Here is a 115,343-nt window from a genome sequence, read left to right on the forward strand (position 1 = left end):
TCACCGCGCTGGCGCCGAAGATTGGCTATGACAACGCCGCCAAGATCGCCAAGACCGCGCACAAGAACGGCACTACCCTGCGCGAGGAGGCCGTCGGCGGCGGCTACGTCACCACCGAGGAGTTCGATGCGATCGTCCGTCCCGAGGACATGATCAGCCCGAAATAGTCGCTCCTTCCGTCGACTTGATATCGTTACCAACGAGGCGCATCATGAGCGGGAGATCTGCTCATGGAGCGCCTCGTGAGTTTCTATGTCCGCCATGTGATCCGGCACCTGCCGAACCAAACGAACCAGCCAGGCTCTGTCTGGCGCGCCGTAGCCTGCGGCCCGGCGATGTGGCTTCGCTTCGATGGGCACGGACCTCCCGCCCCGCGAAGGCCCTTTACCCCACCCCTGCCACTCCGCCATTGACCGGCACCTAAGCAAGACCGCATCGAACGGCCCTATCGGGGAGATTGAGCATGACGGCTGACATCATCAACCTGAACCGTTTCCGCAAGGAAAAGGCCCGCGCCGAAAAGGCCGCTGTCGCCGAGGAAAACCGGGTCCGCTTCGGCCGCACCCGCGCCCAGAAGGCGCTCGACCGCATCTCGGCCGAGAAGGCGCGCCACCACGTCGACAGCCATCGCCGCGACGACGAGGAAGATCCTACCCCGGCATGAAGAAACGCTCGGTCTCCATTGCCGGCCACCAGACCTCGATCTCGATCGAGGAACCGTTCTGGCAGGCCCTGCGCGGGATCGCCGCCGAGCGCGGCCAGAGCCTTGCCGGACTGATCGCCGCCATAGACGGCGAGCGTGCGGCCCAGACCAATCTCTCCTCCGCCATCCGCCTCGCCGTGCTCGCCTGGTATCAGGCGCGCGTGGAAGCGCAGGCGCCGAAAGAGACCGTCCCGCTCAATTCGGAATAGACTCCGGCGGCGTCAGCCGCATCGGTGCGCCGGGATCGAGCGGCGGCTGCGGCAAAGGCGGCAGGGCCCGGGTCTGTGGCGTCGGCGGCACCTCGCGCAACAGGGTTTCGATCCCGTCAGTGAAATCGAGCTTCTGCCTTTCGGCCTCCGCCGCGCGGCGCGCCCGCTCCTGGCGCTGCGCCTCCGCCTTGCGAGCGGCATCGGCAGCTTTCCTGGCCGCAGCGGCTTCGGCGGCCGCCTTCTCCGCTGCCAGCTTCGCCGCCGCTTCGGCGGCCTGCCGCGCCTCCTCGGCCTTGCGCGCGGCATCGCCGCGGCGCTGATCGTCCTCGCGCGCCAGGCGCACGAGCCGGTTCAGCTTCTCCTTCTCGAGGATCTCCGCCTGGAGCTTCTCGATCCGCTCCACCTCGCGCTCGAAGGCTCGCACCGACAGGAAGCCGGCGAGCGGCGCGACGTCGATCCGCCGCGTCGGCGCATCGAGCGGCCCGGAAAACACGAGCCCGACCTGCGGGATGGCGCCGCTGACGCGGTCCTCGCCCGGATCGATGGTCAGCGTCCACTGGCTGTCGATCGTATCGGCGTTCAGGTCGATGGTGGCGCCGCCGGCCATCGTCGCGCTCTTGCTGACGACGTTCAGGTTTGGCGCACGCAGCGTCCCTGCGGCGATCGAGAACGCGCCCTCGACGCGGTCGAATGCCAGCGTGCCGGCGTCGAGATAACCTGCGAACAGCTTGCGCAACTCCGCCTCGCTGATCTCGCGGCCGGCGTTCGCGGCGCGGATGACCGCGCCGAACGCCTCCGGATTGACGAAGCGGGCCGAGCCTTCGCCGATGGTGAAGGAGCCCCCGCCCGTGAGCGCCGAGACAACACCCGCGGCCGAGCGGCCGGAGCCCTCGAACTGGCCGGAGAAGTCGAAGCTGCCATCGGCGACCGAGCGCCCGTCGCGCTGCCAGACGACGTCCGTCAGCGCCGCGCCCTTGACCGAGACCTGTCCCGAGACGGTGGCGTCGCCCTGCGGATTGGCGATCGAGAGCGAGCCGGTCGCCTTGCCACCGGCGAAATCGCCATTGGTCAGGCGGATTTCGGTGCGATCGCCGGAGAAGCTGGTCTCGACCGCCGCATTGGTGACGGCGAGGCCGTCGCCGATGGCGAGCCGGTCGGCGGAGAGGCGGAAGGCTACGTCGAAGCCATCGATCGCCGGGCGGCCGAACGTGGTCTTCGACCAGACGCTCTCGGTGTTGGCGAGCAGGTCCGGCGGCAGGCCGAGGCCCAACGCCAGCGCGAAGGTCAGGTCGGCCTCGTCGATGGCGACGTCGCCCTTCAGCCTCCAGCGGCCGGCGTCGCGGCCGAAATCGATCATGCCGCCGGCATAGGCGTCGCCGAGCCTGGCATCGCGGAACGACAGCGTGGCGCTGCCGTCGCGGATATCGAGCGAGCTCGCCGCCTCGAGCGGCAGCTTCTCGCCCTGTCCCGGCAGGGCCAGCCCGACCAAGGTCAGCGCCGGGGTTGCATCGGCACCGCGCGCCGTGATCGTGCCCTGGTAGCTCGGCACGCCGGCCTCGTCGATGCCGAGGCTGCCTTCGGTCGAATAGGAGAGACCCGCGAATTCGCCGTTGATCGTGCCGTTCACGCCTTCGGCCAGCGAGCCGCCGCCACCGGTGGTCTCGACCGCGATCCGGGCGCGACCGGGCTTTTCGAGCGGCGTCGCCTCATAGCCGAGCTGGCGCAGCAGATGGCCGGCGTCGTTGCTGTCGACAGCGGCCGAAACCTTCAGCTCGCCCTCGCGCCAGGCGGCCGGCGTGCCCTTGAAACCGACCGCCATGTCAATGGCAGTACCGCCGGACGTGCCGTTCACGGTCAGGTTGGCATGGGTGACGCCGTCCTGCGCCCGTGCATTGACGACCGTGTCGAGAATGGCGGGGCCGAGCAGCGGCGCCGCCGTCTTGAACCAGCCGGCGATGGCCGAGCCCGGCAGCAGCCGCTCGACCAGCGCAGCGGATCCCGTGAGGTCGGAGGCGTCGACGGAGACCGAGAGCTGGCCGTTCGGCGCGCCGGTCAGGTCCGCGACACGGCCGCTCGCCGAGATCGCCGCGCCCGCGACATTACCGATCGACAGCTTCTTCGCCACCAGCACGCCGTTCGACAGGCTGCCATCGGCGACGACCTTTTCCAGCGTGATATCGTCGATGTCGAGCGCGTCCGTCGCGACCTTGATCTGGAAGTCGTCGGCGAGCGCGCCGGTGTTGCTCAGGCTCCGGCCCGCGAAGAGCTCGGTGAGCGCAACCAACTGGTTGTAGTCGAGCCGGTCGGCGGTCAGGTCCACCGAGAGGTTGCGGCGGCCGCCGGATGCCGCCTGTTGCCAGCGCAGGCCGCCGTTCAGGTCGGAATCCTGCATCTGCGCCGTCATGCCGGATATCGCGACCGAGCCGGGCGCGAGATGCAGCTGGCCATTCATCTCGAAGGCGCGCAACTGCGGCATCGCCGCGATCTTGCCGCCACGCCACCAGGCGGCAAACGTCGTCGGCTGGTCGGAAACGATCCGCACGGCGCCGTCGAAGGTCGCCTTGGGCACGGTCGTGACGACGCCATCGGCCGCAAGCCGAGTGCGCCCCGGCAGATCGGCGCCCAGTTCCTCGATCTTCCAGCCATTGTCGGTCGTGACCGCGTCGAAACGCAGGTTCTGGATCACCGAACCACCGATGACGATGCCGGGAATGTCGAAGCCGATGCGGCCGGGGATCGACGGCACGGGCAGCTCCGCCAAGCCCTTCACGACGGCCGACGAGGCGATCTCGACGCTCGCCGGCTCATTCGGCCCCTTGCCGATCGAACGATCGAGGTCGAGCTGGCGCGCCTTCAGCACCGCATCGAAGCGCATCGCCTTGCCGAGGTCGATCGAGGCGGCGCCTGTCAGGCTGTAGGGCCTGTCTTCCGGCCCCTGCGACAGGGTGAAGTCGGGAAAACGCAGCTGCTCGGGACGCAGATCGAACGTGCCGGAAGCGCGCCATCCCGGCGGCGGTTTCCTGCCCGCCTTGCCGTCGTCGTCCTGGACATGGGTCAGGCCGAAATTGCCGGACCAGCCGAGCCCCTTGTCGTCGAATCCGAGTGGCCCCTCGGCCGAAAGCGCAATCGGCACGGTCGCCGGATTGGCCTCGAGCTTGACGCGGATGGTGTTGTTCGGGTCGCGGCGGCCCGTCGCGACGCGGAACGTCGTCGGCACGCCGTCGGCGACCAGGCCCCCCTCGATCTTCCAGGGACCGAGCAGCGAGCGCGCGTCGACGGCGGCATTGATGTTGGAAAGCGAGACGGCCCTTCCCGTGCGGGCGTCGCGATAATCGATCACGCCGTCGGAGATATCGACCTTCTCCAGCGTCACGGCGTCGGGATCGAGCGACTTCGACGCTTCCGAACGGCGCAGCCAGTCGGGCAGGCCGTCGGCGCCGACGGTGACCTGCAGATGCGGCCGGGTGATCGCCATGTCGACCACCTTGAACGTACCCGAGATGAGCGGGATCAGCTCGATCCGGACCGCGAAGCGGTCCACCGTCATCATCGGCTTGTCCGGCGTTCCGCCGACGCGGACATCGGTGAATACCAACGAGGGCATGGGCAGCAGCGAGGCGTCGGCGGTCCCCGCGACGGTGACCGGCTGGCCGAGGATCTTCTCCGCCTCGCGCTCGAAGGTCGTGCGGAAGGCGTTCCAGTCCACGAACCAGGGGATCACCAGCGCCGAGACCAGCACGGCGATGATGATGCCCCCGATGATCAGATACAGCCTGTTCAGCTTCGCCTCCGCCTTGCCGACCCGCGCGGGAGCGCGCTCACGCGTCGGGCAGGATCTTGCCCGGATTGAGGATTCCGAGCGGATCCAGCGCCCCCTTGATCACTCGCATGATGTCGAGACCGTGGCCATGCTCCTTGACGAGATATTTGCGCTTTCCCTGGCCGACGCCGTGTTCGCCGGTGCAGGTGCCGTCGAGCGCGATCGCCCGCTCGTTCATCCGGCTGATCACGGCTTCCGCCTTGGCAATCTCTTCCGGATTGGTGACGTCGATCAGAAGCTGGGTGTGGAAATTGCCGTCGCCGACATGGCCGACGACCGGTCCGATCAGGCCGTTGGCCGCGATATCGGCGCTGGTCTCGGTGACGCATTCCGCCAGCCGCGAGATCGGCACGCAGACATCGGTCGAGACGCTCTGGATGGTGTCGCCGGGACGAAGCCCCTTCACGGCGAAATAGGAATCGTGGCGCGCCTGCCAGAGCTTGGTGCGATCCTCGGGACGCGTCGCCGAGGCGAACTCGCCGCCATTAAATTCCTGCGCGATCGCGGCGAACTGCTCCGCCTGCTCGGCGACCGAGGCCGGCGAGCCGTGGAATTCGAGGAAGAGATGCGGCGTCTCGGGCAGGCCGAGCTTCGCGAATTCGTTGGTGGCGCGGATCATCATGGCGTCGCCGAGCTCGATGCGGGCAATCGGGATGCCGCTCTGGATCGTCAGGATCGCCGCGTTGCAGGCATCCTCGACGGTCGGGAAGGAGCAGACGCCGGCGGCGACCGATTCCGGCAGGCCGTGCAGGCGAACCGTCACCTCGGTGATGATGCCGAGCGTGCCTTCCGAGCCGACGAGCAGCCGGGTCAGGTCATAGCCGGCCGAGCTCTTCTTGGCGCGGCTGCCGGTGCGGACGATCGAGCCATCGGCCATCACGGCCGTGAGGCGCACGACATTCTCGCGCATCGTGCCGTAGCGAACGGCGTTGGTGCCGGAGGCGCGCGTCGCCGCCATGCCGCCGAGGCTGGCGTCGGCGCCGGGATCGATCGGGAAGAACAGGCCCTGGTCGCGGATGAAATTGTTGAGCTGGATGCGGGTGACGCCGGCCTCGACGGTGCAGTCGAGATCCTCGGCATGCACCGCGACGATCTTGTTCATCTGCGACAGGTCGATCGAGACGCCGCCCTTCGGCGCGTTGACATGGCCTTCCAGCGAGGTGCCGGTGCCGAACGGGATGATCGGCACGCGATGCGCGGCGCAGATCTTCACGATCTCGGAGACTTCCTCGGTGGAAGCCGCGAAAACCACGGCGTCGGCGGGCTCGTTCGGCAGCCAGGTCGTCGTGTTGGCGTGCTGGCGCCGGATCTCGAGCCCACGGGTGAAGCGCGAACCGAAACGCTCCTGCAGAAGATCGAGCGCGGCGCCCAGAGCCACTTCATCACGCGCGCCATCGTTGCGCAGCGCCGAAACTACCATTCCGAGAACCTCCCAAGCGATTTCACGGCTTGCTCGCCATGTCGCCGGCAACCTAGCAAAATCAGGCTGCCACGCCAAAGACTTCCTGCCGTTGACGCGGCCTGCCGGAAGCCGGATTCGACGGTTTCACACGGTGGCGTTGCGGGGCTCCGGATAGCCTACCAGCTGGTTCGTCACAGTGAACCTTCGATGGCGATCTTGCCCGACCGTCCGGGCCGGTCGCTGGCCGCCGCCGCAGCAGCGGCATCGGAAAGTCCGAACCGCTCATCGATCGTCAGGCGGAGCGCGCTCGAGGCCGCGAGCCGCACCAGCTCGCCGATCAGACGCCCCAGTTCGCCACGGTCCGTCGCCGCCATCCGCCGCGCGCCCCAGAAACCCTTCACCGAAACCTGCCGGAAGATGAGGTCCCCCGACGAGATCACCAGCGGCTTGTTCGACATCGCGCCGAACGACATCAGCAGCCCGCCCTCGGCGAGCAGGCTGGCGAGCCTACCGCCCTCCTCGCCGCCGACGCTGTCGACCGCGCGCAGGATCGGCGCCCCGCCGGCGAGCGCCCGGACCCTGTCTTCCCAACCCGGCGCCTCGGTCGAGACGACATCGCCGATACCAAGCGCCGCCAGCTCGGCGATGCCGGCATCGCGGCGCACGAGGCCGATGACGCGGATGCCGCGCGCCTTGGCGAGCATGGCGACGATCTTGCCGACGGCGCCGTTCGCGGCGTTCTGGATCATGCACTGGCCGCTGGCGATCTGCAGGTCTTCAAGCAGCATCAGCGAGCTCAGCGGCATGGCAATCAGCTGGCAGGCCGTATCGTCGTCGATCCCGTCCGGCAACGGCACCGAGGCGGCCGCTGGCGCGAGGAAATAATCCGCCCAGGCGTCGGCGATACCTGCCGCCACCACGCGCTGGCCGATCGCGGGCTCCGTGACGCCCGGGCCCAGCGCATCGACAATGCCGACCGCCTCGCTGCCGCCGACCGCCGGCAGGGCCGGCTTGTGACCATAGGTGCCGCGGATGGTCCAAAGATCGTGGTTATGGATGGGCGACAGCATCATGCGGACGCGGACCTGGCCCGGCCCCGGCTGCGGCGTCGGCCGCTCGCCCGTCTTCAGGACCTCGGACGGAACGCCGAAACGCTCATAAACAGCCGCTCGCATGCGCCGCACTCCTCTTCTGCTGCCGATAAGGTAGCGCGCCGACCCGGTGCCCGCAAACGGCCGAGGCCTCGAAAAGACACGCTCCGCACTTGGACAGCGAGACGCCCTTTCTGTAGGAAAGCTGGCATGGACGGCTGCCGCGGTCCATATTTGTTCTCATGTCCAGCTCTTCGAATCGACCGCCCCTGAGATGACCGCTCCCTTCGACAGTTCCGCCCCCGCCCCGCGCCCCGGCGGCATTGCTGCGCGCGCGCTCGGCCGGGCTGCCGCCCCCACGCCCGATTATGTCGCCCGCCTCAATCCCGAACAGCGGATGGCGGTCGAGACGACGGAAGGGCCGGTGCTCGTCCTCGCCGGCGCCGGCACGGGCAAGACGCGCGTTCTGACGACGCGGATCGCCCATCTGCTCGCCACCCAGAAGGCCTATCCGAGCCAGATCCTCGCCGTCACCTTCACCAACAAGGCGGCGCGCGAGATGCGCCACCGCATCGGCGACCTGATCGGCCCCTCGGTCGAGGGCATGAACTGGCTCGGCACGTTCCACTCGATCGGCGTCAAGATCCTGCGCCGCCACGCCGAACTGGTCGGCCTGCGCTCCGATTTCACCATCCTCGACACCGACGACCAGATCCGGCTGATGAAGCAGGTGATCCAGGCCGAGAACATCGACGAGAAGCGCTGGCCGGCGCGGCAGCTCGCCAACCTGATCGACAGCTGGAAGAACCGCGGCCTGACGCCGGAAGACGTGCCGCCGGGCGATGGCGGCTCCTTCGCCGACGGCCGGGGCGTCAAGCTCTACAAGGCCTACCAGGCCCGCCTGAAGACGCTGAACGCCTGCGATTTCGGCGACCTGCTTCTGGAAAACCTGCGCCTCTTCCGCGAGCACCCCGACGTGCTCAGGGACTATCACCAGCGCTTCCACTACATGCTGGTCGACGAGTATCAGGACACCAACGTCGCGCAGTATCTCTGGCTGCGCCTGCTGGCGCAGGGCCGCAAGAACATCTGCTGCGTCGGCGACGACGACCAGTCGATCTATGGCTGGCGCGGGGCCGAGGTCGACAACATCCTGCGCTTCGAGAAGGATTTCCCGGGCGCCGTCGTCATCAAGCTCGAGCGCAACTACCGCTCGACCTCGCACATCCTCGGCGCCGCCTCGCACCTGATCACCCACAATGAGGGCCGCCTCGGCAAGACGCTGTTCACCGACGCCGTCGACCCCAATGCCGCCCGCGTCCGCGTCGCCTCGGCCTGGGATTCGGAGGAGGAGGCCCGCGCCATCGGCGAGGAGATCGAGGCGCTGCAGCGCAAGGGCCACAGGCTGAACGACATGGCGATCCTCGTGCGCGCCTCGTTCCAGATGCGCTCCTTCGAAGAGCGCTTCGTCTCGATCGGCTTGAACTACCGCGTCATCGGTGGTCCGCGCTTCTACGAGCGGCAGGAAATCCGCGACGCCCTCGCCTATCTGCGCGTCGTCGCGCAACCCGCCGACGACCTCGCCTTCGAACGCATCGTCAACGTGCCGAAGCGCGGCATCGGCGAGACCACCGTCCGCCTGCTGCACGACCATGCGCGGGCGCGCGACATCCCGATCATCGAGGCGACCGACGAACTGATCCAGACCGAAGAGATCAAGTCGACCAAGACGCGCACGGCGCTGCGCGATCTGCTCGCCTCCTTCGGCCGCTGGCGCTCGCGCCTCGACGACATGAAGCACGGCGAACTGGCCGAGATGATCCTCGAGGAAAGCGGCTACACCGACATGTGGCAGCAGGACCGCTCGGCCGACGCTCCGGGCCGGCTCGAAAACCTGAAGGAACTGGTCCGCTCGATGGAGGCGTTCGAATCGCTGGGCGGCTTTCTCGAGCACATCGCACTCGTCATGGACACGGACAACACCGAGAACCAGGACGCGGTGTCGATCATGACACTGCATTCCGCCAAGGGGCTGGAATTCGAGACAGTGTTCCTGCCCGGCTGGGAGGAAGGCCTGTTTCCGCACCAGCGCTCGCTCGACGAGAGCGGCCGCGCCGGACTGGAGGAGGAGCGCCGCCTCGCCTATGTCGGCATCACCCGCGCCAAGCAGCGCGCCATGATCTGGTTCTCCTCGAACCGCCGCATCCACGGCCTCTGGCAATCCAACGTGCCGTCGCGCTTCCTCGATGAACTGCCGGAAAAGCATGTCGAGGTGATCGAGCAGACGTCGAGTTATGGCGGCTACAATGTCGGCGGCGTCGGCAATTACGGCGCCAGCCGTTTCGACCGCGCCGACCCGTTCACCAACACCTATTCGACGCCCGGCTGGCAGCGTGCGCAGGCCAACAAGGGTTCGGCGCAGGCGCATGCCCGCGCCGTCCCCCGGCAGATCGAGGGCGAGCTGGTGGCGAAATCGACCGGCTCGGCTTCGAAGTACAAGCTCGGCGAGCGCGTCTTCCACCAGAAGTTCGGCTATGGCGCGGTCATCGAGATCGAGGGCAACAAGCTGACGGTCGACTTCGAAAAGGCCGGCAGCAAGAAGGTGGTCGACAGCTTCGTGACGAAACACTAGGGCCGCGAAGCAAGTAGCTTTGCGCCACGTCTCACCTCTCCCGCGGGAAGAGGTGAGAGCCGGATTTTGCCACTCCAGTCTGCCTCAGCGGTCGCCTTCCAGCCGCATCAGCCCGGCCTCGGTCGGACGGAAACCGCAGGCGCGGTAGAAGCCGGCGAGATGCGGCTCGTAGTCGACATGCAGCCACGCCGCGCCGCGCGCCGCCGCGAGCTCGGCCGCCCGGCGCACCAGCCGCGTGCCGAGCCCCTTGCGCCCGTGGTCGGGATGCACGGTCGGATCGAGCAGGAAGGCATGGATGCCGCCATCCCAGGCGACATTGACGAAGCCGACCAGAGCGCCTTCGGCATAGGCGCCGAGATGCACGAGGCTGCGCGACAGGATCGCCCGCGGATCGGCCGGCCCTTCCGCCTGCCACGCCGCCCGCCAGAGCCGATCCATCTCGTCACGGCTCGGAAAGGGATCGACGCGGATTTCGGTTTCGGCCATGAAGCGCATTCCCAATTCGGTTCCAAGGCGGATATGAAGTCATCATCCGCCGCCAGACAAGGTTCACGCACTTGACCCTCATCGCTTCCCTCAACCTCGCCAAGGAATCCGACGCGACCCGCCTGATCGAGGCGATCGGCGAGGACGAAGCGCTCGGCTACCCCTCCGCCGCCACCACGGAGCAGGCGGACCAGAGCTGGACCGTTGACGTGTATTTCGAGGAGCAGCCCGACGAGCCGGCGCTCGCCCGCGTCGTCGCCGCGATGCTCGGCCCGGATGCCGGCCGCTTCGTCGTGTCGGAGCTCGCCGACGAGGACTGGGTGGCGAAGTCGCTCGAGGGCCTGAAGCCGGTGCGCGCCGGCCGCTTCCTCGTCCATGGCAGCCATGACCGCGACAAGGTGCAGCCCGGCGACATCGCGATCGAGATCGAGGCGGGCGAGGCGTTCGGCACCGGCCATCACGGCACCACGGCCGGCTGCCTGGAGGAGATCGACCGGCTCGGCAAGCTGCACGACTACAAGAGCATCCTCGACCTCGGCACCGGCACCGGCGTGCTCGCCATCGCCATCGCCAAGGCGTGGGAGAAGCCGGTGCTCGCCACCGACATCGATCCGATCGCCACCCGCGTCACGGCCGAGAACGCGGCGCTGAACGGCGTCGGCGACAAGATCGACGCCGCCACCGCCGAAGGCTTCGGCAATCCGGTGATGGCGGCGCGCGCGCCGTTCGACCTCGTCGTCGCCAACATCCTCGCCGGCCCGCTGATCGCGCTGGCGCCGGAAATCGTGCAGCACCTCGCGCCTCAGGCGACCGTGGTCCTTTCGGGCCTTCTGGTGGCGCAGGGCCCAGCCGTCACCGCCGCCTATGAGGCCGAAGGCCTCAAGCTGACGCGCCAGGGCGAGCAGGAAGGCTGGCTGACCCTCACGCTGGAGCGGTAGGCGCCATTCTTCAGCCTTAGGTGGCCCTACTGACTCTAGATCAACTAGAGGCTGGGCGGCTCAGACTCCAACTGACTTCTGAGCCCCCAGACACCCTGCCCAATTCCGTTTACACTGAAGAATATGTCTCTAGTTCGACGCCAATTGCTCGAGTCAGACGAATTATACTCAAGCTCTTTTCGCACAACCTCCTCGATCGACACTGGAACCGTGTCGCCGAGTTCAGTCCGAACCCGCCTAACCTCCTCGTACAAATCCTTCAGCGAGGCGACTCCGCCAAGATTGCGCAGCGCCGTTTCGACTGATTGCCACCAGAACACCCCAAGTTCCCCCCAAAGAGCCCTTGCTCGACCTTAGCTAGCGTCGAATAGAGCGCAAGAGGGAACAGCGTTGGTCTGTTTCGCCCCCCCTACTCCGCCGCCGGCAGCATCGAGCCGGTCGCTTCCTGGCGCAGGTGCCAGGAATAGGCCTCCGCCAGCAGATGCGGGGTCTGGCCGCCATGATCGCGGACGGCGCGGCGGTAATAGTCGGCCGCCAGCTCGCGATAGCTCGGGTGGGTGCAGTTGGCGATGATCACCTCGGCCCGCTCGCGCGGCGCCAGGCCGCGCAGGTCGGCGAGGCCGTTCTCGGTGACGACGACATCGACGTCGTGCTCGTTGTGGTCGACATGCGGCACCATCGGCACGATGCGCGAGATGGCGCCGTCCTTGGCGAGCGACTTGGTGACGAAGATGCCCATATAGGCGTTGCGGGCGAAATCGCCGGAGCCGCCAATGCCGTTCATCATGTGCGTGCCGCCGACATGCGTCGAGTTCACATTGCCGTAGATGTCGCATTCGAGCGCGGTATTGATGGCGATGACACCGAGGCGGCGCAGCACCTCGGGATGGTTCGAAACTTCCTGAGGCCGCAGCACCAGGCGGCTCTTGTAGTTCCGCAGTTCCGGCATCACACGCGCCTGGCAGGCGGCGGAGAGCGTGATCGACGAACCGGACGCGAAGGCGAGCTTGCCGGCATCGAACAGTTCGAAGGTGCTGTCCTGCAGCACCTCGCTATACATGGTGAGGTCGTGGAACGGGCTGTCGATCAGGCCGTGCAGCACGGCGTTGGCGATCGAGCCGATGCCGGCCTGCAGCGGCGCCAGCTGGTTGGTCAGGCGGCCCTTGCGGACCTCATGGCTCAGGAACTCGATCAGATGGCCAGCGATCGCCTGCGTTTCGGCGTCCGGCGCCGTGGTTTCGGCGGAGCTGTCCTGTCGCTCGGTGACGACGATGGCGGCGATCTTGGCCGGGTCGATCGGGATGAAGGGCAGACCGACGCGGCTGTCCGGCGCAACGACGGGGATCGGCTCGCGATGCGGTCTGCGGGTCGGGATATAGATGTCGTGCAGGCCTTCGAGCTCGGCCGGCTGGCCGATGTTGAGCTCGATGATCACCTTCTCCGCCAATATGGCAAAGGTCGCCGAGTTGCCGACCGAGGTCGTCGGGATGATGCCGCCCTCGCGGGTGATCGCGGTCGCCTCGACGACGGCGACGTCGATCGGCCCCATCTGGCGCGAACGCAGCAGTTCGACCGTCTCGGAGAGATGCTGGTCGATGAACATCACCTCGCCCCGGTTCAGGGCGGCGCGCAACACGCGGTCGGACTGGAAGGGCAGCCGCCGCTTCAGCACATGCGAGCGGGTCAGCACCTCGTCGATGCCGTTGCCGAGCGAGGCGCCGGTGATCAGCGTGATGCCGAACGGCTCGGTCGCGGCGCGCTCGGCCAGCGCCAACGGCACGGCCTTCGCGTCACCGGCGCGGGTGAAGCCGCTCATGCCGACGGTCATGCCGTCCCGGATCAGCAGCGCCGCCTCGGCTGGCGACATCACCTTGTCGAGAAGGGCGGGAAGGCGGATTCGGTCCTGCAGCATGATATCCAGCATGTCGGTGGCGTTGCTGGACCATAGGCCTCGGAAAGCGCGGAAGCATCCCGCAAAAAGCAGAAAATCCGCGACGGGCTGTCGCGGATTTTCAGATCTCAGTCAGACGATCGACGGCGGCCCCGGCGATCCGCCGGCCGCGCCGGATCAGATGAGGGCGCCGACCGCGCTGCGCTCGATGGTCTCGCGGTCATAGCCGAAAGTGGCGAGCGAGGCGTCATCGAGGGAGAGCTGGTAGCCGTTCACGAAACGCGGCATCTGCCGGTCGCGCGTATGGGTCATGCGGGCCACAGCGCGCCGAGCGACGCCATGGCCGCGGCTTCCAGCCGGGGCAACGCCGAACTCGCCAAATGCTGCCGTCAACATGATCAATTCCTTTTTGTGGCGACGCCCTATGCGTCCCTTAAGCAGGCTCTTCATACCCCTAACGCTGACGTGAAGGTACAGCTGTAATCGAATGCCAGACATGCACTTTTCGCAACGCACAAGATGCCGCCACATTTGCGCCGCGCCGCAAACACGGAGTGTGATGGAATTGCAGTCGGCAAGGCGCGCCGATAGGGTCGCGCGAACCGTTTTGTTCCGTGAAGAAGGCCCTCCGCGCATGTTCCAGAATTTTGACGCTCCGAGCCGCGCCCACCCGATCAAGGATCGGCTGGTGGCGCTGCGCGCCCATCTCGACCGCGCGGGATTGCAGGGTTTCATCGTGCCGCACGCTGACGAATACCAAGGCGAATACATTCCCGCCGCCGCCGAGCGACTCGCCTGGCTGACCGGCTTCACCGGCTCGGCCGGGGCCGCCATCGTACTCGGTGAGGAAGCCGCCGTCTTCGTCGACGGTCGCTATACGCTGCAGGTGCGCGACCAGGTCGACGTCGACGATTTCACGCCGGAGGACCTGATCGGCAATCCTCCGCACCAGTGGCTGAAAGACAAGCTAAGCACCGGCCAGCGCATCGGCTATGACCCGCGCCTGTTGACGCTTGCGGAAGCTCGCCGCTTCGAGGCCGCCTGCAAGGCCGCCGGGGCGGAACTCGTCGCGCTGGAGGAGAACCCCATCGACGCGATCTGGACCGACCGGCCGCTGCCGCCGCTGTCGCAGGTCATGCAGCAGCCGGACGAACTCGCCGGCGAAAGCGCCGACGACAAGATCCGGCGTATGCAGGCCGTCCTCGCCGACAAGGGCGTCGACGCGGCCATCCTGGCGCAATCGGATTCGATCGCCTGGCTCTTCAACATCCGCGGCGCCGACGTGCCGCACAATCCCGTCGTGCTCTCCTATGCGCTTCTGAAGCGCGACGAGCGCCCCACCCTCTATGTCGACGGCCGCAAGCTTTCCAACGCCATCCGCGACCAGCTTGCCGAGCGCGCCGACATCAAGGAAGAGCGCGCCTTCCTGACCGATCTCGCCGGGCTCGGCGACGAAGGACGCCGCGTGCTGGTCGACCCACAGACCACCCCTGCCCTGTTCGCCAGGACGCTCACCGACGCCAGGGGCGTGCTCGTCGAGGGCGCCGATCCCGTCGTGCTGCCGAAGGCGCGCAAGAACGCAATCGAACTCGACGGCACGCGCCGCGCCCACAAGCGCGACGGCGCCGCGATGACCCGCTTCCTCGCCTGGCTCGACGCGAATGGCGCCAACGGCACCGAAACGGAGATCAGCGTCGCCAGGAAGCTGGAGGCCTTCCGCGCAGAGGCCGGCGAGGCGGACGGCTCGCCGCTGCTCGAGATCTCCTTCGACACGATCTCCGGCGCCGGCCCGGACGGCGCCATCGTGCATTACCGCGTCAACGAGGCGACCGACCGCAAGCTCGAGGCCAGCACGCTCTACCTCGTCGATTCCGGCGCGCAATATCGCGACGGCACCACCGACATCACCCGCACCATCGCCATCGGTACGCCCTCGGCCGAGATGCGCGACCGTTTCACCCGCGTTCTGAAGGGCCATATCGCGCTTGCGACGGCGCGCTTCCCGCGTGGCACGACCGGCGCGCAGCTCGACACGCTGGCGCGGCACGCGCTCTGGCAGGCCGGCCTCGACTTCGACCACGGCACCGGCCACGGCGTCGGCGTCTTCCTGTCCGTGCACGAGGGGCCGGTCCGCATCTCCAAGGCCGGCAACCTGCCGCCCGAGCCGGGCATGATCCTTTCGAACGAGCCCGGCTATTACAAGACCGGCGCCTATGGCATTCGCATCGAGAACCTGATCGTCGTCACGCCGCCGGCGGCGATCGCCGGCGGCGACCGCGAAATGCTCGGCTTCGAGACGATCACACTGGCGCCGATCGACCGCAAGCTGATCGACGTCGCATTGTTGAGCCCCGCCGAGAAGACCTGGATGGATGCCTACCACGCCCGCGTCCGCGATGCGCTGGCGCCCTCCCTCGAAGGCGCGGATCTCGCCTTCCTGATCGCCGCCACGCAACCGCTGGGCGCATAGGCATCCCCTGACAGTTCCATCACGGATCCTCTCGCCTTGATAGGTTTCGTGATGGAACGTGACCCTGCACGCTCCGTTGTCCGATCGAGCCTCAGCTCAATTGTCTCGATAAAACACGGAGTTACGACCATGAAAACGATCCTTCGGACAACGGCCCTGGTCGCCCTCCTTGCGGCGGGCCCGGCGCTGGCGCAGGACGCGACGACGCCGGCCGACACCACAGCCCCGGCCGCGACCACAACCCAGCCCGCGGCGCCAGCCGGCCGCTTCATCGTGCTGGAGGACGGCAGCACCGACTGGCTCGCCTCCACCCTGATGGGTTCCACCGTCTATAGCGGCACCGACGAGAACCTCGGCAAGATCGTCGATATCCTCGCCACCGACGACGGTGAGGTGAAGGCCGTGGTGATCGGCGTCGGCGGCTTCCTCGGCATCGGCCGCAAGGACGTCGCGGTGTCGCCGAGCACGCTCGAGCGCGTCAAGATCGACAATGGCCAGAAGCTGGTCCTGAAGACGACCAAGGACGAGCTCAACGCCGCGCCGGAGTTCAAGACCGCCGCGCAGCAGGAATCGTCCAGCGTGACCACGACGCCGGCGCCCGACGCGACCGTGCCTGCCGCGGACCCGATGACGCCGCCCGCCGCAACCACGCCGGCGCCCGCCGCGCCCGAAACGGCCCCTGCGACGCCGTAAGACCCAAAAAGCGCAGGATGGAAGGCCCGCCCGCAGGGTGGGCCTTCTTTCCTGCCGGCTCAGTCGGCGCCGACGAGCGTGAACCAGCCATCCTCGTCGATCACCTCGACGCCGTTCTCGGCGGCGGCCTTGAGCTTCGAGCCCGCGCCGGGGCCGGCGACCAGAAGGTCCGTTTTCTTCGATACCGAGCCCGCGACCTTGGCGCCCAACCGCTCCGCCATCGCCTTGGCCTCGTCGCGCGTCATGCGCACCAGCGTGCCGGTGAAGACGACCGTCTTTCCGGCGACGGGGCTGTCCGTCCTGGCGGCTTCGAGCGGCTGCGGGCGCACCTGCTCCAGCAGGCGGGCGAAGGCATCACGGTTGTGCGGTTCGTCGAAGAAATCGACCACCGCCTCGGCGACGACGTCCCCGATCCCCTCGATGCCGATCATCTCGACCCAGGCATCATTGCCCTTGAGCAGTTCCGGTCCGGGCGGCCGCGCCGCCAGCGCCGTATCGCGAAACGCCTCGACCGTGCCGAAATGGCGGGCGAAGCGCTTGGCGTTCGTCTCGCCGACATGGCGGATGCCAAGTGCAAAGATGAAGCGGTTGAGCGCGATGCTGCGGCGGTCGTTGATCGCGGCGAAGAGGTTGCGTGCCGACGTCTCGCCGAAGCCGTCGCGGTTCTTCAGCCGCTGCAACTGGTTGGCGTCGCGCGCCTCCAGCGTGAAGATGTCGGCCGGCTCCTTGATCAGCCCCCACTCATGGAAGGCCTGCACCTGCTTCTCGCCGAGACCCTCGATATCGAAGGCGTTGCGCGAGACGAAGTGGCGGATGCGCTCGACCGCCTGCGCCGCGCAGATCAGGCCGCCCGTGCAGCGGCGGACCGCCTCGTCCTCCTCGCGCACGGCGTGGCTGCCGCAGACCGGGCATAGCGTCGGGAAGCTGTAGGGCACGGAATCGGCCGGCCGCTTGTCGAGCACGACCGAGACGATCTGCGGGATGACGTCGCCGGCGCGCTGAATCACGACCGTGTCGCCGACGCGGATGTCGACGCCATCGCGGATCGGCAGACCATCGCCGCCGATGCCCTTGATGTAGTCCTCGTTGTGCAGCGTCGCATTGGAGACGACGACGCCGCCGACCGTGATCGGCTCCAGCTTCGCGACCGGCGTCAGCGCGCCGGTGCGGCCGACCTGGATGTCGATGCCGTTCAGCACGGTGACGGCCTGCTCGGCGGCGAATTTGTGGGCGATCGCCCAGCGCGGACTGCGCGACACGAAGCCGAGCCGGTTCTGCAGCGCGAGCGAGTTCACCTTGTAGACGACGCCGTCGATATCGTAGCCGAGGCCGGCCCGGTCCATTTCCAGCCCGTGATAGAAGGCGAGCGCCTCCTCGACGGTGGTGCAAAGCGTCATGCGCGGATTGGTCGGCAGCCCCCAGGCGGCGAAGGCCTCGACCATGCCCATCTGCGTCTCGGCCGGCATGGCGCTCATCTCGCCCCAGGCATAGGCGAAGAAGCGCAGCGGCCGCGAGGCGGTGATCTTGGAATCGAGCTGGCGCAGCGAGCCGGCCGCCGCGTTGCGCGGATTGGCGAAGGTCTTGCCGCCGCCGGCCGCCGCCATGCGCGCGTTCAGCGCCTGGAAATCGGCATGCGCCATGTAGCACTCGCCACGGATCTCGACGGTGTCGGGCACGCCGGCGGGAAGCTGGTTGGGGATGTCGGCAATGGTGCGGGCATTGGCGGTGACGTTCTCGCCCTCGAAGCCGTCGCCGCGCGTCGCCGCGGTGACGAGCCGGCCGCCCTCGTAGCGCAGCGACAGCGACAGGCCGTCGATCTTCGGCTCGGCGGTGAAGGGAATGGCGTCCGCGGCGTCGATCTTCAGGAAGCGGCGAGCGCGATCGATGAAGTCGATGACGTCCTGATCGTCAAAGGCGTTGTCGAGCGACAGCATCGGCACGACATGCGGCACCTTGGCGAATTTCGGCGAAGGCGCCGCGCCGACGGACGTGCTCGCCGCCGAGGAGAGATCGGGGAACTGGGCCTCGAGCGCGACGAGCCGGCGGCGCAGCGCATCATAGTCCGCGTCCGAAATCGTCGGCGCGTCTTCCTGATGATAGCGGATGTCGTTTTCCGCGATCTCGGCGCTGAGACGCGCGTGCTCCTGCGCCGCCTCATCCGCCTTCAGCGTCTCGACCGGTGTTTCGCGCAGATGATCCGACGACATGGCAGCACTCCCGTTCAGGGGAGAAGCTATGCCGCGCCGCCGGACCGGTCGCAAGGGCGCGTCGGTCGCCCACCAACAGAAGCGCGCGCCGGCTTCGAAAGTCCGGGCGGATCAAGCCGCCCGGATGGCTGTCAGTGGCCGACATCCATGACGGCGGCCGGATCGGGATGATGCGGCGCGAACAGGCGGCCACGCTCCGTCCAGTAGACGACGATCAGGCTCAGCACGCCGGTCGCAAGGAAGCCGACCGCCAGCGGCAACACGGTGCCATTGAACATCTGGCCGATGACCATGCCGACGATCGTGCCGAGGATCGTCGTGTAGAAGCCGATCATCGAGGACGCGGTGCCGGCGATGTCGCCGAGCGGCTCCATCGCCATCGTGTTGAAGTTCGGCATCGTCAGGCTGAACAGGAACTGGCAGGCGGCGAGGTTGACCGCGAACAGCAGCAGCGGCGGCTTGCCATCGAACCAGATCGCACAGCCGACCATGATCGCCGACATCAGCACATGGCCGCAGACGCCGGCATGCGAGATGCGCCGCATGCCGAGCCGCCGCACGATCCGGACATTGACGAAGGAAGCGATGCCCATCACCGCCGCGATCGAGCCGAAGACGACTGGGAAGATCGCGCCGAGGCCATAGACCTCCGTCTCGAAGATCTGCTGCGACGAGCCGATATAGGCCATCAGGCCGCCGAACATCAGACCGATCGCCGTCGAGTAGCCGACCGTGGCCCGCTCCTGCAGGCAGCGCTTGGCGCCGCCGAGGATGCGCGCGGCGGAGAACGGCATCCGGTATTCGGGATGCAGCGTCTCCGGCATGCGCCGGCCGAACCAGAGCGCGATGCCGACGGCGATCACCAGCATGCTGACGAAGATCGTGTGCCAGGTGCCGAACAGCAGGAAGAGGCTGCCGATGGCGGGAGCGAACACCGGCACGATGATGAAGATCATCATCGTGAAGGACATGACGCGCGCCATCTCGCGGCCCTCATAGCGGTCGCGCACGATCGCCACCGAGAGGATCCGGGTCGCCGCCGCGCCCATGCCCTGGATCAGGCGGGCCACCAGCAGCATCTCGAAATTCGGCGCGAACAGCGCGATCAGGCTGCCGATCGAGAAGATAATCAGGCCGATCATCAGCGTCGGTCGCCGCCCGACGATGTCGGAGACCGGACCGTAGAAGAGCTGCATGACGGCGAAGCCAGCCATGTAGACAGTCAGGATCAGTTGCACCTCATTGGCCGAGGCGAGGCCGAAGTCCTGCTGGATATGGCCGAAGGCGGGCAGCAGATTGTCAATCGACATCGAGCCGAGCGCCATCATGAACGCGATGATGACGACGAACTCGAAGAAAGACGGCTCAGGAGCAAGGCGCGCCGGCGCGCGCTCGGACAGGACGGACATAACGAGTTTCCAAAAGGGGCCTCGGCAGACGAAATGGCCTGCTCGAAGAGCGAGCGGTCGCCAGGGCAGAGCGGATCCGGCCCGAAACGATCGACGCGAAGCTTACTAGTAGACGAAAATATGTGGCGTGGCCGTGACGCAAGTCACGCAGGGCGCAGATCGGGCGCCTCCGGTAGCATGTTCATACTCTAAAGGCAGCCTTATGATCAATGCGGAAACTACCGAATTCGGGTCGAAACGGCCCCGCTGCGGCGCGCGGGTCACATCCCCCGCGTGAAAGACCTCGCGCGCCGGGCGGTGGCCGAACATTGCACGGGGGCGTAATATGGCGCGGGCACTCCCGAAGGCGCGGCGGACGCGACATCAGTGGAGGAAAGCCATGCGTTCCCAGGAAGCTGCCGAACTCTCCGGCAAGATGCGCGGCCCGGTCATCGACCGCGACAGCCTAGACTATGACGAGGCCCGCAAGCTCTATAACGGCATGATCGACAAGAAGCCGCTGATGATCGCGCGCTGCAGCGACGTGGCGGACGTGATCGAGGCGGTCGCTTTCGGCCGCGAGCACAAACTTTTGATCGCCATCCGCGGTGGTGGCCACAACGGTCCGGGCCTCGCGAGCTGCGACGATGGCCTCGTCATCGACCTCTCGCAAATGAAAGGCGTCCGCATCGATCCGGAGGCGGCGACGGTGCGTGTCGGCCCCGGCTGCACCCAGGGCGACGTCGATCACGCGACGCATGCCTTCGGCCTGGCCGTCCCGGCCGGCATCGTCTCGACCACCGGCATCGCGGGACTGACGCTCGGCGGCGGCACAGGCTACCTGACCCGCCAGTACGGCCTGACGATCGACAACCTGCTCGAAGCCGACGTTGTGCTCGCCGACGGCAGTTTCGTCACCGCCAGCAAGTCGGAATGGCCGGACCTGTTCTGGGCGCTGCGCGGCGGCGGCGGCAATTTCGGCGTTGTGACGAGCTTCCTGTTCAAGGCCCATCCGGTCAGCATGGTCTTTGGCGGCCCGATCTTCTGGGACCAGAAGGACGCCGCCGCGGTCATGCGGCGCTATCGCGACGTGCTGCCGAAGGCGCCGGAACGGCTCGGCTGCTTCTTCGGGCTGAAGACGATGCCCTCGGCCGATCCCTTCCCGCGCGAGCATTGGGGCAAGCGCATCTGTGCGCTGATCTCCTGCTACAACGGCCCGCAGGAGGACGGCGAGGAGGCCATGAAGCCCTTCCTCGAAGGCGTGCCGCCACCGCTCGTCAACTGGATGAGCATGATGCCCTTCCCGACCCTGCAGAGCCTGTTCGATCCGCTGATGCCGACCGGCATGCAATGGTACTGGAAAGGCGATTTCGTCAACGAGTTGACCGACGAGGCCATCGACGCGCATCTCCAGCAGGCGGCGGATACGCCGAGCATGCTGTCGCTGATGCACCTCTACCCGATCGACGGCGCCGTGCATCGCGTCGGCAGGGACGAGACGGCCTGGAACACCCGCGATGCCCGCTGGTCGATGGTGATCGCCGGCATCGACCCGAATCCGCAGCAGGCCGGCCCGATCACCCGCTGGACCAAGAGCTACTGGCAGGCCGTGCATCCGCACAACAAGGACGGCGGCTACGTCAACTTCATGATGGACGACGAGGGCGATGCCCGGCTCCGGGCGACCTATGGCGGCAATTTCGAGCGGCTGCTGGCGCTGAAGACGAAATACGACCCGGACAACCTCTTCCGGGTAAACCAGAACATCCGCCCGGCGCATTGAGGCCGAGCGAGGCGGCGCGGAGTGTCTCCCGCGCCGCCGGCCACGATCTCAATCCTCGTGGGTGTCGTGATAGCTGACGAGCCCGCGCTTCCAGTAGCCCGACGCCTTCACCCGCCGCTTCGGCAGACCGAGATCCTCGACCAGGATGGCGCGCAGGCGCTTGGCCGTGTCCGATTCGCACGCGATCCAGGCGAAGCCTTCGCCATCGCCGCGCCGGAATGCCGCGACCGCGTCGTCAAGCAACCTCCCCTCGCCCGGCGCCAGGTCGCCGCGATGCAACCAGGTGATCGAGGTGGACGCGCGGCTCGACAGCGGCATCTCGTCGGCGGGTGTGCCGACCTCGACGATCACGGTCACCTTCGCCTCGGGACGCAGTTCTTCAAGCCGCCGCGCGATCGCCGGCAGCGCGGTGTCGTCGCCGACCAGCAGATACCAGTCGAAATCGTCGGGAACGATCATCGAGCCGCGCGGCCCGGCGACGTGCAGCGTGCTGCCGACGGCGGCGTTGATCGCCCATTCCGTCGCGGGGCCCGCCTCATGCACGGCGAAGTCGAGATCGAGCTCGCCCGTCGTCGCGTCGTGGCGGCGCGGCGTGTAGTCGCGCGCGATCGGCTTCTCCCCCTCGGGGAAGACAGGGCCGTTGGGGCCGAAGGTCGGCAGCGCCGGCTCGTCCTCGCCGGGGCGGGCGAAGAAGAGCTTGACGTGGTCATCATGCGATCGGCTCTCGAAACCTTCGAGATCGGGGCCGGTGACGGTCACGCGGATCATCGTCGGCGTGATCCGGGCGATGCGCGCCACGGTCAGGCGGCGGATCTTCAGCGGATAGCGGACGCGGTAGGTTTCATGCGGCGCGGGCGCCGTGTGGACGATGTGGGTATCGGACATGGAAACTCCTGAAAGGAGAGCTGTCCGGCCCGATGCAACGTTCCCTAGGCAACGCCGCGCGGGCCGAACCTGCTCAGGCAAGCTCGATCAGCGCGTTGTTTGACGTTAACGCCTACGTGCAGGCCTGTGGTGTGCCCGCAAAGCACGCTCGCAAGATGCAGCGCCGGCGCCGGAAGTGCAAGCGCCGATCCGCCCCTGGGGGCCGATCAGCCGTTGCCGTGAATGAGCTGGTGGGCAGCGGCGCGCGCCGCGTCGGTGATGACGCTGCCGGCCAGCATGCGGGCGATTTCCTCGCGCCGCTCCTCGCCGTCGAGCGGCGTCACGCCGGTCGCCACCCGATCCTCGCCGGCGACGCCATCCTTGGCGATGCGCAGGTGATGGCCGGCCCGTGCGGCGACCTGCGGCGCATGGGTGACGGAGAGCACCTGCACCCGCTCCGCCAGACGCGCCAGCCGCCGCCCGATCGCCTCGGCGACCGCGCCGCCGACGCCGGTGTCTATCTCGTCGAAGACGAGCGTCGGCGCCGAGCCGCGATCGGCGAGCGCCACCTTGATCGCGAGCAGGAAGCGCGAGAGTTCGCCGCCCGAGGCGACCTTCATCATCGGCCCGGGCCGCGTGCCCGGATTGGTGCGAACGAAGAAATTGACGATGTCGATGCCGGCGTCGGTGCGCTCCTCGGCATCGGTCTCAATCGAGACGATGAAGGCGGCGCGCTCCAGCTTCAGCGCCGGCAGTTCTTCGGCGACACGCGCCTCGAGTTCCTCGGCGACGGCGCGGCGACGGGCCGAAAGCGCGGCCGCGAGCGCATCAAAACGACGGCAGGCGGCCTCGGCCGCCGCTTCCAGCGCCGCCAGCCGCTCCTCGCCCGAATCGAGCGCCGCGAGATCGGCGACCATCTTGTCGCGCAGCGCGGCGAGGTTCTCGACCGCGACGTCATGCTTGCGGGCGGCGCCGCGCAGCGCGAACAGGCGCTCTTCGGTCCGCTCCAGTTCCTTCGGATCGAACTCGCTTTCGCGGATCGAGCGCGCGAGCAGCGTCTCGGCCTCCTCCAGCGCGTCGATGGCGCTGTCGATCGCCTCGACCACGCCGTCGAGCAGCCCGCCGGCCTGGTCGCGCTTCCGCTCGAGGCGGCGCGCGAGACTGGCGAGATTGGGGATCGGCGAAGTATGGCCGGCAATGGTGTCATGCGCCTCGGACAGATCGACCGCGACCTTCTCCGCCTGCATCATGGTATGGCGGCGCTGCGCCAGTTCGGTCTCTTCGCCCGGCTGCGGGGCGAGCTTCGACAGTTCCTCGACCGAGGCGCGGAGATAGTCTCCCTCGCTGCGCGCCGAAGCGATCCGCCGCCGGAGCGCGGCGACCTCGCTTTCGGCCGAACGCCAGCCGCGGAAAGCCTCAGCGACGGCGAGCGCCTCGGGATCGAGCCCGCCGAACGCATCGAGCAGGCGACGATGGATGGCCGGATCGACCAGAGCCCGATCGTCGTGCTGGCCATGGATCTCGACAAGCGACGCGCCGACATCGCGCAGCAGCGCCACGCTCACCGGCTGGTCGTTGACGAAGGCGCGCGTGCGGCCGTCGCCCGTCTGGACGCGGCGCAGGATGATGTCGCCGTCATGGTCGATGGAATTGTCGCCGAGCAGCGAGCGGGCGGGATGGCCGGCCGGCACATCGAAGACTGCCGTCACCTGTCCCTGGTTGGCGCCCTGGCGCACAAGCGCACCATCGCCGCGCCCGCCAAGGGCGAGCGACAGCGAATCGAGCAGGATCGACTTGCCTGCGCCGGTCTCTCCGGTCAGGACCGTGAGACCGCGCGCGAAGTCGATCTCCAGCCGATCGATGAGGACGATATCGCGGATTGCGAGCGCGGCGAGCATGGCGCGCCCTGTCCCCTTGTTAGCCCGTGATCGAGCGGAAGGTACGGCTGATCCAGGAGCCCTTGTTCTCCGACGGCGACACGCCGCCCGTCTGGAGAAGCGAATAGGCGTCCTTGTACCACTGTGAATCCGGGAAGTTGTGGCCGAGCACTGCCGCGGCGGTCTGCGCTTCCGGAACGATGCCCATGGCGTAATAGGCCGCGGTCAGGCGGTAAAGCGCTTCCTCGACATGGCGGGTGTTGGCGTAGTCGGTCACGACAACCTTGAAGCGGTTGATCGCGGCCGGATATTCCTTGCGCTCGAGATAGTAGCGGCCGACCTGCATCTCCTTGCCGGCCAACTGGTCGCGCGCCACGACGATCGCCTTCTGCGCGTCGTCGACATATTCGGAGTTCGGATACTTGTCGACGACCTCCTGCATGGCGGCGATCGCCTTCTTCGTCGCGTCCTGGTCGCGCGTCACTTCCGGGATCTGCTTGAAGTAGGACTGGCCGATCATGTACTGCGCGTAGCCGGCATCCGGGCTCGAAGGATAGAGCGAGATATAGCGCTTGGCTGAGTTGACCGTCTCGTCATAGTTGCCGAGCCGATAATTGGTGAAGGCGGTCATGATCAGCGCCTTGCGGGCCCATTCCGTATAGGGATGCTGCTGATCGACCTGCTCGAACTGCTTCGCCGCCGACTTCAGCTTGCCGTTCTGCATCAGGGTCAGACCCTGATTATACATCTGGCCGGCCGGGATATCCGGCTCGTCGACCGAATCATCGTCCTTGGTCAGGGAGCAACCCGCCACGGCCACGAGCGCGCAGAGCGCAACGGCGCGCAGGGTAACGGAGCCGAACCGGCCAAAGGCGGCAATGGTCGACGGGCGGATCGAGCTAACTTCGTTCATTCACACATCGAACCGGCACGAGCCGGCATCGCCTCTTTCGATGGGGCAAAGCGGTGCAGCCTCTCTAGCGGAAACAGCACGATGACGCCACCAGCCGTCGCAACCCATTGCCGCAATTTCGTGGCAGAGAAACGCCCGGCCCCGGAAATATCCGGACTGTGCGGAATATGCCGCTTTTTCGGCCTAGGACTTGTCGGGACCGAAGGCGGCTGCCGGCAGCCGGACGGCCATCTGGTCGTGCTGGAAGTCCCGCTTCGACACCGACGCGCCTTCGACGAAGGTCCAGGCGTCCGAATCGGCGAGCAGCGTCTCGACGATCTTGGCGTTCATCATGTGGCCGCCGCGATAGGACCGGTAGGCGCCGAGAATCGGCGCGCCGGCAAGCGCGAGATCGCCGACGGCGTCGAGCGTCTTGTGGCGGACGAACTCGTCCGCGAAGCGCAGGCCCTCGGGATTGATGACCTTGTCGTCGCCGAGCACGACGGTGTTATCGAGCGAGGAGCCGAGCGCGAGGCCGCGGGACCAGTAGAACTCGACATCCTTCAGGAAACCGAACGTCCGGGCGCGTGCGAGATCGCGCCGGAAGACATTGGCGTCGAGGTCGACGACGAAGGCCTGGCGGCCGATCAGCGGCGACTTGAAGTCGATGTCGATCTCGAAACGGCGGGTCTCTGCCGGCAGCAGTTCGGCGAAGCCGCCGGCATGCTCGATGCGGACCGGCTTCAGAACCTTGATGAAACGGCGCGACGCCGAAAGGGTGACAATCTCGGTCTGATCGACCAGGTCGACGAAGGCAGCCGCGCTGCCATCCATCATCGGAACTTCGGCGGCGTCGATCTCGACCACGACATTGTCGATGCCGAGGCCGTTGAAGGTCGCGAGCAGGTGCTCGATGGTCGATACGGAAACACCGTTCAGGGCGACGGTCGTGCAGGAGTCGGTCGCATGCAGGCGATCGATGCGGGCATGGATCGGCTCGCCGCTCGCAGTATCGATCCGGTGGAACACGATGCCCGTGTCGGCTTCGGCCGGGTTGAGGGCCATTGCCACGGGCTTGCCGCTATGCACGCCAATGCCAGAAACCTCGACGCGATCGCGGAGCGTGGTCTGGTGCATGCCCTGTCGTTTAGCCATCAATTCGCCCCGAGAGAGCTGGTCAAAATTCCCGACTGCTCTGTGGTCCGCCCCCGGCTGTCCCGACCCGACTGATCCCTTGAACCAGAAGAACGGCCAACCAGGAATCATCAGATTCGTCAGCATGTTGTGTATGCTAGATAGAGCGTGGACCGGTCGGTCAACAAATCACTCTTTCTAACCTTCTGTAACGTGGTTCACGGACCTCTAACGAAAGAGGCCCGGCGCTGTGACAGGGCCGGGCCTCGATCTTGCTTGGGTACGCCTCAGTTCGCCTGGCGACGGAGGAAGGCCGGGATTTCCAGCTGGTCGTCCTCGTTGCGCGGCATCACGCGGCCGTGCTGGTCAAGCTCGGCCTGGCGCGGGCGATAGTCCTGCTGCTGCTGCGGAGCGCGCGGCGGCTGGGCCTGCTGCGGCTGGCGCGGAGCGGCGGCGTAGCCGGCCTGCGGAGCCTGCGGCTGGCGGATCGGCTGCTGCGGGCTGCCCTGCTGGGGAGCGCGCTGCTGCGGGGCCGGCTGCTGGCGGTTCACCTGCGGGGCGGCTTCCTCCTCACGACGGCCAAGCCCTACATGCGCCAGACGGCGCAGCAGGCTCATCGGACCGCGGTCCTCTTCCTGCTGGGCCTGCGGCTCGGCGCGCTGCGCCTGCATCTCGCGCTGGGCGACGACCGGGAAGTCCTCGACACGCGGCATGCGCGACGCCGTCGGCGCCTCGGCGGCCGGCGGGATGAACGGCTGGGCGACCGGAATGTGATCGTCGCGCACCGGAGCCGGCACCATGTCGAACTCGTGGTCGAGCTCGGCCTCGGCGTAGGAGACGGCCGGCGGCGTCATCGGAGCAATCGTTACTCCAGGATCACGCACCGGAGTTTGAGCCGGCGCGTGCTGCTGCACGGGCGCCTGCTGGGGGACGGCGGGGCGGAAGGCCGGAGCCGGGGCCTGCGGAGCGCGCGACTCGGTCTGGACATTGGCCGGGCGCGGAGCGGGCGCGGTCGGAGCCGCTGCCTGGGCGGCGGCCTTCATGCGGGCAGCCATTTCCTGCGTGCGCAGGTCCGGCGTGACCTCGTCCTTGGCGTCCGACTCGATGCCGGTGGCGACGACCGAAACGCGGATGACGCCCTCGAGGCTTTCCTCGAACGTCGCGCCGAGGATGATGTTGGCGTCGGGATCGACTTCCTCGCGGATACGGGTCGCGGCTTCGTCGACTTCGAACAGCGTCAGGTCACGGCCGCCGGTGATCGAGATCAGCAGGCCGCGGGCGCCGTGCATCGAGGTCTCGTCGAGCAGCGGGTTGGCGATCGCCGCCTCGGCGGCCATGATCGCGCGGCGGTCGCCCGAGGCTTCGCCCGTACCCATCATGGCCTTGCCCATCTCGCGCATCACCGAACGGACGTCGGCGAAGTCGAGGTTGATCAGGCCTTCCTTGACCATCAGGTCGGTGATGCAGGCGACGCCCGAATAGAGCACCTGATCCGCCATCGCGAAGGCGTCGGCGAAGGTGGTCTTCTCGTTGGCGATCCGGAACAGGTTCTGGTTCGGGATCACGATGAGCGTGTCGACGCTCTCCTGCAGTTCCTTGATGCCGGCCTCGGCGACGCGCATGCGGCGGGCGCCTTCGAACTGGAAGGGCTTGGTCACCACACCGACGGTCAGGATACCGTGCGAACGCGCCGTGCGGGCGATGACCGGGGCCGCGCCGGTGCCGGTGCCACCGCCCATGCCGGCGGTGACGAACACCATGTGCGAGCCGGCGAGATGGTCGTTGATCTCGTCAATGACTTCCTCGGCAGCCGCGCGGCCGACATCCGGCATCGAGCCGGCGCCGAGCCCCTCGGTGACGGCGACGCCCATCTGGATCAGTCGCTCGGCGCGGGCCGACATCAGCGCCTGGCTGTCGGTGTTGGCGCAGACGAACTCGACGCCCTCAAGGCCCGAGCGAATCATGTTGTTGACGGCGTTGCCACCCGCACCGCCGACGCCAAAGACCGTGATCTTGGGCTTCAGCTCAGTAATGTCCGGCATTTTCAGGTTGATCGTCATAGTGACCTCGTCGTCTTGACCCCTAAGCCGGTGGCGTGCCCCGACCATATTTTCCATCAAATTGAAGCGCCCCGCCGCGGGCGCCCCATCTGTTGCTTCTTAGAAACTTTCACGAAACCAGTGGCCGAAACGGGAGAAGTAGCCCCCCGTCCCGGTCATGGCCAACCGATGCCCCCGCATCGCGGATACCTGCTCGATCTGCGCGACCTGCGGATAGATCAGGAGACCCACCGCGGCCGAGAAGGCCGGCCCGCGCGCCGCCTCCGGCAGACCCGTTACGCCGAGCGGACGACCGAGCCGGACATTGCGGGCAAGAATCCGCCGCGCCGCCTCGGTAATGCCTGTCAGCTGGCTGGCGCCGCCCGTAAGCACGATGCGCCGGCCTACCATGGTCTGGAATCCGGAGGCGTTGAGCCGGTCACGGACGAGTTCCAGGATTTCCTCGATGCGCGCGCGGATGATGCGCGTCAGCGCCGAGCGCGGAATCTGGTTGGGCAGGTCGCGGTCGTCGTCGCCGATCGGCGGGACCGAAAGGATGTCGCGATCGTCCGACACGCTCGGCAGCGCGCTGCCATGCATGGTCTTCAGACGCTCGGCGTCCTCGATCCGGGTCGACAGGCCGCGGGCGATGTCGGTGGTGACGTGCTGGCCGCCGATGGCGATCGCGTCGGTATGGACGAACTGGCCGTCCATGAAGACGGAGATCGTCGTCGTGCCGCCGCCGAGATCGACGCAGGCGACGCCCAGCTCCGTCTCGTCGTCGACGAGCGCCGAAAGACCCGAGGCATAGGGCGTGGCGACCATGGCCTCGACCGAGAGATGGCAGCGGCCGATGGCGAGTTCGAGATTGCGCAGCGGCGCGGTCTCGCCGGTGACGACATGCATGTCGACGCCGAGGCGCTCGCCCAGCATGCCGCGCGGATCGCGAATGCCGCCATTGCCGTCGATGGCATAGCCGATCGGCAGAGAGTGGATGACCGAACGGTCGTCCGTCACGGAATGCTCGCGTCCGGCTGCCAGAACCCGCTTGATGTCCGCCTCCACCACTTCATGGCCGGCCAGGGCGACGCTCGCGGAGAACGCCTCGCTCGCCAGGCGGCCACAGGAGACGTTCACGATAAGCGATTCGACCGTCACGCCCGCCATGCGTTCCGCGGCGTCGACGGCGAGGCGGATCGCCTGCTCGGCCTTGTCGAGGTCGACGACAACGCCCGACTTGATGCCGCGCGAACGCTGGTGGCCGATGCCGAGCACCTCGACCGCATGGGTGCGGCCGGGCAGCACGTCGCCCACCTCGCGCGGCTTCAGCCGGGCGATCAGGCAGCAGACTTTCGACGAACCGACGTCGAGGATCGAGACGACGGTGCTCTTCTTGGTGGGCAGGGGGCGCATGCGACTGTCGGAGGACACAAAAAGGGACATCAGGTGCTCGCTCCCTTACGCTTGGCGAGCTTCTCGCGTTCCTTGATCTCGGCCGTCCGGCGCGCCGCCGCTTCCGGCGTCAGGCGCACGAACATCCGGTCGGCGAGGCGCAGGTCGACGCTGACGATATCCTTCGACAGCAGCCCGTCCTTGGCGTCGAGCGCCGCGATCACCTGCAGCGCCGCTTCCGGCTTGTCCTGCGGCAGCATCAGCGTGACGCCATTGTCGAGGACAAGATTCCAGCGACGCTCCGAGATCAGTACGGCGGCCCGCAGTCGGTCGCGGATTGCGGAGGCGGCGCCAGCCAGCGCGATGGCCTCGCCGGCGCGCTTGTCGGCGCCCTGCCCCACCACGCGGATCAGATCCTGGTAATGCGTGTCCGACGCGTCGCCGATGACACGGCCCGACTCGTCGATGACCGAGACGGTCTGGTCGCGCTGCCACAGCACATAGGGCTTGCGCTCGTTGATGGTGATCTTGAGCGTCGCCGGATAGATCTTTCGCAGCGTCGCGTTCTCGACCCAGGGCAGCGTCTCGACGCGCTCGCGCGCGGCGGCCAGATCGAAGGTCGCGAGCGAGGCTTCCGGCGCCAGCTCGAGGCGGTTCAGCACCGCGATTTCCGAGGTCTCGGTCTGGCCGGTGATGCGGACGGAATCGATCGCGAGCCCCGAGGCCGAGCTGATCCAGGTCAGCGTCTCGTCGACGCGATCGGCCGAGACCACGCCGGCAATGCCGGTCGCGGCGAACAGAAGGAACGTGCCCTTCAGTCCGGCATGGCGCGGCACCCGCCAGTTGATCCGGGAGAGCGCGCGGATACGCCGATGCAGCCAGGGCGACAGCCTCCGGCCGGAGCCGAGCTCCGTTGCCGGCGCATCGCCCGCCGCTTCCTTGGTCGATCTCGGGCTCATCTGCCGCAAGACGCGTCCTCCACCATCCAACTGACCAGTGCCGGAAAATCAATTCCGGCGTGTCGCGCCATATCCGGGACCAGCGACGTCGCCGTCATGCCCGGCTGGGTGTTCACTTCGAGACAGACGAGTTGCCCCGTTCCGCCGGGGCGATCGTCATATCGGAAGTCCGCCCGGCTGATGCCGCGACACCCGAGAGCCCGATGCGCCCGTACCGCTAGATTCTGTATACTTTGGTAAATATTTGGTGAAAGCGGCGCCGGAATAACGTGGCGCGCGCCGTTGGCGGAATACTTGGAATCATAGTCGTACCAGCCGCCCTCGGCCGTCACGAGTTCAATGATATCAAAGGCTTCGTCACCCCAGACGCCACAGGTGAGCTCGCGGCCGCCGACATAACGCTCCACCATGACCGTGTCCCCGAAGGCCCAGTCATCCGCAAATAATTGCTGAGGCGGGTTAATGGCGTCCTCGCGGACGATCAGGACGCCGAAGCTCGACCCTTCCGCCACCGGCTTGACGACATAGGGCGGCTCCATCGCGTGGGCGCGGGCGGCCTCGAGACGATGCACCAGCAGCGAGTCGGCGACGGGAATGCCGGCCGCCTGCATCACATCCTTGGCGCGCGCCTTGTTCATGGCGAGCGCCGAGGCGAGCACGCCGGAATGCGTATAGGGAATGCCGAGGATCTCGAGGACGCCCTGGATCGAGCCATCCTCGCCATAGGGACCATGCAGGGCGTTGAAGGCGACGTCGGGCTTCAGCTTCGCCAGCACCTCGGCGATGTCGCGCTGGACATCGACGCGGGTGACGCGATAGCCGGCCTGCTCCAGCGCGTCGGCGCAGCCGTTCCCCGAATTGAGCGACACCGGCCGTTCACTGGACCACCCGCCCATCAGGACGGCGACATGCTTCGCCAAAACGCATTCCTTCCAACCGAATCGTATCGGTCGGAATATCTACGAAAAATGGTAAAGAAGCGTTAACCAAGCGAAGGCGTTCACTTTAAAAATGGCGGCCCACCGCGGGGCCGCCATGCCGGCTGAGTCAATCGGTCGCGTCAGAACTTGATCTCGCCGTTGAGCTTCACCGCGTTCGAGGTGACGCCGTCGCCGAACGAGCCGGCATAGGTCAACCCGAGATTGACATTGGCATTCACCGCAACGTCCAGGCCGGCTTCGAGCAGCAGGCTGTCGCGGGCGATCGGCGCGCCGTCGACCGTGAAGCCGGTGCCCGTGCCGGTGAAGGCGAGCGCCGCCTCCGGCACGTCGTCAGCGGCATGACGCCAGCCGACCATGCCGCGCGGCGCGACCTTGACGCCCCCGACCACGACCTCGGTCGAGGCCCGGACGCCGAGCGTCGTGTAGAACGTGTCGAACGAGGCGCCGTCGGAGCGGAGCCCCGTCACCGGCGCGTTGCTCTCGGTGAAGCCGTCGGCATCGACATTTACCCAGCCGAGGCCTGCGAAGGGCTCGATCGTCGCGGCGCCGAACTGCGTCTGGTAGCCGAGCTCGGCGAACAGATTGGCCGTGGTCGCGTCATAGGATGCTTCCGGCCGCTCGACGACATCGCCGATCGTGGTGGTGCGCTTGGTATCGATCGAGCTCCAGGCGATCGAGGCGCCGCCGCGCAGCCGCAGCTTGTCGAAGCCGGCGCCGCCATAGAGGGCGAGCAGGCCGGTGTCGATATCGGCCGACGAGGCGAGATCGTCGGCGTCGGTCGAGCCGCGGCTGTAGCCGCCGGCGACGCCGAGCGTATAGCCCTCGCCGGTCAGGTCGACGCCGACCAGCACGCCGCCCAGATTGGTGTCGACGCCGGCGGCATTGCCGTCGCCATTCGTCGACGTCCAGGAACCGAAGGCCTGCGTCCAGGCGGAATAGCCCATGTCGGCCGGCGCCAGCGCGCTGAAGGCCGAGGTGCCCTTCGCCTTCGGCTCCTCGCCATAGGCGAGCGGGGCGGCGTCCGCCGCCGGCGCCTTGGCGCCGCCGATCCGCGACAGTCGCGACAGGATCGCGAGTTCGGCCTGCATCGACTGCTGGGCCAGCGCGCCGGTGACGTCGGCATGGATCTCGCCGTCGAGCGAGGCGAAGGAGTTCGCCAGCGCGACCGGATCCTCGGCGCCGAACACCCAGCGATAGAGCTCGCCGGTGCCGTTGGCGGCGTCGATCGCGTTGGCGACGGCCCGCTGGTTGTCGGTGTTGGCGACATCCGCGAAGGCGACGTCGTTGCGGTCGAGCGTCACCGAAACCGTGTTGGCGTCGCCGCCCAGCGTCGGATCGATGAACAGGAAGTCGGATGAGGTCGTGACGCTGCTGTAGCGCGTTCCCTCGATACCGCCGGTCGCGTTGATCAGCGTATAGGTGCTGCCGAGCGTGTAGGGGCCGCTCTCGGTCGTCAGCGCGATCGTGCCGCCGTCCAGCGTGGCAACGCCATCGACGTCGAGCTGGCCATGGTCGCCATTGCCGGCGATGGAGGCGTTGAGCGTCTGGAAATTGTCGAGCGAGCCAACCGTCGAGGTGCCGTAGTCGGCCAGCGTCAGCGTATTCGAACCGGCCTGTCCGTCGAGCAATCCGTCGATCGACTGGCCGGCATAGAGCGTGACGATATCGTCACCGCCGCCCATCAGCACGTCGCCGACTATCTCGCCCTTGTTGATCAGCGTGTCGTTCCAGTCGCCCGTCAGCGTGATCGCCTGGCCGATGTCGCTGATGATCTCGCCTTCGTTCATGATGGCGGTGGCGCCGAAGGCGGCGCCGCCCTCGCTGTCGTCGATCAGGATGCCGCGCTGGACGCTGTAGATGACGCCGCCGGCATAGTTGTTGATCGTGCCGCCGCCGGCAGAGATGCCGTCCGAGATGTTCGGGTCGGTCAGCACGCCGTCCTTGTAGCCGCGCGCGCCGAGCGCCTGGATCGTGCCGTAATTCTCGATCGCGACGAGACCGTCGACGTCGACGCCGTCGCCGTCCGTGTCGGTCGAGCTCGTGACCTGCGCCTCACCGGAGATCAGGCCGTAGTTGATCACCGAAACCGGCGCCGCCGTTCCGGACGTGTCGAAATTGATGCCGGAGCCGTTGCGGCCGCGGATGGTCGCGCCGGCCTCGTTGACGACCGTCGCGCCGAGGTCGCCGGTGATGCCGTGCTTCGAGCCCTCGATCAGGCCGCCGGTGAAGTTGTTGACGGCGCCGCCGCCCTTGTCCTGGAAGTCGATGCCGTCGCCGCTGAAGCTGTTGGCATTCGCCGACGACTGGATCTTGCCGTAGTTGTTGATCGTGGCGTTCTCGCCCGGCCGCATCACGTCGGCGCCGGTGGCGGCGCTGATCACGCCGGTGGCGTAGTTGTTGATGGTAATCGTGCCGCCGGTCGCGGCATTGAAATTGATGGCGCGGCTCGCCGTCGAGGTGATCGTGCCGTAGTTCTCGACCAGTACCGTGCCGCCATAGAGCGGGTTGCTGATCTGGAAGGCGTCGTCGCCATTGCTCTCGATCAGGCCGGTGGAACGGTTCGTGACGGTCAGCGAATGGCCGTTGTTGACCGTGCTGTCATTGAGGCGAATGGCGCGGCCGGTGGTCGACTTGATCGTTCCGGCATTGTCGATCGAAAGCGTCGTCGAGGCGCCGTTGATGGTGACGGCGGTGCCGCTCGTCTGGAAGCTGCCACCCGTCTGGACCGTCAGCGTATCCGCGCCGGCCATGTTCAGCGACGTCGTGCGCGGCGTGCCGGCGACGACCGTGGTGTCCGTGCCATAGGCGGCGTTGGACATCGTGGCGAGCGCGCCAGTCGCGGCAAGCGCCACCCAGCTTACGGAAGAGAAATTCCTGATCACGTCAAAGCCCCCGGTATGACAACCGGGGTGCTTTACGGATTCAACATGACAATCGGACAACAGTCCCCGGCAGTGGGAACCGGGGCCGGTCAGGCGAGCGCGGCGAGCGCCTCCAACTCGCCCGGCAGGGCATAGGCCCAGCTGGTGATCGACCCGGCGCCGAGGCAGACGACATAGTCGCCCGGCTTGGCGATCGCGGCGATCTCGGCGGCGAGCGCCTGCGGGCCTTCGAGCGCGCGGGCGTCGCGATGGCCGCGAACCCGCAGGCCGTCGACGAGATGGTCGCTGTCGATGCCCTCGATCGGCGTTTCGCCGGCGGCATAGACGGGCGCCACCAGAACGGTGTCGGCATCGTTGAAGCAGGTGCAGAAGCCGTCGAACAGGTCGCGCAGACGGGTATAGCGATGCGGCTGGACGACGGCGATCACCCGGCCCTTGGTCGAGGCGCGCGCCGCCTTCAGCACGGCGGCGATCTCGACCGGATGGTGGCCGTAATCGTCGAACACCTCGACGCCGTTCCAGGAGCCGGTATGGGTGAAGCGGCGCTTGACGCCGCCGAACGCCGCCAGCCCCTTGCGGATCGCGTCGTTGGAAATGCCCAGGTGATGCGCCACGGCGATGGCGCCGGTCGCGTTCTGCACATTGTGCTCGCCCGGCATCGGCAGCACGAGGTCCACCAGCTCCGCGGTCTCGCCGGTCACGCGGTCGCGGATGCTGGCGGTGAAGATCGACTTGCCGCCCTCGTTGCGCAGATTGCCATAGCGGATGTCGGCCTGCGGGTTGGCGCCATAGGTGATGATGCGCCGATCCTCGATCCTGCCGATCAGCGACTGCACTTCCGGATGGTCGAGGCACATCACGGCGAAGCCGTAGAACGGGATGTTCTCGATGAACTGCTTGTAGGCGTCGCGCGCCTTGTCGAAGGTGCCGTAGTGGTCGAGATGCTCGGGATCGATATTGGTCACGAGCGCGACGTCGGCCGGCAGCTTGACGAAGGTGCCGTCGCTCTCGTCCGCCTCGACGACGACCCAGTCGCTGGCGCCCATGCGGGCATTGGTGCCATAGGCGTTGATGATGCCGCCATTGATGACGGTCGGGTCGAAGCCGCCGGCGTCGAGCAGCGCCGCCACCATGGAGGTGGTGGTGGTCTTGCCATGCGTGCCGGCGATGGCGATGGCGCTCTTCAGGCGCATCAGCTCGGCCAGCATCTCGGCGCGGCGCACGACGGGCAGCAGCCGCTCGCGGGCGGCCTTTAGCTCGGGATTGCTGGCCTTGATGGCCGAGGAGACGACGACGACCCGCGCATCGCCGAGATTGGCGGCGTCATGGCCGACCGCGACGGCAACGCCCTTCGCCTTCAGGCGCTGGACATTGGCGTTCTCGGCCGTGTCCGATCCCTGCACCCGGTATCCGAGATTGACCAGCACCTCGGCGATGCCGCTCATGCCGATGCCGCCGATGCCGACGAAATGGACCGACCCGATGTCGCGGGGCATTTTCATGACTTAAACTCCGGTGGATCCGTCGGGGCGCTTTCCGCCGGCAACGCGCTCGACCAGGTCGGCCAGGCGTTCAACGGCGTCGGGGCGTCCGACGGATCTTGCTGCGGCCGCCGCCTGGGCCAGACGGCCCGGCTCGGCCAGGAAAGCGGTCAATTCGCGCGCCAGGCGGTCGGCTGTCAACTCGGCCTGCGGGACGACCCAGCCGCCGCCCGCCCTGGCGAGGACGAGCGCGTTGGCGCTCTGGTCCTGATCGATGGCGCCGGGAAGCGGCACCATGATGGCAGGCCGGCCGATGACGGCGAGTTCGCACACCGTGGAAGCGCCCGAGCGGGAGACGACGAGATGGCTCGCGGCGATCCGCGCTGGCATGTCCTTGAAGAACGACGCCAGTTCCGCCGTGACGCCGAGCCTGTCATAGGCGGCGCGGACACGGTCCATGTCCTCCGGCCGGCACTGCTGGACGATCGAAAGCCGGGCGCGCGAAGCGGCGTCGAGCTTGGCGAGCGCCTCGGGCAAGAGGTCGGAGAAGAAGCGCGCGCCCTGGCTGCCGCCGAAGACGACGAGCTTCAGCGGGCCGCCTTCCGGCTGGGCCGGATAGGGAAGCTTGCTGGCGTCGATCACCATCTGCCGGACGGGATTGCCGGTCTGCACGACCTTGCCGCTGCCGGCATCGGCATGGCCGACCTCCGGAAAGCTGGTCGCGACCGCGCTGACCCGCGACGCCAGCAGCCGGTTGGCGCGGCCGAGCACGGCATTGGCGTCATGCGCGACGGACGGGATGCGCAGATGCACCGCCGCCAGAAGGGGCGGCACGGTCGGATAGCCGCCGAATCCGACGACGGCGGCGGGCCGCAGCCGCTTCAGCATCGCCTTCGACTGGCGATAGCCCTGCCAGAGGCTCCAGGCCGCCGCCAGCAGCACCTTGGGCGACTTCACCGAAGGGGTCGCGGAGCGGATGATGTGCGTCTCGTCGGCCGGAAAGTTCTGGCCGTAGGTCTCGGCGCGATGATCCGTCGCCAGATGCACGGACCAGCCGCGATCCTTCAGCGCGTAGGCGAGCGCCTCGGCGGGGAACAGATGGCCGCCCGTTCCGCCGGCGCAAAGCAGGATCGTCCTGTTCATCGCGTCAGGCTGCCTTCGGCCGGGTGGTGGCGAAGCGGCTGAAGCCGGCGGTCAGGCGCGCGGGCTCGAAGCGGCGGCGCGTCAGCGCCAGCACGAGGCCCATCTGGAAGGCGAGCGCCAGCATGGACGAACCGCCATAGGAGATGAACGGCAGCGTCATGCCCTTGGCCGGCATCAGGTTCAGGTTCACCGCCATGTTGATGACCGACTGCACGCCGAACAGCACCAGCAGGCCGGCGGAGGCGAGGCGCACGAAGGCATCCTCGTTCTTGAGGCTGTGGCTCAGGCCGCGCACGACGACGAAACCGAACATCAGCACCAGCCCCATGCAGAGGATGATGCCGAATTCCTCGGCCGCGACGGCGAAGATGAAGTCGGTATGGCTATCCGGCAGGATACGCTTGACGACGCCCTCGCCCGGTCCGCGGCCGAGCCAGCCGCCGTGGATCACCGAGTTCAGCGCGGTATCGACCTGGAAGGTGTCGCCGGCGCCGGGATCGAGGAAGCGGTTGATGCGACCGGCGAAGTGCGGAAACACCGTATAGGCGGCGACGATGCCGAGAGCGGCCAGACCGGCGAGGCCGGCGATCCAGAACCAGGAGAGGCCCGCCATGAAGAACACGGCCGACCAGGCGATGACGACCAGCATGGTCTGGCCGAGGTCCGGCTGCGCCACCAACAGCGCGGCGACGATCGCCAGCAGCAGCATGGCGAAGATGTTGCCCGGGATATCGTTGCGGCGCGAATTCTCGGTGAAGAGCCAGGCCGACAGCACCAGGAAGGCCGGCTTGACGAATTCGGACGGCTGCAGCGAGAAGCCGAGGATGTTGATCCAGCGCCGGGCGCCCTTCACTTCCTGGCCGATGAACAGCGTCGCGAACATCAGCACGACCGAGATCGCGAAGACGATCAGCGCCGTGCGGCGGACGTTGCGCGGCGACAGGAAGGAAGTGCCGATCATGATGGCGATCGTCGGCACCATGAACATCACGTGGCGCTTCACGAAGTGGAAGCTGTCGAGACCGATGCGCTCGGCCACGGGCGGGCTGCCGGCGAGCGACAGCACGACGCCGCCGATCATCAGGGCGAGCAACCCGAACAGGAGATACTTGTCGACCGTCCACCACCATTCGGCGAAGACGCTGCGATCGGCCCGGCTGACCATCACTTGACCTCCACGAACGGTTTGGCGCCGTCGAGCGCCAGGACGAGAGAGCGGAAGTGATCGCCGCGCTGCTCGAAATTGGAATATTGATCGTAGGACGCACAGGCTGGCGACAGCAGCACCACAGGCTCCGCCGCGCCGTCCGTCGCCGCGTCGCGGGCCGCATCGGCGACCGCGACATCCATCGTACCTGACATCACCGTCTCGACCTTGCCCGCCAGCGTCGCCGCGAATTCCTCCGCCGCGTCACCGATCAGATAGGCCTTGGCGATCCGGGGAAAATACGAGGCGAGGCTGGTGATGCCGCCGGTCTTCGGCTTGCCGCCGGCAATCCAGTAGATACGGTCATAGCTCGCCAGTGCCTTCTCGGCGGCGTCTGCATTGGTCGCCTTGCTGTCGTTGACGAACAGCGCCCGGCCGATCCGCGCGACACGCTCCATACGATGGGCGAGGCCCGGAAAGCTCTTCAACCCCTCGACGATCTCGGCCTCGGAGATGCTCAGCGCGCGCGCCGCCGCGATCGCTGCGGCAGCGTTCTGCGCATTGTGTGCGCCGCGCAGCGATCCGATGCCGTCGAGATTCGCGACCTCGCGAATGACGGCGTCGTCGGCCTCGACGATGCGTCCCTTGTCGACGAAATAGCCATTGGCGACCGGCCGGCGCACGGAGATCCGCTCGACCGCCACGCCGCGCTTGTCGAGATCCGACGCGATGGTCGAGCACCAGTCGTCGTCGACGCCGACAACCGCCGTCCCGGCGCCGCGCACCAGCCGCGCCTTGATGGCGGCATAGCGCTCCATCGTGTCGTGCCGGTCGAGATGGTCCTCGGTCAGGTTCAGCAGGATGCCGACGGTCGGGTCGATGGTCGGGGCCAGGTCGATCTGGAACGACGAGCACTCAACGATGTGGATACGGTCCTTGGCGGGCGGATCCAGCGAGAGGATCGCCGTGCCGATATTGCCGCCGAGCTGCACGTCCCAGCCGTCGACGCGGAAGAGATGGGCGATCAGGGCCGTCGTCGTAGACTTACCGTTGGTGCCGGTGATGGCAATGAAGGGCGCCGACGGGGCAATCGCCCGCCGCTCGCGGCAGAAGAGCTCGATGTCGCCGATGATCTCGACGCCGGCCGCCTTGGCGAGTTCGACGGTCCAGTGCGGCTTCGGGTGAGTCAGCGGCACGCCCGGCGACAGCACCAGCGCGTCGACGCGGGAGAAATCCAGCCCGCGCAGGTCGACGGTCGGGATGCCGAGCGCGGCCGCTTTGGCGACGGCCTCCGCCTTGTCGTCCCAGGCCGAGACCTCCGCGCCGCCGGCGACGAGCGCCTGCGCGGTGACGAGGCCGCTGCCGCCCAGTCCGAAGACCGCGACCGACTTGCCGGCGAAGGAGGTGATCGGCGTCATGCTGTGGCTACCGGATCTTCAGGCTGGAGAGGCCGATCAGGGCCAGCACGACCGCGATGATCCAGAAGCGGATCACGACCTGCGGCTCGGTCCAGCCAAGCTGTTCGAAATGGTGGTGAATCGGCGCCATCTTGAAGACGCGCTTGCCGGTCAGCTTGAACGACAGCACCTGGATGATGACCGAGGCCGCCTCGAGCACGAACAGGCCGCCGACGATGGCGAGCACGATCTCGTGCTTGGTTGCGACGGCGATGGCGCCGAGCATGCCGCCGAGCGCGAGCGAGCCGGTATCGCCCATGAAGATCGCCGCCGGCGGCGCGTTGAACCAGAGGAAGCCGAGGCCGGCGCCGAGCATCGCGCCGCAGAGCACGGCGAGCTCGCCCGTGCCGGGCACGAAATGAATCTGCAGGTATTCGGCGAAGATGGCGTTGCCGGAGAGATAGGCCATGACGCCGAACGAGGCAGTGGCGACCATGACCGGCACGATGGCGAGGCCGTCGAGGCCGTCGGTCAGGTTCACGGCATTGCCGGCCCCGACGATGACGAAGGCGCCGAACGGAATGAAGAACCAGCCGAGATCGATGACGAAGCCCTTCACGAAGGGAAAGGTCAGCGCGTCGGAGAGCGGCCCGGCCGAGAGGCGCGAGATGGCGATGCAGGCGACAGCGGCGATGGCGAACTCGACGGCGAGGCGCGAACGGCCGGAAAAGCCCTTGTGGCTCTGCTTCGTGACCTTGAGATAATCGTCATAGAAGCCGATCAGGCCGAAGCCGACCGTCACGCCGAGGACCGTCCAGACATAGAAGCTGGAGAGATTGGCCCAGAGCAGCGTCGAGACGATCAATCCGGACAGGATCATCAGGCCGCCCATGGTGGGCGTGCCCTTCTTGGTGACGAGATGGCTCTGCGGCCCGTCCTCGCGGATCGGCTGGCCCTTGCCCTGCTTGAGCTTGAGCCCGCGGATGATGGCGGGGCCGAACAGGAAGACGAAGATCAGCGCCGTCATCGTCGCGCCGCCAACACGGAAGGTGATGTAGCGGAAGACGTTGAGGCCCGAGAATTGCGCGGAGAGATCCCCCAGCAGGTACAGCATCAGACGGGTCCTTCAGTGGCGGGATCGCTCTCGACGGGGGCCGGGGTAAATCGGGTCTTCAATGTCTCGACGATGGGAGCCATGCGGCTGCCATTCGAGCCCTTGACCATCACGACATCGCCGGCGCCGAGCTCGTCGAGGAGAATCGCCTCTAGCTCATTTGCCGTTTCGGCATAATGGCCGCGCATGGCGTCGGGCAAGGCCTCCCAGAGGGCTCGCATCGACGGGCCCGCCAGATAGGCGCGGTCGATACCGGCCGCGACGAGCGGCTCGGCCAGTTCTGCGTGCAGCTTCAGCGTGTCGTCGCCGAGTTCCAGCATGTCGCCGAGCACGGCGATGCGACGGCCGGCTCCGGCCGTCCGCGCCTGCGCCAGGACGGTGATCGCCGCGCGCATGGAGGTCGGGCTGGCGTTGTAGCTCTCATCGATCAGCGTCGCATCGCCCTGGCCGATCGCGAGGCGGTGGCGGGCGCCGCGCCCCTTCGGCGCGGAAAGCCCGCCAAGCGCGGCCGCCGCCTCGGCGACATCGCCGCCAAGCTTCGATACCGCCAACAGCACCGCGAGCGAATTCTGGACGAGATGGCGACCCGGCGCGCCGATGGTGAATTCGACCAGCTGGTCGAGGATGCGGGCGCTGACGCGCGAGTGGTCCGCCTGCATGTCGAGGGCTTCGAGCCGCGCGTCGGCGTCGCGGCCCGTGCCGAACGACAGGACATTGTCGATGCCGGCGTCCATGGCGAGCAGCGCCAGCCGCTCGAACTGCGGGCTGTCGCCATTCAGGATGGCGGCCCCGCCCGGCTCGACACCGGAGAATATCTCCGCCTTGGCGCGGGCGATGCCGTCGACGCCGTCGGGGAAGAATTCGAGGTGCACGGCCTCGATGTTGGTGATGATGGCGACATGCGGCCGAACCTGCGCCACCAGCGGGGTGATCTCGCCGGCATGGTTCATGCCGATCTCGAACACGGCGAAGCGGGCATCGGCCGGCATCCGCGACAGGGTCAGCGGAACGCCCCAGTGATTGTTGAACGACGCCGGCGAGAAGTGGGTCGGCCCCTGCGCGGCAAGCACATGGCCAAGCATCTCCTTGGTCGAGGTCTTGCCGACGCTACCGGTCACCGCGGCGATGCGGGCGGTCGAGCGGGCGCGCGACGCGCGGGCAAGATCCTGCAGCCCTTCCAGCACGTCTTGCACGACGACCAGCGGAATCGTCATCCGGCCGAGGCCGGCGAGTTGGTCTGCCGCCACCACCGCGACGGTCGCGCCGTGGCCGGCCGCGGCGCCGACGAAGCGGTGGCCATCGAAGCGATCGCCGCGAATGGCGAAGAAGGCGTCGCCGGCCTGCACGGTGCGGCTGTCGATCGAAATGCCGGAAACAGCCGGGCCAACGGCGGTCGGACGCCCCTTCATGCCGGCGACGAAATCATCGAACGTCCAGAGCTTGTCGGTCATGTGCGCGCCTCCGCGGCGAGCGCCGCGGCGACCACCTCATGGTCCGAGAAAGGCAGCACGACGCCGTTGACGATCTGCCCGGTCTCGTGGCCCTTGCCGGCGACGCAGAGCACGTCGCCCTCGCCCAGCATGGAGACGGCCTCCAGGATGGCGGTGCGGCGATCGGGGATGACGATCGAATCGGGCGCGCCGGCCAGGATCTCGGCGCGGATGCGGGCCGGATCCTCCGAGCGGGGATTGTCGTCGGTGATGATCACCACGTCGGCATTGCGCCGGGCCGCCTCGGCCATCAGCGGGCGCTTGCCGGCGTCGCGGTCGCCACCGGCGCCGAAAACGACGAAGAGCCGCTTGCGGGTCATCGGCCGCAGCGCGCCGAGCGCATGGTCGAGGGCGTCGGGCTTGTGGGCGTAGTCGATGAAGACGAGCGCGCCCTTGTCGGTGACGCCGACCCGCTCCAGCCGTCCCGGCGCGCCGACGAGCGAGCCGAGCGCCTCGATGGCGATGCGCGGCTCGATGCCCGCGCCGATGGCGAGGCCGGCGGCGACGAGGGCGTTCGAAACCTGGAAACCGCCGGCGAGCGGCAGGCGGACATGCATCGGCGTGCCGAAGACGTCGAGCTCGAGCGACTGGCTATAGAGATCGGGCTCGTCCTTGACGAGGCGAATCGACCGCCCTGCCCGGCCTACATCGATCAGGCGCTGCCCGCGGCGGCGCGCCACGTCCATGACCGCCTTCGCATAGGGACCGTCCGCGTCGACGACGGCGGTGCGGCCTTCCGGCAGGAGATTGCCGAACAGCTTGAGCTTGGCCTCGAGATAGTGCTCGACCGTCGGATGATAATCCATGTGATCGCGGCCGAGATTGGTGAAGGCCGCCGCCGTCAGGCGAACGCCGTCGAGCCGATGCTGATCGAGGCCGTGGCTCGACGCCTCGAGCGCCGCGTGGGTGACGCCCTGGCGAGCCAGCCGGTCGAGGATCCGGTGAAGCTGGATCGGATCGGGCGTGGTCAGGCTGCCATAGTCGGAACCGTCGGGCGAGACGACGCCGATGGTGCCGATCGAGGCGGACTTCCTGCCGGCGATCTCGAAGATCTGGCGGACAAAGGCGGCGACCGAGGTCTTGCCGCTGGTGCCGGTGACGGCGACCAGGTTTTCCGGCTGCAGGGGATAGAAGCGGGCGGCGAGATGCGCCAGCGCGATGCGCGGATCGGCGGCGCGCAGCACCGGCACGCCGAGATCGTCGGGAAGGACCGAGTCGGGACCGCAGACAATGGCCGCAGCGCCCCGCTTCACCGCATCCGGCGCGAAGCGGGCGCCATCCGCCGCCACGCCCTTCAGCGCCGCGAACAGAATGCCCGGCTCGACAGCGCGGCTGTCCGCCGTAAGGCCGGAAATCTCGATCTCCGCCTGATCGGCGGAAAGCGAGAAGTCGTTCGAAGCTAGATCACCGAGCCGCATTCTGGGGTCGAACCCTCCCGATCGTTCCTGTTTCGCGCCAGGTATGGGGCGCGCAGGCCCTTCCAAAGGCCCGCTCTTCGAACCTCAATACGACACAAGCATGGCGTCGGGGTGGCTTTCGTTCTCGCTGCGCGGCTGGACGCCCAGAATTGCGGCGGCACGACGGATGACGTTGGAGCTGACATTCGCGGCGTTCCAGGCCGCGAGCGCCGGCAGGCCGGGCTTCTCCGGCTTCGGATCGTCGATCGAGATCAGCATGACATATTCCGGATCGTCCATCGGGAAGGCCGACAGGAACGAGTTCAGGTAATGGCCCTCGACATAGCGCCCGTTGGCGATCTTCTCGGCCGTGCCGGTCTTGCCGCCGACGACATAGCCGGGGACGTCGGCATTGCGGCCGGAGCCCTTGACGGCGTTGAAGCGGAACAACCAGCGCATCTCGTCGCTCGTCTTCTTCGACACCATTTGCGTGGAGTCGGCCATCGCCTCTTCCTGCGTGCGCGGGAAGAAGGTCGGCGTCAGAAGGTGGCCGCCATTGACCAGCGCCGCATCGGCGACGGCCGCCTGCATTGGCGTGATGGCGATGCCGTGGCCGAAGGAGACGGTCAGCTGCGTCGCCTGGCTCCAGCGCTTCGGCACCTGCGGCGTCGCGACTTCGGGAAGGTCGGTCTTCAGCCGGGTCGAGAGGCCGAACTTCTTCAGATAGGCCTGCTGCTCCTCCTGGCCGACGGCGAGCGCCATCTTGGCCGTACCGATGTTGGACGAATACTGGAAGATCTCCGGCACCGTCAGGAAGCGCGCCTTGGCGTGGAAGTCGCGGATGACGTTGCGGCCGACATGGATCGGGAAGCGCGCGTCGATGCTGTCCGTCATCTTCACGCGTCCGGAATCAAGCGCCATCGCGAAGGTGAAGCTCTTGAACACCGAGCCGAGCTCGAAGGTGCCGGCGGTCAGGCGGTTCAGCCGGTCCGGCTTGTTGGCGTCGGTCGGCGTGTTCGGGTCGAAATCGGGCAGTGACGCCATCGCCATGACCTCGCCGGTCTTGGCGTTGAGGATGACGCCCATGGCGGCGACCGACTGGTAGCGCTGCATCGCGCCGACGAGCTCGTCGCGCAGGATGTGCTGGACGCGCATGTCGATCGACAGCTTCACCGGCTGCATGTCGGCGCCCTTCATGGCGAAGCCCGCGCCATGCAGATCGCCAAGGCCGCGCTCGTCGATCGCCTTCTCGATGCCGGCAATGCCCTGATTGTCGATGTTGACGAGGCCAACGATATGGGCCGCGGCCGGGCCGCCCGGATAGAAGCGGCGGTTCTCGGTCAGGAAGCCGACGCCGGGAATGCCGAGATTGTGGATCTCGGACTGCTGCTTCGGCGTGATCTCGCGCTTGACCCAGACAAAGCCGGCCTGCGTCGACAGCTTCTTGCGCAGCTGCGCCGCGTCGAGGTCCGGCAGGACGCTGGTGATCAGTTCGGTCGCCTCGTCGGGGTCGACGATCTTGTTCGGCTCGGCGAAGAGCGAGGCGGTCTTGATGTCGGTGGCGAGGATCTCGCCATTGCGGTCGACGATGTTGGGACGCGCGGTCGCGACCGCCTGGGCCGCGCTGCCGCGGGCGGCGGAGCCGGCCTGGTCGCTCATGCCGAGCATGACGAGACGGCCGCCGATGACGCCATAGACGAGCATGAAGGCGACCATGGTCAGCGCGATGCGGCTGCGGGTCTGGTCGTGGCGCGCCTTGCTCGCTCCCTTCAGCGCGACATGACGCCCGCCATTGGCGGGGCTGAACATGCCGGGACGGTCGGTCAGCGTCATCGTCATGGGTTCGCTCCCGTTTGAGCCACGATGTCACGGGGACGGGGCTTGGCGACGCTTGCCTGCGCCGTGGTGGGCTTGGCGACGATCGGCTTCGCGGCGCCCGACTTGGCGACGCCGCTGGTGATCATGCGGTCGAGCGAGGCGCCCGGAACCTCGATCGGCTTGTCGGGCACGTCCTCGATGCTGGCGAGCTGGCGCACGTCGAGCGGCGCGAGGTGCAGATAGGAGCCATAGCGCTGGACGAGGTCCTGCAGACGGGACGGCTGATCGAGCACGCTCCACTCCGCCTGCAGGATGTTCATCATGTCCTTCTCGCGCACGATCTCGCGGCGAAGCTCCATGACGTGATCGGCGGCGCGGCCGGCGCGATCCTTCATGGCATAGGTGACGACGGCGCCGGCCACCATCAAAGCAACCCAGATGACGTTGAGTGCCCGGAGCATTACGACCTCGCCACTTTGAATTCAGGTAGTGCCGGAACGCCGGCCGCCTCGGCGTCGAACGGCCGCGCTGGCGCCTCGGTGCGGATGCCTGCGCGCAGCTTGGCCGAGCGAGCCCGCGGATTGCGCGCCGTCTCGGTGTCGCCCGCGACGACCGCGCCCTTGATCGCCAGCGTGAAGGTCGGCGCCGCGAGAACGCGCTCGGGCATGTGCCGCGAGCCGCCCGCCCGGACCTCGCTGCGTTCGGCCAGGAAGCGCTTGACGATGCGGTCTTCCAGCGAATGGAACGACACGATGACCAGGCGGCCGCCCGGCTTCAGCACGCGCTCGGCGGCGGCCAGCGCCCGGCCGAGCTCGTCGAGCTCCTGGTTGACGTAGATGCGCAGCGCCTGGAACGTGCGGGTCGCCGGATGGATCGGATCCGTCGGCTTCTTGCCGACGACGCGCTCGACCAGGCCGGCAAGCTCGCTGGTGCGCAGATAGGGCTTGGCGACGCGATCCTGCGTGATGGCGCGCGCGACGGCGGCGGCCCGGCGCTCCTCGCCGAGCACCGAGATGATGCGGGCGAGGTCGCGCGCTTCCATCGTGTTGACGACGTCGGCGGCGCTCGGCCCTTCCTGGCTCATGCGCATGTCGAGGGGGCCGTCGAAGCGGAAGGAAAAGCCACGCTCGGCTTCGTCCAATTGCATCGAGGAAACGCCGATATCGAGCACGACGCCGTCGACCTTCTCGTGCCCCTGCCCTGCCGCGATCGCGTCGAGATCGCCGAAGCGGCCATGCACGAGGTGCAGCCGGCCCTGATATTCGGCGACGAGCGCCTGGCCGTCGGCGATCGCGTTCGGATCGCGGTCGATGCCGATCACCGAAGCGCCGGCGTCGAGGATGGCGCGGCTGTAGCCGCCGAGGCCGAAGGTGCCGTCGATGACGACGCCGCCGGCCACGGGCGCGAGATGCTCGATCACCTCGGCGAGCAACACGGGAACGTGGCGGTCGGATCCGCCGGCGATGCCGCCCTTCGAGCCGTCACCGGTCGTCATGATTCCGCGCCTCCGGAGGAACGCGGACCCGCGCCAAGCCGGCGGCGCAATTCGCGCACGCGGTTCTTGGCCTCGTCCCGATAGGCGACGAAACGCTCCGGTTCCCAGATCTGAAACTTGTAGCCCTGACCGACGAAGGTCACGGTGTCGCCGATACCGGCATGGGCCTTGATCACCTCGGACAGCGCCACGCGCCCCTCCGGGTCGATCCTCAGCACCTCGCTCTCGCCGATCAGCGTCGTCGAGAGGAATTCGTGGTCCTCGGAGAAGGGCTCGAACAGCGTCAGGCTGGCGCGGATCTGGCTGACGAGGCGATTGCCGCCCGCATCCACCGCGTTCTGGTCCAGCGTCGGACAGCAATAGAGCCCCTCGAAGCCGTCGCGCGCCAGCACGGAGCGGAACGATGCCGGGATCGACACCCGCCCCTTCGAGTCCAGCCTGTTGGTGAAGGTCGAAACGAATTCCTCCATCACCTTTCGCGCCGGCGCTCCCCTTGAAAATGCCCATTGAAAGCCCGCCCGCGCAGCGAGCCGGGAACACACTCAATGGACGCGGACTGGAAACAACATCCCGGCATGCCATGCGGCGCCACAGATCGACCGGAGTTTGCCGACCGCAGTGCCCTCGAACCGGGATGATTTGGGATACCATGGGTGAATATGGGCGTCAATGGAATCGGCCCCCACGACAGGCAGGCGCCACCGCCCGTATCACACCGGGTTAAGCTTAATTTTCCGTAGCTTTTGACGGCGCGGGCATAAGGAATCCGTATGATTTCGGCCGTTCGGGCACGGCACTTTTCCAAGGCCTAATTTTGCGGGGCGATGGGAATGGCCGGCATCCGGCGGCGACGAGGCGATCGCGGCGGGGATCGGGAGCCGCGGTGGGAGGCGCTCCCATCCGGCGGGCGGCCCTTGCGGGCGGGGCGCGGCCGGCAAGGGCGCGCTCGGGACGGCATCGCGGCGGGGCCGGCGATGCGGATCGACGATCAGGGGAAGAAAGAATGCCAGTCGGCCTGTAAGCCGGGTTCTGTAGGGCGGCGGCGAACCGCCGCGTGACGACCATTCATCTTGGACGTCCGTTGCCGGACGCCTCGTGCGACCAACCCGGGTGACCGGCCTGGAAACAGGCTGGGCTCGCGCCCGCGTCACCCCTATTCGGTCTTGCTCCCGGTGGGGTTTACCGTGCCGTTCCCATTGCTGGGACCGCGGTGGGCTCTTACCCCACCCTTTCACCCTTACCCGTGACGCGAACGCTCGGGCGGTTTGCTTTCTGTGGCACTTTCCCTGGGGTCGCCCCCGCCGGGCGTTACCCGGCACCGTGTTTCCATGGAGCCCGGACTTTCCTCCCCTGCGACCTTTCGATCCTGCAGCAGCGGTCGTCCGGCCGACTGGCAATGCGGGGCTTAGGGGGGCGACGGGTGCGGGTCAAGCCCATCAAGGGGGAAGTCGTTCCCCGCACCCGACATTGAAGGCGGTCAGGAGGCCTGTCGGCCCGCAACTGATTCAGGCGGCACCCGCGAAGGCGGGCGACATCGAGCCTGGCAGTCTTGCGTCCTCCCCGTACGCGCCCGCACTAGCGAACGCTGCAACACGAGAGGCTTCGGCCGAGACCGCCCCGACCACGTCCGAACTTAGTTCGAAGCCATGATCTGCTGGACCTTGCCGCAATAGCGCAGCGGGCCCTTGGTCATGCGGGTGGCGCCATGGCCGCCATTGTACTTCAGGATGGTGCCGCAAAGATCGCCGCCGGCGAGCTTGCGGGCCTGGCCGAGATACATCATGCCGTAGCGGATGTTGGTGGCCGGGTCGTAGAGGGCCTTGGCCGAGCCCTTGTAGCCCATGCCGCGAGCCGTCTGCAGGCGGACCTGCATCAGGCCGATCTCGCCGACGCTGCCCGTCATGTTGGGCTTGTAGTTGCTCTCGACGGTGATGACGGCGTGGGCGAGCGACAGGGGAACGTTGTTCGCCGCGGCGTGGGTGCGGATCAGATCATCGAAGCTGCTGCGGTCGGCTGAGGCGATACGCGTTTCGTTCGACTTGAGCAGTCGGCCAGACTTGGCCGACGCCGGAGCAATGGCGAGACCGCTGGTGGCGACGAGGGCGGTCAGGGCGAGTACGCAAAACTTCTTCATACCTGGGGGTAACTCACATCGTTGACGATGGCGGCACCTTTCGTTGCCCAAGAGTCCCGAATTGGGGCACCCGAACTGAAATCAGGTTACAGGCTTTAACATTTCGTGATCGCCCGAACGGCCGGGCAAAATGATTTGCCGGCTGAACAGTTTCGAACTGCCGCTGGGGAACTCAGGCCTTGTCGGACAACGCCCGAGCGAGACGGTGCAGCGTCACAATCGTCGAAGAATCGGCAATTCCATCAACCCTTTCGGGCCGGAAGTGGCGCTGGAACGCGGTGACGACCTGTTCCGTCTCCTGATCGTAAGTTCCAGAGATCTGAATGGGATAGCCGTACAGCGCCAGCATCGCCTGCAGCGCCTCGATCGGCGCGCCACTTTCACCGATGCTAAAAAAACGACCGCCCCGAATCGGTTCCGGCTCGACGAAATGACCGAGCCCGGCAGAAGCCAGGCGGCCCCATGGGAACTTCTCGCCTGGGTCGCGCTTCCGCGCGGGCGCAACATCGGAGTGAGCAAGGATTCGTTCCGGACGAATGCCGTGTCGAGCGCAAATGTCGCAGGCAAGTGCGATCACCGCATCGATCTGTTCGTCGGGAAAATCGGGGTAACCATGGTCATGGCCCAGGTTGGCGATCTCGATTCCGACAGACCGGGAGTTGATATCGGTCGCGCCATGCCACGAAGAGACGCCGGCATGCCAGGCGCGATCCGCCTCGGCGACCAGTTGCGTGATGGTTCCGTCCTCGCCGACGACATAGTGGCAGGAGACGTTGGAGGCCGGGTCGCTCAACAGGCCGATCGCCGCCTCGGCCGTCTTCATGTCCGTATAGTGCAGGATCAGGATGTCGACAGGCGCGCCGCCGACGCGCGGTCCGAAATTGGGCGAAGGCCGCCACGCCACACCCGGCAGCTTGGCATCCGGCAGGGCTGCGTCAGGCACGTCTCTCTCCATGGTCATGCGAAGGCCCGCTCGCGGCGGATGCGGTCATACGCGCCGTTCAGCGCGGCGAGCTTGGCGGTGGCGATCGCGAGAAATTCGGCCGGCACGCCGCGCGCGATCAGCCGGTCCGGATGGGTCTCGGCGACAATGCGGCGATAGTGCCGCTTCACGTCGTCATTCGAGGCGGCGCGGTCGATGCCCAGGATGAGGTAGGGGTCGCCCTCCTCCGGCACGATGTGGCGACTGCTGATGCGCGCGAACGCCGCCTCGCCGATGCCGAAGATCGACGCGACATGGTCGAGGAACGCCAGTTCGTCCTGATGCACCATGCCGTCGGCCTTGGCGATGTGGAACAGGCCATCGACGATGTCCTCGAACACGGGCGAGCCCGGCTCGAACAGGCCGGCGAGCTTGCGCGCATAGGCGTCGAAGCCGGCGACGTCCTGCTTGGCGAGGTTGAACAGCCGCGCCACGTTCTGGTGCTCGGCCGCCGGGATATCGAACAATTGCTCGAAGGCGGTGACTTCGTCCCGCGTCACGACGCCGTCCGCCTTGGCCATCTTGGCCGAGAGCGCGATCATCGAGACGGAGAACGCCACCTGCCGCCGATCCTCCGGCGAGCCGGACAGCATCGTGCGGACGGTTTCGATCAAATCGTCCAGCGCCCGCCCGAGGGTGCAGGAGCCGGGAAGCGAGCATATGAGGTCGCCGAGTCGTTGCCAGATTGTCATGGCGGAATCATAGGCATCCGCGGCGTCGAGTGCGAGAGTCCAGGGTGTCGCGCAGTCGCCAATTCACGTAGGACGGGTCGCAGCCCCTCGGCCAGGGCGATCTTCCGGCCATTGCGGATTGACGGAAGCCGGCCGAACCGTACTCATGCGGCCGGACCGGCAGGATACGGGGAGCATGACGATGACGCAGTGGGACTTCTGGATCGATCGCGGCGGCACCTTCACCGATATCGTCGCGCGCGACCCGGAAGGCCGTATCCGCGCCCACAAGCTGCTCTCGGAAAATCCCGGCGCCTATCGCGACGCCGCCGTGCAGGGCATCCGCGAACTGATGGGCGTTCCGGCCGGTGCGCCGATCCCGCCGGGCGCCATCGACACGGTGAAGATGGGCACGACCGTCGCCACCAACGCCCTACTGGAGCGCAAGGGCGACCGCACGCTCCTCCTCATCACCCGGGGTTTTCGCGACGCGCTGGCGATCGGCTACCAGGCGCGCCCGGACATTTTCGCCAAGAAGATCGTCAAGCCGGAACTGCTCTATGAGCGCGTCGTCGAGGTTGCCGAGCGCGTGCGGGTCGACGGCACGGTCGAGGTCGAACCCGATCCGGCCGAGGTCGAGGCCGCCCTTCGCGACGCCCATGCCAGCGGCATCCGCTCGGTCGCCATCGTCTTCATGCATGCCTGGAAATATCCCGGGCACGAGGCGCGGGTCGCCGACATCGCTCGCTCCGTCGGCTTCCCGCAGATCTCGGTCAGCCACGAGATCTCGCCGCTGATGAAGCTGGTCGGGCGCGGCGACACCACCGTGGTCGACGCCTATCTCTCGCCGATCCTCAACCGCTATGTCGAACAGGTCTCCGCCGAGCTGGGCGGAACGGAGGGCGCCTCGCCCCGCCTGATGTTCATGATGTCGTCCGGCGGGCTGACGGCGGCGGAGCTGTTCCGCGGCAAGGATGCCATCCTCTCCGGCCCGGCCGGCGGCGTCGTGGCGGCGGTCGAGACGGCGCGGCAGGCGGGCTTCGGCCAGGTCATCGGCTTCGACATGGGCGGCACCTCGACCGACGTGTCGCATTATGACGGCGTCTATGAGCGATCGTTCGAAACCGAGGTCGCGGGCGTGCGCATGCGCGCACCGATGATGCGCATCCACACGGTCGCCGCCGGCGGCGGCTCGATCCTGCACTACGAGGCCGGCCGCTTCCGCGTCGGCCCGGATTCGGCCGGCGCCGACCCCGGCCCCGCCAGCTACCGGCGCGGCGGCCCGCTCGCCGTCACCGACGCCAATGTCATGACCGGCAAATTGCGGCCGGAGCATTTTCCAAAGATTTTCGGCGCGGGCCGCGACCAGCCGCTCGATGCCGCGATCGTGCGCGAGCGCTTCGAGGCGCTCGCCGCCGAAATCGGCGACGGCCGCACGCCCGAGGACATCGCCGACGGTTTCCTGCGCATCGCCGTCGAGAACATGGCGAACGCCATCAAGAAGATCTCCGTCCAGCGCGGCTATGACGTCACCGACTATGCGCTGAACTGCTTCGGCGGCGCCGGCGGCCAGCACGCCTGCATGGTCGCCGATGCGCTCGGCATGACGACTGTGCTGGTGCATCCCTTCTCCGGCATCCTCTCCGCCTATGGCATGGGCCTCGCCGACATCCGCGCCGGCCGCAGCAAGGCGGTGGTCCAGAAGCTGGCGCCGGAAGCGCTGCCCGAGCTTCTGGATCTCGCCTCGACGCTCACGGACGAGGTCCATGCCGAACTGGCGCAACAGGGCGTCGAGGCCACCGAGACCTTCGTCCGCGCGCATCTCCGCTATGACGGCACCGACACGGCGATGCCGGTCGAGGTTCTGGCGGCGGGCGCGGACTGGCTACCGCTGGATGAAATCCTCGCGGCGTTCGAGGCGGCGCACCGGAAGCAGTTCGGCTTCGTCTTCGAGGGCAAGGCGATCGTCGTCGAGAGCCTGGAGGTCGAGGCGGTCGGCGGCGGCGCCGCGATTGAGGAACCGGCGCTCGACGCCCCCGAGAGCCGGCCCAAGCCCTCCGAAACCGTCTCGATCTTTTCCGACGGCGCGGCCCATCCCGCCGGCATATTTCGCCGCGAAAGCCTCGCGCGCGGCGCCATCGTCGCCGGGCCGGCGCTGATCATCGAGCCGCACCAGACCATCGTCGTCGAGCCGGGCTGGCAGGCTGAAATCTCGGCCCGCGACCATGTCGTGCTGACGCGGGTCGAGGCGCTCGACCGTCGCCATGCCATCGGCACCGACGCCGATCCCGTGATGCTGGAGGTGTTCAACAACCTCTTCATGTCGATCGCCGAGCAGATGGGCGTGACGCTGCAGAACACCGCCTATTCCGTGAACATCAAGGAGCGGCTCGATTTCTCCTGCGCCGTCTTCGACGCGACCGGCGCGCTCGTCGCCAACGCGCCGCACATGCCGGTGCATCTGGGCTCGATGGACCGCTCGGTCGAGACGATCATCGAGCTGAACCGGAGGGCGATGCGGCCGGGCGACGTCTATGCGCTCAATGCGCCCTATAATGGCGGCACGCATCTCCCCGACATCACCGTCGTCTCGCCCGTCTTCGACGATGCGGGCCACGAAATCCTGTTCTTCGTCGCCAGCCGCGGCCACCACGCCGATATCGGCGGCACGGCGCCGGGCTCGATGACGCCGCGCGCCACCACCGTCGACGAGGAAGGGGTTCTCATCGACAATTTCGTCCTCGTCGAGCAGGGCCGCTTTCGCGAGGCCGAACTGGTCGAACTGCTGACCGACCATCCCTACCCTGTCCGCAACATCACGCAGAACGTCGCCGACCTGAAGGCGCAGATCGCCGCCAACGAGAAGGGCGTCCAGGAACTGCGCCGGATCGTCGAGCATTTCGGGCTCGATGTCGTCACCGCCTATATGGGCCACGTGCAGGACAATGCGGCCGAGAGCGTGCGCCGGGTGCTCGGGAGCCTCAAGGATTCCGAATTCGCCGTCGAAACCGACCAGGGCGCGGTGATCCGCGTGAAGATCCGCGTCGACCGCGAGAAGCGCGAGGCGACGGTGGACTTCACCGGCACCAGCCCGCAGCAGAATACCAATTTCAACGCGCCGGAACCGGTGACGCGGGCTGCGGTCCTCTATGCCTTCCGCGTCATGGTCGAGGGCGACATCCCGATGAATGCCGGCTGCCTGCGGCCGATCCGCATCGTCATTCCCGAGGGTTCGATGCTGGCGCCGCGCTATCCGGCCGCCGTCGTCGCCGGCAATGTCGAGACGAGCCAGCAGGTGACCAACGCGCTGTTCGGCGCGCTGGGCGCGCTTTCCTCGTCCCAGGGCTCGATGAACAACCTCACCTTCGGCAACCAGACCTACCAGTATTACGAGACGCTCTGCTCCGGCGCCCCGGCAGGCGTCTTCAACGACGGCACCGGCTTCGACGGCGTCGACGCCGTGCACGTCCACATGACCAATTCGCGCCTGACCGATCCGGAAGTGCTGGAGTTCCGCTTCCCCGTCCTGCTCGAGGATTTCCATATCCGCGAGGGCTCCGGCGGGCGCGGAAGATGGTCGGCCGGCGGCGGCACCAGGCGGACGATCCGATTCCTGGAGGCGATGGAATGCGCCATCCTCGCCTCGCACAGGACGGTCGCGCCGCACGGGCTCGACGGCGGCGATCCCGGCGCCCTCGGCAAGACCGAGGTGCGCCGCAACGACGGCCGGGTCGAGGTGCTGGAAGGCTGCGACCAGACCGTGCTCGCCGCCGGCGAGGCCGTCATCGTCACGACGCCCACCGGCGGGGGATTTGGCAGGGCATAGGCCGGACTGGAATGAAGCCCTCACATCTCCCAGAGGGAGAGGTGTAAAAGAGCCCCTACCAGCCCTCGACCACCGTCTTGCCGATCGAGCGACCGCTTTCGACCAGTGCATGGACCTCGCGCAGCGTCGCGGCGTTGATCGGGCCGACCCGGTTGGTCAGCGTCGAGCGGATCTTGCCCGCCTCCACCAGCCCCGCGACCTCGTTCAGCAGCTTGTGCTGCTCGACCAGGTCGGGGGTCCGGTGGATCGGCCGGGTGAACATCGATTCCCAGTGAACGCCGACCGCCTTGCCCTTGAACGGCACGATGTCGAGCGTGGGCATGTCGTCGATGACGCCGACATGGCCCTGCGGCGCGACCAGATTCTGGATCGCCGGCCAGTGATGCGGCGTCTGGGTCAGCGCCAGCACGATGTCGACGGCCGGAATGCCGATCCGCGCCACTTCCTCGTCGAGCGGCTTGGTGTGGTCGATGACGTGATGCGCGCCGAGGCCCTCGACCCAGGCGACGGTGTCCGGCCGCGAGGCGGTGGCGATCACCGTCAGCCCGGTCAGCGCCCGCGCCAGCTGGATCGCCATCGAGCCGACGCCGCCGGCGCCGCCGACGACGAGCAGCGTCCGCCTGTCGGCGCCCTCGCCCTTGCGCACGCCGATGCGGTCGAACAGCAGTTCATAGGCGGTGATGGTGGTAAGCGGCAGTGCCGCCGCTTCCGCGCCGTCCAGCGTCGCCGGCTTGCGGCCGACGATGCGCTCGTCGACGAGGTGATATTCGGCATTGGTGCCGGGCCGGTTGATCGTGCCGGCATAGTAGACGGCGTCGCCGGGCTTGAAGAGCGTCACCTCGGCGCCGACGGCGTCGACGATGCCGGCCGCGTCATAGCCGAGCACGCGCGGCGTGTCGGATCCTGCGTTGCGCCGGACCTTGGTGTCGACCGGGTTGACCGACACGGCCTCGACCTTGACGCGGAGATCGCGCGGGCCGGGCTCGGGAACGTCGAGCGTGATGTCGGAGAGGGCGTTGGCATCGCTGGCGGGAAGCGACTTGGTGAAGGCGATCGCACGCATGAGCGGGCTCCATTTCCTTGGCGCCGCGGGAAGCGGCGGACACAGAGCCATTTCGTGCATATTGACCGTTCCCGCAAGAATGCACAATTTTGGCCTATACTGACCGAATGGATACTAATGGAGATCAGCCATGGGCGCGGAGCACGAGAAATGCGATGTCGAGACGACGCTGGAGCTGATCGACGGCAAGTGGAAGGGCGTGGCGCTGTTCCACCTGCTCGACAACACGCTGCGCTTCAACGAACTGCATCGCCGCACGCCGGCTGTGACGCAGCGCGTGCTGACCAAGCAATTGCGCGAGCTGGAACGCGACGGGCTGGTGATCCGCACCGTCTATGCCGAGGTGCCGCCGCGCGTCGAATACCGTCTGTCGCCACTCGGCGAGACGCTTCGGCCGATCATCCTCGCGCTCCGGGCCTGGGGCATCGCCTACAAGGAGCGCCAGCTCGGCGAAAGCGCGGCGGCGTAGAGGAGCGACTCAAGAGGCGTCACCTCTCCCTCAGCGCCGACGATATTTTGCCAACCTCTCCCATGGGGAGAGGTCGACGGCCGAGGGCCGGCGGGTGAGGGGTTCAGCGCTCGCCGGAGAGATCGCCTCCCCTCACCCGGAGCTTCGCTCCGACCTCTCCCTCAGGGAGAGGTAAAGAAGAATGCCGCTCGCCTCCCCTACGCCGCCTGGGCCAGCGCCTGTTCCAGTGCCTGCCAGTCGGCGTGCGTCAGTACCGGCTTGACGCCCATGTCGACCACCGCCGCGAAGACCGGCACCGGCATGGCGGCCTTCATCCCGCCCAGCATGCCGAGCCGCTCGGCCGGGTTCATCGCCGGAATCATGATGCGGATGAACTCCATCATCATGTCGGGATCGACGGAGCCGACAATGCGGCCCTCGATCGCCGCGAGCTCGCCATCCGTGAAGTGCCTGTGCAGCAGCGACAACGTCTCGGTCTCTTCCTCGATCATGTGCTCGTAGTCATGCGCCAGGAATTCCGTGTAGCGGAGATAGAGCGCCCGCAGCATCGGCGAGCGTCGGGACGCCGGGGCCGCCTCGATCTGCCGCAGCCGCGTTTCCAGCTCGTCGAAATCGCGCTCGTGGTGATCGTGGTCGTCGGCCAGCCGCTCGGTGGCGCCGGTCCGGCGCTGCTCGATCTCGGTATGAATGAAGACGTTCTCGTGATGGAGATGCTTGCGCCCCATCGTCACCATCAGGCGCATGTCGCGGATCAGGCCGGCGACATCGGTGTCGTTCAGCGGATCGATGGCGCCGAGGCGCATCATCAGCTGGGCCTGGGCGCGGCGAAGGCCCTTGTGGATGGACGCATAGAGATTGTAGCGCGTTTCGTCGACATAGACGGCGGCAAAACTGGTCATTCCGTAACTCCTCAAACCCCTAGTGGGACGGCGAAGTACAGCATGACGCTAGGGCAGGATGTGACGTTCGTCACTGACATTTCCGGCCACGGGCCGGGCGAGCCTTACTGCGTGTAGGAGAGGGGAATGCTGGCCGGCGGCGTATAGGGGCCGGAGGGCGGCACGGATGGCGTCTGGCCGTTCAGGATCTGGTCGCCCGGATAGGGCGCCTCGGCATCGGGCGCGCCGAGATTGTCGTCGAAGCGATAGGTGAAGGCGCGCTGCTCCATGTTCGCCGGCGCGGCCGGCGGCGGCGTCTGCAGCAGCGTCGCCATCGGGATGCCGGCATTGGGGTCGAGCGGCGTCGGGCCCGGCCTGTCGAGCTTCGGCCGGCAATAGCGCGAGGTACCGCTGGCATTGTGGCGCGCGAGGTCGATGTGGATGTGGTCCTCGTGCAGGCGGTTCGAGCCCGGCCCCAGCACGGTGGTGAAATAGCCGCAGGCCGAGATCAGCGCCTCGCGCAGGAAGGCCTGGCTGGCCGGATCGCCGCGACGCCAGTCGGTGCGGACGCGGATGGTGCGGCCGTCCGCCAGGCGGAAGCCGGCGACGTCGAAGGCATTGGCGAAGGCGTGTTCGGAGAGCTTGTCGCCGTGGCGGTTGTTGCGCGGACGGCAGGCATAGGTGCCCATGGTCAGGACTTCGGTGACCGGCATGCCGAAGCGCGCCTGCGCCGCCGGCTGCACCGCCTCGCGGACCCAGCGTTCCATGGCGTTGGTCATCATGCAGCCGAGCAGCACGTCGCCGCCCGTCACCGCCACCACGCCGCGCTGGAAGGCATTCACCTTCAGCGGCTGCTCGATGCCGCACGCGCCCTTGCCGTCAACCTCGCGCGCCGGGCGCTGGAAGTAGGAAGGGACGACGAGCTTCTGCGCGTAACAGGCTCGCTCCGTCGCGTCCCGCCAGCCTTCCCTTTGCTCCGAAAGGAAGTTCAGGGCGCAGCCGGAGAGCGAAACGAGAGCGAGCACCGACGCGATACGCAACGCTACGCAACTGTACATGCCCCGTAGAATGCGCCCGAAGCTCTTAAAGAATGGTCAACCATACCCGCAACCGGAGCGGGCGGTCGCGCCGAAACTCTACCCGCCCATCGTCTCGATCGAGGCGAAGCCCTCGACAGGGCCCGCCGCCTCGAAGGGCGTCGTCACCTCGACGAAGCGGTCGGGATAGAAGCCGTTGAAATGCGTCCGGAGCGACAGCGAATAGGCGCCGATATGGCCGATCTCGATCCAGTCTCCGACGCCGATGCTTTCCGGCAGGTAGAAGGGCCGCGACAGGATATCGACGGAATCGCAGGTGGCGCCGCAGACGCGGAACGGCACGACCGTATCGCCATCGACCGCGCGGGGACGGCGGGCCGGATCCGGCAGATGGCGCGCCGGCAGCGTGATCTTGCCGGTCCAGGAATCAGACAGCGACGACCAGATGCCGTCATTGATGTAGAGCCGCCTGCCCTTCTTCAGCAGCACGCGGACGACGACCGACAGGCAGCGCGCGACGATCACCCGCCCGGGCTCGGCCACCAGCGGCAGATCGCCAAATCCCCATTCCTCCGCTTCGCGCACGATGTCGGCGATCAGCACGACGGTTTCCGGCCGCACGACCTGCTTGCGCCTGGGGTCACTGCCATAGGCGGCCGGAAAGCCGCCGCCGATGTCGAGCGCGGCGAGATCGACGCCGGCGCGCGAGCGCACCCAGGCGGCCGAGGCGAGCGCCCGCTCATAGGTGCCGGTATCCTCGACCTGGCTGCCGACATGGAAACAGAGCCCGACCTTGAAGCCGAGTTTCGCGATCCGCTCGACGAGCTCGACCGCATGCCCCGGCGCGGCGCCGAACTTCTTCGACAATTCGTAGGCGGCATGTCCCCGCGTCGCCAGGCGGACGAACAGGGTGATCTCCTCCGGCGCGAGATCGCGCGCCCGCACGATGCGGAGGATCTTGGCGATCTCGTCCTCATGGTCGATGGCGATGACGCGGATGCCATAGGTCTCGAGCGCGAGGCGGATATCCGACTGCGCCTTGACCGGATGCATGTAGAGCAACTCGGCCTGGGGCGACACGGCGCGCGCGGCGGCGAACTCGGCCGGCGAGGCCACGTCGAAGCAGTCGATCCCGGCTTCCGCCAACGTCCTGAGCACCAGCGGCTCGCCATTCGTCTTGACGGCATAGGCCATGCGGCCGGGAAAGGCGGATTTGAACGCCAGCGCGTCGGCCCTGAGCACACTCGGGCGGAAACAGTAGAGCGGCTGGTCCGGACGGAGCTTGTAGGCAGCGTCTCGGGCGGTCTCGAAGCGATCCATCCTTCGCGATCCCGTGTGGCCGTGGCCCGGCAACGCTAGCAGCGCGCAGCCGGCACGGGAACCCCGTTCGGCCAGCGCGGGCCTTTCGAGCGGAGTGGATACCGATTCGCGTGAAGAAGACGCGACAGCGCGGAGCGCGCGACGCGATCGGCGTTCCGGCTAGACCGCCGGCGCCGAGGAGCCGATCTCGATGCCGTGGCGGGCACGCAGGAAGCGCAGCGTGCTGGCGACATCGTCCGGGCCAAGGATTTCATAGGCCCGCACCAGCGCGTCGACGGCGGCCGGCGAATGGCCGTGGCGTCGGCCGCGGATCGCCGCGATCGAAGCGAAGGTTTCGACGCTGACCCCGGCAGCCTTGCAGAGCACGGCGAGCGGCATCGTGTCCGGCCGCGCGATCATACGGCTGACCAGATCGACGGGCAGGCCGGCGAATTCGGCGAGCAGGCCCGCCACTTCCAGCATGCGATCGCCGGAGGCCACCGTCGCGATCACCTCGGCGATGGCATTCGACGAAGGCGTGGCGTCCGCAGCATCGGCGGCAGGCTGTCGCGTCCGCTGCGGCAACGGAATGACGACGCCCATCTCCCGGGGCCTTGCGAAGACCCGGCGCGAGCGATCGAGCGCGGGCGCCGAACGGATGTCGAAAACCTGCCCGCGCGTTTCGGGCGTCTCGCTCAGCGCGGCGGCGGCCTGCCGCTGCGCCAGAGTCAGCTCGGCCTCGTCGACGAGGATGGCCAGTCCGCCCTGCGAGAATCGCGCGCCGGGATTCTTCGCCAGCAGCCGCAGCACCGTCCGGTCGCCGCGCGCGAGCAGCGCATCCGACACCGTCTCGGAGACATGCGTACGCGCGGCGATGGCGCAGAGGCGATCCTGCGGCAGATGCTCGGCAAGAGCGGCGAGATGCGTGTCGGCAAAGGCGATCGAGCGGCGCAGCACCGGCTCGGCCGTGCCGATGTCGCGGAGCGACAGGAAATGCAGCAGCGTGGCCGGCGCATTCGTGAGCCCGGCGATGCGATCGACCAGCACGGCACGGTCTTCCGCCGCCATCGCGTCGAAGACGCCGGTGACGATCTCGCAGTAGAGGGCGGCGGTCGACGGCGACACCGCCGCGCCGGCGTTGCCGAACAGATCGGTGATCGACGCCAGCAATTGCGCCCTGCGCGCAGGCGAAGTCGTGGCTTCTGCCTCCGTCCGGCGATCATCCATGCTGGTTTTCCGGCCCTGTTGTCATGGAAGCGGACGGTCGCAGCGAAACCATAAGAAACGATTGAGAGGTGCAGTTTCCGGGATCTTACCGCCAAGGCTTGTATTCGACCGATCGCCGCGTGCGCCCGGAAGATCTCGCCCGTCCTTGACGATTTCGGCGCCGCCGAGGCGGAACAAACCCACTGCCTCGCCGTTTTTCCCCAAAGGGATTTGGGAGATTATTCCACGGCTTACCCGATTTGCGGCAGGATTGCGCCGCCTTCGCGGCAAAACCGGCAAACAGGGCTCTTGCTAGAAAGGCCGATCCCGTTAATATTTACGTTGGAAGTTGGGCGTGAAAGAGAGACCCGGGAGATGTCCATGAGCCTCGCTAAACCGTTCCATCTGCTGGCCGTGAGTGCCGCATTTCTGTTTGTCGCGGCGATTGTACTGGGAGCCATCTAGCGTCCCGCACGGCGACTTGTAACATCGACAGAGTCCTTGGCGATCAGGGCCGGATGTTTTCTTGACAGCCCGGGTTCTATTGTCGGCCTTCGCCTGAAGGCGGCGCCGATGGCGATGTCTGTGCGCTGTCGTGCCCTGCCCGCGAGGCGGGACGGCGACGCGAGGGGCTAGCCGAACACGGCCCGGCTCGCCGCGACCACCGCCATGCCGGCGAACGCCGCCAGGATGTCGCTCCGCCGCCAGAAATAGACGATGGCCGTCGCGACGAAGGCGACATATTCGGCGGGTCCGCCATGGGCGGCGATCGGGCCGAGAATGGAGCCCATGATGGCGAGCGGCAGGGCGCGCAGCCACGCCTCGACCCGCGGCGTCACCACCACGAAGCGCATCAGGAAGAAGCCGCCGATCCGGGTCAGATAGGCCGCGACCGCCATGGCGGCGACGATGATGGCGAAGCCGGACGTGGTGTTCGGATCGATCGACATCTAGGCGCCCCCCTGCTTCGGGGCCGTCGCACCGGCTTTCTGCGGTTTCGTCAGGAAGGCGGCGGCCAGGCTTCCGGCAAGCCCGCCGGCCAGCACATGCCAGGATCCGCCGACGAAGCGATCGAAGAGGATCGCGACGCCGCCGCCGATCAGAAGCGGCAGCAGGTCCGCCCTGCCCTTCCAGAAGCCGCAGGCGAGCGACAGGAAGAATGCGGGCAGGAAGAAATCGAGGCCAAGCCTGTAGGTATCGCCGAGCAACTGGCCGAAACCGGTGCCGGCGATCGTGCCGGCCAGCCAGCCGACCCCGCACCCGAGCCCCATGCCGGCGAACACCGCGACATCGCGCCGTCCGGCATCGCGCTCCTGCATCGCCGTCGCCCAGTTGGCATCGACCATCAGGAACATCGACGGATAGGCGATCCAGGGCGACAGGCCGCGCATCCAGGGCTGCATGGCGGCGCCGAACAGGACATAGCGCGAATTCATCGCGATGACGGCGACGACGGCGGCGACCAGAACGTCCGGCGCGCCCCAGGCGTGCAGCGCCAGCAATTGCGCCGTGCCGGCATAGACGAAGACGCTCATCGAGGCGGCGCCGAGGATCGAGATCCCGACCTGCCCGGCCAGCACGCCGAATATGATGCCGAAGGCGATCATGCCCGGGAGAAGCGCGAGGCCCTCGAGAAAGCCGCGGCGAAATCCGGCAGCGGTGAATGTGGCGGACATCGGAATGTTTCTGAAAGCGAAGACCGGGGAGCCGCCAGCATGCGGCGGTCGCGGAAAGACCCGCGACCCAGCAGAGCGTTAGAACATTCCGCCGCCCCGTTCCAGAGGCCCGCGCGGCGGATGTCCCATGCCGTCGCCGGGACGGCATGCGGAGCGGTGACTACTCCGCCGCCTCGACCCGGATCGGATCATAGTTGAGCACGGGCGCCAGCCAGCGCTCGGCCTCGCGGACGTCCCAGCCCTTGCGGGCGGCATAATCGGCGACCTGGTCCGCCTCGATGCGGCCGACGCCGAAATAATAGCTTTCGGGATGGCCGATATAGAGCCCGGAGACCGAAGAGCCCGGCCACATGGCGAAGCTCTCGGTCAGCTTGATGCCGGCCTGCTTCTCCGCGTCGAGCAGCTCGAACAGGGTCTGCTTCTCGGTGTGGTCGGGCTGGGCCGGGTAGCCGGGCGCGGGACGTATGCCGGCATAGCTCTCGCGGATCAGTTCCTCGTTCGAGAACGCCTCGTCGCTGGCATAGCCCCAGAATTCGCGCCGCACCCGCTCGTGCATGCGCTCAGCGAAGGCCTCGGCGAGACGGTCGGTCAGGGCCTGGCTCAGGATCTTGGAATAGTCGTCGTTCGAGCGGGCGAAGCGCTCGGCCATGACTTCCTCGCCGATGCCGGTGGTGACGGCGAAGCCGCCGACATAGTCGCCGATCCCGGTCTCCTTCGGCGCGACGAAATCCGACAGCGCGACGTGGCGGCGCTTGTCGGTCGAGCGGGCGATCTGCTGGCGCAACGTGTAGAAGGTCGCCTTCTCCGCCTCGCGCGCCTCGTTCTCGTAGAGCGCGATGTCGTCGCCGACCGCGTTCGCCGGCCAGAAGCCGATCACGGCATTGGCCGAGACCCACTTCTCCTCGACCATCTGCTTCAGCATGGCCTGCGCGTCGCGGAACAGCGACCGGGCCACCTCGCCGACCTTCTCGTCCTCGAGCAGCAGCGGATAGGTGCCCTTGATCTCCCAGGTCGCGAAGAAGGGCGTCCAGTCGATATAGGGCACCAGTTCGGCGATCGGATAATCGGTGAACACGCGCGTGCCGAGGAAGCTCGGCCGCGTCGGCCGATAGCCCGACCAGTCGAGCTTGAGGCCGTCGGCGCGCGCGTCGGCGATCGAGATCCGGCGCTTGTTCTCCTGCGCGCGGGCATGCGCATCGGCGATCTTGACGTAGTCCGCCTGGACGTCGGCGACATAGTTCGCCTTGTCGCGGCCAAGCAGGCTGGAGGCAACGCCGACGGCTCGGCTGGCGTCGAGCACGTAGACCGCCTGCCCCTTGGCGTAGTTTGGATGGATCTTGACGGCGGTATGCACCTTCGAGGTGGTGGCGCCGCCGATCAGCAGCGGCACGTCGAACCCTTCGCGCTCCATCTCGGCCGCGACATGGCACATCTCGTCGAGCGACGGCGTGATCAGGCCGGAAAGGCCGATGATGTCGACATTCTCCGCCTTGGCGGTGGCGAGGATCTTCGCCGCCGGCACCATGACGCCGAGGTCGATCACCTCGAAATTGTTGCACTGGAGCACGACGCCGACGATGTTCTTGCCGATGTCGTGCACGTCGCCCTTCACCGTCGCGAGCAGGATCTTGCCGGCCGAGGACGAGCCGGTCGTCCCGAGCAGGCGCTTCTCCTCCTCCATGAACGGCATCAGATAGGCGACCGCCTGCTTCATCACGCGGGCCGACTTCACCACCTGCGGCAGGAACATCTTGCCGGCGCCGAACAGGTCGCCGACGACGTTCATGCCGGCCATCAGCGGCCCCTCGATGACGTCGAGCGGCCGCGTCGCCTTGGCGCGCGCCTCCTCGGTGTCCGCCTCGATGTAGTCGGTCAGGCCCGAGACCAGCGCATGCTCCAGCCGCTTTTCGACCGGCCATTCGCGCCAGGCGAGATCGACCTCCTTCTTGGCGGTGGCGCCGCCCTTGAAGCGCTCGGCGATCTCGAGCAGGCGCTCGGTGCCGTCGGCGCGGCGGTTGAGGATGACGTCCTCGCAGAGCTCGCGCAATTCGGGATCGATCTCGTCATAGACCGGCAGCGCGCCGGCATTGACGATGCCCATATCCATGCCGACGGCGATGGCATGATAGAGGAACACCGAATGCATCGCCGCGCGCACCGTCTCGTTGCCGCGGAACGAGAACGACAGGTTGGAAATGCCGCCCGAGATATGCGCATGCGGCAGGTTCTGGCGGATCCAGCGCGTCGCCTCGATGAAGTCGACGCCGTAATTGTTGTGTTCCTCGATGCCGGTCGCGATCGCGAAGACGTTCGGATCGAAGATGATGTCTTCCGGCGGATAGCCGATCTCGTCGACGAGGATGTGATAGGCCCGCGCGCAGATCTCGATCTTGCGCTCGAAGGTGTCGGCCTGCCCCTTCTCGTCGAAGGCCATGACCACGACGGCGGCGCCGTAGCGGCGCAGCTTCTTCGCCTGTTCGCGGAACGGGTCCTCGCCTTCCTTCATCGAGATCGAATTGACGATCGGCTTGCCCTGGACGCATTTCAGGCCCGCCTCGATCACCGACCATTTCGACGAGTCTATCATCACCGGCACGCGGGCGATGTCGGGCTCGGCCGCCAGCAGGTTGAGGAAGGTGACCATCGCCGCCTCGGAATCGAGCAGGCCCTCGTCCATGTTGACGTCGAGGATCTGCGCACCATTGGCGACCTGCTCGCGTGCGACGTCGAGCGCCGCCGCATAGTCGCCGGCGGTGATCAGCTTGCGAAACTTGGCCGAGCCGGTGACGTTGGTGCGTTCACCGATATTGACGAAGACGGCGGTGGCGTTGGTCATGAGGCGAGTTCAAACGGTTCGAGGCCGGAAAGGCGCAGCTTGGGAGCGACGGTCGGCAGGGCGCGCGGCGCGAGCCCCTGGACCGCTTCGGCGATGGCGTTGATGTGCGCCGGCGTGGTGCCGCAGCAGCCGCCGACGACATTGACGAGGCCGGAACGGGCGAACTCGCCGACCAGCACGGCCATGGCGGCCGGGCTCTCGTCATATTCGCCGAACTCGTTCGGCAGGCCGGCGTTCGGATAGGCGCAGACCAGCGTATCGGCGACGCGCGAGATCTCGTCGATATGGGCGCGCATCTCGCGCGCGCCGAGCGCGCAATTGAGGCCGATCGAGAACGGCCGCGCATGGCGCAGCGAATACCAGAACGCCGTCGGCGTCTGGCCGGAAAGCGTGCGGCCGGAGAGGTCGGTGATCGTGCCGGAGATCATCACCGGCAGCTCGATCCCCTTCTCGTCGAACACGTCCTCGACGGCGGCGACCGCCGCCTTGGCGTTCAGCGTGTCGAAGATCGTCTCGATCAGGATGAGGTCGGCGCCGCCATCGATCAGGCCGCGCGTCGCCTCGGCATAGGCGTCGCGAAGCTCGTCGAAGGTGACGGCGCGAAAACCCGGATTGTTGACGTCGGGCGAGATCGAGGCCGTGCGGTTGGTCGGGCCGATGGCGCCGGCGACGAAGCGCGGCCGTCCCGTCTCGGCCGCCACCGTGTCGGCGGCGCGCTTGGCGACGCGCGCGCCCTCGAGATTGAGTTCGTAGGCGAGTTCCTCCATGCCGTAATCGGCCTGGGCGATGGTCGTCGACGAGAAGGTATTGGTCTCGACGATGTCGGCGCCGGCCTCGAAATACTGGCGATGGATCTTCTCGATCGCGTCGGGCTGGGTGATGACCAGGAGGTCGTTGTTGCCCTTCAGGTCGCGCGGCCAGTCCTTGAAGCGCTCGCCGCGGAAATCGGCTTCCGAGAGCTTCAATTGCTGGATCATCGTGCCCATGGCGCCGTCGAGCACGAGAATGCGCTCGGAAGCAGCGCGCTTCAGGTCGGCAGTGGACGTCGAACTACTCATGGTCTTCTCTCCGCGTTCACTGCATTGCCGCCTCTCCCACAGGGAGAGGTCGGGGTGAGAGCCTTGGGGCTCCCTCGCCGCACGAACGATTCCGTCAACACGCCTTCGATATCACCCAACCCGCTCCCGGGGGGAGAGGGCCGAGAGCGCTTCAACCCCATCCGCCTTCGCCGGCCGCATGCCGAGCAGGTGGCAGATGGCGTAGACGAGGTCGGCGCGGTTCATCGTGTAGAAATGGAACTCGTTGACGCCGCGGTCCACCAGATCGAACACCTGTTCGGCGCAGACGGCCGCCGCCACCAGCTGGCGGGTCGAAGCGTCGTCCTCCAGCCCTTCGAAACGGGCGGCGAACCAGGCCGGCACGCTGGCGCCCGCCTTTTCGGCGAACTTCGCCGTCTGGGTGAAATTGATCACCGGCACGATGCCCGGCACGATCGGAATGTTGATGCCCGCCGCCGCGGCGCGGTCGAGGAAGGCGGAATAGAGGTCGTTGTCGAAGAAGAACTGCGTGATGGCGCGCGTCGCGCCGGCGTCGACCTTGCGCTTCAGGTTGTCGAGTTCCGTCTGCCAGTCGCGGCTTTCGGGATGGCGCTCGGCATAGGCGGAGACGGAAACCTCGATTTCCGGATGGCGGCGGCGGATGGCCGTGACGAGGTCGGACGCCTGGGCATAGCCGTCCGGATGCGGCTGGTACACCGTGCCGAGGCCGGTGATCGGGTCGCCGCGCAGCGCCACGATGTGGCGCACGCCGGTTTCGGCGTAGCCGTCGACGACGGCGTCGATCTCGGCCTTGCTGGCGCCGACGCAGGTCAGGTGCGCCGCCGGCTTCAGCGACGTCTCCTGCAGGATGCGCGCCACGGTGGCGTGGGTGCGCTCGCGGGTCGAGCCGCCGGCGCCATAGGTCACCGAGACGAAGGACGGCGACAGCGGCGCGAGCCGCTCGATCGACGCCCACAGGGTCTCTTCCATCGCTTCCGTCTTGGGCGGGAAGAACTCGAACGAGACCTTCAGCCCCGATGCGCCGACGCCATTGCGGCTCGCCCGATCGATCGTCTCACGCATCACGCCGTCTCCAACCCCTTCGAGGCCCCGGCCACCACGAAGCGCGGATCCCGCGCCAGCCAGAGCGTTACTGTCAATTGTTCGGTCGCGGAGTTCGCCGCGAGATCGGTGGCGCCATCGAGCACGAGGCCGGCCTGCTCGATCCAGCCGCGCATCACCTCATGCGAGAAGCCGAGCCGGCGATGCGCATGGCGCTCGCGCAGGAATTCGAGCCCGTGCGGGGCGAAATCGACCACCAGCAGCCGGCCGCTCGGGCGCAGCACGCGCGCGGCTTCCTTCAGCGCCACGGCCGGATCGTCGAGATAATGCAGGACCTGATGGATCGCCACGAGGTCGAAGCTGTCGCGCGGCATGGGCAGCTTCATGATGTCGCCATGGCGGATCTGCGCGTGGGCGACGCCGGCCTTGTCCAGATTGGCGCGGGCGACGGACAGCATCGCCGTCGAGGCATCGATGCCGACGCCCTTGCGATAGAGCGGCGCGAACAGTTCCAGCATCCGGCCGGTGCCGGTGCCAATGTCGAGGAAGCTGTCGATCGGCTTCGCCCCGAGCAGGTCGCGCATCGCCGCCTCGACGGCGGTGTCCGGCACATGCAGCGAGCGGATCGTGTCCCAGTCGGCGGCGTTCTCGGTGAAATAGCGCTCGGCGTTCTGCGCGTGCTCGCGCTTGACGCCGGCGAGCCAGTCGCGATCGCGCGCCAGCGCCGTGTCGGCGGGATCGGCGAGGCCGACGAGATCCTGCACCAGCCGCCGCTCGGCGCCGGATTCGGAGATGCGGTAATAGACCCAGGCGCCCTCGGGATTGCGCTCGATCAGGCCGGCCTCGGTCAGGAGCTTCAGATGGCGCGAGATGCGCGGCTGCGACTGGCCGAGAATGGCGGTCAGGTCCTTGACGGTGAGTTCGCCGGACGAGAGCAGCGCCAGGATGCGATAGCGCGTCGCCTCGCCGGCCGCCTTCAGCGCCGTGATGATCGCGTCTGTCGAAAGAGCCGCCTGGCCCGCCATGGTTCTACGCTCCGCCCGCCCGAGACCCGGCCACAAGGCCGCTTCGAGTTGACGGAAGATATAAACATATCTTTATATCTGTAAAGGGACTTGTCAGACGATCTCCACGCTTTGCGCCGCCCGATCGGCGATCGCGACGCGGATCCGCGCGGCCGAGAAGCGTCCGGCGAGATCGACGAGATCGTCGATCGCCGCCTCCAGCGCGCCCTCCCCGTTCGCCTGCAGAGTGACGACGGCGCGGCGTGTTTCCGGCGTCACCAGCGAGCGCGCGTCCTGCCGCCAGTTCCAGCGCCGGCAGAGCACCTTCTCGGCGTCGGCATAGACGACCTCGCCCTCCTTCGGCGGATCTTCCGCCGACGCGCCGGCCCCGTCCTCGCCCGCCGCCATGTCGAAGAAGCTGTCGCCGGGACGGGCGAAGCGGAAGGCGAGATCGCCGGAGATCCGGTCAATGTCGTCGGCGCCGAGCGGCAGGACATGGGTGAGCGACACGGCGTTGTAGGCGTCGACGAAACTGTTGATCGCCGGCAGCGGCCGATCGGCCAGCACGTTCTTGACGAGGCGCTCGACCGAGGAACGGTAGCTCGTCTTCTTGATGCCGAAGGCGCGATAGGCACGGCGCCAGGCGGCGACGCCCGGGATCTCGGAAAGCTCGGTCGCGCCCCAGCGACGGCGCGTCTCCGCCTCGCGCTCGGCGATCAGCGCCGCGAGCTCCGCCTGCCGCTCCGGCCGGATCTCCAAATCGTCGGCGACGACCAGGGCGACGCGGAAATCGGGAAACGCGGTGACGAGTTCGGAGATATCGAGGCGCATGATCCATCCCTTCGGAGCGACGCCCGTGTTTGCCCTGACGGCGGCGGCTTGCAAAGGTCCGCCGTTCCGGAAACGCCGGGCCGAAACGAAAAAAGGCGGCGCTTTCGGCGCCGCCTTTCGCGAGGACGTTCCAGGCCCTACTCGGCCGCGGCGGCGAGGCCTTCCGTCGGCAGGCCCAGCTTCTTGGCGACGCCGATGCCATATTCCGGATCGGCGCGGTAGAAGTGCACCAGCTGGCGATTGACGATCTCGACCGGCACGCCCTGCATGGCGGCGGCGAGGTTGCTGAACAGACGGTCCTTCTGCTCGGCGTTGAACAGGCGGAACAGGTCGCCCGGCTGCTTGTAGTCGTCATTGCCGATGCGGTGGTTGAAGCGGTCCGCATCGCCCTTGAGCTTCAGCGGCGGCTCGGCGACCGACGGATCCTGCTTCGGGCCATTGAAGGAATTCGGCTCGTAATAGGCGTCGTTGTTGGTCGCCGGCGGGAAGAAGCGCATGGCTCCGTCCTTGTGGTAGTTGTGCACCGGCACCTTCGGCGCGTTGACCGGCAGCGCCTCGTAATGGGTGCCGAGGCGGTAGCGATGCGCATCCGCATAGGAGAAGATGCGCGCCTGCAGCATCTTGTCCGGCGAGAAGCCGATGCCCGGGACGATGTTCGACGGCGAGAAGGCGACCTGCTCGATCTCGGCGAAGTAGTTTTCCGGGTTGCGGTTCAGCTCGAGGATGCCGATGTCGATCGGCGGATACTCGGCATGCGGCCACACCTTGGTGAGGTCGAACGGGTTGTACGAGGTCTTGTCGGCGTCGGTCTCCGGCATGACCTGGACCTGCACCTTCCACTTCGGGAACTCGTTCCGCTCGATGGCGCCGAACAGGTCTTCCTGCGTCGATTCGCGGGTCTTGCCGACGACATCGGCCGCCTCGGCATTGGTCCAGTGCTCATGACCCTGCAGGGTCTTGAAGTGGAACTTGACCCAGAAGCGCTCGTTCTGCGCGTTGATGAACGAATAGGTGTGCGAGCCGTAGCCGTTCATCTTGCGCACGGAGGTCGGCAGGCCGCGATCCGAGAACAGGATCGTCACCTGGTGCAGGCTCTCCGGCGACAGCGACCAGAAATCCCACATCGCCGTCGGCGAGCGCAGGTTGGTCTTCGGATGGCGCTTCTGCGTGTGGATGAAGTCCGGGAACTTCAGCGGATCGCGAACGAAGAACACCGGCGTGTTGTTGCCGACCAGGTCCCAGTTGCCGTCTTCCGTATAGAACTTGAGCGCGAAGCCGCGCACATCGCGCTCGGCGTCGGCCGCGCCGAGCTCGCCGGCGACGGTCGAGAAGCGGGCGATCATCGGCGTCTTGGCGCCGGGCTGCAGCGCCTTCGCCTTGGTGTATTTCGAGATGTCGCCGGTGACGGTCAGCGTGCCATACGCGCCCCAGCCCTTGGCGTGCACGACGCGCTCGGGAATGCGCTCGCGATTCTGATGGGCGAGCTTCTCGACCAGTTGCCAGTCCTGCAGCAGCACGGGGCCGCGCTCGCCGGCGGTCAGGGAATTCTGGTTGTCCGCGACCGGCGCGCCGGCCGTCGTCGTCAATTTGTCCGTCATGACGCCCTCCAACTTGTGTGGCGACAATTCGAGCCGCCTTCGGGATGGCCGTAAGATGCCACGCGATTAGACCGGTTCCAAATCATATTGAATGCGAGTTGCGATAAGAATAACTTATCGAACATGTCCCAGACCCATTCCCGGCGAACCCGACCGTGATCACGCTCCGCCAGCTCCGCTATTTCGAAGCGGTCACCCGCCATCTGCATTTCGGCAAGGCGGCGGCCGAATGCGCTGTCACCCAGCCGGCGCTGTCGCAGCAGATCTCCGAAATGGAGGCGACGCTCGGCGTGCCACTGCTCGAGCGCGGTGCGCGCCGCATCGCGGTGACGCCGAAGGGCGAGGAGATCGCGCGCCGCGCCGTGCGCATCCTCGGCGAGATTCGCGACCTGACCGATTTCGCACGCCATGGCGGCGGCGTGCTGTCCGGCCCGCTCCGCATCGGCGTCATCCCCTCGATCGCGCCCTATCTGCTGCCGAAGGCGCTGCCGCTGGTGCAGCGCACCTATCCGTCGCTGGAGCTGCAATTGCGCGAGACGCAGACCGGGGCGCTCGTCGACGAACTGGCGCAGGGCAAGCTCGACGTGGTGCTGATGGCCCTGCCGGTGCGCGACCCCGCCTTCGACAGCCTGCCGCTCTTCGTCGACCGCTTCCTGCTGGCGTCGCAGGCGGGATCGACCGCCTCGGTCGCCGGCTTCGCCAGCCCGGAGATGATTCCGCCCGACCGACTCCTGCTGCTGGAGGAAGGCCATTGCCTGCGCGACCAGGCGCTGACCTATTGCCGGATCCCGCGCTCGGAGAAGGTCAGCGGCTTCGGTGCGGCGAGCCTCTCGACGATCATGCAGATGGTGGCGAACGGCTATGGCGTGACGCTGCTGCCGGAAATGTGCGTCGCCGTCGAGGCGCGCGACGCCCGCATCGTGCTCTCCCGCTTCGGCGAGCCGGAGCCGCAGCGCGAGATTGGCCTGGTCTGGCGGCGCTCGTCGCCGCGCCGCGGCGATTTCGAGGCGCTCGGCCGCCTGCTGGTGGCGGCGGCCCGGCCAGCGCTGGACGATGATTCGCCCCTCGATGCCGGAGCAACACCGGCGATCGCACCCGAACTTGCCAGGGCCTGAGAGGTCCCCCGCGACTGGCACCGCCGGTCGCCATGCTCTAGCTTGGCCGTCGATCTCGACATCAGGGGTAGAACGATGCGATACGCACTGCTCGCCACCGCCGGCCTCGTCTCCGCCCTCTGCATGGGCAGCGAGGCGCAGGCCAAGATCCCGCTCGTCAACGCCACCTGCCCGAAGAACATCGAGGTCCATGCCGACGAAGGCGGGCCGATCTACATTAATGGCAAGGAAGCCGAGCTGAAGAAGTTCAACGACAGCTACTTCGAGGCGAAGGGGAGCGGCGTGACGATCTCGCTGTCGATCAATCCGGATGGCTCCGCGAGCGTTTCCTACACCGGGAAGCACGGCGCCAACGGCGTCTGCACCGTCAGGTAGACGGATCCCAATTCGGCCGGGTACAGCGCCACACGCCACCCGGCCCGACAGGTCCCGCTCCCGCGCCTACCGCTTCACCGCAATGAGGAACAGCCGCGGGAATCGCAGCAGCACGCGGCCATCCGACATCGGCGGATAGCAGGCGGCGACACGTTCCAGATAGGCTTCGAGGAACGCCTCGCGGAGATCCGGCTCGATCGGCTCCAGATAGGGCCGAAGGCCGGTTCCCTTCACCCATTCGACGATCGCGGCGGCGTCGGCGAGCGGGTGGTTGTAGATCGTGTGCCAGACGTCGAGGCGGCTCGACTTGTCGCCCAGCGCCTCGAAATAGACGGAGGGCGACGGCAGCATCGGCCGCCGGATCGTCCGGTCGGCGAAGGCGCCGGCCCAGGGGCTGGAATGGGCCACCTCCTCCATCAGCATGTGGGTCGGCTCGCCCAGATTGTCCGGCATCTGCACGGCGAGCACGCCGCCCGGCCGCAGGCTGTCCATCAGCCGCACCAGCACGGCGAGATGATCCGGGATCCACTGGAACAGCGCGTTGGCGAACAAGAGGTCGACCGGCTCGGCCGGCGCCCAGTTGGCGATGTCGGCCTCGGCGAAGGTGAGCGCCGGCAGCCGCTTGCGCGCGGCGACCAGCATGTCGGGGGCGGAATCAACCCCGACGATCGCGGCGGAGGGGAAGCGTTCGGCCAGAAGCTCGGTCGAATTGCCGGGGCCGCAGCCGAGATCGACGACGGAGCGCGCCTCCGCCAGCGGCACCTGCGCCAGCAGGTCGCGCGCCGGGCGCGTGCGCTCGTCCTCGAACTTCACATATTGGCTCGCCGACCATGCCAGCTGATCCATCTTGGCCCCCTGTCTCATTCCAATCCGTCCAACCTGCACGGCTTCGCCTGCAGAACATAGAAGCCGCGCGACCCGAACCTAGCCCCGTTCGGGGACATTTGCGTGAATGCGGGCCGCGCCTGCACGCGCATGCAATGCGCGGCCTGTCGGATTCGTTCAATGACCCGCCGCTCCTGGCGGACCCTTGACGGCGCATAGCAGCCCCGGCGGGCCGCGCCCCATGCCGCCGCACCGTCCCGATTGTACGCTCGACACAGCGACCGCGATCCTTGTGACGCGGATCACAGACAGGGACCGGGGTGCGTGAGAAGCTGCAATCAAGATGGCGCTCCGGAAGACGAGCCGCCCAACATGACAACTGGGAAGACGCACTCCTCCCAACGGCCGGTCCCTGCGACCGGCGCGGCCCGAGCCCGGCGCTGACCTCCGCCCTTCGAGCCGACCGACTTCCCGTGGCGCGACGGCGCGGCGGAACCGAGACCCTTGGCTCCCCCGAAACGGGGCCGAGGAAGGGCGAACGGCCTTGCCCCTGCCCCCCTAGACCCAGGCAGGGCCGTTCGCTGAACTCTTCGCCCGACACGGGCAAACCGCCATACCGGCAGGGCCGGTGGGGCGGCGGACGGTTCCCAGGCCCGCTGCGCCGCAGAGCGCGGGCCAGGGGCCGTCCGCTGTTTTTTGGGCTCCGATTCCGTCTTTTCCCATGCCGCGGACGCGGCCTTCGGCACCGCAGCAACACAATTCGTCGACATTGCCGCGAAAATCGCTACGACCGTTGCGATGAATGATCGATGCCCGCCCCTGCCGACGGCCCTGCTGGATTACCTCGCCTCCGTCGAGCCGGGGAGAACCGTCCTCCATCGCCATGGCGACCAGGAGAGCGGACAGGAGAGCGGACAGGACGGCGCCGCTTCCGGCAGCTGTTCGGCGAGCCCCGCCGCCGCCAAGATCGCCTATTTCCACGATCCCGCGACGGCGAGCGTCTACGAGATTCATTTCGACCAGCACTCCAGCTCGACCATCCGCATCGACCTGAACCGGCTCGAGGTGCACAAGAAGCTTGCCCGCTTCATCGAGCACGGCATCGAGGAGCGCGAGATCCGCTGGCTGACGGCGCTCGAATCAAGCGGGCTGGTGCCGCGCCTGATCGGGCACAGCCCCGGGCTGCTTCGGATGAACTATGTCGGCGAGCCGGTGCGGCGCTACAACCTGCCGGCCGACTGGCGCGACCAGGCCGAGGCGATTCTCGCGGCGCTCGCTTCAGCCCGCTGCTGCCACAACGACATCAAGTGCGACAACCTGATGGTGCGCGACGGCCGGATCACGCTGGTCGATTTCGGCTGGGCGACCGCAGACGGCGATCCGATCCCTTCGCACTGGCCGCAGGGCATCGGTCGCCAGCACCGGCTCGGCGTCCACCGCTTCGACGACCGCCACGCCATCCACGCGGCGCTCGCCTCGGCCGAGCGCGACGAGGTCGACCGCTCGATCATCCTGCCGGCCTAGGTCGCGGGCCCCTGAACTCGAACCAAGCCCCTCACCCCAACCCTCTCCCGCCAGCGGGAGAGGGAGCGCCAACGATCAGCCGGCGTGTCCCGTCAAAGATGCGGCGGAATAGCCCTCGCCCGCCTGCGGGAGAGGGTTGGGTGAGGGTCTTGCCTGGCTTCGCCGCAGAGATAGGGACGCCAGAACAGGTCAACGCTCAGCCTTCCAGCGCCCGCTCCACCGCCGCTTCCGCGTGGATCGTCGTCGTGTCGTAGAGCGGGACGAAGCTGTCCTCCGGGCGCACCAGCAGCATGATCTCGGTGCAGCCGAGGATGATCGCCTCGGCGCCGCGTTCGACCAGCCGCGCCATCACGGCGCGATAGATCTCGCGCGACGACGGCTCGACGCGGCCCTGCACCAGTTCGTCATAGATGATCCGATGCACGTCGGCGCGGTCCGCCGCGTCGGGCACCAGCACTTCGAGGCCATGTTCGCCGGAAAGCCGGCCCTTGTAGAAATCCTGCTCCATGGTGAAGGCGGTGCCGAGCAGGCCGACGCGGGAGAGTCCGGCGGCCCGGATCCGCGCGGCGGTCGGATCGGCGATGTGCATCAGCGGGATGCCGATCGCCGCCTGCACGTCGGCCGCCATGCGGTGCATGGTGTTGGAGGCGATCAGCACGAAATCGGCGCCGCCGCGTTCGAGCCGCCGGGCCGCGTCGATCATCAGGGAAGTCGCCTCGTCCCAGCGCCCGCTCGCCTGCAGCGCCTCGATCTCGGCGAAATCGAACGACCACATCAGCACGCGGGCCGAGGCGAGGCCGCCGAGCCGCGCCCGCACCGCCTCGTTAAGGATGCGGTAGTACTCGGCCGAGCTTTCCCAGCTCAGCCCGCCGATCACGCCGATCACCTTCTGGGTCATGCCCGCCTCCCCCTGGCCATCTCGGGCCTGCCGAAAAAGAAACGGGCGAACCCGCCTATCCCTTGGAATAGACCGATCCGCCCGCGGAACCGAAAAGCCGAAGCGCCTTAGCGGGTCAGCTTCTTGTACTTGATACGGTGCGGCATCACCGCGTCATTGCCGAGGCGACGCTTCTTGTCTTCCTCGTAGTCGGCGAAGTTGCCCTCGAACCACTCGACATGGCTGTCGCCCTCGAAGGCGAGGATGTGGGTCGCCAGACGATCGAGGAACATACGATCGTGGCTGATGATGACGGCGCAGCCGGCGAAATCCTCCAGCGCCTCTTCCAGCGCCGCCAGAGTCTCGGTGTCGAGGTCGTTGGTCGGTTCGTCGAGGAGGATGACGTTGTTGGCGTCCTTCAGCAGCTTGGCGAGGTGAACGCGGTTGCGCTGGCCGCCCGAAAGCGTGCCGACCTTCTGCTGCTGGTCGCCGCCCTTGAAGTTGAAGGCGCCGGCATAGGCGCGCGTGTTCACTTCCTTCTTGCCGAGATAGAAGACTTCGGCGCCGCCGGAGATTTCCTCCCAGACGGTCTTGTTGGAAGCGAGGTCGTCGCGGCCCTGATTGACGTAGCCGAGCTGGACGGTGTCGCCGAGGGTGATCGAGCCGGAATCCGGCTTCTCCTCGCCGGTGATCATCTTGAACAGCGTCGACTTGCCGGCGCCGTTCGGGCCGATGACGCCGACAATGCCGCCCGGCGGCAGCTTGAACGAGAGATTGTCGATCAGCAGGCGGTCGCCATAGCTCTTCGACAGGCCCTCGACCTCGATGACCTTGTCGCCGAGGCGTTCGCCGACCGGGATGACGATCTGCGCCGTCTGCAGCGTCTTGCCCTCGGCGCGCTCGACCAGCTCGTCATAGGCCTTGATACGGGCCTTCGACTTGGACTGGCGGGCCTTCGGCGACTGGGCGATCCACTGGCGCTCGCGCTCGATCGCCTTCATGTGGGTCATGTCCTCGCGACCCTCCTGCTCCATGCGCTTGGCCTTCTTCTCCAGATAGACGGAGTAGTTGCCCTCGTACGGGATGGAGCGGCCGCGATCGAGTTCGAGGATCCAGCCGGTGACGTTGTCGAGGAAGTAGCGATCGTGGGTGACGATCAGGATCGCGCCCGGATAGTCGCGCAGATGCCCTTCCAGCCAGTTGATCGATTCGGCGTCGAGATGGTTGGTGGGTTCGTCGAGGAGCAGCAGGTCGGGCTGCTCGAGCAGCAGGCGGCAAAGCGCGATGCGGCGCTTCTCACCACCGGAAAGGTTCTCGACCGAGGCGTCGCTGGGCGGGCAGCGCAGCGCGTCCATGGCCATCTCGACCTGGCTCTCCAGATCCCAGAGGTTCTGGCTGTCGATGATGTCCTGGAGCTTGGCGCCCTCCTCCGCGGTCTCGTCGGAGTAGTTCATCATCAGTTCGTTGTAGCGGTCGACGATCGCCTTCTTCTTGGCGACGCCTTCCATCACGTTCTCGAAGACGTTCTTGGTCGGGTCGATCTTCGGCTCCTGCGCGAGGTAGCCGACGGTCGCGCCCTGCGCCACCCAGGCCTCGCCGGTGAAGTCCTTGTCGAGGCCGGCCATGATCTTGAGCAGCGTCGACTTACCCGAGCCGTTGGGGCCGAGCACGCCGATCTTGGCGTCGGGGTAGAAGGAGAGATGGACGTTCTCCAGCACCTTCTTGCCGCCGACATAGGTCTTGGTCAGACCCTGCATGAAATAGATGAACTGACGCGCCATGAATTCGCTCCGAAGGCCCTCTTCGCCAAAAGGGCAGGATGTAGGGATGAGGTTGCGGTTCTTCTAGTCGAAGCGCCGCCAAGGGGCAACGCGGCGTGACGCCGGAGGGCGCCCGGCGGGCAGGATTTCGCCGCCCCGCCGTCCGCGCCGCCGGTTTCGGCCTGCCTAGAGCGCCGGCAGGGCGGCGGCCGCCTCGCCGCCATTGCGGCCGAGCCGCGCCGGGGCGAAGGTCGCCCCGTCCACGGCCGGGGCCGTGGGCACGCCCATCAGCGCCAGCAGGCGCGTCGCGAACTCCGCCTCCGAGGTGGGGCGGTAGCGCGCCGCGATCTCTGCGCGCAGCGACGACAGCCATTCATCATCCGTCGCCGCCCGCTCGATCGCGGCGGTCCAGCCGTCGAGGTCGTCGGCGGGAATGACCGGCATCAGGCCCTGCGTCGCCTCGGCAAGCGCCGGCGCGTCGGAGACCAGCACCGGCAGGCCGAAATCGAGGCATTCGGCGGCGCCGAGCCCCCAGCCTTCGGCCAGCGACGGGAACAGGCCGAAGCGCGCATTCTTGTAGAGCCAGGCGAGCTGCGGATCGCTTATGCCGGAGAGGAACGACACCTTGGCCGCGAGCTCCGGGTGGTCGGCGAGGAACTTCTCGACCTCCTCGACCATCCAGCCCCAGCGGCCGCACAGCACGAGCGTCGGCAGCCGGTCGCCGAGCAGCGGCATCAGGCGCTGCCAGGCGCGCAGCAGCGTGATGTGATTCTTGCGGATCTCGATGGTCGAGCAATAGACGGCAAAGGAGCTGCCGACGAGCGAGGCGACCGGCTCGGCCGGCCGGTCCAGCCCCTCGCGCAGGAAGGAGCCGAGCGGATTGACGGCGATCTCGGGCTGGTGGCCGCTGCCGGCCTCGGCATCGAGGCTCCGGCTGGCCGTCCGCGCCGAATAATCCGACACGCAGACGAGAAGGTCGCACCATTCCTGCATCCACTTGAAGTCGCGCGCGAATGAGACGGCATGGCCCTTGTGGACGAGATGCGGCATGTCGAGCGGGATCGTGTCGTGCAGGATCGCCGTGATGTTGGCCGGGACGTCGGCCGAGCGATGCCTGGCGACCGCGTGCGAGCCGATATTCGACAGGAAGCAATGCGCCGTTGGTTCGGCAAGCGGATCAAAACTGCTGTCGCCCTTGTCGGCGCCGATGCCGAGGAAGAGCTTGCAGATCCGGATGCCGAGCTTGGCAAGGCCGAAATGCAGGCCGTTGCGTTCGGCGCGGCCGGCCAGGTAGCCGGCGGCGACGCGATCGAGCTCGCGCCCGGCCGAGCCGCCGCTCGCCTGCAGCACGCGGAAGACGGTCTGGACGCGCGTCCAATAGGACGAATTGCCGAAGCCCTCGATATAGGGAATGCGGCGCTCGACCAGCGCCTCGAGATAGCGCAGCTCGGTCGCGGTCAGAATCCGGCCCTTGCCGTTCTCGATCCGGAAGAAGACGACGTTCAGGTCCTTCCGGCGCAGCACCTGCCGGATCAGGGCGCTCTCGACGCGCGGAATGCCCACCGGGGGATGGGGTCCCCAGCGCAGGGGCTGGGTCGCGTCGAAATACAGCTTGCTCATAGATACGCTTTCCGGGGGCGGACGAACCAGGGTGACGAGAATCAGCCTCGCCCACAATTCGGTCGATAGTTTGATCGCCGCGAGTTGCCCGCATCGCGCCCCCTCTTGTCAACGGCCGGCCGGACAGGGTCCCGCCGCGCCGCCCGGATCGATCCACCGCAAAATTCCAGAATGGGTTCTCGACAAGTCATGTCGCTGGCCATATATGTAGGCAACTACAGTGTACGAGGCGACCATTATGGCAAGCTATGAAAATCGACCCAAGACCTTTCTGGGGCGGCTATCCCAGGCAAGCCGCGCCATGCGCACCTGTTTCGACGCCGAGCTGAAGACGCTCGACCTGACGCTGGCGCGCGGCCGCCTGATGCTGCACCTCGTCTCGGCCTCGCATGTCGTGACCCAGGCGGAACTCACCGATGTGCTGGAAGTCGAGCATCCGACGATCGTGCGGCTGCTCGACGGTCTGGAGCAGTCCGGCCATGTCCAGCGCCAGCCCATGCCCGGCGACCGGCGCGCCAAATCCGTCGTGCTGACGGAGGAAGGCCGGGCCGTCGGCGAGCGCGTCCTGCGCATGACCGACATGCTGAGCGACCGGCTGCTCGAGGGCATTCCTCCCGAGGATGTCGACGTCGCCGAACGGGTGCTGATGGCGCTTTCGGACAATCTCGGCCGGGCGCTCGCCAAGCAGGCGGAGCTGGAACCCGCATCATGAGCCATTCGATCGCCGTGGCGCCACGGCCCGAGGCCCTTGCCCCGGAGCCGCCACAACCGCAACCGCTTCCCACGCCCGTCCCGGCCCCGGCCCCGGCCGCCGTCGCGCCCGCCGCGCCGGCGGCTCCCGCCTTCGTCCCGATGCCGCCGCTGCGCGCCGCCATCTATGCCGGCGCCTCGGTGCTGCTCGGCCTGACCCAGGGCCTCGGCCTCAACCTCGTCAGCGCCAACCTGACGGGCCTGCAGGGCGCGCTGCACGCGACCCAGGTCGAGATCAACTGGCTGACCGCCGCCTACATGGCGACCAACATCACCGGCACGCTGTTCCTCTACAAGGTGCGCACCCAGTTCGGCCTGCGCCGCTTCGCCGAGATCGGCCTCATCATCTATGCGCTGGTGACGATCGCGCATCTGTTCACCAACGACCTGCGCTCGGCAATCGCGGTGCGCGCCGTCATGGGCATCGCCGCGGCGCCGCTGTCGACGCTCGCCTTCTACTACATGCTCGAATGGCTGCCGCCGGCCCGCAAGCTGACGATCGGCATCGCCTTCGGCGTGCTCGGCGGCCAGCTCGCCACGCCGCTTGCCCGCGTCATCTCGCCTGACCTGCTGCAGATCGGCGACTGGCACGGCCTCTATCTGCTCGAGGCGGGCCTGGCGATGATGAGCCTCGCCGTCATCTTCATGCTGCCCATCACCCACCCGCCCCGCGTGAAGATCTTCGACCGCGAGGATTTCATCAGCTTCCCGCTGATCGCCTTCGGCTTCGGCTCGATCGCCGTCATCCTCTCCGTCGGCCGGCTCTACTGGTGGATGGACGCGGAATGGATCGGCTGGCTCAGCGTCGCCGGCATCGCCGCCGTCACGCTGCTCGTCATCATCGAGCTGCATCGCGCCCGGCCGATCATCAACCTGCGCTGGATGTTCTCCTACGACATGCTGACGATCACCGGCTCGCTGCTGCTGTTCCGCTTCCTGCTCTCCGAGCAGACGCTCGGCGCGGTCGGCTTCTTCAACATGCTCGGCCTGCAGAACGATCAGCTGATCCCGCTGTTCACGCTGATCCTCGCCGTCACCCTCGTCGGCTATGTCTTCACCGCGCTGGTGATGACGCCGAAGAACGGCCCGGTCCTGCACTTCGTCGCGCTCGTCCTGATCGCGGCCGGCGCCTGGATGGACTCGCACGTCACCAACCTGACCCGGCCCGAGCAGTTCTATGTCAGCCAGGCGATGATCGCCTTCGCCGGCGCCCTGTTCCTGCCGCCGGCGCTGATGTCGGGCTTTGCCAGGGCGATCGCCGGCGGGCCGGCCTACATCCTGAGCTTCCTCGTCGTGTTCCTGGGAACGCAGAGCATGGGCGGCGTGCTTGCCTCCGCCATCCTCGGCACCTTCCAGACGATCCGCGAGAAATTCCATTCGAGCGTCATCGCCGAGCACCTGTCGCTGCAGGATCCGCTCGTCGCCCAGCGCATCAAGACCTATGGCGCGGCCTTCTCGAAGGTGCTGCCCGACACCGCGCTCCAGAACGCGGAGGGCGTCGTCCAGCTCGGCAAGGCCGCCACCCAGGAGGCGAACATCCTCGCCTACCAGGATGTCTTCCTCCTGATCTTCTACAGCACCCTCGCCTGCCTCGTGCTGCTGGGGCTGCACACCCTCTACCTGCCGAAGCGCGCCAGCCGTCTGGCTGCCGCCGCCAAAGCCTGAACGATCCGAGACGCAACATCATGCAGATCAAACAGTTCTTCAAATCCGGAATCACCCTCGCCGCCCTCGCCGTCGGCATCCTCGGCGTGCTCATCGTCCTCTATGCCTGGCAGCTGCCGCCCTTCCGCTCGTCGGTCGAGACGACCAACAACGCCTATGTCAAAGGCCAGGTGACGCTGCTCAGCCCGCAGATCGCCGGCTACGTCGTCGACGTGCCGGTCCAGGACTACATGAAGGTCAGGAAGGGCGACCTGCTGGTCCAGATCGACGACCGCATCTACCAGCAGCAGCTCGCCCAGGCGCAGGCCACCCTGCAGCAGCAGCAGGCCTCGCTCGACAATTTCGCCGAGAACCGCGCCGCCAAGCAGGCGAGCCTCGATCTCGCCAAGGCGCAGCTGCAGAGCGCCCAGGCCGGCCTCGAAAAGGCCGAACTGGACGACAAGCGCACCGGCACCCTGGTCGATCGCGGCTTCTCCACCCAGTCCTCCGGCGACCAGGCCCGCGTCGCCCGGCTGCAGGCGCAATCGACCGTCGCGCAGGCCGAGGCCTCGGTGAAGATCGCCGAGCAGAACCTGGCGCTCACCGACGCCGGCAAGAGCTCGCTCGAAGCCGCCGTCGCCAGCGCCGAAGCCGCCGTCCGGCTGGCGGAGATCAATCTCGGCAACACCCGCATCGTCGCACCGGTCGATGGCCGGCTCGGCGAAGTCGCAGCCCGCATCGGCCAATATGCCTCGGCCGGCACGCAGCTGACCTCGATCACGCCCGACACCACCTGGGTCATCGCCAACTTCAAGGAGACCCAGCTCACCAATGTCGCGGTCGGCCTGCCGGTCACCTTCACGGTCGATGCCCTCGGCGGCGCAGAGCTGACCGGCCGCGTCGCCCGCATCGCGCCCGCCGCCGGCTCGGAGTTCAGCGTGCTGAAGGCAGACAACGCCACCGGCAACTTCACCAAGGTGGCCCAGCGCATCCCGCTCCGCATCGAGATCGACGGCGGCCAGAGCGCCGCGGTCGACCTGCGGCCCGGCATGTCGGTCATCGTCAAGATCGACACCGCCGACAAGCCGCTGCCGGCGCTCGCATCGGCGGAGTAACGGAAACGGGCGGCCCGCAAGGACCGCCCGTTTTTTCATTCCGATCTTTCGCGACGGCGGCGAGCGCCGTCTCAGCCCGCCGCGAGCACCAGCTTCTTCAGATCGACGCCCTCGTCGGCCGCGACCTGTTTGTCGAGCTGGAAGCCGGAGCCAAGCATGCGACGGCCCAGCATGTGGTCGGCGGCGCGATTGACCGAGTCGATCGCGACCAGCCGGTCGCCCTGGTAGTGGAACACCGAGAAGCTGCCATCGTCCGGCCTGCCGCGCAGGACGCTCGAATCCGCGTCGTTGGAAAGGCCGACCATCTGCAGCTTGGCGTCGCCCTGATCCGACCAGAACCACGGCACGGCGCGATAGGGCTCGACCTTGCCGAGCAGCGCCGCGACGCCGGTCTTGGCCTGGTCGACGGCGTTCTGCACGCTTTCGAGCCGCACCGGGCGGCCGAGCGCCCAGTGATGGAACGACACCGCGTCGCCGGCCGCGACGATGCGGGGATCGGAGGTGCGCATCGCCTCGTCGACGACGATGCCGTTGGCGACATGCAGGCCGGCCGCCTCGGCCAGCTCGACATTCGGCACCACGCCGACGCCGACGATCACCGTATCGGCCGGGATCCGCTCGCCGGTCAGCGTCTCGACGGCGACGGCATGGCCGTTCTCGCCGAGAATGCCGTGAACCGGCGTCTCCAGCCGGATCGTCGTGCCCATGGCGCGGTGCAAATCGAGGAAATAGCTGGAGATCGCGGGCGCGACGACGCGGCCCATCAGGCGCGGCGCCGCTTCCAGCACCGTGACCGTCTTGCCGAGCAGGCGCGCCGTCGCGGCCAGCTCCAGGCCGATGAAGCCGCCGCCGACCACGACGACGTCCTTCGCCAGCGCGAAGCGCTCCTTCAGCCGGCGCGCATCCTCGGCCGTGCGCAGCAGGAAGATGTTTTCGAGCTCGATGCCGGGAACCGGCGGCACGCGGACGCGAGCGCCCGTCGCCAGAACGAGGCCATCGAACGGCAGGCTGTCCGCGCCGAGACGGACCAGCCCGGCATCGCGGTCGATGGCGGTGACTTCCGAACCCAGCACCAGATCGACGGCGTTCTTCTCGTAGAAGGCGGCCGGGCGCAGCTCCTGCAGTTCGTCACCCTCGGCCTTGATGAAGCCCTTCGAGAGCGGCGGACGATGATAGGGAATCTCGCGTTCGGCCGAGACGAGCGTCACCTTGCCGTCAAATCCGTCCGAGCGGAGGCTCGCCGCGGCCTGCGCCCCGGCATGGCCGCCGCCGATGATTACGATGTTCTTGGTCATGTCACCCGCCAGTCCGATTCCGCGCGACACTCGCACCGGCGGCCGGTCGGGTGCAAGGGGCGCGCGGCGAAGACGCCCGGCCATGCGCCGGAAATCAGAGCGCCCGGCCGTCCCGATCGAAGCGGTGGATGTGCTGGGAATCCGCCTCCAACCCCACCGTCGAGCCGACCTCGAAATCGGCCTGGCCGACGATACGGACCGTGACCATGTCGGCGCCTTCCATGGCGACATAGAGGAAGGTGTCGGAGCCGAGCTTTTCGAGATGGCTGACCTTGCCGGACCATTCGCCGCCGGCCGGCACGACGCGGATGTGCTCGGGGCGGATGCCGATCGTCGCCGCGCCGAGCTTCTCCGCCGCCGCGCCGGTGAGAAAGTTCATCTTCGGCGAGCCGATGAAGCCGGCGACGAAGAGATTGGCCGGCTTGTTGTAGAGATCGATCGGGCGGCCGACCTGCTCGATCCTGCCGGCGCTCAGCACGACGATCTTGTCGGCGAGCGTCATCGCCTCGACCTGGTCGTGCGTGACATAGATCATCGTCGCGCCGAGCAGGCGGTGCAGGTTGGCGATCTCGATGCGCGTGTTCACGCGCAGGGCCGCGTCGAGGTTGGAGAGTGGCTCGTCGAACAGGAACAGCTTCGGCTGGCGCACGATGGCGCGGCCGATGGCGACGCGCTGGCGCTGGCCGCCGGAGAGTTCGGACGGCCGCCGGTCGAGCAGCGCCTCCAGGTGCAGCATCCTGGCCGCCGCCGCGATGCGCCGCTCGATCTCGCCCTTCTCGACGCCTTCCTGCTTCAGCGCCAGGCCCATGTTCCCCTTCACCGTCAGGTGCGGATAGAGCGCATAGGACTGGAACACCATGGCGATGCCGCGCTTCGCCGGCGGCGTCACGTCGACATTCTTTCCGCCGATCGTCACATGACCGGAGGTCTGGTCCTCGAGGCCGGCGATGATGCGGAGCAGCGTCGACTTTCCGCAGCCGGACGGGCCGACGAAGACGACGAACTCGCCCTCGGCGACGTCGAGATCGACGCCGCGGATGACGTCGGTCGATCCGAAGCGCTTGGTGATGTTCTGAAGGGTCAGTGCGCTCACGGGCTTATCCTTCGTGATCGTTGGCTGAGCGGCGGCCCAGGAAAACTTTGTCGATGCGCCGGGTCACAGCTTCACCACCCTGCCCTCGCGCATGCTGACCTCGGCGGCGAGCGCGATTTCGAGCGAGGTGATGGCGTCCTGCATGTGGCGGGTGAGGTCGACGTCCTCCCGGATCGCTTTCAGGAGATAGGCCTGCTCGCGGTCGCAGAGCGCCTGGTGGCCGGGCTCGTCCTCGGTCGAGAACCATTCGTCGGCCCGCCCGAACGAACCGTCCGCCTTCAGTTCCGCATGATGGACGCGGATGCGCGCGGTCTTGGTGTGGGTGTCGACATCGTCCGACTTGGCGCCTTCGTCCATGACGATCGAGACGGAGCCCTTCGGGCTCATCACGTCCTTCACGAAGAAGGCGGTCTCGGAAATCATCGGGCCCCAGCCGGCCTCGTACCAACCGACCGAGCCATCCTCGAAGATCACCTGCAGATGGCCGTAATTGACCTGGGTCGGCGCGATCTCGTCGGAGAGGCGCACGCCCATACCGCGCACCTCGACCGGCCTGGCGTCGGTGATCTGGCACATGACGTCGACATAGTGGACGCCGCAATCGACCAGCGGCGACGTCGTCTGCATCAGTTGCTTGTGGATGTGCCAGCTCGGTCCGGAGGACTGCTGGTTCAGGTTCATGCGCATGACGTAGGGCGGGCCGAGCTCGCGCGCCTTGGCGATGAAGCCGATCCAGGACGGATGGTGGCGCAGGATATAGCCGATGACGAGCTTCTTCCCCGTCCGCTTCGCCGCCTCGACGACGGAGCGGGCAGCCTCGGCATTGGCGGCGAGCGGCTTCTCGACAAAGACATGCGCGCCGGCCTCCATCGCCGCGATGGCGAAGGGCGCGTGGCTGTCGGTGTAGGTATTGATCGAGACGACGTCCGGCTTCAGCGCCAGCCCGGCCTCGAAGCTCTCGACGCGCGGATAGGCCTTGAGCTCGTCCGGCAGGTCGACCTCGGAGCGGTTGTACATCCCGACGATCTCGAAGCCGGGATTGGCGTGGTAGGCCAGCGCATGGCTGCGCCCCATCTGGCCAAGGCCGGCGACGAAGACGCGGAGGGGAGCATCGGTCATGTCAGGAACCTGCAATCGGAGAGGACGGGCGAAGCTTCGCGCGAAAAGTCACTTCACGGCGCCGGCGGTGATGCCGCGGATGAGCTGGCGCGAGAAGATCAGGTAGAGGATCAGCACCGGCAGGATCGCCAGCGACAGCGTCGAGAGCACCGCGTTCCAGTTGGTGACGTACTGGCCGATGAACATCTGCGCGCCCAGCGTCACCGTCTTGGTCGCCTCGCTCGGCGCCAGGATCAGCGGGAACCAGAGGTCGTTCCAGATCGGGATCATGGTGAAGACGGCGACCGTCGCCATGGCCGGACGCACCAGCGGCAGCACGAGGCGGAAGAAGATCGTGTATTCGCTGAGCCCGTCGACGCGGCCGGCATTCTTCAGATCGTCGGAGACGTTGCGCATGAACTCCGACAGGATGAACACGGCGAGCGGCAGGCCCTGCGCGGTATAGACGAGGATCAGCGCCGTCAGCGTGTTGACGAGGCCGGTCGCCACCATGCCCTGCAGGATCGCCACCGTGCCGAGGCGGATCGGGATCATGATGCCGAGCGCCAGGTAGAGGCCCATCAGCAGGTTGCCTCGGAAGCGGTATTCCGACAGCGCGAAGGCGGCCAGGGCGCCGAACAGCAGCACCAGGAAGATCGAGACGACGGTGACGATGAGGCTGTTCTGGAAATAGCCGAGGAAATCGCCCTGCTTCAGCACCGTCTGGTAGCCGATCCAGCTGAAGGTCGCGGGGCCCGGCAGTTGCAGCGGCGCGGAGAAGATGCCGGCGCGCGTCTTGAACGAATTGGAGATGACCAGGAAGATCGGGAACAGCGCCAGCAGCGTGTAGCCGCCGAGCGCGAGATGGACGAGGCCGGAGCGGGTAACCGAAGAACGGGCTTTCGACATGGCCGGCCTCAGAACTGGTAGCGGCGAATGCGCCGCTGGATGACGAAGAGATAGAGGCTGACGCCGGCGAGGATGATCAGGAACATCACGGTCGCGATGGTGGCGCCCATCGAGCGGTCGCCGACCTGCAGCTGGAAGCCGAAGAAGGTGCGGTAGAGGAAGGTGCCGAGAATGTCGGTCGATCCATCCGGCCCGGCGAGCGCCCCCTGCATGGTGTAGACGAGGTCGAAGGCGTTGAAATTGCCGACGAAGGTCAGGATCGAGACGATGCCGATCGTCGGCAGGATCAGGGGCAGCTTGATCTTGAAGAACTGCGCCCAGCCGGTGACGCCGTCGCATTCCGCCGCCTCGATCACCTCGTCCGGGATCGACAGCAGCGCCGCGTAGATCAGCATCATCGGGATGCCGATGTTCTGCCAGACCGAGACCAGCGAGACGGTGATGAGGGCGCTGCCGGGCTTGCCGAGCCACGGCCCGAAGAAGGGCTTCAGCCAGACCAGGTCCATCAGGAACGGCGCAACGCCCCAGATCGGCGACAGGATCAGCTTCCAGATGAAGCCGACGATCACGAAGGAGAGGATGGTCGGCAGGAAGATCGCCGTCCGGTAGAAGCCACGCAGCCGCAGGACCGGCAGCGACAGGAGCGCCGCCAGCGCGATGCCGATCGGGTTCTGGACCAGCATGTGGATCAGGAAGAAGACGAGATTGTTCCGGAGCGCGTTCCAGAACGAGACCGACCAGCGCTCGTCGCCGAACAGCACCTTGAAATTGTCGAAGCCGACGAAGACAGGCTGGTTGTCGACGACGTTGAACAGCGACAGCCGCAGCGTCTCGATCAGCGGCAGGATCATCACCGCCGTATAGACCAGCACGGCCGGGGCAAGGAAAACCGCGATATGCCAGCGCACGGGGCGCTTGGCGACGGCGTCGGTTGCGTCGATCGTGGTCATCCGGCCCATCTCTTTCGCGGCTTGGAAATCGTCCCGGGATCCGCCACGGAGCCCGGAACGTCGATCTCGGAGAAGAAGGCCCTCACCCCACCCTCTCCCGCAGGCGGGCGATGGCTTTCTTTCGGCGTCTCGCCTCAGCACGGAGGCTGATCGTGGCGCTCCCTCTCCCGTTCACGGGAGAGGGCCGGGGCGAGGGTCTTGCTAGCCTTTACTTGGCGGCCGGCCTGAACCAGGAGTCGAGGCCCTTCTGGAGCTTCTCGGCGGCCTGCTGCGGCGTATCGGTGCCGTTGATCACGTTGGCCGATTCCGTCCAGGTCTCGTTCTCGAGGTTCGGCGTGCCGCGCGACAGGATCTGGTAGGTCGAGCGGATCGTCGGCTTGCACTTCTGGCGCCAGGAGACGAATTCCTCGGCCAGCGGGTCCTGCATCTTCACCGGCGTCGAGGACAGGCTGAAGAAGCCCGGCAGCGCATTGGCGTAGATCTCGGCGAACTCGGGCGAAGCCACCCATTCCAGGAACTTCTTCGCTTCGGCCGGATGCGCCGACTTGGCGTTCAGGCCAATGGCAAGGTCGGTGTGGTCGGAGATGTAGCACTCGTCGCCGGCCTTCTTCACCGGCGGTGGGAACGCGCCCATCTTGAACTGGGCCTGCTGGTTGAAGCCCGCGATCTCCCACGAGCCGGCCGGGTAGATGGCGGCGCGGCCGAGCGTGAACAGGTTCTGGCTGTCCGGATAAGTCTGGGCCTCGAAGCCGTCGCCCATATAGGGCGCCCACTTGGCGAGCGTCGCGAAGGGCTCGACCCACTGCGGATCGGTCAGCTTCTGCTTGCCGGCGATCAGCGCCAGACGGCCTTCCTCGCCCTTCCAGTAGTTCGGACCGATGTTCTGGTAGCCCATGGTCGCGGCTTCCCAGAGATCCTTGGTGCCCATGGCGAGCGGGATGTAGGTACCGTCGGCCTTGATCTTCTCGAGCGCCGCGAAGAACTCGTCCTCGGTCTGCGGCACGGAGATGCCGAGCTTGTCGAAAGCTTCCTTGTTGTAGATGAAGCCGTGGATGACGGCGGCGACGGGCACGCAGAACGTGTCCTTGCCGTCGTCGGTGATCCAGGCCGACTTGGCGACGGACGAGAACTTGTCGATGCCCGGCAGGTCGTTCAGCGAGGCGAGCTGGCCCTTCTGGAACAGCGCGAGCGACTTGTCGAACGGACGGCAGGTGATGATGTCGCCGGCCGAGCCCGCGTCGAGCTTGGCGCCGAGGGCGGCGTCATACTCGGTCGGAGCCGAGGGCGCGAAGTTCAGCTTGATGCCCGGGTTCTTGGCCTCGAAGGCCGGGATCAGCTTCTCCTGCCAGATCGGCAGATCGTCGTTGCGCCAGCTTTCGATCGTCAGCGTGACGTCCTCGGCGAAGGCCGGCGCGGCGAAACCCGTGCCGATCGCCGCGACCGTCGTCGCCAGCAGAATCTTCTTCAGATGGTTCATTGACCCACTCCCTTCTGGTCCGTGCGCCGCGTTGGTGCGGCCATCGGGTTATGCAGTTTCGCGTCAGCCCAGCGCGGCGAGCGCCGCACGGAGATTGCCCTGGTGGACAGCCAGCCTGGCGCCGGCATCCGCCGCATCCCGGGCGCCGGCGGCGATCAGGATGGCGGGCTTCACTTCGCCTTCGGCGGCGTCGAGCGCGCGGACGGCGTCCGCCTCGCCGACCCCGGCGATCCTGGAAACGATGCGCGCGGCGCGACCGCGCAGCTTGGCGTTGTCGGCGCGGACATTGATCATCTGCCCGTCGACGACATGACCGAGGCGGATGGCGATCATGGTCGAAAGCATGTTGAAGGCGGCCTTCTGCGCCGTGCCGGCCGCCATGCGCGTCGAGCCGGCCAGAACTTCCGGCCCGGAATCGAGGAACACGGCGATATCGGCATGGGCGAACAGCGGCGCCGAGGCGTTGCAGGCGATCGCCACGGTGGCGGCGCCGGTCTTGCGCGCCGCCTCGAGCCCGGCGAGCGTATAGGGTGTCGAGCCGCTGGCCGAGGCCGCGACGACGCAGTCATCCGGGCCGAGTTTCGCGCCCTCGATGTCGGCGACGCCGAGTTCGGCGACATCCTCCGGCCCGCCGGTCAGCGTCTCGGTCATCGCCATGCCGCCGGCCATCAGCACGAGGATCTGGCTCTGCGGCACGCTGAAGGTCTGCGGGATCTCCAGGGCGTCGACCAGGGCGAGCAGGCCCGACGAACCGGCGCCGAAATAGACGAGGCGCCCGCCGCGAGCGAGACAGGCGGCAGCCTGTTCGGCGGCGGCGGCAAGCGCGGGAATGGCGGCGCGGACGGACATGGCGCCGCGAATCTGCCCTTCGGCCAAGGCGGCGAGCGCATCGGCGGTCGGCCAGAGATCGATGCCCTCGAAGCGGTCTTCCACCACTTCCGTACGCGGCATTGCCATGGATCCAACTTCCCCCAAAAACTTCCTCACCAAAACGATACCAACAAAGTACCATTGCGTCCAGACATCCGACCTGCGGATAAGACGACTTTTCTACAAGAGCCAAAACAATCCATGAAAATCTAGCTTAATCATATACTTACGATGAATCTCTCCATTTCCTCCCCCAGGAAGTGAAAAGTCCACTGGTCTCATGTGGTATTGTCGCTTCCCAACTGGATTCAATTTGGTATTATCGATAGCGACTGCCGGATCGGGCCCTCCGGCGGCCGCAACCCACGCATTTCGGCTCGAAGCGGGTGATATGTCCGGATCGATCGCAGCAAGGACTGGCCAGCCGATTCTGGTGGGTGTCGACGGCGGCGGCACGCGATGCCGGGCCCGCGCCCGCTGGCGCGACGGCACGCCGATCGGCGAATGCATCACCGGCACGGCCAACATCCTGGCCGGCGTCGAGGCGGCGCGCGACAACATCGTCGCCGCCGTCGAGGGCGCGCTGGTCGAGGGCGGCCTCGGCCACGCCGATCTCGGCCGTTGCCTCGTCGGCCTCGGCCTCGCCGGCGCCAACATCCCAGACCTGTCGGAACGCTTCCTCGCCGCCGACCTCCCCTTCGCCCGCACCGCGCTGGAAATGGACGCGTGGATCGCCTGCCGCGGCGCCCATCCGGACGGCAACGGCGCCATCGCCATCCTCGGCACCGGCACCGCCTATGTCGTGCAAACGGGCGGCGTCTTCGTCACGGTCGGAGGCTGGGGCTTCCATGTCGGCGACCAGGGCAGCGGCGCCTGGCTCGGCCACATGGCGCTCCGCCAGGCAGCGCTCGCGCATGACGCGCTGGTCGAGCCGACCGGGCTGACCGACGCGCTGCTGGCGCAGTTCGACGGCAAGCCCGACCGTATCGTCACCTTCTGCAAGACGGCGTTGCCGCGCGACTATGGCAGCTTCGCGCCGCTGGTGTTCGAGCGCGCCGCCGCCGGCGACGCCATCGCCGACGGGATCCTCGCCGAAGCGACCCGCGACATCGAGCTGGCGCTGAACCGGCTGGTCGCGCTCGGCGCGGCGCGCATCAGCCTGCTCGGCGGCCTCGCGCCGCTCTATGCCGAGCGGCTGTCGCCTGAGATTTCGGCCCATATCGCCCCGCCGGCCGGCGACGCGCTCGACGGCGCATTGATCCTGGCCGCGACGCTCCTTCCGGCGGAGGCGCCCGCATGAGCGAATTCGTGCTCGCGCCCGAACAGTTGACCGACGAGGAAGGCGGCCCGCTCTATGTCCGCCTGCAGACGCTGATCCGCGACGCGATCCGCGACGGCCGCCTGCCGACCAATGCCGCCCTGCCGCCGGAGCGCGACATGGCGGCCTCGCTCGGCATCTCGCGCGTCACCGTGCGCAAGGCGATCCAGGGCCTCGTCGCCGAGGGCGTGCTGCGCCAGCGCCACGGCTCCGGCACCTTCGTCTCGCGCACGGGCGGCCGCGTCGAACAGCCGCTTTCGCGCCTCTCCTCCTTCACCGAGGACATGAAGAGCCGCGGCCTGGTGCCGACGGCGAGCTGGCTCGAGCGCTCCGTCGGCATGCCGACCTCGGCCGAGGCGATGATCCTCGGCCTCGCGCCGACCGAGCGGGTCGCGCGCTTCCACCGGCTCCGCCTCGCCGACAACGAGCCGATGGCGATCGAGCGGGCCGTGGTGCCGCTGCGCATCCTGCCGGACCCTTCGATCGTCGCCAATTCGCTCTATGACGCGCTCGATTCCGTCGGCATGCGCCCGGTGCGCGCCGTTCAGCGTCTGAACGCCGAAAGCGTCGGCAGCGCCGACGCCGCGCTGCTCGGCATTGCGGCCGGATCCGCCGCGCTCGCCATCGAGCGCATCTCCTATCTGCCCGATGGCCGCGTGGTCGAGTTCACGCGCTCCCACTATCGCGGCGATGCCTATGATTTCGTAGCCGAATTGAACCTGACCGATGCGTCTCCCCGCTGACGTCGGCATGAGGAATGACACGATGACCACGACCCTGATGCGCGCCGAGATCGACGAAGCCCCGGCCGCCGTCCGACGCCTGCTGGACCAGTCCGGCGACGCCATCCGCGAAGCCGGCGCCCGCCTCCGCGCGCTCGATCCACGCGTCATCGTCACGGTGGCGCGCGGATCGTCGGATCACGCCAGCGCCTTCTTCAAATATGTCTGCGAGATCACCACCGGCGTGCCGGTCGCCTCGCTCGGCCCCTCGATCGCCTCGATCTACAACACGCCGCTGCATCTGCCCGGCGCGGCCGTGATCGCGACGTCGCAGTCGGGCAAGAGCCCCGACCTGCTCGCCATGGTCGAGGCCGCCAAGAAGGGCGGCGCCGCCAGCATCGCCCTCGTCAATGTCGAGGATGCGCCGCTCGCCTCGCTCGCCGACATCTTCGTGCCGCTGCGCGCCGGCCCGGAGAAGAGCGTCGCCTCGACCAAGTCCTACATCACCTCGATCGTCGCCGGCCTCGCCATCCTCGCCGAATGGCGCCAGGACGACGGCCTGCGGGCCGCCATCGCCGCCCTGCCCGACAAGCTCGACGCCGCGCTCGAATGCGACTGGAGCGAGGCGCGCGACACCGTCGTCAATGCCTCGTCGCTCTATACACTCGGCCGTGGCCCGGGCTTCGCCGTAGCGCAGGAAGCGGCGCTGAAGCTCAAGGAAACCTCGATCCTGCACGCCGAAGCCTATTCGGGCGCCGAGCTGCAGCACGGTCCGGTGTCGCTGGTCGACGAGAACTTCCCGCTGATCGCCTTCATTCCGGACGACGCCGCCGCGCCCAGCATGGTCGCGACCGTCTCGGCGCTTCATGCGCGCGGCGCCAAGGTGTTCACCGCGACCGCCGCCGCCATTCCCGGCCCGCGCCTGCCGATCGCGCCGACCGGCCACGCGCTGACGGACCCCGTCTCGATCGCGCTTTCCTTCTACCGCTTCGCCGAAACGGTGGCGGTGGCGCGCGGCTACAATCCCGACAAGCCGCGCGGCCTCAACAAGGTGACGGAAACGATCTAGCCGGGATTGCGCCCACGCCACCTCTCCCTGTGGGAGAGGTGAACAAAGTGGCCGGGTCCCCGCGTTCCCGGCCGTGCCATCCACTCCGCCAACACGGATTCTCAGGAAGAGCCCCATGCCGAACCTGACCGCCTTCTTGGGCGCAGAACTGTTCGACGGCGCCACTCGCCGCCGCGATGTCGCCGTGCTTGTCGACGGCGACCAGGTCGTCGGCATCGTCGGGCCGGGCGGCCTGCCGGAAGGCGCCGAGACCGTCGATCTCGCCGGCGGCCTACTGGCGCCGGGCTTCGTCGACGCGCAGGTGAATGGCGGCGGCGGCGCGCTGCTGAACAGCGCCGCGACCGTCGACGGCATCCGCACCATCTGCACCGCGCACGCCCGCTACGGCACGACGGCGCTGCTGCCGACGCTGATCACCGACACCCCCGCCGTCACCGAGGCTGTGATCACGGCGACGCGCGACGCCATCGCCGCCGGCATTCCCGGCTGCCTCGGCCTGCATATCGAGGGGCCGCACCTGTCGATCGCCCGCAAGGGCGCGCACAACCCCGCCTTTATCCGTCCGATGGACGAGGTCGATCTCGAGCGCCTCGCCTCGACGGGGCTCGACCATGTGCTGACCACGGTCGCCGCCGAAACCGTGCCGCCAGAGCAGATCGCGCGGCTGACGGCGGCCGGCGTGCATGTCGCCATCGGCCACTCCGACGCCTCCTATGAAACCGCGATGGCCGCCTTCAATGCCGGCGCGCGCGGCATCACCCATCTCTTCAACGCCATGAGCCAGCTCGGCCACCGCTCGCCCGGCGTCGTCGGCGCGGCGCTCGACAGCCCCGACGCCTGGTGCGGCATCATCCCCGACGGCCTGCATGTCCATCCGGCCGCGATCGCCAACGCGCTCCGCGCCAAGCGGGCGCCCGGCCGCATCTTCATCGTCACCGACGCCATGTCGACGATCGGCACGACGATGACCGAGTTCGAGCTGAACGGCCGCACCATCACGCGCGAGAACGGCAAGCTGACGCTGGATGACGGCACGCTGGCCGGCTCCGACCTCGACATGGTCGGCGCCATCCGCTTCATGACCGGCACGGTCGGCATCGGCCTGGACGAGACGTTGCGCATGGCCTCGCTCTATCCGGCGCAGTTCCTCGGCATCGACCGCACCCATGGCCGGATCGCGCCGGGCTCTCGCGCCGACTTCGTCCACCTGAACGGCGACCTCTCCGTCGCTGGCGTGTTCATCGGCGGCGAACGCCAGCATTTTGAACCGCTCGCCTGAGCCGGACGGCAAGATGACCGTCACCGCAGCCTTCGACATCGGTGGTTCGAAGATCGAATATGCGCGCGTCGGCCGCGACGGGACGGTCTCGCATCGCGCGACCCTGCCCACCCCACACACGGGCTGGACCGATTTTCGCGACGCCGTCGCCGCGCTCGTCGCCGCCGATGGCAGCCAGGCGACGCGGATTGGCATCTCGATCGCCGGCACCACCGACAGCGCTACCGGCATCGCCGCTGCGGCGAACGTGCCGGCGGTCAACGGCCACCATCTGGAGAACGAGCTCTCCACCGCGCTCGGCATACCGGTCCGGGTCGGCAACGACGCCGATTGCTTCGCGCTCGCCGAAGCGACGGTCGGCGCCGGCCGCGGCATGCCGATCGTCTTCGGCGCCATTCTCGGCACCGGCGTCGGCGGCGGGCTGGTCATCGGTGGGCGCATGGTGCGCGGCGCGCATGGCGTCACCGGCGAATGGGGCCACGGCCCCATCGTCGCCGAGGCGGTCGCGGCGCGCGGCATCCCGGTGATCCGCTGCGGCTGCGGCCAGACCGGCTGCCTCGACAGCTATGGCTCGGCCCGCGGCATGGAGCGCATCCACGTGGCGCTTTCCGGCGAAACCCGCACCAGCCACGCCATCACCGAAGCCTGGCACGCAGGCGACGCCGCCGCGACGCGGACCATCGAGACCTTCGTGGAGCTGATCGCGGGCCCGCTTTCGGTGATCGTCAACACGATCGGGCCTTCGGTCATTCCCGTCGGAGGCGGCTTGTCCTCGGATGCGGCGCTGCTGAGCCTGATCGACAGCGCCGTGCGCGACCGCGTGCTCGGCCGCTACACCGAGACGCTGGTCGTCCCCGGACGAACGCGCGGCGCCAGCGGACTGATCGGCGCCGCCATGCTGGCGGAAGAACTCCCGGCGTGATCAAATCGGACCCATGAAGATCCAGCTCGAAATCTGCGTCGACACGCCGGACGGCCTCGCCGCCGCCATCAAGGGCGGCGCCGACCGCATCGAACTCTGCAGCGCGCTCTCGATCGGCGGGCTCACGCCCTCCCCCGGCCTGATGCGGATCGCCGCCCGGGCCGGCGTGCCGACCTATGCGATGATCCGGCCGCGCGAGGGCGATTTCGTCTTCTCGCCCGGCGAGCTGGACCAGATGCGCCGCGACATCGACGCCGTCCGCGCCGCCGGCCTCGCCGGCGTCGTGCTGGGCGCTTCCGAGCCGCGCGGAAAGCTCGATGCCGAGGCGCTGTTCCACCTGCGCAGCCATGCTGAAGGCATGGGCGCGACGCTGCATCGAGCCTTCGACCTCGTTCCGGAGCCGTTCGAGGCGCTGGAACTCGCGATCGCGCTCGGCTTCGAGCGCATCCTGACCTCGGGCCGCGAGCGCAAGGCCATGGACGGCGTGCCACTGCTCGCCGAGCTGGTGCAGCGCGCCGGCGAGCGGCTGGCGATCATGCCGGGCTCGGGCGTCCGCCCGGAGAACGTCGCCCATATCCTCGACCGGACCGGCGCGCGCGAGATCCACGCGTCCTGCCGGACCGGCAGCCAGACGGTGGCGCCGGAAGCGGTGGCGCTCGGTTTCGCCAACACGCCGCGGATCGACGTCACCGCCGAGGAGAGCGTCGCCAAGATGGTCGAGATCCTGCGCGTGTTCGAGATTCCGCCCTCCGGATAGCTTCAACCGAACATGCCGAATAAGGCACCGAAACGGTTGAAATTGCAGCACTCCCCGGCTTTGACAGCCGGTCCCCGGGCATGGCAGGCTCCCCCTCCGACATGAGGGAATGGCAATGGCCGAGATCGTTTTTGAGCGGGTCACCAAGCGCTATGACGACGGCCAGCTCGCCGTCAACGCGCTCGACCTGAAGATCGCCGATGGCGAGTTTCTCGTGCTGGTCGGCCCGTCCGGCTGCGGCAAGTCGACGGCGCTCCGGATGATCGCGGGGCTCGAGGAGATCTCCGACGGCTCGCTCGTCATCGACGGCGCCATCGCCAACGAACTGTCGCCGCGCGACCGCAACATCGCCATGGTGTTCCAGTCCTACGCGCTTTATCCGCATCTTTCCGTGGCCGAGAACATCGGCTTCGGCCTGAAGGTGCGCGGCTCCGACAAGTCGGAGATCCGCGCCAAGGTCGAGGCGACCGCGAAGCTCTTGGAGCTCTCCGAGCTGCTCGACCGCAAGCCCGGCCGCCTTTCCGGCGGCCAGCGCCAGCGCGTCGCCATGGGCCGCGCCCTGGTGCGCTCGCCAAAGGCCTTCCTGATGGACGAGCCGCTCTCCAATCTCGATGCGCGGCTGCGCGGCCAGATGCGGGCCGAGATCGCCCATCTGCAGAAGATGACCGGCGTCACGACCGTCTATGTCACGCATGACCAGGTCGAAGCGATGACGATGGGCGACCGCGTCGCCGTGATGAACAAGGGCGTGCTGCAGCAGCTCGCCGCCCCCCGCGTGCTCTATGATTCGCCCGCCAATCTCTTCGTCGCCGGCTTCATCGGCTCTCCGCCTATGAACCTGCTTCCGGGCAAGATCGTAGCCACCGAGGCCGGCTATGCGCTGGAGCTCGGCGAACTGACGATCGCCCTCGACGACGCCGCTCTGGACGCGCGGCCCGGCATTCCGCGCTTCGCCGGGCAGCCGATCATCGCCGGCATCCGGCCCGAGGCGCTGCGGCTGCTCGGCTCGGTGACGCCCGGCCCCAGCCGCTTCTCCGGCACGGTGGCCTTCGTCGAGGATCTCGGCGCCAGCCTGCTCGTCCATCTCGATCTCGCCGGCGCCTCGGTTGTCGCGGCCGGCGTGTCGGAGGATGGCGAGGAACTGAGCTCGGCGCGGACGCGGCTTCGCGCCGTCGTCGACGGCGCGCTGCCCGTCGGCAAGGGCGACCCGATCTGCCTCACGGTCGATCCCGCCCGCATCCATCTCTTCGATGCGAAGACGGAACAGGCGATCGGCGCCTGAACGGTAGCAAACCGGCGGAAATGCAACGCGGCGGCGGTCGATTGATGTCGATCAAGGCGGATCGCCGCAGCGGAACCGATACTGGCCTCGTCAGCAAACGGAGGCCACCATGTCCATTCTCGCTCTCAGCGCCATCATCCTCGCCTTCCTCGTCTTCATGGCCGCCGTTGCCTGGGCCGACCGCCAGACCCGCAATCTGAGCTCGGGCCTCCAGCCTGCGCAGGCGAAGGCTTCGATCCAGGCGGCGCGCCCGGCGCGCGGCTGATCCGCCCTATTCCAACTGGCGCAAAGGGCGAGGCTCGGTAGGGGAGCCGACATCGCCGCCGCGCCCTCGCACCGCGCAACAAGCTGAGGGGGCCAGCCGCGCGGTGCGTTGCTCTTTTGGGTCACCGGCCGACCTCCCGTGCGGCGGCCCATCGCCAATCGCCCGGCGAAGATCGCGCCGCGCGGACCCGCCGAGAGGAGCACCCGCCGGGGTTCGCAACGAAAAGTTATCCAGATTGATGCCGTCGGCACCGCGCTATCCGCCATAATTTCGGGCGGACGCAAAGCGTGCAACCGCCGAGGCAAAAGCCATGAAAACTTGTGGTGACAATACCTTAGCTTGCCAGGAGCCCACCGCGCATTCCAGCCGCAGGCGCTACCTTCTGGGATCCGCCATGCTGTTCGGCGCCCTCGCATGGATGGGATCCCCGCCCGTCGCCGAGGCGCAGGCACCGGCGCAGCGGCCCAACATCGTCATGCTAATGACGGATGACACGGGCTGGAACGACTTCGGTCCCTATTCCGGCGGCGGCGCCGGCCTCGGCCATCCGACCCCGAATGTCGATCGCCTCGCCAAGGAGGGCTCGACCTTCACCAACTGGTACGGCCAGGCGAGTTGCACCGCCGGCCGCGCCTCGTTCATCACCGGCCGGATCCCGATCCGCTCGGCGCTGTCGATCGTGGTGGCGCCCGGCGACGAGAACGCGCTCCGCAAGGAGACGCCGACCATCGCCGAGTTCTTCAAGAAAAACGGCTACAAGACCTATTTCTCCGGCAAATGGCATCTCGGCGACAAGCCTGAAGCCTATCCGACCGAGCACGGCTTCGACGAAATGAAGGAGTTCGCCGCCTATTACGCCGGCGTCTATGCCTACAACAACACGTCGAACTGGTTCCATCCCTGGTTCCCGTCCTTCAACGCCGCGTTCAGCCAGGCCTATGACAGCGTCGTCAATCTCGGCGAGTGGGAAGGAACGGCGGGCAAGCCGGCGACCCGCGTCGGCACCATCGACTATGACAGCCTCGCAACCCTCGACATCCGCCAGACGGATTCGGCGATCGACTACATCAAGAAGAACGCCAGGGGCGGCACGCCCTTCTTCATGGACGTCAACTTCATCAAGATGCACAACCCGACCAATGCCGCGCCGGAGTTCCGCGGCCGCTCGCATCTCGGCGACTATTCCGATTCGCTGATGGAGCTCGATACCGACATCGGCCGGATCATGGACACGATCCGCGCCGAGGCGCCCAACACGATCGTCATCCTGACCGCCGACAACGGCGCCTGGCTCGACGCCTATCCGGATGCCGGAACGACGCCGTTCCGCGGCGAGAAGGGCACGGCGTTCGAGGGCGGCTGGCGCGTGCCGGGCATCATGTGGTGGCCGGGCCAGATCCCCGCCGGCGTGCAGAAGAACGAGATGATGTCGCATATCGACGCCTGGGCGACGCTGGCGACGATGGCCGGCCTGACGCCGCCGCCGCATGACTGGGTCGGCAATGACGGCAAGCCGATCTATTTCGACTCGATCGACAACAGCCAGTACATCCTCGGCAAGTCCGACCACTCCGCGCGCAATTCATGGGTCTATATCGACGGCGAGAACTTCCTCGGCGCCCGCATAGACATCGGCGGCGACCCGAAGGAGCCCAGGCTCAACATCGCGTGGAAATACCTCTACACCGCCAAGGATTCCTGGCTCGGCTCGGAGGCCAATCTCGGCTCCATCGGCGCGGTCTACAACCTGACCATGGACCCCTACGAGAAATACGACATGACCTTCAACGGAGCGGCGCCGACCCGCGTGCTGCCGAGCTCGCCGGGCCGCTTTGCCGGCCAGGACAATGGCTGGATCCTCGCCCTGATCGAGCCGGTGATCCTCGATTTCGACAAGTCGATCCTCAAGTACCCGAACATCAAGCGCTATGTCGGCGGCGCCTCGAACGACCTGATCCCCAACCTCCAGCGGCCCGACGATCCGCTGCCGCTGCTGAAGGGCTCGAATCCGCAGGCGAAGGGCAGCGGCGGCTAGCGCCTGCCGTCCTTCCGCCCGGCATCGGGAAGAAGGGGCGCCGGAACCGGCGTCCCTCTTTTTGGTCCGGGAAAGCTCCCCCCCGCCTCAGTGGACGCCCTTGGTGAGACCCTGCACGAAATAGCGGTTCAGGAACAGCGCCATCAGCACGATCGGGATGGTGGAGAAATGCGCCAGCGCGCCGAGCGTGCCCCAGGTGATGTCCTTGGTGCCGAAGGCGGAGAGCAACGCCACCGACAGCGGCTTGGTGTCGGAGTTGGTCAGGAACATCGGTGTCAGGAAGTCGTTCCACGAGAACATGATGCAGAACAGCGCGCTGGCGATGATGCCGGGGACCACGGTCGGCAGGGCGACGCGGTAGAACGCGCCCCAGAGCGTGCAGCCGTCGGTCAGCGCCGCCTCCTCCATGTCGCGCGGCAAGGCGCGGAAATAGGAGAACATCATCCAGGTGACGAAGGCGCAGTTCAGCGTCGTGTTGAGCAGCACCACCGCCCACCAGGTGCCGAGCAGGCCGATGTCGCGCATCATCAGATAGAACGGGATCAGCGTCGCGATGATCGGCACGGTGCGGATCGCCAGGAAGAAATAGGCGACGGCGATGGCATAGCGCCACTTCGCCCGCGCCAGCGCGTAGCCGGCCGGCACGCCGAGCAGCAGCGACAGCACCGTGGTGCCGAGGCTCATCACGATGCTCGACTTCAGCAATTGCCAGACATCGAACAGTTGGAAGATGCGCTCGAAATTCACCAGCGTCGGCGAGAAGGTGAAGCTCGGCGGTGACGAGAAGATCTCGCGCGGCGGCTTGTAGGCGGTCGAGACCAGCCAGAGCACCGGGATCAGGTAGAGGACGAGGATGACGACGAGCGTGGTGCGCTCGAGGGCGATCTGGCGGGCGCGGGCTTTCATCTCTCGTTGGCCCTCACATCGGCCCGGCGGATCAGCAGGGTGAACACGGCACAGAGGACGGCGATGCACAGGATGGCGACGTTGCCGATCGCCGAGGCGAAGCCGATATTGAAGAACTGGAGGCCCTGCTTCACGCCGAAGACCATCAGCGAATTGGTGGCGTCGCCGGGACCGCCGCCGGTGGTGACGAAGATGATGTCGAAGACGCGGAACGCGTCCATCACGCGCAGCACCAGCGCCAGGAACACGGTCGGCAGCAGAAGCGGCAGCACGATCATGCGGAAGCGCTGCAACGCCGTCGCGCCATCCGCCGAGGCCGCCTCGAGAATGTCGCCCGGCAGCGACTTGAGGCCGGCGAGCAGGATCAGCGCCACCAGCGGCGTCCACTCCCAGACGTCGATCAGGATCACGACCGGCAGCGCCGCCGTCGTCGAGGCGAGGAAGCCGCGCGGGCCGGAAATGCCCCATTCGGCCAGGTAATAGCCGAAGAAGCCGTAATCGACGGCGAGCAGCGCCCGGAAGATCAGGCCGACGACGACCGGCGTGATGGTGACCGGGATCAGCAGGAAGGCGAGGCAGATGCGGTTGAAGCGACCGTCGCGCCAGAGCAGCAGCGCCAGTCCGAGCCCGATGGCGAATTCGAGCGCCACCGCGGCGAAGGTGAAGACGAAGGTGTTGATCAGCGCCCGCCGCGCCGTCGAATCCGTGAGCAGCTCCGCATAGTTGGCGAGACCGACGAAGGTCCGCCGGCCGCCGCCGCGCAGAAGATTGTAGTCGAAGAACGAGTACCAGATGCCCTGCGCCAGCGGCCACAGCGCAACCAGCACGACATAGACCACGGCAGGAATGGTGAGGGCGAGGAGGAAGAGCCTGCGCCGATCCTGGAAGCGCAGGCCGGTTGCCTTGCGCTGGGGGAAATCAATGGAGCCGACGGACGTCGTGGCCAATGCGGAACACCCTAGCTGGATCTGTATCGTCAAAGCGGAAGCATCGGTACGCTTCCTTACCCCTCCGCGGGGGAGAGGCAAAGGCCGGGTTCCACCCGGGCAATCCGACCCCAGATCTCACCCGTCCGATATCGAGAGCGTATCGCCCCAAGCAGAGCCATCAGGGCAACAGCTCCCTGCGCCACGGACAGGGAAGAATCCGAGCGAGAGCGCGACGCCCTCGCCCGGATCACAATCGGCTCAGAACAGCTTCTCAGCCTTTTCCTGCACTTCGTCGAGCGCCGCCTTCGGGTCGGTGCCGCCGACCAGAACCGCGTTCACGGCGGTGCCGAGCAGGTCCTGGATCTCCGGATACTGCGGAATGCGCGGACGATAGTCGCCGTCGGCATTCTCGAACGACTTGGCGATCACCGGCAGGTAGGGGAACTTCTTGTTCAGGTCCGGGTCGGCCAGTGTCGACTTGCGGATGTAGCTGCCGGCGCCTTCCAGGTTGAATTCCTTCTGGATTTCCGGGCTGGTCAGCCACTTGATGAACTTCCAGGCGGCTTCCTGCTGAGCAGGGTCGATGTCGGCGTTGATGCCCATGCCCCAGCCGCCGAGGCCGTACTTGACCGGCAGGCCCTTGGCGACCGGCGTCGTCGTAATGGCGACGTTGTCGACGATCTTCGACATCGACGGGTCATAATAGCCGGGCGCGCCGACCGACCACGTCTCCATCATGGCGACCAGGCCCTGGCGGAAGCTCTCCTCGCGGCCGCCCCAGTCATAGTCGACGGCGCCGGGAGGGGCCGCCTTGTCGAACAGCTCCTTGTAGACCTTGAGGCTGTTGATATTGGCTTCCGAATTGATCGCCGGCTTGCCGTCCGGGCCGAGCACCGAGCCGCCGAGCTGGGCGTTGTACTGCAGCCAGTCCTGAGCCACCGCCGGCCCCTTCTGGCCATTGGCGACGAAGCCATACTGCTTCTTGGCCGGGTCGGTCAGCTTGTAGGCCGCCTCGACGAACTCTTCGGCCGTTTCCGGCACCTTCAGGCCGGCCGCCTCCAGCAGATCCTTGCGATAGGCGAGCACCGCGGCGTAACCCGCGAACGGGAAGGCCACCTGCTTGCCGTCATACTGGCCGATATACTTGATGGTCGACGGGTAGATGTCGTCGAGCTTCATCTCCTCGGCGTCGCGCTTGATCCAGTCGGTGAGGTCGACGGTGTATTTATTGTCAGCATACTGGCCAGCCCAGACGATATCCATCGTCACCAGGTCGTAATTCTTGGTATGGCCGACGAAATCCGCCTGGGTCTTGGTGAGGAGAGAGCCGTAGTCGAGAATGTCGACCTTGACCGTGGCGCCCGTCGCTTCCTCGAACTTCGGGGCCAGCTTGGCGATCACCGGTGCGAACTGGTCGTTCTGCGAGGCGAGGTTCAGGGTGATACCGGCCAGCGGCTTGTCTGCGGCGTGGGCCGCGCCCGCGATTCCCACGTAAACAAGCCCGGCGACTCCGAGCTTCAACAGCGATGCGGTGCTCATTCCTATGACTCTCTTTCATTGCGACAAGGGTCACGGCGGAGCTTACATCAAACAATACCGCACTCAAGAATTACCTTCTATTTCGCGTGCGGCGGCCTTGAGCAGATTTCATCAAGGTGATTTATTAAATTGGCAGCCTGCCTAACTTGAAGTCAGCTTGCAGAGCGATGTTTCCGATAGAACAATCTCAATGTTCGTTTGTAAACCTTTGGCCCGCATATTACCGCGAATTCGCGCTTCGCTGCAAAAGTGAAGGCAATCCAGCGATTGCCTATTTTTACATCGCGCGCAGAGAAGCGGCAATAAGCTACGATGCAATCCTTCCCGAATGAGGGTGCTCCGCATGACCGTTTGTCCACAACTCGCCGAACTGGAACGGAAAATCGCCGCCGACCTGACCTGGATCGAGGCGGCGCCGAAGGCCTGGATTCCGGCGCGCGGCGGACCGGAGGGCGCGCCCGTGCAGGATGTCGTCGTCATCGGCGCCGGCCTTTCCGGCCTCTCGATCGGCTTCGGGTTGAAGCGGCAGGGTGTCGTCAACGTGCTGCTGCTCGATTCCCGCGCCGAGGGCGAGGAAGGCCCCTGGCTGACCTGCGCGCGCATGGACACGCTGCGCTCGCCCAAGCACCTCGCCGGCCCCGACCTCGGCGTGCCGAGCCTCACCTACCGCGCCTGGCACGAGGCGATCCACGGCGCCGAGGCTTGGGAAAGCGTCGGCAAGATCAGCCGGGAAGACTGGATGGAATATCTGCGCTGGTATCGCCGCGTCACCGGCCTCGCCGTCCGCAACGAGACGACGCTGATCGCCATGGAGCCCTATCCGGACGGCCTGGCGCTTTCCGTCGAGGGGCCGAACGGCCCCGAGCGGATCTATACGCGCAAGGTCGTGCTCGCCACCGGCATCGAGGGCGCGGGCGGCCATTCCGTGCCGGCGATCGTCTCAGAAAGCCTGCCGCGCGACGCCTGGACCCATAGCGGCGAGCGGATCGACGTGACGCGCCTCGCCGGCCGCGACGTCGGCATCCTCGGCTCGTCCTCCTCCGCCTTCGACTGGGCGACGGCGGCGCTCCGCGCCGGCGCGCGCTCGGCGACGCTCTTCGGCCGCGCCACCGAGTTCTCCCGGACGGAAGTGCTGGCCTGGACCAATTTCCCAGGCTTCCTCGGCCATTTCGCCGATCTCGACGACCTGCGCCGCTGGCGCTTCATGCGCCGCTTCTTCGATTTCAAGACGCCGCCGACGACGGAGATGTTCAACGCCGCGCGCGCCTTCCCGAATTTCCGCCTCGAGCTCGGCTGCCCGCCCGAGCGGCTCGGCATCGAGGATGGCCGCATCCGTCTCGACACGCCGCGCGGCCGGTTCGATTTCGACCATTTGCTGCTCGGCACCGGCTATGACATCGACTTGAGCCGCCGGCCGGAGCTCGCCAATCTCGTCGACGACATCGCGCTCTGGTCGGACCGCTTCGTGGCGCCGGAGGGCGAGGCGGATGCGAGCCTCGGCCGCTATCCCTATCTCGGCCGCGCCTTCGAATTCACCGAGAAGGTGCCGGGCAGCGCCCCCCACCTCGCCAACATCCATGTCTTCAACAATGGCGCCGTGCCCAGCCTCGGCCCGATCTGCAACGGCATCACCGGCCTCAAATACGGCGTGCCGAGGATGGTCGCGGCGCTGACAAAGGGTCTTTTCCTCGACGACGCGGACCGGCACTATGCGGAGTTGATGGCCTATGACGAAGTTCACTTCCGCGCTGATAACTTAAAAAAGTAATTCCGAGGAAACCCATGGCCCTTTCTCCGCGCACCGAGCCTGACACGGTCGACGAGCTGCTCGTCGAGGTCCGGTTGTTCAGCGCCGAGTTCCCCGTGCTGCTGGCAAACCATCTGCCCATGATCATCGTGGCGCTCGATCGGCTGGGCGCGTCGAGCGAGCGGCTGCGCGAGTATTTCGAGACCTATCGCACCACCAACGGGCTGGTGCCGACGCCGCCGCCCGTGGCGCCGATCCAGCGCGACCGCTGGACCGACGCGCTCGGCGACCGCACGCGCGAATACGACTATCGAGCCTTCTTCGAAGCGGAAGTGCGCCGGATCGGCATCGATTCCGCGATCCAGACCTACCTGCCGACCTTGATCCCCGGCATCGGCGCGAGCGCCACCCACGGCATGATGCGGACCGCCTACGGCCTGATGCGGATGGACCCGACCGAGGTCGGGACGGCGCTCGGCTACTGGTCCACGACGTATCTCTCCATGCCGCGCGCCACCGGCGCCACGCCGACCACCGACGATCCCGGCCAGGTCCTGGCGCGAGCCTGCGGGCTGGCGGACCTGCACCAGATCGAGGCGGAAACCGACCTGCTCTGGCACAACATCCGCGCCGCCGGCGAGAAGCCGGATTTCGCGCCGGTCGTCGACTGGCTGGAAATCGGGCCCGACACGGGCCGCCGCCTCGCCGCGACCTCGCTGGCGCTCTTCGCCGCGACGATGGACTTTTCCGCCCTGCACGCGCTGACCGGCTCGCACTGGATCCGCCTTATCGGCCCGCATCTCGACGAGGCCGACCGGCCGGCGCTGCAACGCTATTTCTGGCAGATCATCGCCTCGCTGGTGCCGAAGATCGGCTTCCCGAGCCTGCCCAGCGCCGAGCAGCTCGACGAATGGCGCCATTTGCCGGCGCCCGGCTGGCCCGAAATCGCCGCCGTCGCCACCCAGTCCGACGACGAGCACGACATCAGCCTGGTCTTCTCCGCCCGCGAGGAGGAAGCCGTGTATGGCGACCGCCTCTACCGCGTCGTCGCCGCCCGCCGGATGGGACTGATCGCCTGATGCCATCGCTGCAACCGACCCTGGTGGTCGCCGGCGCGCGCGCCGTCGACGGCCGCCCGATCGACATCCTGATCGCCGGGGAGACCATCGCCGCCATCGTGCCCGCCGGCGAGGCGCCGGCCGATCGCGACCGCATCGACGCCGGCGGCCGGCTGGCGACGCCTTCCTTCGTCGAAGGCCACATCCATCTCGACAAGACGCTGCTCGGCCTGCCCTTCATTCCGCATATCCCCGGCGATACCGTCGCGCTGCGGATCGCCGCCGAGAAGGAACTTCGCCGCACCGTGGCGCTGCCCGTCGAGGAACGCGGCGGCCGGCTGATCGAGCAGATCGCCGCCTTCGGCACCGGCAGCCTCCGCAGCCATGTCGACATCGACACCGAGGTCGGGCTGAAGGGCCTGCACGCGCTGCTGCGACTCAAGGAGCGCTACTGGGACCTGGTCGACATCCAGATCGTCGCCTTCCCGCAGAGCGGTATCCGGATCGATCCCGGCGTCGCCGACCTGCTCGACGCGGCGATCCGCGAGGGCGCCGACCTCGTCGGCGGGCTCGACCCGGCCGGCATAGACCAAGACGTCACCGGTCATCTCGACGCCGTCTTCGCCGTCGCCGGGAAGCACGGTGTCGGCGTCGACATCCATTTGCACGATTCCGGCCCGCTCGGCGCCTTCGAGCTGCGCCAGATCGCCGCCCGCACCGTGGCGCTCGGGCTCGAGGGCAAGGTCGCCGTCAGCCACGCCTTCGCGCTCGGCCAGATCGACGATTTCGAATTTTTCCGCACCGCCGAGGCGCTGGCAAACGCCCGCGTCTCCATCATGACCAACGGCCCCGGCCCCGTCGCCATGCCGCCGGTCAAGCGGCTGAAGGCCGCCGGCGTCACCGTCTTCGCCGGCTCCGACAACATCCGCGACGCCTGGTCGCCCTATGGCGATGGCGACCTGCTGCGCCGCGCCCAGATCATCGGCTACCGGCAGGAATTCCTGGCCGATCCCGACCTGGAACACGCCTTCTCGATGGTCACCGAGATCCCGGCAAGCGTGCTCGGCATAGGCCATTACGGTCTAGCGCCGGGCAACCGCGCCGACATCGTCCTGCTCGACGCGGCCTCGGTGCCGGAGGCGGTAGCCGGCTCGCCGCGCGGCCGCACTGTGATCAAGCGCGGAAGGCTGGTAGCGCTGGAGGGCGTGCTGACGTCGCGGGACTGACGGGACGGCCCTCGCGAACGTGAACGGTGTTAATCCTTAGGGATGATTGGATTGGCAGGCAAAAGCTGCCATCTGTTGCCAATCGCCCCTGAATTTCGGAACGGCCCGACGTCGCGCTCGCGAACGCCCGCCACCACAACAAGAGCCCGTCTCATGCGTTTGCCAGATCCATCCGGCGTCGGCCCCGCGCCGGCGCCCGCGACGATTTCCGCGCCCTTGACCTTCCTGATGGCCGCCGCCTGCGGCGCCATCGTCGCCAACCTCTACTACGCCCAGCCGCTGATCGCCCTGATCGGCCCGGATGTCGGGCTGCCGCCGAAGCTCGCCAGCCTCGTCGTGACGCTGACCCAGATCGGCTACGGCCTCGGCCTGATGCTGATGGTGCCGCTCGGCGACATCATCGAGAACAAGAAGCTGGTGCTGATCGCCGTCGGCGTCACCGCCTTCGCGCTGCTGCTCGCGGCCGTCGCGCCGAGCGCCCTGCCCTTCCTGGGCGCGGTTCTGTTCATCGGCATCTGCTCCAGCATCGCGCAGGTGCTGGTGCCGATGGCGGCCCATATGGCGAGCGACGCCGAGCGCGGCCGCACGGTCGGCAACGTCATGGGCGGGCTGATGGTCGGCATCCTGTTCGCCAGGCCGCTCGCCGGCGTGCTGGCCGATTTGATCGGCTGGCGCGGCGTCTTCTTCGCCTCCGCCGCGCTGATGATCGGCCTGGCGCTGCTGCTGCTCCGCCACCTGCCGCAGCGCCATCCGCATTCCGGCCATACCTACGCGCAGCTGATCGGCTCGCTCTGGTCGATCTTCCGCGATACGCCGATCCTGCGCCGCCGCGCCTTCTACCAGTTTGCCCTGTTCGCCGATTTCAGCCTGTTCTGGACCAGCGCGCCGCTCGAGCTGGCGGGCGAGCCCTTCCACCTGACGCAGACGCAGATCGCCGTCTTCGCGCTCGCCGGCGCCGCCGGCGCGATCTCGGCGCCGTTTGCCGGCCGCCTCGCCGATCGCGGCTTCGGCCGGATCGGCACCGGCCTCGCCATCGCTGGCGTGCTGATCGCCTTCGCGCTGTCCGGCCTCGTCTCGGTCGGCTCGATCGCGGCGCTGGTGATCGCGGCGATCCTGCTCGATTTCTGCGTCCAGGCGAACATGGTGTTCGGCCAGCGCTCGCTCTTCATGCTGGCGCCGGCGATCCGCAGCCGCCTGAGCGGCATCTATGTCGCCACCATCTTCATGGGCGGCGCCGTCGGCTCGGCCATCGCCAGCCCGCTCTACGAGACCTTCGGCTGGGCCGGCATCCTGACGGCGGGCATCGCTTTCCCGCTCGCCGCCTTCCTGTTCTACCTGACCGAACTCTTCGGCAGCCGCGCCGTCGCGCGCTAGTCCCGAAACGACGAAAGCCCGGATCGGTTCTCCGATCCGGGCTTTCGAATATCTTCAGCGCCGCCGGGCAAGGCCCGGCGACCTTCCGGTCGATCAGTCCATGCGGACGCCGCCGGTGACGTTGATGCCCTGGCCGGTCATGAAGCGGGCCGCGTCGGAGGCGAGGAAGACGACGACGTCGGCGACATCCTCCGGCTCCTCGATGCGGCCGAGCGGGGTCAGCGAAACATATTCGGCGCGCACCGCTTCCGGCGTCATGCCGCGGAGTTCCGCTTCCCAGATGATCTCGCGCTCCTGCATGGCGGTCTTGACGAAGCCCGGGCAGACGCAGTTGACGCGGATGTTCTTCGGCGCCATTTCACGCGCCAGCGCCTGCGTCCAGCCGAACACGGCGAACTTCGAGGCGGAGTAATGCGCGAGCAATGGCGCGCCGACCTTGGCGGCCAGCGAAGCTGTGTTGACGATCACGCCCTTGGTGTTGCTGGCCAGGAAATGCCGGCAGGCGATCTGATTGGCGAGGAAGACGCCGCGCGCGTTGACGTCGAAATTGAAGTCCCATTCCTCGTCGGTGATGTCGACCGCCGGCCGCATGGTCGAGACGCCGGCATTGGCGCAGAGCAGGTCGAAGCCGCCCAGCGCGTCGATTGCCTTCTGCATCGCCGCGTCGACCGAGGCGCGCTTGGTGACGTCGACCTCGACGGCGAAGCCGCCATTCTCCAGGCCTGCCACGACGGCCTGTGCCGCCATCACGTCGAGATCGGCGATCGCCACCGTCGCGCCCGCCTTGTCGAGGGCCCGCGCGATCGCCGCGCCGATGCCCTTCGATCCACCGGTGACGATTGCCTTGCGCCCTGAGAGATCGAAAATGCCGGCCATGTCGTATGTTTCCTTGCTCGAAATGCCGCCCCAACAAAACGCAATTGCGAACACTTTACAACGGCCCGGCGCGAATTAATGTTTGCAAATGTTCGTTCATGTTGCAGTTTAAACACCCGGGAAGGAGACTGCGATGCCAGCCGACGCCATGACGGGCTCCGCGACGGGCCATGAACTCGAGCAACCCGAACTCGCGGGCAGCGACTATGGCCGCATGCCGGCCGGCGCGCGCCAGTCCCTCATCCTCGACCTGATCGAGCTGCACGGCTTCGTCTCCGTGTCGAAGATTGCCAGCAATCTCAGTGTCTCCGAGATGACGATCCGGCGCGACCTGGTGTCGCTGGAGGAACGCGGCCTGCTCGCCCGCACGCATGGCGGCGCGGTTTCCTCCGCCTCCGACCCGCGCGAGGTGTTCGATCTCGAGGAGCCGGCCTTCAAGCGCCGGCGCCACCGCAACGCCCGGGGCAAGAGCGCGATCGCCACCGCCGCCGCCGGCCTGATCGGGCCGGGCGAGACCATCGGCATCGATGTCGGCACCTCGACGCTGACGCTCGCCGAGGCGGTGGTGAATCGCGCCGATCTCCGCGTCTTCACCAACAGCCTGCGCGCCGCCATGACGCTCTCCGCCTCGAAAAGCCCGGTCTATGTGCTGGGCGGCGAGGTGCGCGATCCCGAACAATCCGTGGTCGGCTCGCGCGCGGTCGGCGAACTGCAGAACTACAACATCGATCGCGTCTTCATCGGCGTTTCCGGCCTGATCGAGGCCGGCTTCTTCGACTATTCGGTCGAGGACACCGAGGTGAAACGCGCCTTCATCGCGCGCGCCGACCAGGTGGTCATCCTGTGCGATTCGTCCAAATTCGATCACCGCTCGCTGGCGCGGGTGTGCGAACTCTCCGGCGTCGACATCCTGGTGACCGACGCCGCCCCGCCCGCCCATCTCGCCAGGGCGCTCGAAGCCGCCGGCGTCGAAGTCCTCGTCGCCGGAGCCGAGCCCGAAACCCAAACCGACTGATCACCGCGCCATCCGCCGCCGGCCGCGCGTACCCCTTCAACAGACTGGAACGTCCTGGATGCCCGCCCAAAAGACCACCGTCATCGGCCTCGATATTGGCACGACCTCGACCATCTCGATCGCCGTGCGCGTGCCCGACCAGATCCTGCACATGGCGTCGCGCCCGGTGACTCTGTCCTCGCCCTCGCCGAGCTGGGCCGAGGAGGATCCGGCCGAATGGTGGTCGAATACCTGCGAGGTGCTGCGCGAGACGATCGCCGCCCTCCCCGACGGCCCGGATTCGCTCGCCGGCCTCTGCGTCACCGGCATGCTGCCGGCGGTGGTGCTGCTCGACGCCAGCGGCCGCGTGCTGCGGCCCAGCATCCAGCAGAGCGACGGCCGCTGCGGCGAGGAAGTCGAGGGGCTGAAGCGCGAGATCGACGAGGCGGCCTTCCTGAAGCGCACCGGCAACGGCGTCAACCAGCAGCTCGTGGCGGCGAAGCTGCGCTGGATCGCCCGGCACGAGCCGGACGTCTTCTCGCGCATCGCCACCGTGTTCGGCTCCTACGACTACATCAACTGGCGCCTGACCGGCCGCCGCGCCGTCGAGCAGAACTGGGCGCTGGAAGCCGGCTTCACCGACGTCGCGACCGACCGCATCGCCGACGACCTCGTGGCGCTCGCCGGCATTCCGCGCAGCGCCGTGCCGGATCGCACCGTCACGCATGAGCAGATGGGCACGGTCTCGGCCGAGGCGGCCCGCGAGACGGGCCTGCCGGAGGGCCTGCCGATCTTCGGTGGCGCCGCCGACCACATTGCCTCGGCGCTCGCCGCCGGCATCGCCTCGAACGGCGACGTGCTGCTGAAGTTCGGCGGCGCCGGCGACATCGTCGTCGCGGCCGACAAGGCCAAGCCGGATGCCCGCCTCTATCTCGACTACCACCTCGTTCCCGGCCTCTATGCGCCGAATGGCTGCATGGCCTCGTCCGGCTCGGCCCTGAACTGGATGGCCCGCCTGCTGGCGGACGGCGACGGCGAGGAGCGGCCGCATGTCGTGCTCGACCGGCTCGCCGGCGCGGTTCCCGCCGGCAGCGACGGCGTGCTCTGCCTGCCCTATTTCCTCGGCGAGAAGACGCCGATCCACGATCCGCTGGCGCGCGGCACCTATATCGGCCTCAGCCTCGGCAACGGCAAAGGCCATCTCTGGCGGGCGCTGCTCGAAGGCGTCGCCTATGGCTTCCGCCACCATGTCGACGTTCTGGCCGACATGGGCCACGCGCCGAGCCGCTTCTTCGCCTCGGATGGCGGCACCAAGAGCCGGGTCTGGATGCAGATCATGGCCGACGTGCTCGGGGCGCCGGTGCAGCTTCTCGACAATCCCTACGGATCGTCGGTCGGCGCGGCCTGGGTCGCGGCCATCGGCACCGGCCTCGCCACCGACTGGAGCGGCATTTCGAGCTTGGCTACGCAGGGCGCGCTGATCCACCCCAATCCCGCCAACCGCGAAATCTACGACAACGGCTATGCCCGCTACCGCGCCGCCTATGTGGCGCTGAAGCCCGTCTTCGCCATGCCGTAAGTAGAGGCTCGCCCAACAAAAAAGACCCCGAGCGCCGTTCGGCCTCGGGGTCGAAAATCACGCAGTCTTGCTCGGGAGGTTCGAAATCGGACATCCTGATCCCACGGGCATCGGCCGCGGCCGACGCCCGTTCCGCCGCCTCAGTGCGGCTTGAGCTTCTTGCCCTTCGCCAGTTGCGACGGTGACAACTTCGACGGCTTCACCTCGGCGCCGGTGATGCCGGAACCCGGCTGCACCATCTCCGGCGGATCGCTCGTCGGGAAGGTTTCCTCCAACGCCTTGTCGAGACGCTTGCTTTCCGACTTGCGGCTGTGACGCGCGGCATGGCCGGGCACCATCGATTTCAGCAATTCCTTGACGGCCACTATACGTCCTCCTTGCCTGAACTCGCCTTCGAATAAACAAGGCGCGACGACTGTTTTCGTTCCGCTCCGGGCGGCGATAGCGCAGCGGGCGCTATTTCCAGACGGGCATGGAGGTGATCGGAATGGAGGCGAACATGAGCGATCCAAGCGGCGGCGCAATCGGCCGCAACCGGTCTCCCGCGGCGCGATGGCAGAGCATGCCGATCCTGCGCGCGTGGCGGCCTCAAATCCTGTCGGTGCTGCGCATCGTCACCGCGCTGGTGTTCCTGGAATTCGGCACGGCGAAGCTGCTCGGCTTCCCCTATTCGGAGATGCTCTCCAACCTGCCGCGCTTCTCGATCTTCTGGATCGCCGGCATCGTCGAGATCATCGGCGCGCCGCTGCTGCTGCTCGGCCTGTTCACCGGGCCGGTGGCGTTCCTGCTGTCTGGCGAGATGGCGATCGCCTATTTCTGGATCCACCTGCCGAACGACTTCTTCCCGCTCCGGAACGGCGGCATCGAAGCGATCCTGTTCTGCTTCATCTTTCTCTATATCGCCGCCGCCGGCCCTGGCGCCTGGAGCGTCGACGGCCTGCTGGCGCGGCGGCGAGATCCGGACAACGAGCGCTAGCCAGCTCTCTATCTGGTCACGATTTCTTCGGGCGACCGGTATCCGCTGCGCTCGAAATCGCTTTAGACTCGCTCGCTCGGATAGCCGGCCTCCTCGAGCGCGGCAACGATCGCGCCCGCCTCGGCCGTGCTCTCGATGCGCACGGTCTTCGAGGCGAGATCCGTCGCGACCTCGGCGGCGGGATCGAGCGCCTTCACGGTCTTCTGCACCGTCGAGACGCAGTGGCCGCACGACATGTCCTTGATATTCAATGTCAGCATTCCGGGCTCCGTTCGTTGATCGAGCCGGATATGGACCTTCCCATCATGGCAAGGTCAAGCCCCGAAAAGCGCCCTTGACCTTCCCATAATGAGAAGCTTTACCTATATCGTCATCACGCCAGACGAAGGGCATTTCCGATGACAAGCCTCCCCTCTCCTCGGTCTCTCACGCCCGAGAAGGAACTCGACCTCGCGATCGAGGGCATGACCTGCGCCTCCTGCGTCGCGCGGGTCGAGAAGGCGCTGGCGAAGGTTCCCGGCGTCTCCAGCGCCAACGTCAACTTGGCGACGGAGCGGGCTACCATCCTGGCGCCGGCCGGCGTCGTCTCGGCCGCCGCGCTCGAAGAGGCGGTGCGCAAGATCGGCTACGAGGCCCGCGCCATCGTCGCCACGGACGCGCCCGACGACCTCTCCGAGAAGCGCGACGCCGAGGCATCCGCGCTGGCCCGCTCGCTCGCGGTCGCCGCGGCGCTGACGCTGCCGGTCTTCATCGTCGAGATGGGCTCGCACCTGATCCCGGCGCTGCATCACTGGGTGACGATGACGCTCGGCCCCTGGAACAGCTACCTGCAGTTCGCGCTGACGACGCTGGTGCTGTTCGGCCCGGGCCTGCGCTTCTTCCAAAAGGGCATTCCGGCCCTCGCCCGCCTTGCCCCGGACATGAACGCGCTCGTCGCGATCGGCGCCGGCGCCGCCTATCTCTATTCGGCCGTCGCCACCTTCCTGCCCGGCCTTCTGCCGGAAGGCACCGGCTACGTCTATTTCGAGGCGGCGGCCGTCATCGTCACGCTGGTGCTGTTCGGCCGCATGCTCGAGGCCCGCGCCAAGGGGCGGACGGGCGCCGCCATCCGCAAGCTGGTCAAGCTGCGCCCGAAGACCGCGCGCCTGCTGCGCGACGGCGGACCGGTCGAGGTCGAGCTCGACGCGGTCAAGGTCGGCGACATCCTGCTCGTGCGTCCCGGCGACCAGATCCCCGTCGACGGCAGCGTCACCGACGGCTCGTCCTTCGTCGACGAGGCGATGATCACCGGCGAGCCGGTGCCGGTCGAAAAGACGGCCGGCGCGAAGGTCGTCGGCGGTACCATCAACAAGACCGGCAGCTTCTCCTTCCGCGCCGAAAAGGTCGGTGCCGACACGGTGCTGGCGCAGATCATCCGCATGGTAGAAAGCGCGCAGGGCGCCAAGCTGCCGATCCAGGCGCTGGTCGACAAGGTCACGCAATGGTTCGTTCCGGCCGTGATGGCGGCGGCGCTCGTCACCTTCGGCGTCTGGCTCGCCTTCGGTCCCGAGCCGGCCCTCTCCTTCGCGCTCGTCAACGCCGTCGCCGTGCTGATCATCGCCTGCCCCTGCGCCATGGGGCTCGCCACGCCGACCTCGATCATGGTCGCGACCGGAAGGGCCGCGGAATTCGGCGTGCTGTTCCGCAAGGGCGACGCGCTGCAGACGCTGCGCGACACCTCGATCGTCGCCATCGACAAGACCGGAACGCTGACGGAAGGGCGTCCCGGGTTAACGGATCTCATCGCTGTTAACCCCGCCGAGCGCGACGCCGTGCTGCGCCTCGTCGCCGCCGTCGAAGGCCGTTCGGAACATCCGATCGGCGCCGCGCTCGTCGCCGCGGCGAAGGAAGCGCACCTTGATCTCCCTGAAGTCACCGGCTTCGAGGCTCTCCCCGGCTATGGCGTCCGCGCCGAAGCCGATGGCCGCGCCGTGACGGTCGGCGCCGATCGCTTGATGGCGAAGCTCGGCATCGACATTTCCGCCTTCGCCGGCGAGGCCGCCCGCCTCGGCGAGGAAGGCCGGTCGCCGCTCTATGCCGCGATCGACGGCAAGCTCGCCGCGATCCTCGCCATCGCCGATCCGGTCAAGCCGAGCTCCGCCGCCGCCGTGGCGAGCCTGCACAAGCTCGGCCGCCGCGTCGTCATGGTGACGGGCGACAACCGCGCCACCGCCGAGGCGATCGCGAGAAGGCTCGGCATCGACGAGGTGCTGGCCGAGGTGCTGCCGGACGGAAAGGTCGAGGCGGTGGAACGGCTTAGGGCGCGCGGCGCCAGGGTCGCCTTCGTCGGCGACGGCATCAACGACGCGCCGGCGCTCGCGGCCGCCGATGTCGGCCTCGCCATCGGCACCGGCACCGACGTCGCCATCG

At 67.3% G+C, this 115,343-nt stretch carries 91 protein-coding genes, 1 other RNA gene and 2 pseudogenes (2 of these 94 running past the window's edge); 33 read left to right on the forward strand and 61 right to left on the reverse strand.

The genetic code is table 11. The features are described from left to right. The 3 genes from fumC to OSH07_RS09605 form a co-directional block, all read left to right on the forward strand. On the forward strand, positions 1-167 hold the 3' end of the coding sequence (fumC, locus tag OSH07_RS09595; RefSeq protein WP_266338413.1) for a class II fumarate hydratase. Its footprint begins 1,225 nt before the window's first position; 167 of the gene's 1,392 nt are visible here — the last part of the coding sequence; its start codon lies off the left edge, out of view; it ends in the stop codon at positions 165-167. A 296-nt stretch (positions 168-463) separates the two neighbouring features. Further along, positions 464-664 carry a DUF4169 family protein gene (locus OSH07_RS09600; protein WP_266338414.1) on the forward strand — a complete coding sequence of 67 codons (201 nt, stop codon included), beginning with the start codon at positions 464-466 and terminating at the stop codon, positions 662-664. Continuing rightward, positions 661-912 carry a ribbon-helix-helix domain-containing protein gene (locus OSH07_RS09605; RefSeq protein ID WP_266338415.1) on the forward strand — a complete coding sequence of 84 codons (252 nt, stop codon included), beginning with the start codon at positions 661-663 and terminating at the stop codon, positions 910-912. Before OSH07_RS09600 ends, OSH07_RS09605 begins: the two co-directional genes overlap by 4 nt. Here the strand turns inward: OSH07_RS09605 and OSH07_RS09610 are convergent. From OSH07_RS09610 to OSH07_RS09620, 3 genes are all read right to left on the reverse strand, one after another. Continuing rightward, entirely contained in the window at positions 899-4,777 is a 3,879-nt protein-coding gene (locus OSH07_RS09610) for an AsmA family protein (RefSeq protein WP_338149876.1), read from the reverse strand. The genes OSH07_RS09605 and OSH07_RS09610 overlap by 14 nt on opposite strands. Beyond that, positions 4,731-6,152: an FAD-binding oxidoreductase gene (locus OSH07_RS09615; protein WP_266338416.1), complete on the reverse strand. Its 1,422-nt coding sequence runs from the start codon at positions 6,150-6,152 to the stop codon at positions 4,731-4,733. The genes OSH07_RS09610 and OSH07_RS09615 overlap by 47 nt, the downstream gene beginning before the upstream one ends. Positions 6,153-6,325: 173 nt before the next feature. Beyond that, positions 6,326-7,309 (reverse strand): zinc-binding dehydrogenase, encoded by a 984-nt coding sequence (locus OSH07_RS09620; protein WP_266338417.1) that lies wholly within the window; start codon positions 7,307-7,309, stop codon positions 6,326-6,328. A gap of 190 nt (positions 7,310-7,499) precedes the next feature. On the opposite strand from OSH07_RS09620, the gene OSH07_RS09625 reads away from it, so the two are divergent. Beyond that, entirely contained in the window at positions 7,500-9,857 is a 2,358-nt protein-coding gene (locus OSH07_RS09625) for an ATP-dependent helicase (RefSeq protein WP_266338418.1), read from the forward strand. An 84-nt stretch (positions 9,858-9,941) separates the two neighbouring features. On the opposite strand, the gene OSH07_RS09630 is transcribed toward OSH07_RS09625, so the two are convergent. Then, the gene (locus OSH07_RS09630; protein WP_266338419.1) at positions 9,942-10,343 is read right to left on the reverse strand and encodes a GNAT family N-acetyltransferase; all 402 of its coding nucleotides are present in this window, start codon (positions 10,341-10,343) and stop codon (positions 9,942-9,944) included. A 71-nt stretch (positions 10,344-10,414) separates the two neighbouring features. On the opposite strand from OSH07_RS09630, the gene OSH07_RS09635 reads away from it, so the two are divergent. Further along, the gene (locus OSH07_RS09635) at positions 10,415-11,281 is read left to right on the forward strand and encodes a 50S ribosomal protein L11 methyltransferase (RefSeq protein WP_266338420.1); all 867 of its coding nucleotides are present in this window, start codon (positions 10,415-10,417) and stop codon (positions 11,279-11,281) included. 409 nt (positions 11,282-11,690) lie between these two features. Here OSH07_RS09635 and OSH07_RS09640 read toward each other — a convergent pair whose 3' ends face one another. Beyond that, complete coding sequence (locus tag OSH07_RS09640) at positions 11,691-13,193, reverse strand: acetyl-CoA hydrolase/transferase family protein (RefSeq protein ID WP_266338660.1); 1,503 nt, start codon at positions 13,191-13,193, stop codon at positions 11,691-11,693. Between the two features lie 156 nt (positions 13,194-13,349). Beyond that, on the reverse strand, positions 13,350-13,568 hold the full coding sequence (locus tag OSH07_RS09645) for a hypothetical protein (RefSeq protein WP_266338421.1): 219 nt from the start codon (positions 13,566-13,568) through the stop codon (positions 13,350-13,352). 238 nt (positions 13,569-13,806) lie between these two features. On the opposite strand from OSH07_RS09645, the gene OSH07_RS09650 reads away from it, so the two are divergent. Together OSH07_RS09650 and OSH07_RS09655 are read left to right on the forward strand one after the other, a co-directional pair. Next, entirely contained in the window at positions 13,807-15,642 is a 1,836-nt protein-coding gene (locus OSH07_RS09650; RefSeq protein ID WP_266338422.1) for an aminopeptidase P family protein, read from the forward strand. Between the two features lie 129 nt (positions 15,643-15,771). Further along, positions 15,772-16,335: a PRC-barrel domain-containing protein gene (locus OSH07_RS09655; RefSeq protein ID WP_266338423.1), complete on the forward strand. Its 564-nt coding sequence runs from the start codon at positions 15,772-15,774 to the stop codon at positions 16,333-16,335. 59 nt (positions 16,336-16,394) lie between these two features. Here the strand turns inward: OSH07_RS09655 and ligA are convergent, their stop codons facing one another. Together ligA and OSH07_RS09665 are read right to left on the reverse strand one after the other, a co-directional pair. Next, entirely contained in the window at positions 16,395-18,542 is a 2,148-nt protein-coding gene (ligA, locus tag OSH07_RS09660; protein WP_266338424.1) for an NAD-dependent DNA ligase LigA, read from the reverse strand. A 131-nt stretch (positions 18,543-18,673) separates the two neighbouring features. After that, positions 18,674-19,951, reverse strand: coding sequence for a multidrug effflux MFS transporter (locus OSH07_RS09665; RefSeq protein WP_266338425.1), 1,278 nt, complete (start codon positions 19,949-19,951; stop codon positions 18,674-18,676). A 379-nt stretch (positions 19,952-20,330) separates the two neighbouring features. Between OSH07_RS09665 and OSH07_RS09670 the strand changes: the two genes are divergently transcribed. Beyond that, entirely contained in the window at positions 20,331-21,713 is a 1,383-nt protein-coding gene (locus OSH07_RS09670) for an FAD-binding oxidoreductase (RefSeq protein ID WP_266338426.1), read from the forward strand. Between the two features lie 48 nt (positions 21,714-21,761). Here OSH07_RS09670 and OSH07_RS09675 read toward each other — a convergent pair whose 3' ends face one another. From OSH07_RS09675 to OSH07_RS09790, 24 genes are all read right to left on the reverse strand, one after another. Next, positions 21,762-22,598: a siderophore-interacting protein gene (locus OSH07_RS09675; protein ID WP_266338427.1), complete on the reverse strand. Its 837-nt coding sequence runs from the start codon at positions 22,596-22,598 to the stop codon at positions 21,762-21,764. 206 nt (positions 22,599-22,804) lie between these two features. Beyond that, positions 22,805-24,475: a DNA repair protein RecN gene (recN, locus tag OSH07_RS09680; RefSeq protein ID WP_266338428.1), complete on the reverse strand. Its 1,671-nt coding sequence runs from the start codon at positions 24,473-24,475 to the stop codon at positions 22,805-22,807. A gap of 19 nt (positions 24,476-24,494) precedes the next feature. Continuing rightward, positions 24,495-25,334: an outer membrane protein assembly factor BamD gene (locus OSH07_RS09685; RefSeq protein WP_266338661.1), complete on the reverse strand. Its 840-nt coding sequence runs from the start codon at positions 25,332-25,334 to the stop codon at positions 24,495-24,497. A gap of 216 nt (positions 25,335-25,550) precedes the next feature. Then, positions 25,551-26,501, reverse strand: coding sequence for a UDP-3-O-acyl-N-acetylglucosamine deacetylase (gene lpxC / locus OSH07_RS09690; RefSeq protein ID WP_266338429.1), 951 nt, complete (start codon positions 26,499-26,501; stop codon positions 25,551-25,553). Between the two features lie 266 nt (positions 26,502-26,767). Next, positions 26,768-28,540, reverse strand: a complete 1,773-nt coding sequence (gene ftsZ / locus OSH07_RS09695) for a cell division protein FtsZ (protein ID WP_266338430.1) — start codon at positions 28,538-28,540, stop codon at positions 26,768-26,770. A gap of 99 nt (positions 28,541-28,639) precedes the next feature. Next, positions 28,640-29,932: a cell division protein FtsA gene (gene ftsA, locus OSH07_RS09700; protein ID WP_336800554.1), complete on the reverse strand. Its 1,293-nt coding sequence runs from the start codon at positions 29,930-29,932 to the stop codon at positions 28,640-28,642. A gap of 29 nt (positions 29,933-29,961) precedes the next feature. Continuing rightward, positions 29,962-30,870 (reverse strand): cell division protein FtsQ/DivIB, encoded by a 909-nt coding sequence (locus OSH07_RS09705; RefSeq protein WP_266338432.1) that lies wholly within the window; start codon positions 30,868-30,870, stop codon positions 29,962-29,964. Further along, on the reverse strand, positions 30,867-31,790 hold the full coding sequence (locus OSH07_RS09710; RefSeq protein ID WP_266338433.1) for a D-alanine--D-alanine ligase: 924 nt from the start codon (positions 31,788-31,790) through the stop codon (positions 30,867-30,869). Before OSH07_RS09710 ends, OSH07_RS09705 begins: the two co-directional genes overlap by 4 nt. Positions 31,791-31,930: 140 nt before the next feature. Beyond that, a complete protein-coding gene (locus OSH07_RS24440) occupies positions 31,931-34,693 on the reverse strand; it encodes an autotransporter outer membrane beta-barrel domain-containing protein (RefSeq protein WP_266338434.1) in 2,763 nt (920 codons plus the stop codon). An 89-nt stretch (positions 34,694-34,782) separates the two neighbouring features. Then, positions 34,783-36,195 (reverse strand): UDP-N-acetylmuramate--L-alanine ligase, encoded by a 1,413-nt coding sequence (murC, locus tag OSH07_RS09720; RefSeq protein ID WP_266338435.1) that lies wholly within the window; start codon positions 36,193-36,195, stop codon positions 34,783-34,785. 3 nt (positions 36,196-36,198) lie between these two features. Further along, on the reverse strand, positions 36,199-37,317 hold the full coding sequence (gene murG, locus OSH07_RS09725) for an undecaprenyldiphospho-muramoylpentapeptide beta-N-acetylglucosaminyltransferase (protein WP_266338436.1): 1,119 nt from the start codon (positions 37,315-37,317) through the stop codon (positions 36,199-36,201). Positions 37,318-37,321: 4 nt separating this feature from the next. Further along, the gene (ftsW, locus tag OSH07_RS09730) at positions 37,322-38,482 is read right to left on the reverse strand and encodes a putative lipid II flippase FtsW (RefSeq protein ID WP_266338437.1); all 1,161 of its coding nucleotides are present in this window, start codon (positions 38,480-38,482) and stop codon (positions 37,322-37,324) included. Further along, positions 38,482-39,882: a UDP-N-acetylmuramoyl-L-alanine--D-glutamate ligase gene (murD, locus tag OSH07_RS09735; RefSeq protein WP_266338438.1), complete on the reverse strand. Its 1,401-nt coding sequence runs from the start codon at positions 39,880-39,882 to the stop codon at positions 38,482-38,484. Before murD ends, ftsW begins: the two co-directional genes overlap by 1 nt. A 7-nt stretch (positions 39,883-39,889) precedes the next feature. Further along, complete coding sequence (gene mraY / locus OSH07_RS09740; protein WP_266338439.1) at positions 39,890-40,975, reverse strand: phospho-N-acetylmuramoyl-pentapeptide-transferase; 1,086 nt, start codon at positions 40,973-40,975, stop codon at positions 39,890-39,892. After that, positions 40,975-42,426, reverse strand: coding sequence for a UDP-N-acetylmuramoylalanyl-D-glutamyl-2,6-diaminopimelate--D-alanyl-D-alanine ligase (locus OSH07_RS09745; protein ID WP_266338440.1), 1,452 nt, complete (start codon positions 42,424-42,426; stop codon positions 40,975-40,977). The genes mraY and OSH07_RS09745 overlap by 1 nt, the downstream gene beginning before the upstream one ends. Beyond that, positions 42,423-43,883 (reverse strand): UDP-N-acetylmuramoyl-L-alanyl-D-glutamate--2,6-diaminopimelate ligase, encoded by a 1,461-nt coding sequence (locus tag OSH07_RS09750; protein ID WP_266338441.1) that lies wholly within the window; start codon positions 43,881-43,883, stop codon positions 42,423-42,425. The genes OSH07_RS09745 and OSH07_RS09750 overlap by 4 nt, the downstream gene beginning before the upstream one ends. Before the next feature lie 84 nt (positions 43,884-43,967). After that, complete coding sequence (locus OSH07_RS09755; protein WP_266338442.1) at positions 43,968-45,701, reverse strand: peptidoglycan D,D-transpeptidase FtsI family protein; 1,734 nt, start codon at positions 45,699-45,701, stop codon at positions 43,968-43,970. After that, positions 45,698-46,141 carry a cell division protein FtsL gene (ftsL, locus tag OSH07_RS09760; RefSeq protein ID WP_266338443.1) on the reverse strand — a complete coding sequence of 148 codons (444 nt, stop codon included), beginning with the start codon at positions 46,139-46,141 and terminating at the stop codon, positions 45,698-45,700. Before ftsL ends, OSH07_RS09755 begins: the two co-directional genes overlap by 4 nt. Next, a complete protein-coding gene (gene rsmH, locus OSH07_RS09765; protein WP_266338444.1) occupies positions 46,141-47,175 on the reverse strand; it encodes a 16S rRNA (cytosine(1402)-N(4))-methyltransferase RsmH in 1,035 nt (344 codons plus the stop codon). The genes ftsL and rsmH overlap by 1 nt, the downstream gene beginning before the upstream one ends. After that, on the reverse strand, positions 47,172-47,645 hold the full coding sequence (locus tag OSH07_RS09770) for a division/cell wall cluster transcriptional repressor MraZ (protein ID WP_266338445.1): 474 nt from the start codon (positions 47,643-47,645) through the stop codon (positions 47,172-47,174). Before OSH07_RS09770 ends, rsmH begins: the two co-directional genes overlap by 4 nt. A 532-nt stretch (positions 47,646-48,177) precedes the next feature. Next, an RNA gene (gene rnpB, locus OSH07_RS09775) (RNase P RNA component class A) lies at positions 48,178-48,569 on the reverse strand. Positions 48,570-48,808: 239 nt separating this feature from the next. After that, complete coding sequence (locus OSH07_RS09780; RefSeq protein WP_266338446.1) at positions 48,809-49,309, reverse strand: lytic transglycosylase domain-containing protein; 501 nt, start codon at positions 49,307-49,309, stop codon at positions 48,809-48,811. Positions 49,310-49,481: 172 nt separating this feature from the next. Then, entirely contained in the window at positions 49,482-50,264 is a 783-nt protein-coding gene (locus OSH07_RS09785) for an N-acetylmuramoyl-L-alanine amidase (protein WP_266338662.1), read from the reverse strand. Between the two features lie 2 nt (positions 50,265-50,266). Beyond that, positions 50,267-50,983, reverse strand: coding sequence for a J domain-containing protein (locus OSH07_RS09790; protein WP_266338447.1), 717 nt, complete (start codon positions 50,981-50,983; stop codon positions 50,267-50,269). A 175-nt stretch (positions 50,984-51,158) separates the two neighbouring features. Between OSH07_RS09790 and OSH07_RS09795 the strand changes: the two genes are divergently transcribed. Continuing rightward, a complete protein-coding gene (locus tag OSH07_RS09795) occupies positions 51,159-54,788 on the forward strand; it encodes a hydantoinase B/oxoprolinase family protein (protein WP_266338448.1) in 3,630 nt (1,209 codons plus the stop codon). 55 nt (positions 54,789-54,843) lie between these two features. On the opposite strand, the gene OSH07_RS09800 is transcribed toward OSH07_RS09795, so the two are convergent. Then, positions 54,844-55,851: a zinc-binding alcohol dehydrogenase family protein gene (locus tag OSH07_RS09800; protein ID WP_266338449.1), complete on the reverse strand. Its 1,008-nt coding sequence runs from the start codon at positions 55,849-55,851 to the stop codon at positions 54,844-54,846. A gap of 130 nt (positions 55,852-55,981) precedes the next feature. On the opposite strand from OSH07_RS09800, the gene OSH07_RS09805 reads away from it, so the two are divergent. After that, the gene (locus OSH07_RS09805) at positions 55,982-56,320 is read left to right on the forward strand and encodes a winged helix-turn-helix transcriptional regulator (protein ID WP_266338450.1); all 339 of its coding nucleotides are present in this window, start codon (positions 55,982-55,984) and stop codon (positions 56,318-56,320) included. 197 nt (positions 56,321-56,517) lie between these two features. Here OSH07_RS09805 and OSH07_RS09810 read toward each other — a convergent pair whose 3' ends face one another. The 11 genes and pseudogenes from OSH07_RS09810 to OSH07_RS09860 form a co-directional block, all read right to left on the reverse strand. Then, the gene (locus tag OSH07_RS09810) at positions 56,518-57,219 is read right to left on the reverse strand and encodes a hemerythrin domain-containing protein (protein WP_266338451.1); all 702 of its coding nucleotides are present in this window, start codon (positions 57,217-57,219) and stop codon (positions 56,518-56,520) included. Positions 57,220-57,323: 104 nt separating this feature from the next. Further along, positions 57,324-58,223, reverse strand: a complete 900-nt coding sequence (locus OSH07_RS09815; protein ID WP_266338452.1) for an extensin-like domain-containing protein — start codon at positions 58,221-58,223, stop codon at positions 57,324-57,326. A gap of 111 nt (positions 58,224-58,334) precedes the next feature. Then, positions 58,335-59,555, reverse strand: coding sequence for an alanine racemase (locus OSH07_RS09820; protein ID WP_266338453.1), 1,221 nt, complete (start codon positions 59,553-59,555; stop codon positions 58,335-58,337). 159 nt (positions 59,556-59,714) lie between these two features. Further along, on the reverse strand, positions 59,715-60,761 hold the full coding sequence (locus OSH07_RS09825) for a DUF2336 domain-containing protein (protein WP_266338454.1): 1,047 nt from the start codon (positions 60,759-60,761) through the stop codon (positions 59,715-59,717). A gap of 611 nt (positions 60,762-61,372) precedes the next feature. Then, positions 61,373-61,690, reverse strand: a complete 318-nt coding sequence (locus OSH07_RS09830) for an AzlD family protein (RefSeq protein WP_266338455.1) — start codon at positions 61,688-61,690, stop codon at positions 61,373-61,375. Then, a complete protein-coding gene (locus tag OSH07_RS09835) occupies positions 61,691-62,416 on the reverse strand; it encodes an AzlC family ABC transporter permease (RefSeq protein ID WP_266338456.1) in 726 nt (241 codons plus the stop codon). 160 nt (positions 62,417-62,576) lie between these two features. Beyond that, positions 62,577-66,310, reverse strand: a pseudogene (metH, locus tag OSH07_RS09840) (methionine synthase). A 111-nt stretch (positions 66,311-66,421) separates the two neighbouring features. Next, on the reverse strand, positions 66,422-67,372 hold the full coding sequence (metF, locus tag OSH07_RS09845) for a methylenetetrahydrofolate reductase [NAD(P)H] (RefSeq protein ID WP_266338457.1): 951 nt from the start codon (positions 67,370-67,372) through the stop codon (positions 66,422-66,424). Beyond that, positions 67,372-68,376, reverse strand: a complete 1,005-nt coding sequence (locus OSH07_RS09850) for an ArsR/SmtB family transcription factor (protein ID WP_266338458.1) — start codon at positions 68,374-68,376, stop codon at positions 67,372-67,374. The genes metF and OSH07_RS09850 overlap by 1 nt, the downstream gene beginning before the upstream one ends. A 93-nt stretch (positions 68,377-68,469) precedes the next feature. Further along, complete coding sequence (locus tag OSH07_RS09855; protein ID WP_266338459.1) at positions 68,470-69,186, reverse strand: B3/B4 domain-containing protein; 717 nt, start codon at positions 69,184-69,186, stop codon at positions 68,470-68,472. A 137-nt stretch (positions 69,187-69,323) separates the two neighbouring features. After that, positions 69,324-70,784, reverse strand: coding sequence for a catalase (locus tag OSH07_RS09860; RefSeq protein ID WP_266338460.1), 1,461 nt, complete (start codon positions 70,782-70,784; stop codon positions 69,324-69,326). 155 nt (positions 70,785-70,939) lie between these two features. Here OSH07_RS09860 and OSH07_RS09865 point away from each other — a divergent pair, with 155 nt between their 5' ends. Both OSH07_RS09865 and OSH07_RS09870 read left to right on the forward strand, forming a co-directional pair. After that, the gene (locus tag OSH07_RS09865; protein WP_266338461.1) at positions 70,940-71,899 is read left to right on the forward strand and encodes a hydrogen peroxide-inducible genes activator; all 960 of its coding nucleotides are present in this window, start codon (positions 70,940-70,942) and stop codon (positions 71,897-71,899) included. A 75-nt stretch (positions 71,900-71,974) separates the two neighbouring features. Further along, the gene (locus OSH07_RS09870) at positions 71,975-72,274 is read left to right on the forward strand and encodes a hypothetical protein (RefSeq protein WP_266338462.1); all 300 of its coding nucleotides are present in this window, start codon (positions 71,975-71,977) and stop codon (positions 72,272-72,274) included. Positions 72,275-72,340: 66 nt separating this feature from the next. Here OSH07_RS09870 and tam read toward each other — a convergent pair whose 3' ends face one another. Next, on the reverse strand, positions 72,341-73,111 hold the full coding sequence (tam, locus tag OSH07_RS09875) for a trans-aconitate 2-methyltransferase (RefSeq protein WP_266338663.1): 771 nt from the start codon (positions 73,109-73,111) through the stop codon (positions 72,341-72,343). Positions 73,112-73,897: 786 nt separating this feature from the next. Between tam and OSH07_RS09880 the strand changes: the two genes are divergently transcribed. Then, the gene (locus OSH07_RS09880; RefSeq protein WP_266338463.1) at positions 73,898-74,623 is read left to right on the forward strand and encodes a phosphotransferase; all 726 of its coding nucleotides are present in this window, start codon (positions 73,898-73,900) and stop codon (positions 74,621-74,623) included. A gap of 196 nt (positions 74,624-74,819) precedes the next feature. On the opposite strand, the gene OSH07_RS09885 is transcribed toward OSH07_RS09880, so the two are convergent. The 3 genes from OSH07_RS09885 to OSH07_RS09895 all read right to left on the reverse strand — a co-directional run bounded on the left by OSH07_RS09885 (position 74,820) and on the right by OSH07_RS09895 (position 78,880). Further along, positions 74,820-75,521 (reverse strand): aspartate/glutamate racemase family protein, encoded by a 702-nt coding sequence (locus OSH07_RS09885; RefSeq protein WP_266338464.1) that lies wholly within the window; start codon positions 75,519-75,521, stop codon positions 74,820-74,822. A 107-nt stretch (positions 75,522-75,628) separates the two neighbouring features. Next, a complete protein-coding gene (gene ettA / locus OSH07_RS09890) occupies positions 75,629-77,281 on the reverse strand; it encodes an energy-dependent translational throttle protein EttA (protein ID WP_266338465.1) in 1,653 nt (550 codons plus the stop codon). 165 nt (positions 77,282-77,446) lie between these two features. After that, entirely contained in the window at positions 77,447-78,880 is a 1,434-nt protein-coding gene (locus OSH07_RS09895) for a glycosyltransferase (protein ID WP_266338466.1), read from the reverse strand. 301 nt (positions 78,881-79,181) lie between these two features. Between OSH07_RS09895 and OSH07_RS09900 the strand changes: the two genes are divergently transcribed. The 3 genes from OSH07_RS09900 to OSH07_RS09910 are packed head-to-tail and all read left to right on the forward strand — an operon-like array spanning position 79,182 to position 82,389. Beyond that, positions 79,182-79,592: a MarR family winged helix-turn-helix transcriptional regulator gene (locus OSH07_RS09900; protein WP_266338467.1), complete on the forward strand. Its 411-nt coding sequence runs from the start codon at positions 79,182-79,184 to the stop codon at positions 79,590-79,592. Continuing rightward, positions 79,589-81,295 carry an MFS transporter gene (locus tag OSH07_RS09905; protein WP_266338468.1) on the forward strand — a complete coding sequence of 569 codons (1,707 nt, stop codon included), beginning with the start codon at positions 79,589-79,591 and terminating at the stop codon, positions 81,293-81,295. Before OSH07_RS09900 ends, OSH07_RS09905 begins: the two co-directional genes overlap by 4 nt. A gap of 20 nt (positions 81,296-81,315) precedes the next feature. After that, positions 81,316-82,389 carry an HlyD family secretion protein gene (locus OSH07_RS09910; protein ID WP_266338469.1) on the forward strand — a complete coding sequence of 358 codons (1,074 nt, stop codon included), beginning with the start codon at positions 81,316-81,318 and terminating at the stop codon, positions 82,387-82,389. A 71-nt stretch (positions 82,390-82,460) separates the two neighbouring features. On the opposite strand, the gene OSH07_RS09915 is transcribed toward OSH07_RS09910, so the two are convergent. From OSH07_RS09915 to OSH07_RS09945, 7 genes are all read right to left on the reverse strand, one after another. Then, the gene (locus OSH07_RS09915) at positions 82,461-83,684 is read right to left on the reverse strand and encodes an NAD(P)/FAD-dependent oxidoreductase (protein ID WP_266338470.1); all 1,224 of its coding nucleotides are present in this window, start codon (positions 83,682-83,684) and stop codon (positions 82,461-82,463) included. Between the two features lie 94 nt (positions 83,685-83,778). Continuing rightward, a complete protein-coding gene (locus tag OSH07_RS09920; RefSeq protein WP_266338471.1) occupies positions 83,779-84,777 on the reverse strand; it encodes an ABC transporter ATP-binding protein in 999 nt (332 codons plus the stop codon). A 63-nt stretch (positions 84,778-84,840) separates the two neighbouring features. Next, complete coding sequence (locus OSH07_RS09925) at positions 84,841-85,896, reverse strand: Gfo/Idh/MocA family protein (protein ID WP_266338472.1); 1,056 nt, start codon at positions 85,894-85,896, stop codon at positions 84,841-84,843. Between the two features lie 48 nt (positions 85,897-85,944). After that, the gene (locus OSH07_RS09930; RefSeq protein WP_266338473.1) at positions 85,945-86,784 is read right to left on the reverse strand and encodes a carbohydrate ABC transporter permease; all 840 of its coding nucleotides are present in this window, start codon (positions 86,782-86,784) and stop codon (positions 85,945-85,947) included. An 8-nt stretch (positions 86,785-86,792) separates the two neighbouring features. Further along, a complete protein-coding gene (locus tag OSH07_RS09935; RefSeq protein WP_266338474.1) occupies positions 86,793-87,734 on the reverse strand; it encodes a carbohydrate ABC transporter permease in 942 nt (313 codons plus the stop codon). 208 nt (positions 87,735-87,942) lie between these two features. After that, positions 87,943-89,211 (reverse strand): ABC transporter substrate-binding protein, encoded by a 1,269-nt coding sequence (locus OSH07_RS09940; RefSeq protein WP_266338475.1) that lies wholly within the window; start codon positions 89,209-89,211, stop codon positions 87,943-87,945. 63 nt (positions 89,212-89,274) lie between these two features. Continuing rightward, positions 89,275-90,168: an N-acetylmuramic acid 6-phosphate etherase gene (locus tag OSH07_RS09945; RefSeq protein WP_266338476.1), complete on the reverse strand. Its 894-nt coding sequence runs from the start codon at positions 90,166-90,168 to the stop codon at positions 89,275-89,277. A 304-nt stretch (positions 90,169-90,472) separates the two neighbouring features. Between OSH07_RS09945 and OSH07_RS09950 the strand changes: the two genes are divergently transcribed. From OSH07_RS09950 to OSH07_RS09990, 9 genes are all read left to right on the forward strand, one after another. Further along, complete coding sequence (locus OSH07_RS09950; protein WP_266338477.1) at positions 90,473-91,381, forward strand: glucosamine kinase nucleotide-binding domain-containing protein; 909 nt, start codon at positions 90,473-90,475, stop codon at positions 91,379-91,381. Then, positions 91,378-92,142: a GntR family transcriptional regulator gene (locus OSH07_RS09955; protein ID WP_266338478.1), complete on the forward strand. Its 765-nt coding sequence runs from the start codon at positions 91,378-91,380 to the stop codon at positions 92,140-92,142. Before OSH07_RS09950 ends, OSH07_RS09955 begins: the two co-directional genes overlap by 4 nt. A 22-nt stretch (positions 92,143-92,164) precedes the next feature. After that, on the forward strand, positions 92,165-93,190 hold the full coding sequence (locus OSH07_RS09960) for an SIS domain-containing protein (RefSeq protein ID WP_266338479.1): 1,026 nt from the start codon (positions 92,165-92,167) through the stop codon (positions 93,188-93,190). Positions 93,191-93,305: 115 nt separating this feature from the next. Next, positions 93,306-94,469, forward strand: coding sequence for an N-acetylglucosamine-6-phosphate deacetylase (gene nagA / locus OSH07_RS09965; RefSeq protein ID WP_266338480.1), 1,164 nt, complete (start codon positions 93,306-93,308; stop codon positions 94,467-94,469). 13 nt (positions 94,470-94,482) lie between these two features. After that, entirely contained in the window at positions 94,483-95,391 is a 909-nt protein-coding gene (locus OSH07_RS09970) for an ROK family protein (protein ID WP_266338481.1), read from the forward strand. 13 nt (positions 95,392-95,404) lie between these two features. Beyond that, positions 95,405-96,148, forward strand: coding sequence for a copper homeostasis protein CutC (locus OSH07_RS09975; protein WP_266338482.1), 744 nt, complete (start codon positions 95,405-95,407; stop codon positions 96,146-96,148). 115 nt (positions 96,149-96,263) lie between these two features. Further along, positions 96,264-97,430 (forward strand): ABC transporter ATP-binding protein, encoded by a 1,167-nt coding sequence (locus OSH07_RS09980; protein WP_266338483.1) that lies wholly within the window; start codon positions 96,264-96,266, stop codon positions 97,428-97,430. 109 nt (positions 97,431-97,539) lie between these two features. Next, complete coding sequence (locus OSH07_RS09985) at positions 97,540-97,695, forward strand: hypothetical protein (RefSeq protein ID WP_266338484.1); 156 nt, start codon at positions 97,540-97,542, stop codon at positions 97,693-97,695. A gap of 394 nt (positions 97,696-98,089) precedes the next feature. Next, on the forward strand, positions 98,090-99,730 hold the full coding sequence (locus tag OSH07_RS09990; RefSeq protein ID WP_266338485.1) for an arylsulfatase: 1,641 nt from the start codon (positions 98,090-98,092) through the stop codon (positions 99,728-99,730). 87 nt (positions 99,731-99,817) lie between these two features. Here the strand turns inward: OSH07_RS09990 and OSH07_RS09995 are convergent, their stop codons facing one another. The 3 genes from OSH07_RS09995 to OSH07_RS10005 form a co-directional block, all read right to left on the reverse strand. Continuing rightward, positions 99,818-100,636 carry a carbohydrate ABC transporter permease gene (locus OSH07_RS09995; RefSeq protein WP_266338486.1) on the reverse strand — a complete coding sequence of 273 codons (819 nt, stop codon included), beginning with the start codon at positions 100,634-100,636 and terminating at the stop codon, positions 99,818-99,820. Continuing rightward, positions 100,633-101,583 (reverse strand): carbohydrate ABC transporter permease, encoded by a 951-nt coding sequence (locus tag OSH07_RS10000; protein WP_266338487.1) that lies wholly within the window; start codon positions 101,581-101,583, stop codon positions 100,633-100,635. The genes OSH07_RS09995 and OSH07_RS10000 overlap by 4 nt, the downstream gene beginning before the upstream one ends. Before the next feature lie 240 nt (positions 101,584-101,823). Beyond that, positions 101,824-103,104 (reverse strand): ABC transporter substrate-binding protein, encoded by a 1,281-nt coding sequence (locus tag OSH07_RS10005; RefSeq protein ID WP_266338488.1) that lies wholly within the window; start codon positions 103,102-103,104, stop codon positions 101,824-101,826. A 343-nt stretch (positions 103,105-103,447) separates the two neighbouring features. Here OSH07_RS10005 and OSH07_RS10010 point away from each other — a divergent pair, with 343 nt between their 5' ends. The 4 genes from OSH07_RS10010 to OSH07_RS10025 all read left to right on the forward strand — a co-directional run bounded on the left by OSH07_RS10010 (position 103,448) and on the right by OSH07_RS10025 (position 108,509). Further along, a complete protein-coding gene (locus tag OSH07_RS10010; protein ID WP_266338489.1) occupies positions 103,448-104,872 on the forward strand; it encodes an FAD/NAD(P)-binding protein in 1,425 nt (474 codons plus the stop codon). A gap of 14 nt (positions 104,873-104,886) precedes the next feature. Continuing rightward, positions 104,887-105,930, forward strand: coding sequence for a questin oxidase family protein (locus OSH07_RS10015; protein ID WP_266338490.1), 1,044 nt, complete (start codon positions 104,887-104,889; stop codon positions 105,928-105,930). Positions 105,931-105,938: 8 nt separating this feature from the next. After that, positions 105,939-107,135, forward strand: coding sequence for an amidohydrolase family protein (locus OSH07_RS10020; protein ID WP_266338664.1), 1,197 nt, complete (start codon positions 105,939-105,941; stop codon positions 107,133-107,135). A gap of 153 nt (positions 107,136-107,288) precedes the next feature. Then, positions 107,289-108,509 (forward strand): MFS transporter, encoded by a 1,221-nt coding sequence (locus tag OSH07_RS10025; protein ID WP_266338491.1) that lies wholly within the window; start codon positions 107,289-107,291, stop codon positions 108,507-108,509. Positions 108,510-108,602: 93 nt separating this feature from the next. Here the strand turns inward: OSH07_RS10025 and OSH07_RS10030 are convergent, their stop codons facing one another. Then, positions 108,603-109,385, reverse strand: coding sequence for an SDR family NAD(P)-dependent oxidoreductase (locus tag OSH07_RS10030; RefSeq protein WP_266338492.1), 783 nt, complete (start codon positions 109,383-109,385; stop codon positions 108,603-108,605). Between the two features lie 133 nt (positions 109,386-109,518). On the opposite strand from OSH07_RS10030, the gene OSH07_RS10035 reads away from it, so the two are divergent. Both OSH07_RS10035 and OSH07_RS10040 read left to right on the forward strand, forming a co-directional pair. Further along, entirely contained in the window at positions 109,519-110,400 is an 882-nt protein-coding gene (locus tag OSH07_RS10035; protein ID WP_266338493.1) for a DeoR/GlpR family DNA-binding transcription regulator, read from the forward strand. A gap of 58 nt (positions 110,401-110,458) precedes the next feature. Beyond that, positions 110,459-111,958, forward strand: a complete 1,500-nt coding sequence (locus OSH07_RS10040) for an FGGY-family carbohydrate kinase (RefSeq protein WP_266338494.1) — start codon at positions 110,459-110,461, stop codon at positions 111,956-111,958. 140 nt (positions 111,959-112,098) lie between these two features. On the opposite strand, the gene OSH07_RS10045 is transcribed toward OSH07_RS10040, so the two are convergent. After that, entirely contained in the window at positions 112,099-112,323 is a 225-nt protein-coding gene (locus OSH07_RS10045; RefSeq protein ID WP_266338495.1) for a hypothetical protein, read from the reverse strand. 197 nt (positions 112,324-112,520) lie between these two features. Between OSH07_RS10045 and OSH07_RS10050 the strand changes: the two genes are divergently transcribed. Next, a complete protein-coding gene (locus OSH07_RS10050; protein WP_266338665.1) occupies positions 112,521-112,934 on the forward strand; it encodes a DoxX family protein in 414 nt (137 codons plus the stop codon). 62 nt (positions 112,935-112,996) lie between these two features. Here OSH07_RS10050 and OSH07_RS10055 read toward each other — a convergent pair whose 3' ends face one another. Then, entirely contained in the window at positions 112,997-113,194 is a 198-nt protein-coding gene (locus tag OSH07_RS10055; protein ID WP_266338496.1) for a heavy-metal-associated domain-containing protein, read from the reverse strand. 171 nt (positions 113,195-113,365) lie between these two features. Between OSH07_RS10055 and OSH07_RS10060 the strand changes: the two are divergent. Beyond that, positions 113,366-115,343, forward strand: a pseudogene (locus OSH07_RS10060) (heavy metal translocating P-type ATPase) (its annotated part continues 269 nt past the right edge of the window); the annotation flags it as partial.

Source organism: Kaistia nematophila (assembly GCF_026343855.1).
Lineage (GTDB): Bacteria > Pseudomonadota > Alphaproteobacteria > Rhizobiales > Kaistiaceae > Kaistia > Kaistia nematophila.

What these genes read in the sequence shown, in the direction of transcription:
- OSH07_RS09600 (WP_266338414.1), top strand. Translation starts at nt 464, where the DNA reads ATGACGGCTGACATCATCAACCTGAACCGTTTCCGCAAGGAAAAGGCC.
- OSH07_RS09605 (WP_266338415.1), top strand. Translation starts at nt 661, where the DNA reads ATGAAGAAACGCTCGGTCTCCATTGCCGGCCACCAGACCTCGATCTCG.
- OSH07_RS09615 (WP_266338416.1), bottom strand. Translation starts at nt 6,152, where the DNA reads ATGGTAGTTTCGGCGCTGCGCAACGATGGCGCGCGTGATGAAGTGGCT.
- OSH07_RS09620 (WP_266338417.1), bottom strand. Translation starts at nt 7,309, where the DNA reads ATGCGAGCGGCTGTTTATGAGCGTTTCGGCGTTCCGTCCGAGGTCCTG.
- OSH07_RS09625 (WP_266338418.1), top strand. Translation starts at nt 7,500, where the DNA reads ATGACCGCTCCCTTCGACAGTTCCGCCCCCGCCCCGCGCCCCGGCGGC.
- OSH07_RS09630 (WP_266338419.1), bottom strand. Translation starts at nt 10,343, where the DNA reads ATGGCCGAAACCGAAATCCGCGTCGATCCCTTTCCGAGCCGTGACGAG.
- OSH07_RS09640 (WP_266338660.1), bottom strand. Translation starts at nt 13,193, where the DNA reads ATGCTGCAGGACCGAATCCGCCTTCCCGCCCTTCTCGACAAGGTGATG.
- OSH07_RS09645 (WP_266338421.1), bottom strand. Translation starts at nt 13,568, where the DNA reads ATGTTGACGGCAGCATTTGGCGAGTTCGGCGTTGCCCCGGCTGGAAGC.
- OSH07_RS09650 (WP_266338422.1), top strand. Translation starts at nt 13,807, where the DNA reads ATGTTCCAGAATTTTGACGCTCCGAGCCGCGCCCACCCGATCAAGGAT.
- OSH07_RS09655 (WP_266338423.1), top strand. Translation starts at nt 15,772, where the DNA reads ATGAAAACGATCCTTCGGACAACGGCCCTGGTCGCCCTCCTTGCGGCG.
- ligA (WP_266338424.1), bottom strand. Translation starts at nt 18,542, where the DNA reads ATGTCGTCGGATCATCTGCGCGAAACACCGGTCGAGACGCTGAAGGCG.
- OSH07_RS09665 (WP_266338425.1), bottom strand. Translation starts at nt 19,951, where the DNA reads ATGTCCGTCCTGTCCGAGCGCGCGCCGGCGCGCCTTGCTCCTGAGCCG.
- OSH07_RS09670 (WP_266338426.1), top strand. Translation starts at nt 20,331, where the DNA reads ATGCGTTCCCAGGAAGCTGCCGAACTCTCCGGCAAGATGCGCGGCCCG.
- OSH07_RS09675 (WP_266338427.1), bottom strand. Translation starts at nt 22,598, where the DNA reads ATGTCCGATACCCACATCGTCCACACGGCGCCCGCGCCGCATGAAACC.
- recN (WP_266338428.1), bottom strand. Translation starts at nt 24,475, where the DNA reads ATGCTCGCCGCGCTCGCAATCCGCGATATCGTCCTCATCGATCGGCTG.
- lpxC (WP_266338429.1), bottom strand. Translation starts at nt 26,501, where the DNA reads ATGGCTAAACGACAGGGCATGCACCAGACCACGCTCCGCGATCGCGTC.
- ftsZ (WP_266338430.1), bottom strand. Translation starts at nt 28,540, where the DNA reads ATGACGATCAACCTGAAAATGCCGGACATTACTGAGCTGAAGCCCAAG.
- ftsA (WP_336800554.1), bottom strand. Translation starts at nt 29,932, where the DNA reads ATGCGCCCCCTGCCCACCAAGAAGAGCACCGTCGTCTCGATCCTCGAC.
- OSH07_RS09705 (WP_266338432.1), bottom strand. Translation starts at nt 30,870, where the DNA reads ATGAGCCCGAGATCGACCAAGGAAGCGGCGGGCGATGCGCCGGCAACG.
- murC (WP_266338435.1), bottom strand. Translation starts at nt 36,195, where the DNA reads ATGAAAATGCCCCGCGACATCGGGTCGGTCCATTTCGTCGGCATCGGC.
- murG (WP_266338436.1), bottom strand. Translation starts at nt 37,317, where the DNA reads ATGAACAGGACGATCCTGCTTTGCGCCGGCGGAACGGGCGGCCATCTG.
- ftsW (WP_266338437.1), bottom strand. Translation starts at nt 38,482, where the DNA reads ATGGTCAGCCGGGCCGATCGCAGCGTCTTCGCCGAATGGTGGTGGACG.
- murD (WP_266338438.1), bottom strand. Translation starts at nt 39,882, where the DNA reads ATGACGCCGATCACCTCCTTCGCCGGCAAGTCGGTCGCGGTCTTCGGA.
- mraY (WP_266338439.1), bottom strand. Translation starts at nt 40,975, where the DNA reads ATGCTGTACCTGCTGGGGGATCTCTCCGCGCAATTCTCGGGCCTCAAC.
- OSH07_RS09745 (WP_266338440.1), bottom strand. Translation starts at nt 42,426, where the DNA reads ATGACCGACAAGCTCTGGACGTTCGATGATTTCGTCGCCGGCATGAAG.
- OSH07_RS09750 (WP_266338441.1), bottom strand. Translation starts at nt 43,883, where the DNA reads ATGCGGCTCGGTGATCTAGCTTCGAACGACTTCTCGCTTTCCGCCGAT.
- OSH07_RS09755 (WP_266338442.1), bottom strand. Translation starts at nt 45,701, where the DNA reads ATGACGATGACGCTGACCGACCGTCCCGGCATGTTCAGCCCCGCCAAT.
- ftsL (WP_266338443.1), bottom strand. Translation starts at nt 46,141, where the DNA reads ATGCTCCGGGCACTCAACGTCATCTGGGTTGCTTTGATGGTGGCCGGC.
- rsmH (WP_266338444.1), bottom strand. Translation starts at nt 47,175, where the DNA reads ATGACGACCGGTGACGGCTCGAAGGGCGGCATCGCCGGCGGATCCGAC.
- OSH07_RS09770 (WP_266338445.1), bottom strand. Translation starts at nt 47,645, where the DNA reads ATGGAGGAATTCGTTTCGACCTTCACCAACAGGCTGGACTCGAAGGGG.
- OSH07_RS09780 (WP_266338446.1), bottom strand. Translation starts at nt 49,309, where the DNA reads ATGAAGAAGTTTTGCGTACTCGCCCTGACCGCCCTCGTCGCCACCAGC.
- OSH07_RS09785 (WP_266338662.1), bottom strand. Translation starts at nt 50,264, where the DNA reads ATGGAGAGAGACGTGCCTGACGCAGCCCTGCCGGATGCCAAGCTGCCG.
- OSH07_RS09790 (WP_266338447.1), bottom strand. Translation starts at nt 50,983, where the DNA reads ATGACAATCTGGCAACGACTCGGCGACCTCATATGCTCGCTTCCCGGC.
- OSH07_RS09795 (WP_266338448.1), top strand. Translation starts at nt 51,159, where the DNA reads ATGACGATGACGCAGTGGGACTTCTGGATCGATCGCGGCGGCACCTTC.
- OSH07_RS09800 (WP_266338449.1), bottom strand. Translation starts at nt 55,851, where the DNA reads ATGCGTGCGATCGCCTTCACCAAGTCGCTTCCCGCCAGCGATGCCAAC.
- OSH07_RS09805 (WP_266338450.1), top strand. Translation starts at nt 55,982, where the DNA reads ATGGGCGCGGAGCACGAGAAATGCGATGTCGAGACGACGCTGGAGCTG.
- OSH07_RS09810 (WP_266338451.1), bottom strand. Translation starts at nt 57,219, where the DNA reads ATGACCAGTTTTGCCGCCGTCTATGTCGACGAAACGCGCTACAATCTC.
- OSH07_RS09820 (WP_266338453.1), bottom strand. Translation starts at nt 59,555, where the DNA reads ATGGATCGCTTCGAGACCGCCCGAGACGCTGCCTACAAGCTCCGTCCG.
- OSH07_RS09825 (WP_266338454.1), bottom strand. Translation starts at nt 60,761, where the DNA reads ATGGATGATCGCCGGACGGAGGCAGAAGCCACGACTTCGCCTGCGCGC.
- OSH07_RS09830 (WP_266338455.1), bottom strand. Translation starts at nt 61,690, where the DNA reads ATGTCGATCGATCCGAACACCACGTCCGGCTTCGCCATCATCGTCGCC.
- OSH07_RS09835 (WP_266338456.1), bottom strand. Translation starts at nt 62,416, where the DNA reads ATGTCCGCCACATTCACCGCTGCCGGATTTCGCCGCGGCTTTCTCGAG.
- metF (WP_266338457.1), bottom strand. Translation starts at nt 67,372, where the DNA reads ATGCGTGAGACGATCGATCGGGCGAGCCGCAATGGCGTCGGCGCATCG.
- OSH07_RS09850 (WP_266338458.1), bottom strand. Translation starts at nt 68,376, where the DNA reads ATGGCGGGCCAGGCGGCTCTTTCGACAGACGCGATCATCACGGCGCTG.
- OSH07_RS09855 (WP_266338459.1), bottom strand. Translation starts at nt 69,186, where the DNA reads ATGCGCCTCGATATCTCCGAACTCGTCACCGCGTTTCCCGATTTCCGC.
- OSH07_RS09860 (WP_266338460.1), bottom strand. Translation starts at nt 70,784, where the DNA reads ATGACGGACAAATTGACGACGACGGCCGGCGCGCCGGTCGCGGACAAC.
- OSH07_RS09870 (WP_266338462.1), top strand. Translation starts at nt 71,975, where the DNA reads ATGCGATACGCACTGCTCGCCACCGCCGGCCTCGTCTCCGCCCTCTGC.
- OSH07_RS09880 (WP_266338463.1), top strand. Translation starts at nt 73,898, where the DNA reads ATGAATGATCGATGCCCGCCCCTGCCGACGGCCCTGCTGGATTACCTC.
- OSH07_RS09885 (WP_266338464.1), bottom strand. Translation starts at nt 75,521, where the DNA reads ATGACCCAGAAGGTGATCGGCGTGATCGGCGGGCTGAGCTGGGAAAGC.
- ettA (WP_266338465.1), bottom strand. Translation starts at nt 77,281, where the DNA reads ATGGCGCGTCAGTTCATCTATTTCATGCAGGGTCTGACCAAGACCTAT.
- OSH07_RS09895 (WP_266338466.1), bottom strand. Translation starts at nt 78,880, where the DNA reads ATGAGCAAGCTGTATTTCGACGCGACCCAGCCCCTGCGCTGGGGACCC.
- OSH07_RS09900 (WP_266338467.1), top strand. Translation starts at nt 79,182, where the DNA reads ATGCGCACCTGTTTCGACGCCGAGCTGAAGACGCTCGACCTGACGCTG.
- OSH07_RS09905 (WP_266338468.1), top strand. Translation starts at nt 79,589, where the DNA reads ATGAGCCATTCGATCGCCGTGGCGCCACGGCCCGAGGCCCTTGCCCCG.
- OSH07_RS09910 (WP_266338469.1), top strand. Translation starts at nt 81,316, where the DNA reads ATGCAGATCAAACAGTTCTTCAAATCCGGAATCACCCTCGCCGCCCTC.
- OSH07_RS09915 (WP_266338470.1), bottom strand. Translation starts at nt 83,684, where the DNA reads ATGACCAAGAACATCGTAATCATCGGCGGCGGCCATGCCGGGGCGCAG.
- OSH07_RS09925 (WP_266338472.1), bottom strand. Translation starts at nt 85,896, where the DNA reads ATGACCGATGCTCCCCTCCGCGTCTTCGTCGCCGGCCTTGGCCAGATG.
- OSH07_RS09930 (WP_266338473.1), bottom strand. Translation starts at nt 86,784, where the DNA reads ATGTCGAAAGCCCGTTCTTCGGTTACCCGCTCCGGCCTCGTCCATCTC.
- OSH07_RS09935 (WP_266338474.1), bottom strand. Translation starts at nt 87,734, where the DNA reads ATGACCACGATCGACGCAACCGACGCCGTCGCCAAGCGCCCCGTGCGC.
- OSH07_RS09940 (WP_266338475.1), bottom strand. Translation starts at nt 89,211, where the DNA reads ATGAACCATCTGAAGAAGATTCTGCTGGCGACGACGGTCGCGGCGATC.
- OSH07_RS09945 (WP_266338476.1), bottom strand. Translation starts at nt 90,168, where the DNA reads ATGGCAATGCCGCGTACGGAAGTGGTGGAAGACCGCTTCGAGGGCATC.
- OSH07_RS09950 (WP_266338477.1), top strand. Translation starts at nt 90,473, where the DNA reads ATGTCCGGATCGATCGCAGCAAGGACTGGCCAGCCGATTCTGGTGGGT.
- OSH07_RS09955 (WP_266338478.1), top strand. Translation starts at nt 91,378, where the DNA reads ATGAGCGAATTCGTGCTCGCGCCCGAACAGTTGACCGACGAGGAAGGC.
- OSH07_RS09960 (WP_266338479.1), top strand. Translation starts at nt 92,165, where the DNA reads ATGACCACGACCCTGATGCGCGCCGAGATCGACGAAGCCCCGGCCGCC.
- nagA (WP_266338480.1), top strand. Translation starts at nt 93,306, where the DNA reads ATGCCGAACCTGACCGCCTTCTTGGGCGCAGAACTGTTCGACGGCGCC.
- OSH07_RS09970 (WP_266338481.1), top strand. Translation starts at nt 94,483, where the DNA reads ATGACCGTCACCGCAGCCTTCGACATCGGTGGTTCGAAGATCGAATAT.
- OSH07_RS09975 (WP_266338482.1), top strand. Translation starts at nt 95,405, where the DNA reads ATGAAGATCCAGCTCGAAATCTGCGTCGACACGCCGGACGGCCTCGCC.
- OSH07_RS09980 (WP_266338483.1), top strand. Translation starts at nt 96,264, where the DNA reads ATGGCCGAGATCGTTTTTGAGCGGGTCACCAAGCGCTATGACGACGGC.
- OSH07_RS09985 (WP_266338484.1), top strand. Translation starts at nt 97,540, where the DNA reads ATGTCCATTCTCGCTCTCAGCGCCATCATCCTCGCCTTCCTCGTCTTC.
- OSH07_RS09990 (WP_266338485.1), top strand. Translation starts at nt 98,090, where the DNA reads ATGCTGTTCGGCGCCCTCGCATGGATGGGATCCCCGCCCGTCGCCGAG.
- OSH07_RS09995 (WP_266338486.1), bottom strand. Translation starts at nt 100,636, where the DNA reads ATGAAAGCCCGCGCCCGCCAGATCGCCCTCGAGCGCACCACGCTCGTC.
- OSH07_RS10005 (WP_266338488.1), bottom strand. Translation starts at nt 103,104, where the DNA reads ATGAGCACCGCATCGCTGTTGAAGCTCGGAGTCGCCGGGCTTGTTTAC.
- OSH07_RS10010 (WP_266338489.1), top strand. Translation starts at nt 103,448, where the DNA reads ATGACCGTTTGTCCACAACTCGCCGAACTGGAACGGAAAATCGCCGCC.
- OSH07_RS10015 (WP_266338490.1), top strand. Translation starts at nt 104,887, where the DNA reads ATGGCCCTTTCTCCGCGCACCGAGCCTGACACGGTCGACGAGCTGCTC.
- OSH07_RS10025 (WP_266338491.1), top strand. Translation starts at nt 107,289, where the DNA reads ATGCGTTTGCCAGATCCATCCGGCGTCGGCCCCGCGCCGGCGCCCGCG.
- OSH07_RS10030 (WP_266338492.1), bottom strand. Translation starts at nt 109,385, where the DNA reads ATGGCCGGCATTTTCGATCTCTCAGGGCGCAAGGCAATCGTCACCGGT.
- OSH07_RS10035 (WP_266338493.1), top strand. Translation starts at nt 109,519, where the DNA reads ATGCCAGCCGACGCCATGACGGGCTCCGCGACGGGCCATGAACTCGAG.
- OSH07_RS10040 (WP_266338494.1), top strand. Translation starts at nt 110,459, where the DNA reads ATGCCCGCCCAAAAGACCACCGTCATCGGCCTCGATATTGGCACGACC.
- OSH07_RS10050 (WP_266338665.1), top strand. Translation starts at nt 112,521, where the DNA reads ATGCCGATCCTGCGCGCGTGGCGGCCTCAAATCCTGTCGGTGCTGCGC.
- OSH07_RS10055 (WP_266338496.1), bottom strand. Translation starts at nt 113,194, where the DNA reads ATGCTGACATTGAATATCAAGGACATGTCGTGCGGCCACTGCGTCTCG.